106 protein-coding genes (2 of these 106 cut by a window edge) are annotated in these 115,000 nt (G+C 65.8%); 38 read left to right on the forward strand and 68 right to left on the reverse strand.

What is annotated here, in order from left to right:
- Positions 1–647, reverse strand: partial view of a PhoH family protein gene (locus ACSQ1X_RS11270; protein WP_055803185.1) — the 5' portion only. The gene continues 442 nt to the left of window position 1, outside the view; 647 of the gene's 1,089 nt are visible here — the first part of the coding sequence; the start codon lies at positions 645–647; the stop codon falls past the left edge of the window.
- Between the two features lie 375 nt (positions 648–1,022).
- Here ACSQ1X_RS11270 and ACSQ1X_RS11275 point away from each other — a divergent pair, with 375 nt between their 5' ends.
- Positions 1,023–1,985 (forward strand): GerMN domain-containing protein, encoded by a 963-nt coding sequence (locus ACSQ1X_RS11275; RefSeq protein ID WP_436059329.1) that lies wholly within the window; start codon positions 1,023–1,025, stop codon positions 1,983–1,985.
- 5 nt (positions 1,986–1,990) lie between these two features.
- On the opposite strand, the gene ACSQ1X_RS11280 is transcribed toward ACSQ1X_RS11275, so the two are convergent.
- The 3 genes from ACSQ1X_RS11280 to hrcA all read right to left on the reverse strand — a co-directional run bounded on the left by ACSQ1X_RS11280 (position 1,991) and on the right by hrcA (position 5,005).
- Complete coding sequence (locus tag ACSQ1X_RS11280) at positions 1,991–2,767, reverse strand: 16S rRNA (uracil(1498)-N(3))-methyltransferase (protein ID WP_055803188.1); 777 nt, start codon at positions 2,765–2,767, stop codon at positions 1,991–1,993.
- A gap of 2 nt (positions 2,768–2,769) precedes the next feature.
- Positions 2,770–3,897 (reverse strand): molecular chaperone DnaJ, encoded by a 1,128-nt coding sequence (gene dnaJ, locus ACSQ1X_RS11285; RefSeq protein ID WP_028269153.1) that lies wholly within the window; start codon positions 3,895–3,897, stop codon positions 2,770–2,772.
- 94 nt (positions 3,898–3,991) lie between these two features.
- Complete coding sequence (hrcA, locus tag ACSQ1X_RS11290; RefSeq protein WP_055803189.1) at positions 3,992–5,005, reverse strand: heat-inducible transcriptional repressor HrcA; 1,014 nt, start codon at positions 5,003–5,005, stop codon at positions 3,992–3,994.
- Positions 5,006–5,265: 260 nt separating this feature from the next.
- Between hrcA and ACSQ1X_RS11295 the strand changes: the two genes are divergently transcribed.
- Together ACSQ1X_RS11295 and ACSQ1X_RS11300 are read left to right on the forward strand one after the other, a co-directional pair.
- Positions 5,266–6,117, forward strand: a complete 852-nt coding sequence (locus ACSQ1X_RS11295) for a DUF3097 domain-containing protein (protein WP_436057732.1) — start codon at positions 5,266–5,268, stop codon at positions 6,115–6,117.
- A 145-nt stretch (positions 6,118–6,262) separates the two neighbouring features.
- Complete coding sequence (locus tag ACSQ1X_RS11300; RefSeq protein ID WP_028269150.1) at positions 6,263–6,682, forward strand: DUF4870 domain-containing protein; 420 nt, start codon at positions 6,263–6,265, stop codon at positions 6,680–6,682.
- Positions 6,683–6,725: 43 nt separating this feature from the next.
- Here ACSQ1X_RS11300 and hemW read toward each other — a convergent pair whose 3' ends face one another.
- Positions 6,726–7,955, reverse strand: a complete 1,230-nt coding sequence (gene hemW / locus ACSQ1X_RS11305; RefSeq protein WP_436057733.1) for a radical SAM family heme chaperone HemW — start codon at positions 7,953–7,955, stop codon at positions 6,726–6,728.
- 36 nt (positions 7,956–7,991) lie between these two features.
- Positions 7,992–9,845 carry a translation elongation factor 4 gene (gene lepA, locus ACSQ1X_RS11310; RefSeq protein ID WP_200939380.1) on the reverse strand — a complete coding sequence of 618 codons (1,854 nt, stop codon included), beginning with the start codon at positions 9,843–9,845 and terminating at the stop codon, positions 7,992–7,994.
- A gap of 178 nt (positions 9,846–10,023) precedes the next feature.
- Between lepA and ACSQ1X_RS11315 the strand changes: the two genes are divergently transcribed.
- The gene (locus ACSQ1X_RS11315; RefSeq protein WP_436057734.1) at positions 10,024–10,605 is read left to right on the forward strand and encodes a type II toxin-antitoxin system PemK/MazF family toxin; all 582 of its coding nucleotides are present in this window, start codon (positions 10,024–10,026) and stop codon (positions 10,603–10,605) included.
- 208 nt (positions 10,606–10,813) lie between these two features.
- Positions 10,814–11,074 carry a 30S ribosomal protein S20 gene (gene rpsT / locus ACSQ1X_RS11320; protein WP_011692086.1) on the forward strand — a complete coding sequence of 87 codons (261 nt, stop codon included), beginning with the start codon at positions 10,814–10,816 and terminating at the stop codon, positions 11,072–11,074.
- Between the two features lie 139 nt (positions 11,075–11,213).
- On the opposite strand, the gene holA is transcribed toward rpsT, so the two are convergent.
- The 3 genes from holA to ACSQ1X_RS11335 form a co-directional block, all read right to left on the reverse strand.
- Positions 11,214–12,227 carry a DNA polymerase III subunit delta gene (holA, locus tag ACSQ1X_RS11325; protein ID WP_436057735.1) on the reverse strand — a complete coding sequence of 338 codons (1,014 nt, stop codon included), beginning with the start codon at positions 12,225–12,227 and terminating at the stop codon, positions 11,214–11,216.
- The gene (locus ACSQ1X_RS11330; RefSeq protein ID WP_436057736.1) at positions 12,161–13,954 is read right to left on the reverse strand and encodes a ComEC/Rec2 family competence protein; all 1,794 of its coding nucleotides are present in this window, start codon (positions 13,952–13,954) and stop codon (positions 12,161–12,163) included. Before ACSQ1X_RS11330 ends, holA begins: the two co-directional genes overlap by 67 nt.
- 184 nt (positions 13,955–14,138) lie before the next feature.
- Positions 14,139–15,077: a helix-hairpin-helix domain-containing protein gene (locus ACSQ1X_RS11335; protein WP_436057737.1), complete on the reverse strand. Its 939-nt coding sequence runs from the start codon at positions 15,075–15,077 to the stop codon at positions 14,139–14,141.
- A gap of 184 nt (positions 15,078–15,261) precedes the next feature.
- On the opposite strand from ACSQ1X_RS11335, the gene ACSQ1X_RS11340 reads away from it, so the two are divergent.
- On the forward strand, positions 15,262–15,759 hold the full coding sequence (locus ACSQ1X_RS11340) for a hypothetical protein (RefSeq protein WP_436057738.1): 498 nt from the start codon (positions 15,262–15,264) through the stop codon (positions 15,757–15,759).
- A gap of 19 nt (positions 15,760–15,778) precedes the next feature.
- On the opposite strand, the gene ACSQ1X_RS11345 is transcribed toward ACSQ1X_RS11340, so the two are convergent.
- The 6 genes from ACSQ1X_RS11345 to ACSQ1X_RS11370 form a co-directional block, all read right to left on the reverse strand.
- A complete protein-coding gene (locus ACSQ1X_RS11345; protein WP_028269142.1) occupies positions 15,779–15,964 on the reverse strand; it encodes a hypothetical protein in 186 nt (61 codons plus the stop codon).
- A 59-nt stretch (positions 15,965–16,023) separates the two neighbouring features.
- Positions 16,024–17,028 (reverse strand): DegV family protein, encoded by a 1,005-nt coding sequence (locus tag ACSQ1X_RS11350; protein ID WP_436057739.1) that lies wholly within the window; start codon positions 17,026–17,028, stop codon positions 16,024–16,026.
- A 69-nt stretch (positions 17,029–17,097) separates the two neighbouring features.
- Complete coding sequence (gene leuS / locus ACSQ1X_RS11355) at positions 17,098–19,623, reverse strand: leucine--tRNA ligase (RefSeq protein ID WP_436057740.1); 2,526 nt, start codon at positions 19,621–19,623, stop codon at positions 17,098–17,100.
- A gap of 337 nt (positions 19,624–19,960) precedes the next feature.
- The gene (gene glpK / locus ACSQ1X_RS11360) at positions 19,961–21,475 is read right to left on the reverse strand and encodes a glycerol kinase GlpK (protein WP_028269139.1); all 1,515 of its coding nucleotides are present in this window, start codon (positions 21,473–21,475) and stop codon (positions 19,961–19,963) included.
- A gap of 61 nt (positions 21,476–21,536) precedes the next feature.
- Positions 21,537–22,286, reverse strand: a complete 750-nt coding sequence (locus ACSQ1X_RS11365; RefSeq protein WP_436057741.1) for an MIP/aquaporin family protein — start codon at positions 22,284–22,286, stop codon at positions 21,537–21,539.
- A gap of 162 nt (positions 22,287–22,448) precedes the next feature.
- On the reverse strand, positions 22,449–24,260 hold the full coding sequence (locus tag ACSQ1X_RS11370) for a glycerol-3-phosphate dehydrogenase/oxidase (protein ID WP_436057742.1): 1,812 nt from the start codon (positions 24,258–24,260) through the stop codon (positions 22,449–22,451).
- A gap of 122 nt (positions 24,261–24,382) precedes the next feature.
- Between ACSQ1X_RS11370 and ACSQ1X_RS11375 the strand changes: the two genes are divergently transcribed.
- The 4 genes from ACSQ1X_RS11375 (at position 24,383) to ACSQ1X_RS11390 (ending at position 28,304) form a co-directional block, all read left to right on the forward strand.
- Complete coding sequence (locus ACSQ1X_RS11375) at positions 24,383–25,345, forward strand: sugar-binding transcriptional regulator (protein WP_436057743.1); 963 nt, start codon at positions 24,383–24,385, stop codon at positions 25,343–25,345.
- Positions 25,346–25,414: 69 nt separating this feature from the next.
- Positions 25,415–26,290 carry an aldo/keto reductase gene (locus ACSQ1X_RS11380; protein ID WP_436057744.1) on the forward strand — a complete coding sequence of 292 codons (876 nt, stop codon included), beginning with the start codon at positions 25,415–25,417 and terminating at the stop codon, positions 26,288–26,290.
- 11 nt (positions 26,291–26,301) lie between these two features.
- Entirely contained in the window at positions 26,302–27,231 is a 930-nt protein-coding gene (locus tag ACSQ1X_RS11385; RefSeq protein WP_436057745.1) for an alpha/beta fold hydrolase, read from the forward strand.
- Positions 27,228–28,304, forward strand: a complete 1,077-nt coding sequence (locus tag ACSQ1X_RS11390) for a glycosyltransferase family 4 protein (protein WP_436057746.1) — start codon at positions 27,228–27,230, stop codon at positions 28,302–28,304. Before ACSQ1X_RS11385 ends, ACSQ1X_RS11390 begins: the two co-directional genes overlap by 4 nt.
- A gap of 51 nt (positions 28,305–28,355) precedes the next feature.
- Here the strand turns inward: ACSQ1X_RS11390 and ACSQ1X_RS11395 are convergent, their stop codons facing one another.
- From ACSQ1X_RS11395 to pyrR, 13 genes are all read right to left on the reverse strand, one after another.
- Positions 28,356–30,509, reverse strand: coding sequence for a primosomal protein N' (locus ACSQ1X_RS11395; protein WP_436059330.1), 2,154 nt, complete (start codon positions 30,507–30,509; stop codon positions 28,356–28,358).
- Positions 30,510–30,667: 158 nt separating this feature from the next.
- Positions 30,668–31,903 carry a methionine adenosyltransferase gene (metK, locus tag ACSQ1X_RS11400; RefSeq protein WP_436057747.1) on the reverse strand — a complete coding sequence of 412 codons (1,236 nt, stop codon included), beginning with the start codon at positions 31,901–31,903 and terminating at the stop codon, positions 30,668–30,670.
- 80 nt (positions 31,904–31,983) lie between these two features.
- Positions 31,984–33,219: a bifunctional phosphopantothenoylcysteine decarboxylase/phosphopantothenate--cysteine ligase CoaBC gene (coaBC, locus tag ACSQ1X_RS11405; protein ID WP_436057748.1), complete on the reverse strand. Its 1,236-nt coding sequence runs from the start codon at positions 33,217–33,219 to the stop codon at positions 31,984–31,986.
- A gap of 40 nt (positions 33,220–33,259) precedes the next feature.
- Positions 33,260–33,520: a DNA-directed RNA polymerase subunit omega gene (rpoZ, locus tag ACSQ1X_RS11410; protein ID WP_011692102.1), complete on the reverse strand. Its 261-nt coding sequence runs from the start codon at positions 33,518–33,520 to the stop codon at positions 33,260–33,262.
- Positions 33,521–33,559: 39 nt separating this feature from the next.
- Positions 33,560–34,132, reverse strand: coding sequence for a guanylate kinase (gene gmk, locus ACSQ1X_RS11415; RefSeq protein WP_436057749.1), 573 nt, complete (start codon positions 34,130–34,132; stop codon positions 33,560–33,562).
- Positions 34,129–34,479 (reverse strand): integration host factor, actinobacterial type, encoded by a 351-nt coding sequence (gene mihF, locus ACSQ1X_RS11420; protein ID WP_436057750.1) that lies wholly within the window; start codon positions 34,477–34,479, stop codon positions 34,129–34,131. Before mihF ends, gmk begins: the two co-directional genes overlap by 4 nt.
- Before the next feature lie 107 nt (positions 34,480–34,586).
- On the reverse strand, positions 34,587–35,453 hold the full coding sequence (gene pyrF, locus ACSQ1X_RS11425; protein ID WP_436057751.1) for an orotidine-5'-phosphate decarboxylase: 867 nt from the start codon (positions 35,451–35,453) through the stop codon (positions 34,587–34,589).
- Positions 35,446–38,775, reverse strand: coding sequence for a carbamoyl-phosphate synthase large subunit (gene carB / locus ACSQ1X_RS11430; protein ID WP_436057752.1), 3,330 nt, complete (start codon positions 38,773–38,775; stop codon positions 35,446–35,448). The genes pyrF and carB overlap by 8 nt, the downstream gene beginning before the upstream one ends.
- Positions 38,775–40,061, reverse strand: a complete 1,287-nt coding sequence (gene carA, locus ACSQ1X_RS11435) for a glutamine-hydrolyzing carbamoyl-phosphate synthase small subunit (protein WP_436057753.1) — start codon at positions 40,059–40,061, stop codon at positions 38,775–38,777. The genes carB and carA overlap by 1 nt, the downstream gene beginning before the upstream one ends.
- Positions 40,042–40,563, reverse strand: coding sequence for a PH-like domain-containing protein (locus tag ACSQ1X_RS11440; RefSeq protein ID WP_436057754.1), 522 nt, complete (start codon positions 40,561–40,563; stop codon positions 40,042–40,044). The genes carA and ACSQ1X_RS11440 overlap by 20 nt, the downstream gene beginning before the upstream one ends.
- The gene (locus ACSQ1X_RS11445) at positions 40,563–41,945 is read right to left on the reverse strand and encodes a dihydroorotase (RefSeq protein WP_436057755.1); all 1,383 of its coding nucleotides are present in this window, start codon (positions 41,943–41,945) and stop codon (positions 40,563–40,565) included. The genes ACSQ1X_RS11440 and ACSQ1X_RS11445 overlap by 1 nt, the downstream gene beginning before the upstream one ends.
- Positions 41,945–42,958 carry an aspartate carbamoyltransferase catalytic subunit gene (locus ACSQ1X_RS11450; protein ID WP_436057756.1) on the reverse strand — a complete coding sequence of 338 codons (1,014 nt, stop codon included), beginning with the start codon at positions 42,956–42,958 and terminating at the stop codon, positions 41,945–41,947. Before ACSQ1X_RS11450 ends, ACSQ1X_RS11445 begins: the two co-directional genes overlap by 1 nt.
- The gene (gene pyrR / locus ACSQ1X_RS11455; protein ID WP_436057757.1) at positions 42,955–43,539 is read right to left on the reverse strand and encodes a bifunctional pyr operon transcriptional regulator/uracil phosphoribosyltransferase PyrR; all 585 of its coding nucleotides are present in this window, start codon (positions 43,537–43,539) and stop codon (positions 42,955–42,957) included. The genes ACSQ1X_RS11450 and pyrR overlap by 4 nt, the downstream gene beginning before the upstream one ends.
- Positions 43,540–43,869: 330 nt before the next feature.
- Here pyrR and ACSQ1X_RS11460 point away from each other — a divergent pair, with 330 nt between their 5' ends.
- On the forward strand, positions 43,870–45,612 hold the full coding sequence (locus ACSQ1X_RS11460) for a PKD domain-containing protein (RefSeq protein ID WP_436057758.1): 1,743 nt from the start codon (positions 43,870–43,872) through the stop codon (positions 45,610–45,612).
- A gap of 133 nt (positions 45,613–45,745) precedes the next feature.
- A complete protein-coding gene (locus ACSQ1X_RS11465; protein WP_436057759.1) occupies positions 45,746–47,026 on the forward strand; it encodes a PrsW family intramembrane metalloprotease in 1,281 nt (426 codons plus the stop codon).
- 97 nt (positions 47,027–47,123) lie between these two features.
- Here the strand turns inward: ACSQ1X_RS11465 and nusB are convergent, their stop codons facing one another.
- From nusB to ACSQ1X_RS11540, 15 genes are all read right to left on the reverse strand, one after another.
- On the reverse strand, positions 47,124–47,534 hold the full coding sequence (gene nusB / locus ACSQ1X_RS11470) for a transcription antitermination factor NusB (RefSeq protein WP_028269119.1): 411 nt from the start codon (positions 47,532–47,534) through the stop codon (positions 47,124–47,126).
- The gene (efp, locus tag ACSQ1X_RS11475; RefSeq protein ID WP_436057760.1) at positions 47,534–48,097 is read right to left on the reverse strand and encodes an elongation factor P; all 564 of its coding nucleotides are present in this window, start codon (positions 48,095–48,097) and stop codon (positions 47,534–47,536) included. Before efp ends, nusB begins: the two co-directional genes overlap by 1 nt.
- Positions 48,098–48,240: 143 nt before the next feature.
- Positions 48,241–48,759, reverse strand: coding sequence for a tetratricopeptide repeat protein (locus tag ACSQ1X_RS11480; protein WP_436059331.1), 519 nt, complete (start codon positions 48,757–48,759; stop codon positions 48,241–48,243).
- A 14-nt stretch (positions 48,760–48,773) separates the two neighbouring features.
- Positions 48,774–49,865 (reverse strand): 3-dehydroquinate synthase, encoded by a 1,092-nt coding sequence (aroB, locus tag ACSQ1X_RS11485; RefSeq protein WP_436057761.1) that lies wholly within the window; start codon positions 49,863–49,865, stop codon positions 48,774–48,776.
- Positions 49,862–50,401, reverse strand: coding sequence for a shikimate kinase (locus ACSQ1X_RS11490; RefSeq protein ID WP_436057762.1), 540 nt, complete (start codon positions 50,399–50,401; stop codon positions 49,862–49,864). The genes aroB and ACSQ1X_RS11490 overlap by 4 nt, the downstream gene beginning before the upstream one ends.
- Before the next feature lie 59 nt (positions 50,402–50,460).
- A complete protein-coding gene (gene aroC / locus ACSQ1X_RS11495; RefSeq protein ID WP_436057763.1) occupies positions 50,461–51,660 on the reverse strand; it encodes a chorismate synthase in 1,200 nt (399 codons plus the stop codon).
- Between the two features lie 26 nt (positions 51,661–51,686).
- Positions 51,687–52,547, reverse strand: a complete 861-nt coding sequence (locus ACSQ1X_RS11500) for a shikimate dehydrogenase (RefSeq protein ID WP_436057764.1) — start codon at positions 52,545–52,547, stop codon at positions 51,687–51,689.
- Positions 52,544–54,268, reverse strand: coding sequence for an endolytic transglycosylase MltG (gene mltG, locus ACSQ1X_RS11505; protein WP_436057765.1), 1,725 nt, complete (start codon positions 54,266–54,268; stop codon positions 52,544–52,546). The genes ACSQ1X_RS11500 and mltG overlap by 4 nt, the downstream gene beginning before the upstream one ends.
- Positions 54,265–54,864 (reverse strand): Holliday junction resolvase RuvX, encoded by a 600-nt coding sequence (gene ruvX / locus ACSQ1X_RS11510; protein WP_436057766.1) that lies wholly within the window; start codon positions 54,862–54,864, stop codon positions 54,265–54,267. Before ruvX ends, mltG begins: the two co-directional genes overlap by 4 nt.
- 7 nt (positions 54,865–54,871) lie before the next feature.
- The gene (alaS, locus tag ACSQ1X_RS11515; RefSeq protein ID WP_436057767.1) at positions 54,872–57,550 is read right to left on the reverse strand and encodes an alanine--tRNA ligase; all 2,679 of its coding nucleotides are present in this window, start codon (positions 57,548–57,550) and stop codon (positions 54,872–54,874) included.
- 112 nt (positions 57,551–57,662) lie between these two features.
- On the reverse strand, positions 57,663–57,893 hold the full coding sequence (locus tag ACSQ1X_RS11520) for a DUF6167 family protein (RefSeq protein ID WP_436057768.1): 231 nt from the start codon (positions 57,891–57,893) through the stop codon (positions 57,663–57,665).
- Between the two features lie 17 nt (positions 57,894–57,910).
- Entirely contained in the window at positions 57,911–58,285 is a 375-nt protein-coding gene (locus ACSQ1X_RS11525) for a DUF948 domain-containing protein (RefSeq protein ID WP_028269108.1), read from the reverse strand.
- Between the two features lie 145 nt (positions 58,286–58,430).
- Positions 58,431–59,057 carry a 30S ribosomal protein S4 gene (gene rpsD, locus ACSQ1X_RS11530; RefSeq protein ID WP_011692125.1) on the reverse strand — a complete coding sequence of 209 codons (627 nt, stop codon included), beginning with the start codon at positions 59,055–59,057 and terminating at the stop codon, positions 58,431–58,433.
- A gap of 226 nt (positions 59,058–59,283) precedes the next feature.
- Complete coding sequence (locus tag ACSQ1X_RS11535; RefSeq protein WP_436057769.1) at positions 59,284–59,682, reverse strand: cupin domain-containing protein; 399 nt, start codon at positions 59,680–59,682, stop codon at positions 59,284–59,286.
- 248 nt (positions 59,683–59,930) lie between these two features.
- On the reverse strand, positions 59,931–61,355 hold the full coding sequence (locus ACSQ1X_RS11540; protein WP_436057770.1) for a replication-associated recombination protein A: 1,425 nt from the start codon (positions 61,353–61,355) through the stop codon (positions 59,931–59,933).
- 22 nt (positions 61,356–61,377) lie between these two features.
- On the opposite strand from ACSQ1X_RS11540, the gene ACSQ1X_RS11545 reads away from it, so the two are divergent.
- Complete coding sequence (locus tag ACSQ1X_RS11545) at positions 61,378–62,055, forward strand: acVLRF1 family peptidyl-tRNA hydrolase (RefSeq protein WP_436057771.1); 678 nt, start codon at positions 61,378–61,380, stop codon at positions 62,053–62,055.
- Between the two features lie 10 nt (positions 62,056–62,065).
- Here ACSQ1X_RS11545 and ACSQ1X_RS11550 read toward each other — a convergent pair whose 3' ends face one another.
- Together ACSQ1X_RS11550 and ACSQ1X_RS11555 are read right to left on the reverse strand one after the other, a co-directional pair.
- On the reverse strand, positions 62,066–62,326 hold the full coding sequence (locus tag ACSQ1X_RS11550) for a helix-turn-helix domain-containing protein (RefSeq protein ID WP_436057772.1): 261 nt from the start codon (positions 62,324–62,326) through the stop codon (positions 62,066–62,068).
- Between the two features lie 20 nt (positions 62,327–62,346).
- The gene (locus ACSQ1X_RS11555) at positions 62,347–64,089 is read right to left on the reverse strand and encodes an FAD-dependent oxidoreductase (RefSeq protein WP_436057773.1); all 1,743 of its coding nucleotides are present in this window, start codon (positions 64,087–64,089) and stop codon (positions 62,347–62,349) included.
- 151 nt (positions 64,090–64,240) lie between these two features.
- Here ACSQ1X_RS11555 and ACSQ1X_RS11560 point away from each other — a divergent pair, with 151 nt between their 5' ends.
- From ACSQ1X_RS11560 to ACSQ1X_RS11580, 5 genes are all read left to right on the forward strand, one after another.
- Entirely contained in the window at positions 64,241–65,026 is a 786-nt protein-coding gene (locus tag ACSQ1X_RS11560; RefSeq protein ID WP_436057774.1) for an IclR family transcriptional regulator, read from the forward strand.
- A 149-nt stretch (positions 65,027–65,175) separates the two neighbouring features.
- Complete coding sequence (locus ACSQ1X_RS11565) at positions 65,176–65,937, forward strand: SDR family NAD(P)-dependent oxidoreductase (protein WP_055803285.1); 762 nt, start codon at positions 65,176–65,178, stop codon at positions 65,935–65,937.
- Between the two features lie 48 nt (positions 65,938–65,985).
- On the forward strand, positions 65,986–67,662 hold the full coding sequence (locus ACSQ1X_RS11570; RefSeq protein ID WP_055803288.1) for an FAD-dependent oxidoreductase: 1,677 nt from the start codon (positions 65,986–65,988) through the stop codon (positions 67,660–67,662).
- A gap of 1 nt (position 67,663) precedes the next feature.
- Positions 67,664–67,993 carry a Dabb family protein gene (locus tag ACSQ1X_RS11575; protein ID WP_436057775.1) on the forward strand — a complete coding sequence of 110 codons (330 nt, stop codon included), beginning with the start codon at positions 67,664–67,666 and terminating at the stop codon, positions 67,991–67,993.
- A gap of 10 nt (positions 67,994–68,003) precedes the next feature.
- Positions 68,004–69,392 carry an MFS transporter gene (locus tag ACSQ1X_RS11580; protein WP_436057776.1) on the forward strand — a complete coding sequence of 463 codons (1,389 nt, stop codon included), beginning with the start codon at positions 68,004–68,006 and terminating at the stop codon, positions 69,390–69,392.
- On the opposite strand, the gene ACSQ1X_RS11585 is transcribed toward ACSQ1X_RS11580, so the two are convergent.
- Together ACSQ1X_RS11585 and aspS are read right to left on the reverse strand one after the other, a co-directional pair.
- The gene (locus ACSQ1X_RS11585; RefSeq protein WP_436057777.1) at positions 69,389–70,186 is read right to left on the reverse strand and encodes a GNAT family N-acetyltransferase; all 798 of its coding nucleotides are present in this window, start codon (positions 70,184–70,186) and stop codon (positions 69,389–69,391) included. The two genes, ACSQ1X_RS11580 and ACSQ1X_RS11585, sit on opposite strands and share 4 nt — an antisense overlap.
- Positions 70,187–70,266: 80 nt before the next feature.
- Entirely contained in the window at positions 70,267–72,072 is a 1,806-nt protein-coding gene (gene aspS / locus ACSQ1X_RS11590; RefSeq protein ID WP_156372428.1) for an aspartate--tRNA ligase, read from the reverse strand.
- Positions 72,073–72,181: 109 nt separating this feature from the next.
- On the opposite strand from aspS, the gene ACSQ1X_RS11595 reads away from it, so the two are divergent.
- A complete protein-coding gene (locus tag ACSQ1X_RS11595; RefSeq protein ID WP_436057778.1) occupies positions 72,182–73,438 on the forward strand; it encodes an APC family permease in 1,257 nt (418 codons plus the stop codon).
- Between the two features lie 7 nt (positions 73,439–73,445).
- On the opposite strand, the gene hisS is transcribed toward ACSQ1X_RS11595, so the two are convergent.
- Positions 73,446–74,789 (reverse strand): histidine--tRNA ligase, encoded by a 1,344-nt coding sequence (gene hisS, locus ACSQ1X_RS11600; protein ID WP_436057779.1) that lies wholly within the window; start codon positions 74,787–74,789, stop codon positions 73,446–73,448.
- 255 nt (positions 74,790–75,044) lie between these two features.
- Between hisS and ACSQ1X_RS11605 the strand changes: the two genes are divergently transcribed.
- The 3 genes from ACSQ1X_RS11605 to ACSQ1X_RS11615 all read left to right on the forward strand — a co-directional run bounded on the left by ACSQ1X_RS11605 (position 75,045) and on the right by ACSQ1X_RS11615 (position 78,351).
- Positions 75,045–75,845 (forward strand): peptidylprolyl isomerase, encoded by an 801-nt coding sequence (locus ACSQ1X_RS11605; RefSeq protein WP_436057780.1) that lies wholly within the window; start codon positions 75,045–75,047, stop codon positions 75,843–75,845.
- A gap of 61 nt (positions 75,846–75,906) precedes the next feature.
- Positions 75,907–77,613, forward strand: coding sequence for a DUF349 domain-containing protein (locus tag ACSQ1X_RS11610; protein WP_436057781.1), 1,707 nt, complete (start codon positions 75,907–75,909; stop codon positions 77,611–77,613).
- A gap of 93 nt (positions 77,614–77,706) precedes the next feature.
- Complete coding sequence (locus ACSQ1X_RS11615) at positions 77,707–78,351, forward strand: hypothetical protein (RefSeq protein WP_436057782.1); 645 nt, start codon at positions 77,707–77,709, stop codon at positions 78,349–78,351.
- A 26-nt stretch (positions 78,352–78,377) separates the two neighbouring features.
- On the opposite strand, the gene ACSQ1X_RS11620 is transcribed toward ACSQ1X_RS11615, so the two are convergent.
- The 9 genes from ACSQ1X_RS11620 to pdxT form a co-directional block, all read right to left on the reverse strand.
- Positions 78,378–80,771, reverse strand: a complete 2,394-nt coding sequence (locus ACSQ1X_RS11620; protein ID WP_055803313.1) for a RelA/SpoT family protein — start codon at positions 80,769–80,771, stop codon at positions 78,378–78,380.
- A 133-nt stretch (positions 80,772–80,904) separates the two neighbouring features.
- Positions 80,905–81,927, reverse strand: coding sequence for a protein translocase subunit SecF (gene secF / locus ACSQ1X_RS11625; RefSeq protein ID WP_055803316.1), 1,023 nt, complete (start codon positions 81,925–81,927; stop codon positions 80,905–80,907).
- Complete coding sequence (gene secD, locus ACSQ1X_RS11630) at positions 81,928–83,685, reverse strand: protein translocase subunit SecD (protein ID WP_055803318.1); 1,758 nt, start codon at positions 83,683–83,685, stop codon at positions 81,928–81,930. It lies immediately after the preceding gene.
- A gap of 115 nt (positions 83,686–83,800) precedes the next feature.
- Positions 83,801–84,226 carry a preprotein translocase subunit YajC gene (gene yajC / locus ACSQ1X_RS11635; RefSeq protein ID WP_436059332.1) on the reverse strand — a complete coding sequence of 142 codons (426 nt, stop codon included), beginning with the start codon at positions 84,224–84,226 and terminating at the stop codon, positions 83,801–83,803.
- Positions 84,227–84,457: 231 nt separating this feature from the next.
- Positions 84,458–85,546: a Holliday junction branch migration DNA helicase RuvB gene (gene ruvB, locus ACSQ1X_RS11640; RefSeq protein WP_436057783.1), complete on the reverse strand. Its 1,089-nt coding sequence runs from the start codon at positions 85,544–85,546 to the stop codon at positions 84,458–84,460.
- Complete coding sequence (gene ruvA / locus ACSQ1X_RS11645) at positions 85,539–86,183, reverse strand: Holliday junction branch migration protein RuvA (RefSeq protein WP_436057784.1); 645 nt, start codon at positions 86,181–86,183, stop codon at positions 85,539–85,541. The genes ruvB and ruvA overlap by 8 nt, the downstream gene beginning before the upstream one ends.
- A 92-nt stretch (positions 86,184–86,275) precedes the next feature.
- Positions 86,276–86,854: a crossover junction endodeoxyribonuclease RuvC gene (ruvC, locus tag ACSQ1X_RS11650; RefSeq protein WP_055803326.1), complete on the reverse strand. Its 579-nt coding sequence runs from the start codon at positions 86,852–86,854 to the stop codon at positions 86,276–86,278.
- A gap of 34 nt (positions 86,855–86,888) precedes the next feature.
- Entirely contained in the window at positions 86,889–87,644 is a 756-nt protein-coding gene (locus ACSQ1X_RS11655) for a YebC/PmpR family DNA-binding transcriptional regulator (RefSeq protein ID WP_055803328.1), read from the reverse strand.
- Between the two features lie 3 nt (positions 87,645–87,647).
- A complete protein-coding gene (gene pdxT, locus ACSQ1X_RS11660; RefSeq protein ID WP_436057785.1) occupies positions 87,648–88,358 on the reverse strand; it encodes a pyridoxal 5'-phosphate synthase glutaminase subunit PdxT in 711 nt (236 codons plus the stop codon).
- A gap of 90 nt (positions 88,359–88,448) precedes the next feature.
- Here pdxT and ACSQ1X_RS11665 point away from each other — a divergent pair, with 90 nt between their 5' ends.
- The 6 genes from ACSQ1X_RS11665 to ACSQ1X_RS11690 all read left to right on the forward strand — a co-directional run bounded on the left by ACSQ1X_RS11665 (position 88,449) and on the right by ACSQ1X_RS11690 (position 93,700).
- Positions 88,449–89,738 carry a MurT ligase domain-containing protein gene (locus ACSQ1X_RS11665; RefSeq protein WP_436057786.1) on the forward strand — a complete coding sequence of 430 codons (1,290 nt, stop codon included), beginning with the start codon at positions 88,449–88,451 and terminating at the stop codon, positions 89,736–89,738.
- A complete protein-coding gene (locus ACSQ1X_RS11670) occupies positions 89,735–90,475 on the forward strand; it encodes a type 1 glutamine amidotransferase (protein ID WP_436057787.1) in 741 nt (246 codons plus the stop codon). The genes ACSQ1X_RS11665 and ACSQ1X_RS11670 overlap by 4 nt, the downstream gene beginning before the upstream one ends.
- Positions 90,476–90,562: 87 nt before the next feature.
- Positions 90,563–91,072 (forward strand): NUDIX domain-containing protein, encoded by a 510-nt coding sequence (locus ACSQ1X_RS11675; RefSeq protein ID WP_055803340.1) that lies wholly within the window; start codon positions 90,563–90,565, stop codon positions 91,070–91,072.
- A 110-nt stretch (positions 91,073–91,182) separates the two neighbouring features.
- Complete coding sequence (locus ACSQ1X_RS11680) at positions 91,183–92,166, forward strand: S1C family serine protease (RefSeq protein WP_436057788.1); 984 nt, start codon at positions 91,183–91,185, stop codon at positions 92,164–92,166.
- A gap of 611 nt (positions 92,167–92,777) precedes the next feature.
- Positions 92,778–93,107, forward strand: coding sequence for a hypothetical protein (locus ACSQ1X_RS11685; protein WP_436057789.1), 330 nt, complete (start codon positions 92,778–92,780; stop codon positions 93,105–93,107).
- Between the two features lie 158 nt (positions 93,108–93,265).
- Entirely contained in the window at positions 93,266–93,700 is a 435-nt protein-coding gene (locus ACSQ1X_RS11690; protein WP_436057790.1) for a protein-tyrosine phosphatase family protein, read from the forward strand.
- A gap of 171 nt (positions 93,701–93,871) precedes the next feature.
- Here the strand turns inward: ACSQ1X_RS11690 and ACSQ1X_RS11695 are convergent, their stop codons facing one another.
- Positions 93,872–95,167, reverse strand: a complete 1,296-nt coding sequence (locus ACSQ1X_RS11695) for a CapA family protein (protein WP_436057791.1) — start codon at positions 95,165–95,167, stop codon at positions 93,872–93,874.
- Between the two features lie 72 nt (positions 95,168–95,239).
- Here ACSQ1X_RS11695 and ACSQ1X_RS11700 point away from each other — a divergent pair, with 72 nt between their 5' ends.
- Entirely contained in the window at positions 95,240–97,252 is a 2,013-nt protein-coding gene (locus ACSQ1X_RS11700) for a M3 family metallopeptidase (RefSeq protein ID WP_436057792.1), read from the forward strand.
- A 145-nt stretch (positions 97,253–97,397) separates the two neighbouring features.
- On the opposite strand, the gene pdxS is transcribed toward ACSQ1X_RS11700, so the two are convergent.
- The 6 genes from pdxS to ACSQ1X_RS11730 form a co-directional block, all read right to left on the reverse strand.
- Positions 97,398–98,324: a pyridoxal 5'-phosphate synthase lyase subunit PdxS gene (gene pdxS, locus ACSQ1X_RS11705; RefSeq protein WP_011692158.1), complete on the reverse strand. Its 927-nt coding sequence runs from the start codon at positions 98,322–98,324 to the stop codon at positions 97,398–97,400.
- 165 nt (positions 98,325–98,489) lie between these two features.
- Positions 98,490–99,113 carry a phosphatidylinositol phosphate synthase gene (gene pgsA / locus ACSQ1X_RS11710; RefSeq protein ID WP_055803353.1) on the reverse strand — a complete coding sequence of 208 codons (624 nt, stop codon included), beginning with the start codon at positions 99,111–99,113 and terminating at the stop codon, positions 98,490–98,492.
- Positions 99,106–99,696 carry an HIT family protein gene (locus ACSQ1X_RS11715; RefSeq protein ID WP_055803721.1) on the reverse strand — a complete coding sequence of 197 codons (591 nt, stop codon included), beginning with the start codon at positions 99,694–99,696 and terminating at the stop codon, positions 99,106–99,108. Before ACSQ1X_RS11715 ends, pgsA begins: the two co-directional genes overlap by 8 nt.
- Before the next feature lie 22 nt (positions 99,697–99,718).
- A complete protein-coding gene (gene thrS, locus ACSQ1X_RS11720) occupies positions 99,719–101,728 on the reverse strand; it encodes a threonine--tRNA ligase (protein WP_436057793.1) in 2,010 nt (669 codons plus the stop codon).
- Between the two features lie 143 nt (positions 101,729–101,871).
- Complete coding sequence (locus ACSQ1X_RS11725; protein ID WP_436057794.1) at positions 101,872–105,372, reverse strand: DNA polymerase III subunit alpha; 3,501 nt, start codon at positions 105,370–105,372, stop codon at positions 101,872–101,874.
- Positions 105,369–105,695 (reverse strand): DUF6504 family protein, encoded by a 327-nt coding sequence (locus ACSQ1X_RS11730; protein ID WP_436057795.1) that lies wholly within the window; start codon positions 105,693–105,695, stop codon positions 105,369–105,371. The genes ACSQ1X_RS11725 and ACSQ1X_RS11730 overlap by 4 nt, the downstream gene beginning before the upstream one ends.
- Positions 105,696–106,435: 740 nt before the next feature.
- Here ACSQ1X_RS11730 and ACSQ1X_RS11735 point away from each other — a divergent pair.
- Positions 106,436–106,822, forward strand: coding sequence for a hypothetical protein (locus ACSQ1X_RS11735; RefSeq protein ID WP_055803370.1), 387 nt, complete (start codon positions 106,436–106,438; stop codon positions 106,820–106,822).
- Between the two features lie 40 nt (positions 106,823–106,862).
- On the opposite strand, the gene ACSQ1X_RS11740 is transcribed toward ACSQ1X_RS11735, so the two are convergent.
- Complete coding sequence (locus ACSQ1X_RS11740) at positions 106,863–107,189, reverse strand: chorismate mutase (RefSeq protein ID WP_055803374.1); 327 nt, start codon at positions 107,187–107,189, stop codon at positions 106,863–106,865.
- Between the two features lie 14 nt (positions 107,190–107,203).
- On the opposite strand from ACSQ1X_RS11740, the gene ACSQ1X_RS11745 reads away from it, so the two are divergent.
- Positions 107,204–107,626: a VOC family protein gene (locus tag ACSQ1X_RS11745; RefSeq protein WP_436057796.1), complete on the forward strand. Its 423-nt coding sequence runs from the start codon at positions 107,204–107,206 to the stop codon at positions 107,624–107,626.
- Positions 107,627–107,647: 21 nt separating this feature from the next.
- On the opposite strand, the gene ACSQ1X_RS11750 is transcribed toward ACSQ1X_RS11745, so the two are convergent.
- Complete coding sequence (locus tag ACSQ1X_RS11750) at positions 107,648–108,394, reverse strand: SOS response-associated peptidase (protein ID WP_436057797.1); 747 nt, start codon at positions 108,392–108,394, stop codon at positions 107,648–107,650.
- 170 nt (positions 108,395–108,564) lie between these two features.
- On the opposite strand from ACSQ1X_RS11750, the gene ACSQ1X_RS11755 reads away from it, so the two are divergent.
- Positions 108,565–108,822 (forward strand): mycoredoxin, encoded by a 258-nt coding sequence (locus ACSQ1X_RS11755; RefSeq protein WP_011692168.1) that lies wholly within the window; start codon positions 108,565–108,567, stop codon positions 108,820–108,822.
- On the opposite strand, the gene ACSQ1X_RS11760 is transcribed toward ACSQ1X_RS11755, so the two are convergent.
- Positions 108,819–109,571 (reverse strand): lipoate--protein ligase family protein, encoded by a 753-nt coding sequence (locus tag ACSQ1X_RS11760; RefSeq protein ID WP_055803383.1) that lies wholly within the window; start codon positions 109,569–109,571, stop codon positions 108,819–108,821. The two genes, ACSQ1X_RS11755 and ACSQ1X_RS11760, sit on opposite strands and share 4 nt — an antisense overlap.
- A gap of 16 nt (positions 109,572–109,587) precedes the next feature.
- Here ACSQ1X_RS11760 and ACSQ1X_RS11765 point away from each other — a divergent pair, with 16 nt between their 5' ends.
- The gene (locus ACSQ1X_RS11765; RefSeq protein WP_436057798.1) at positions 109,588–109,977 is read left to right on the forward strand and encodes a DUF2177 family protein; all 390 of its coding nucleotides are present in this window, start codon (positions 109,588–109,590) and stop codon (positions 109,975–109,977) included.
- Between the two features lie 29 nt (positions 109,978–110,006).
- Here ACSQ1X_RS11765 and ACSQ1X_RS11770 read toward each other — a convergent pair whose 3' ends face one another.
- Entirely contained in the window at positions 110,007–110,810 is an 804-nt protein-coding gene (locus ACSQ1X_RS11770) for a thioesterase family protein (protein ID WP_436057799.1), read from the reverse strand.
- A 134-nt stretch (positions 110,811–110,944) separates the two neighbouring features.
- On the opposite strand from ACSQ1X_RS11770, the gene ACSQ1X_RS11775 reads away from it, so the two are divergent.
- From ACSQ1X_RS11775 to ACSQ1X_RS11795, 5 genes are all read left to right on the forward strand, one after another.
- Positions 110,945–111,931, forward strand: coding sequence for a phosphodiester glycosidase family protein (locus ACSQ1X_RS11775; RefSeq protein ID WP_436057800.1), 987 nt, complete (start codon positions 110,945–110,947; stop codon positions 111,929–111,931).
- Positions 111,932–111,940: 9 nt separating this feature from the next.
- Positions 111,941–113,035, forward strand: coding sequence for a GtrA family protein (locus ACSQ1X_RS11780; RefSeq protein WP_436057801.1), 1,095 nt, complete (start codon positions 111,941–111,943; stop codon positions 113,033–113,035).
- 75 nt (positions 113,036–113,110) lie between these two features.
- Positions 113,111–113,797, forward strand: a complete 687-nt coding sequence (locus ACSQ1X_RS11785) for a DUF4956 domain-containing protein (protein ID WP_436057802.1) — start codon at positions 113,111–113,113, stop codon at positions 113,795–113,797.
- The gene (locus ACSQ1X_RS11790) at positions 113,794–114,582 is read left to right on the forward strand and encodes a polyphosphate polymerase domain-containing protein (protein WP_436057803.1); all 789 of its coding nucleotides are present in this window, start codon (positions 113,794–113,796) and stop codon (positions 114,580–114,582) included. Before ACSQ1X_RS11785 ends, ACSQ1X_RS11790 begins: the two co-directional genes overlap by 4 nt.
- Before the next feature lie 73 nt (positions 114,583–114,655).
- Positions 114,656–115,000, forward strand: the start of a protein-coding gene (locus ACSQ1X_RS11795) for a carbohydrate-binding domain-containing protein (protein WP_436057804.1). Its footprint extends 1,239 nt past the window's final position; 345 of the gene's 1,584 nt are visible here — the first part of the coding sequence; its start codon is at positions 114,656–114,658; the stop codon falls past the right edge of the window.

Genomic DNA, 115,000 nt, shown 5'->3' on the forward strand with positions numbered 1-115,000 from the left:
GGACGCAGGTACGGATCGATCTTGTCGCTGAGCGTCCCGGGCAGGAAGCCCAGCCGTTCGCCGGCTTCCACCGCCGGCCTGGTGAGGATGATGCGGCTGACTTCCTTCTGCTGCAGGGCCTGGACGGCCTTTGCCATGGCAAGGAAGGTTTTGCCGGTGCCTGCCGGTCCGATTCCAAAGATCACCGTGTTCGCGTCAATGGCGTCCACATAGTTCTTCTGGTTCAGCGTCTTCGGCCGGATTGTCTTGCCACGGCTCGACAGGATGTTGTATGTCAACACCTCAACCGGATTTTGGAGCGACTGGCTCCGGAGCAGGGCCGCGAGCTGCTGGAGCACTGCCGGTGTAATGACCGTGCCCCGGTCAACGAGTCCCCTTACTTCGTGGAGCAGGCGCATGATCCTGGGAACGTCGGCCGCGGGGCCGCTGATGGCCAGTTCATTGCCGCGGACATGGAAATCCACGGCAGGAAACTGTTCTTCGATAAAACGGAGGGCCTCGTCGTGACTGCCGAGGGACTGAACCATCTGTTCGGAGTTGTCGAAGATGACCACCTCCGTCCGGACACCGGGAAGACTGTGGGGAAATTCACCTGTGGTGCGCTCACCGGCGCTGAACCGGGGCCTTCCGTTTGTTGCTTCAGTCATGGTGCCGGCCTGCGGGCCTCTGGTCCCCTCCAGTTAGGAAAATTGTTTCTCTGGCCGATCACTTCGCTCCCGCTGCTTCAGCGTCGGACTCCGTGCGCGGCCGAGTCCTTATATCTTACGCCAGTAAGCCGTCCGGGGGCCGCGGGGCGTGGCTGCCGGGCGTTTGGCCGCGACCGCTTCGTTGCAGATTCCCGTCATTAGGTATCAACTTCGTATCGGCCTCGTATCGTTCCCGTTGCAGTTCGGCAATCCGTCCGCAAACGCCGCAGGGCGCCTGGGACTCTATGTAATGCTGGAATCCATCGCGGGCTTTCGCCCGTCTTGAACCACTTCATCGGCAACGTTTATCAGGACAGGGCAGGTACCGGGATCACCATGGAGACCAGGAAACCACGACGCCGGCAGACAGCAGGAGGCGGGCGGACACGTTCCGCAGTGCTCCTGTTTGTGCTGCCCGCTGCCATGGTGCTGTCCTCCTGCGTCGCCACTCCCCAGCCGTCCTTGAACACCGCTGCCAGCACCCCCCAGACAGTCACCGGATCCGCCACCGCGGGCGTTCCCAGCACGAGTGCCCCACTGGAAACCACGCAGGCTTCCAACAAGGCACCCGTGTACTGGATCGGCCGCAGCAACGAGAACGTCTACCTGTACCGCGAATTCCGGGATGTCCCGGAGCAGGAAAACCCTGTCACCAGGGCCCTGCGCTCCATGATGTCGGACAAGCCGCTGGATCCCGACTTCTTTACCCCGTGGCAAAACCCGAAGAAGCTGGCAACGTCGATCTCCGGCAAGAACGTCATCACGGTGGACGTCTCACCGGATGCCTTCAACAGCAACCTCGACGAGGACATGGCCAAGCGGGCCATCCAGCAGCTGGTCTACACGGCAACGGCCGCGGGAGCGAGCTCAGGGCTGGTGGACTCGGGCCAGCAAATCCAGGTGGTCATCCTGGTTGACGGGCACACCGATTACCTCGCCTTCAACCACGTTCGGCTGGGCAGTCCCACTCCGCGCGGGGCAGGCATGGTGGCCCCGGTCTGGATCATCGATCCCCAGGAAGGTGTGGGCGTCCCCGACGGCAGCGTCAAGATCAGCGGACGGAGCACGCTGCCCGGGGGCAAACTTCGGTGGAAAATCCTGAAAGTCGACGGCAGCAGCGACAAGACCGCCTATTTGGGCGGCGAAGTCACTGCCTCGGCAGACCAGGCACAGTCCGGACTTTTCTCGATGAATGTCAACCTGGCGCCGGGAAATTATGAGATCCGGGTATTCCAGGTCGACCCGGGGAACCCCGACCGGGAACTGAACGTGGACTCCCGCGGTTTCAAGGTTTCCTAGCGGGGCTACCAGCGACCCAGGATGTCGCTGGCGAGCACCGTGGCGGCCGGTCCTGCCGTGGATGACCTCAGTACATGGTGGCCAAGGAGCGCCGTCACGGCACCGGCCCCGCACAGCCTGGTAACCTCCCGCGGACTGATGCCCCCTTCGGGCCCCACAATCAGCAGGATTTCGCGCGGCCCCGGCTCCGGTGCCCCGGCGTTGTTCTCGCACCACGCCTCGAGCACGCTCCGCAGCGGACGCACGGCATCCTCATGGAGGATGATGGCCAGGTCCGCGGCGGAGACTGCGGCCTGAAGTCCGGCACCGTCGACGGCGGCACGGACTTCAGGAATCCAAGCCCGCCGCGCCTGTTTGGCGGCTGCGGTCACCACGGACTGCCATTTGGCGTGGGCCTTCGCGGCCCGTTCGCCTTTCCACCGGACGATGGAGCGTTCGGACTGCCACGGGATGATCGCGTCGATCCCCAGTTCGGTGGCGGTTTCTGCGGCGAGTTCGTCCCGGTCCCCTTTGGCCAGTGCCTGGACCAGGACCAGGCGGAGGTCCGGGCGCTCCTCCGTGTCGAGGACTGAACACTCCACCGTCAGTTCACCTTGGCCAACGGCGGCGACCGTGCCGGTGAGCCTTTTGCCGGCGCCGTCGGCGATGTCAACGGATTCCCCCACGGCAATCCGCTTGACGGTGACCGCGTGCCTCGCCTCTGCGCCCTCGAGGACAAAGTGCGAACCGGGAACCTGGTGGTCCAGGGCTCCCGGGGTTGCGAAAAAGACAGGGTTGCTCACCGCTACAGGTTACCGAGCCGGTCCCGCAGCTTGGCGAAGACACCGCCGCTGGCGGAGAGTTTCCCTTCGGTGTACTGCTCGCCACGGAGTTTCGCGAGCTGCCGCAGCAGGTCTTCCTGCGCGGCATCAAGCTTGGCCGGGGTCTCGACCTGCAGGTGCACTTTCAGATCGCCGCGGCCGTAGCCCCGGAGGTGGGTGACGCCGAGCCCGCGAAGGGTGATGACCTCACCGGACTGGGTGCCCGCCTTGACGTCGATTTCCTGCTGGCCGTCGAAGGTGTCGAGGCTGAGTTCGGTGCCAAGGGCTGCGGCAGTCATCGGGATGTGCAGGGTCGCGTGAAGGTCATCGCCGTCGCGTACGTACGTCGCGTCATTGTTGACCCGGATCTCCACATACAGGTCGCCGGAGGGTCCGCCGGCAGGGCCGGCTTCGCCCTGGCCGCCAAGCTGGATCCGGGTTCCGGTGGCAACGCCGGCAGGGACCTTGACCGTCAGCGAACGCCGGCTGCGGATGCGGCCCTGCCCGTTGCATTCATTGCAGGGATCCTTGATGACGGTTCCGAAGCCTTCGCAGGAGCCGCAGGGCGCCGCCGTCATGACCTGGCCCAGGATGGAACGGACGGCCCGCTGGACCTGGCCGCTGCCCCCGCAGATGTCACAGCGCACGGGGTGGGTCCCGGGCTGGCAGCAGGAACCCTCGCAGGTGGGGCACGTTACGGCAGTGTCCACTTCGAGCTTCTTGTTGACGCCGAAGACGGCGTCGCGGAGGTCGATGCGGACGCTGATGAGGGCATCCTGCCCCCGGCGGACACGCGAGGCAGGTCCGGATGAGCCGCCCGCACCGAAGAAGGTGTCGAAGATGTCCTGGAAGGCGAAGCCCTGTCCCGAGTAGCCGGCGCCGCCAAAACCGTTATCGGTGCCGTTCTCGTTGCCGGTGGTGTCGTAGACGCGGCGCTTCTGCGGATCGGACAGCACTTCATAGGCGTGCGTGACAGCCTTGAAGCGGTCCGAGGCATCCTCACCGGGGTTCACGTCCGGGTGCAAAGTGCGCGCAAGCTTTCGGTAGGCCTTCTTGATCTCTTCGCCCGTCGCTTCGGGTGAGACTCCAAGAACGTCGTAGTGGCTGCTCAAAGTTCGTATCTCTTCCTGGTTGTACTGCCTGTGATGCTGCTGCCGCACCCCGGAAGCCGGGACACGGAGGCCGGGTTGGCTGATGAAGGGCCGGTCACGGCCCGAGGATCCTGGAAAGGTAGCGTGCCACGGCACGGACCGCGGCCATGGTGGTGGGATAGTCCATCCGGGTGGGGCCAAGGACGCCAACCTTGGCACTGGAACCGGGCCCGTAGCCTGTGGCCACCACCGAGGCTTCCGCGAGGCCGTCGTAGGGATTCTCCCGGCCGATGCTGACGGTCACGCCGCGGGGGTCCTGCGCCATTTCGCTGAGCAGGCGGAGCATGACCACCTGTTCCTCAAGCGCCTCGAGGACCGGGCCGATGCTCAGCGGGAAGTCAACGTTGGACCGCGCGAGGTTGGCGGTGCCGGCCATGACCATCCGCTCTTCGCGGGTGCTGCTGGCCAGGGCATCCAGGCCGCGGGCCAGCGCCTGGGCGGCGTGCCGGCGTGCCGGTTCGCAGCTTGCGACGACGGCGGGCAGCGCCTGCGGGAGCAGGCTCAGCGGCGTCCCCGACAGGCTTTTCAGGAACCGTGAGCGAAGGCCGGCAAGGGCCTCGTCGCTGAGTTCCTGGCCGACGTCGATGACCCGCTGCTCGACCTTTCCGGTGTCCGCAATCAGGACGGTGAGGACCTGGCGCGGCGCCAGCAGCACGAACTCGATGTGCCGCACCATGGCACGACTGAGGTGCGGATACTGCACCACGGCCACCTGGTTGGTCAGCTGCGACAGCAGCCGCACCGTGCGTTCCAGGACGTCGTCCAGGTCTTCCGATCCTTCGAGCAGCGTCTGGATGGCCCGGCGTTCCGCCTGCGACAGCGGCTTGACGGCGGAAATCTGGTCGACGAAGAGCCGGTAGCCCTTATCCGTGGGGATGCGCCCGGCGCTGGTGTGCGGCGCCGTGATTAGGCCCTCATCTTCCAGGGCCGCCATGTCATTGCGGATCGTGGCGCTGGAGACCCCCAGATGGTGCCTCTCCACCAGGGCCTTGGAGCCCACAGGTTCGCGGGAATGGACGTAGTCCTCCACGATGGCGCGCAGTACTTCAAGCTTGCGTGGTTCGCTCATTCTCCACCTCCGATCGGCTTCACCCGGGCCGCGGACCGGCTCTGTCGCCTGCCAGATCCCGTCTACCGTTAGCACTCGTCATGTCTAAGTGCTAACCAGTCTAATATGAGTCGCCGCGTTGTTAGCATTGGTACCGCTCCGGGCGAAACTCCGGAGCAGGACAGGACATGCACCTCCGTGACGCCACGGGCGCCGCTGTTCCCCTTCTCCTGTTTCACTTTCTGTGTTCACTTTTTCTAGCGCAAGGTTGTGTCTATCCGATGTCGTACCAGAACTGGGGCCCGCAGGACATCACGGCTCCCCGGAAAACCGAGCTTCCCGAAGTGCCGGTTGAACGCGGCATGGTGCTGGAAGACGTGCAGTCCGGCTGGGTGGGCGCCGTCACCAGGGTGGAGAAGTCCGGCGGGATGCATGTTGTTGCCCTGGAGGACCGGCGCGGGAAGTCCCGCACGTTCCAACTTGGCTACGGGTTCCTCCTGGAGGGCCTGCCGATCCGGCTGATGCCCCCGGCACCGCGCGCCCAGGCAGCCTCCGGCACATCCGGCAGGACGGCCTCCGGATCCGTGCGGGTGGCAGGCCAGCGCGCCCAGGTGGCCAAGGCCAGCCGCATCTGGGTGGAAGGCAAACACGACGCCGAACTTGTGGAAAAGGTCTGGGGTGACGACCTCAGGGTGGAGGGCATCGTCGTCGAGCCCTTGCACGGAATTGACGATCTTACGGCTGCGGTAGCCGCATTCCGGCCGGGTCCGGGCCGGCGGCTGGGAGTGCTGGTGGACCACTTGGTTGCCAATTCCAAGGAATCACGGATCGCCGATGCCGTGATGGCGTCCCCGGGCGCTGCGGGCAACGTCCTCATCGTGGGCCATCCCTATGTGGATGTGTGGCAGGCCATTCGGCCGGCAGTGCTCGGCATCGACGCGTGGCCGGTTATTCCGCGGGGCGTGGACTGGAAGACCGGGATCCTGACAGCCTTCGGCTGGCCGCACGAGACTAAGGAAGACATTGGCCTCGGCTGGCAGAAGCTGCTGGGGGCGGTGCGTAGTTACGCCGACCTGGAACCGTCCCTGCTGGGCCGCGTGGAAGAGGTCATCGACTTCCTCACGGTGCCCTAGGCGGAAGTTACCAGTGCGTTAGGCGGAAGTCGAACTCTCCGAATGCACCCCCGACCCAGTATTCTTGATAAGGCGGTTGTTGCTCCTGTGGCAGCGTCCGCTTATCCGGGAACCACCGCACCACTGCAATCCGAAGGACGACACCTTGGCAGAAGACGCACGTGAACAACGGGACAACCAGGCCGGCCATGGCCAGCCCCAGTATCATGGTGTCCCCGCCAACGCCCTGCCGCTGACGGCCAACGAAGACCGGCAGTGGGCAACCCTCGCGCACTTCGGCGGCATCCTTGGGTGCGTCCCGTCGCTGTTGATCTACCTGATTTTCAAGGACCGCGGACCGTTCACGGCGCAGGAATCCAAGGAAGCGCTGAACTTCACCCTGCCTCCCACGATCGCTGCAGTCATCTGCAACATCCTGGTGCTGCTGCCGGTGGTGGGGAACATCTTCGCGGTGCTGGCCACACTGATTTGGATCGCCGTGACGTGCTTCTCCGTGGCAGCCGGGATCCATGTGAACCGCGGCCAGCCGCACCGCTACGACTTCAACCTGCGCTGGATCAAGTAACCGGCACAATCGAACACCGGCTTCGAGCACCGGCCGGGTGCGCTCAGTCGGGCAGGATCCTTCGCACCACGGCGTCGGCAAGCAGCCGGCCCTTCAAGGTGAGCACCAGCCGTCCGCGGAAGGCCGACACGGGATCCACCAGGCCATCCGCGATCAGCCCGGCGACGGCGTGCTGGCCGGACGTTCCCAGCCCGGACACATCGAGTCCGCTGCTGAGCCTGGCTTCGAGCATGACCCGCTCGACGTTCCGGGTTTCGGCGTCGAGCGTTTCCCGGCCCGCCGCCGGCGACACGCCGCCGGAAAGCCTCCCCGCGTACGCCGTAGGGTGCTTCACGTTCCACCAGCGGACTCCGCCGACATGTGAATGCGCACCGGGGCCGATCCCCCACCAGTCGTCACCACGCCAGTACGCCAGGTTGTGCCGGCAGGCCTGCTCCGGTGTGCGCGCCCAGTTGCTGACCTCGTACCAGCTCAGCCCTGCCTCGCCGATCAGCTGATCGCCGAGTTCGTATTTGTCGGCGTGGTCGTCGTCGTCGATTCCAGGGACTTCACCGCGGCGGATCTGGGCTGCCAGTTTGGTGCCGTCCTCCACGATGAGCGCATAGGCGCTGATATGGTCCGGCTCATAGGACAGCGCGGTCTCCAGCGAGTACCGCCAGTCGGCCAGGGACTCCCCCGGTGTTCCGTAGATCAGGTCCAGGCTCACGGCCAGTCCCGCCTCCCGCGCCCACCGCACCACCTGCGGCACGCGGCTGGGCGTGTGCGTGCGGTCCAGGACTTTGAGCACGTGCGGAACTGCTGATTGCATCCCGAAGGACACGCGGGTGAAGCCGGCATCAGCCAGCAGCTGGAGCGATTCAGGGGTGACGGAATCCGGATTGGCTTCGGTGGTGACTTCAGCCCCGGGCTCCAGCCCCCATACCTCGATGGCGGCGCCCAGGATCCGGGCGAGGTCTTCTGCGGGGAGCAACGTGGGCGTGCCGCCGCCGAAGAAGACAGTGCTCATGCGACGGTCCGGTAGCCCGGAGGTTTTGAGCACCTCCGCGGCCAGCCTCACCTCGGATATGGCGGTGGAGGCATACGCATCCTGGGACGCACCGCCGCCAAGTTCAGTTGCGGTGTAGGTGTTGAAGTCGCAATAACCGCAGCGGACGGCGCAGAACGGGATGTGCACGTAGAGCCCGAAGGCCCGGTCCGCCGCACCGTCTGCTGCTTGGGGAGGCAGCAGACCGTCCGACGGCGCCGGGTCACCCAGGGGAAGAACGCTAGGCATTGCGGCGGCTCCGCAGGGTTGCGGCGACGGTCATCACTACTTCTTGGCCTTGTCCTTGGATTCGTCCGTGGTCAGCGCGGCGATGAAGGCTTCCTGGGGAACCTCGACGCGGCCCACCATCTTCATCCGCTTTTTGCCTTCTTTCTGCTTTTCGAGCAGTTTGCGCTTACGCGATATGTCACCGCCGTAGCACTTGGCAAGGACGTCCTTGCGGATGGCACGGATGCTTTCACGGGCAATGATCCGGGAACCGATGGCAGCCTGGATCGGCACTTCGAACTGCTGGCGGGGAATGAGCTCACGCAGCTTGCCGGTCATCATCACACCGTAGGCGTAGGCCTTCTCCCGGTGGGTGATCGCACTGAAGGCGTCCACCTGTTCGCCCTGGAGCATGATGTCGACCTTCACAAGGTCGGCCACCTGGTCGCCGTCGGCCTTCCAGTCCAGCGAGCCGTAGCCGCGGGTCTTGGACTTCAGGATGTCGAAGAAATCGAAAACGATTTCAGCCAGCGGCAGGCGGTAACGGATTTCCACCCGGTCCTCGGAGAGGTAGTCCATGCCGCCCATCACGCCGCGCCGGCTCTGGCACAGCTCCATGATGGCCCCGACGAACTCGTTCGGCGCCAGGATGGTAGCGGACACCATCGGCTCACGGACCTCCGCGACCTTGCCGGTGGGGTATTCGCTGGGGTTGGTGACGTGGACAACCTTCTTGTCCTCCAGCGTGACCTCGTACTCCACGTTGGGGGCGGTGGAAATCAGGTCCAGCTTGTACTCGCGTTCGAGCCGTTCACGGGTGATTTCCAAGTGCAGGAGGCCCAGGAAACCGACGCGGAACCCAAAGCCCAGCGCAGCCGAGGTTTCCGGCTGGTACACCAGTGCGGCGTCGTTGAGCATGAGCTTCTCCAACGCGTCGCGGAGCACCGGGTAGTCGGTGCCGTCCAGCGGGTACAGGCCGGAGAAAACCATGGGCTTGGCGTCTGCGTAGCCCGGGAGTGACTGGGAAGCAGGCTTGGCCAGGTTGGTGACGGTGTCGCCCACCTTGGACAGGCGGACGTCCTTCACGCCGGTGATGAGGTAGCCCACTTCGCCGACGCCGAGGCCCTTGGACGGGGTGGGCTCCGGAGAGCTGACACCGATCTCAAGGAGTTCGTGCGTGGCGCGGGTGGACATCATCTGGATGCGTTCACGCGGGTGCAGCATTCCGTCGACCACCCGGACGTAGGTGACAACACCGCGGTAGGTGTCATAGACCGAGTCGAAGATCATGGCGCGGGCGGGGGCGTTCGGGTCGCCCACGGGGGCCGGCAGGTCACGGACGATCTTGTCGAGCAGCACTTCCACGCCCATGCCGGTCTTGCCCGAGACACGCAGCACGTCGTCGGGGTCGCCGCCGATCAGGTTGGCGAGTTCCTCCGCGTACTTCTCGGGCTGGGCCGCGGGAAGGTCGATCTTATTGAGGACCGGAATAATCGTGAGGTTGTTCTCCATCGCCAGGTACAGGTTGGCGAGGGTCTGGGCCTCAATGCCCTGGGCCGCGTCCACGAGCAAAACTGCACCTTCACAGGCAGCCAGGGAACGGGATACCTCGTAGGTGAAGTCGACGTGGCCGGGAGTGTCGATCATGTTCAGGGCATAGCTGGTGCCTTCAACTTCCCAAGGCATGCGGACTGCCTGGGACTTGATGGTGATGCCACGCTCACGTTCGATATCCATGCGGTCCAGATACTGGGCCTTCATGTCGCGGGACTGAACGACGCCGGTGTACTGCAACATGCGGTCAGCCAGAGTGGATTTACCGTGGTCAATGTGCGCAATGATGCAGAAGTTCCGGATGATGGCCGGATCTGTTGCGGCGGGCACCGGGGCGGTGCGGGCCATGGGAGACACGCAGGGTCCTTACTGTTGGCATTTCCGCGGCTGTGCTCAGGACGGCCGAAGCCGTCGCAGGACCTGCCGCACGTGAACTTATAGTGTCCCACGTCCTGCCCCCGCTCGGTGCATTGTTTGCGTGATCGGGCTGCGGGACCGCGAACGGCACCGATCCGGGGCACAGTATCGTTGCAGGATGGCATTCAACCTCCGCTCCCTTGGCAACGCCGTCCGTACCGTATTCCGCCTCCTGGAGGGGCGCCCGGCCGAGGATGCCACGGACCGACGGCGCAAGCGCCCTGCCGGACCGGTCCGACCGGCGCCGGGCCGTGCCACGAAGCCGTCAGCACAGCCCGAGACCGGCGCGGGCATCACCGGGACATACCCGGGTGACTTCACGGGCGCCGCTCATGTCCGGTATGCCCCCTCCCCCAACGGCAAGCCGGAACCGGGTGAAGTGGTGTGGACGTGGGTTCCCTACGAAGAGGACCATTCGCAGGGCAAGGACCGGCCGGTGCTCCTGATCGGAAGCCGCGGGCGGTACCTGCTGGGGCTCATGCTCACCAGCAAGGACCACGACCAGGACCGCAGGAATGACGACAGTTACGTGGATATCGGCACCGGCAGCTGGGACCGGCAGCGCCGGCCCAGCGAAGCCAAACTGGACCGCATCATCCAGGTCAGCGCGGCGGACATCCGCAGGGAGGGCGCCGTCCTGGACCGGAAGCGTTTCGACGGCGTCGCGTCTGCACTCCGCGAGTTTCACGGCTGGAGCTGACGAAAGTTCCGAAGGGGCACGGGATCAGCAGGGCAGGCGTCAGCCGAGGCAGCAGCATTGCAGGGCATCTGCTATTATTGACAGCTGTGTGTCCGTGCAGGTCGACGGCCACTGATGGTTGGCCGCCATAGGTATCCCCACGCCGCTCAGTCAATGGCCAATCTGAAAGCCCTCTAGACCATTTCCGCATTAAAAAGAGAGTTCACACGTGGCTAATATCAAGTCCCAGAAGAAGCGCATCCTCACCAACGAGAAGGCTCGCCTGCGCAACAACGCAGTCAAGTCGGAGCTGAAGACGGCCATCCGCGCCGTCAACACCGCCGTTGAGTCCACCGACAAGGATGCCGCTGCTGCTGCGCTGGTTGCTGCAAGCCGAAAGCTGGATAAGGCTGTCAGCAAGGGCGTTCTTCACAAGAACAACGCTGCAAACCGCAAGTCGGCGATCTCCAAGAAGGTCAACGCACTCTAAGGTTTTCCAGTTCAACTGAACTGATGATCGTGGCCGGCACCCCTCGCGGGTGCCGGCCACATCCATTTAACCCTCTTAGCTCGTTGACCCGCTCCAGCTCACAGCCGGCTAGCTCGCAGGCGGGTAGGTCACCGCAGGCCTAGCGGCGCACCGACGTCGCGATGACGGTGACCGCGTGTTCCACTGCGTACACGGGGTCCCGGGAAAGGCCTTTGACCTGCGCATCCGCTTCGGCCGTCACCTGGATGGAGCGGACCAGGCCTTCCGGCGTCCAGCGCCGGACGTCCCGCTGCGCCTGTTCCACCAGCCACGGCTGCATGCCAAGCTGCCGCGCAATCTGGGCCGAGGAACCGTGTGCGCCCGCAACTTTGGCTACCGTGCGGAGTTTGGCGGCCAGCGCGGCCACTAGCGGAACAGGGTCTGCCCCTGTTGCCAGGGCGTGGCGAAGCGTGGAGAGTGCCAGCGGAGCATTGCCGGCCAGGGCGGCGTCGGCAACTTTGAAGGCCGTCGCCTCGATCCGGCCGCCGTAGTAGCGGTCCACCATGTCTGTATCGACAGTCGTGGCTGCATCCGCGATGAGCTGGCTGCAGGCCGCGGCGAGTTCCGACAGGTTGGCTCCCACCGCATTGACCAGGGCATGAACGGCCTCGGGCTCGATGCGGCGCCCTGCCGCCTTGAATTCGGAGAGCACGAACGCCGACTTGTCCGCGTCCTTTTTCAGAGGCTGGCAATCGACCACGGGCCAGCCCGCAGACTTGATGGCGTCCAGCAGCTTCTTGCCCCTGACTCCGCCGCCGTGGCGGACCACCAGCACTGCGTCAGGCTCCGGATCCGCCAGGTATTTGAGGGCGTCCGCGAGGAAGGCGTCATTCATCGCTTCAGCGGACTCCACCTCGATGAGCTTGGATTCCCCGAACAGCGAAGGGCTGACGTTCATGGCGAGGGCGCCGGGTTCGTAACTGCCTGCGTTGAGCCTGGTGACTTCGACATCCGGCTGGGCTGCACGGACCTGCGACCTGATCCGGTCCATGGCGCGGATGCCGAGGTATTCTTCGGGTCCGCCGATCAGCACGACACTGGCCGGCGCTACATCGCGCCAGGTGGCCGTCGCTGACGTTGCCGGTTTGGATCGTGCTTTTTGCGCAGCGGCCACTCTTGGTTCCTCCCGGAATTCCGATTAATACCTCTAAGGCTCCCACGGCGGCGGCGCACATCAAAGCCGGTGAACGGTGGCACCAGCTCCAGCAGGTCGATGGTCCTTCGGTGCGCCGCCAGGACCAGTGTGGCCACGGCGCGCGGGTGCAGAATGAGCCAGAGGAGCAGTACGGAGCAGGCGGAGAATGACACCATGGTGGCCGCGCCGAACGGCCCCTCCGGCCATGGCAGGGCCGCGCCGGGCAAGGCCGCGAAGAACCTGGCGACGGCGGCGACTCCGGCCGAGCAGCCACCCGCAACCGCCATGGGAACATTGGCCGCCCATGGCGCGAGCGGCACCAGCGGCACGGCCGCAGTGCCGAGGATGGTGACCGGTGCCACGAGGGGCGCAGCCACCATGTTTGCCAGGAGGGCGTAGGACGAAAACTGGGGCTGCAGCAGGACGATGACCGGCCCGCAGAAGAGCTGGGCGGAAAGCGGTACCGCCAGGCCGGCGGCAAGCCAGCGCGGGACAACCGGCGGCAGCCATTCCATGATCCGCGGCCCGGCAAGCACGATGCCGAGCGTGGCCAGCACGGACAGCAGGAAGCTGAAGCTGGTACCGAGTGCCGGGTCTGCCATGAGGAGTCCGGTCACCGCGAGGCAAAGGAAGCTCAGCCCGCGACCGGCCCGGCCGCCGGACAGGGATACGAGCCCGATCGCCCCCATCAGCGCTGCCCGGAGGACACTTGCATCCGGACCCACCATCAGGACGAATAGTGCCAGTCCGGTGAGCGCGGCTGCCGCGGCCGGGGCCCGGGGTAGTCGAACACTCCGCGCGGCCAGCAACAGCGCCCCCAGGATGAGGCTGCAGTTGGCCCCGCTGACAGCGGTCAGGTGGGTCATGCCGACAGTCTTCATGGCGCTTTCCAGCTGTTCATCGAGGAAGCCCGTATCACCCGTGACCATTCCTGGCAGGAGGCCGCGGGCATCGCCGCCGATCCATTCCGCGGCAGCGGCAAACCCGCTCCGGAGCGCGACAGGTCCTTCCCGCCATGCCGAGGGGGCAACCGTGGTGGCCGGGCCGGTGGTGGCGGACAAAGTGCCCGCCTGTGCCTGGCCGGCATCGGCCGGCTGCAGTTTTCCTGTGGTCCGGACCCGCTGCCCGGGGACCACGTGCTGCCAGTCGTCACCGCCCACGATCAGCACGCGTGCATCACCCCTGATGAGGCGCCCGTTTGCGATGATCGTGATCGCTGTTGCCTGGACAGCCCACCGGCCGGATCCGGTGCGGCCGGGAACCTTGAGTTCACGCGGCGAGCCTTCTATCTCCGCCTCAACCACAACTGCGGAGCGGGCCGTCACGGCGTCCGCCACGGGTCCGTCATGCTTCTGGGACGCTGCTACCGCCGCGTGGGACGCGACGGCTGCCGATAGCACCAGGGCAACGGCAAGAGTGGTCAGGAAGCTGCGCGGCGCCAGCCCAATCCCGTGAGTCCGCACCCGGCGCCGGCTGATCACCACAAGCAGCACCACGGCCGAGAGGAGGAGTCCCCCGATCAACACGCAGAGCGCGGGCAACGGCAACCAGACACCGCCGACGGCGGCCGTCCAGGTGAGGAGGGCACAAGGTGCCAGGCGAAGGTCAGTCCTGCGCCGTGGTCTCCCGCCGGCTCCGGACGCAGCAGGTTTTCCGATTCCCTGCGCCCTGTCCTCCGGCGGGGGAAGAAGGCGGGCGGCAACCATAGCCCGCAGTCCCGCAGACGTCCGGGGCACAATGCCCTGGATACCGGCGGAGCGTGTTCCCGGTGTACTAGGAAAAATCGACGTCGGGTCACCGGTAGCATGCCGCGGCGGCAGCAAGGCCTCGTCCTGCCCGCCCCGGACGGCTGCGTCGACGAAGCGCTGCCACGGACTGGGGCGGCCCATCTCAGGAGACCCGCACGAGCGGCAACAGCGTTTCCAGCATCTTAGGGCCGACGCCGTCCACGGCGTCGAGTTCCTCTACGGCGCTGAACCGTCCGTGTTCCTTCCGCCAATCAAAGATGCGCTGGGCCAGGACGGGCCCTACCCGGGGCAGTGTCCCCAGTTCCTCCACGGACGCCGTATTCAGGTCGACTTTGGCACTGCCTGTTCCCTGCCCGCCGGAACCTGTTCCGTCGGACCCGGTTTCGTTGCCAGCCGTTCCCTGGGCCTCCGCCGGATCCCCCGCCTGCGGAACGTGGATCTTCTGGCCATCTGCCAGCACGGAGGCCAGGTTCAGCCGTTCCAGGTCAGCCGTGGCCGTACTGCCTCCGACGGCGGCGATTGCCTCGTGGATCCGGCTGCCTTCCGGCAGTTCCACAACACCTGCCCTGTTGACCGCCCCCGTGACATGAACCACGATCTTCCTGCCGGAGGCAGGCCCGGAAGCCTGCCCTCCTTCTGACGTCCCGCCGGACTCCCCCGGGTCTGTCCCGGTGCTTCCATCCGGCTGCCCGCGTGCGTCCGGGGTGCTGACATCGCTCAGCGGCACCACCTGGCCGCGGCTGCTGGCGACGTCCCACCAGAACCAGCCGCCCAGCAGGAGGCTCACTATTCCCAGCAGCACCGCAACGCGGATGCCTGTGCGCCACCTGAACTTCGCGGGTCCGGAGGCCCTGCCACCGGCGGAGGCGTCAGGCGTATCCAGATCCGGCTGCGCACCGCCGTCGTAGGTGAAAGTCCCTTGGCCGGGGGCTCCGTGCTCCAGCAGCCCCTGTCCTGTGGCCCCGGCTGTTCCTGGCCCGCCGCTGTCATCACCGCCGGCCGGCCCAAGGGAAGCCGTCAGCCGCCGCCGTGCACGCGTGGCCGCGGCAGGTGCTCCCGCTTCCGCTTTCCGGGGTGACATACCCACAACGCTAGGAGAACACGGCGGGAACGGACACTGCGGAGGGCCGTATGTGGAAAGCGGCCGCACAACAGGTCACCGGGACGACGGCCGGTATTTTCACCATTGAATTTACATATTGACGGGGAAGCGCCGCCGCCTTAGCATTTTGCCCTGCCCCGAATCCTGGGAAAGAGTCTGAAGAATGGGGACGGTCATGATGGCAAAAAGGTCTGTGCTCTTTTCCGGTTGCGGAGTTGGTCTGGGGCTCCTGCTTGCGACCGGCGCGACGCCAGCCGGCGCGGCAGGCAACGCGGCAGGTAGTGAAGGGACCCAGTTCACCGAATACTCGTCGTGTATCACGGATGAGCTTTCCGGCTGGACGTTTTGCCAGACGGGCACTGATCGGCACATCGAGGTGCATACGCCGAGCGGAGTCGCAGTCTTCCAGGGAAGCGGTGACGTGAGCGCCACCCAGATCTCCCCCGACGGCGAAACCATCACAGTGGACAACACGCACAAGTTCGTCAGCGTGTTTGCCTACTACGAAAGCCCGTGGTCCTTCGACGCTAATGTCATCAAAACCGGCGCGACAAGTGTCTACACGTTTCCCGATGGTGCCTCCTGCACCATCGTGTCGGACAGCATCAGCGTCCTCGAGAAAAGCCGCTACAACCGTGACACGGTGACCTGCAGCCCCTGACCCGGACTGTTCCAACTGGCTACTTCTGGTAAGTGATGTAGGCCTCGTACTGGACCCGCCATGCGTCAGGCGCCTTCGGATCGGGCACCGTCGTGGTGAGGAACTGGACGCTCGTCACCTGGCCCTTGAGATACTTCAGCCAGTTCGTCACTTCTTCGGACACGTCCTTGTCGAACTGCGCCACGTGGTGCACCTGCATTGTCATGGAAGCCTCCTTGCTCGGTAGGGAGCGTGCTTGGTGGGGAGACTGTACTACCGGCGCCGCTATTGGGCCAGAGCGGGCTCCTTTTGCGGTGTGCTGCTCTCCCCCACGATCACGGCGAGGACACCCAGCCCCGCGTGGGCGGCGAGGACGGCCGGCAGCGAACTGATCTGCGCGGGGGGTACGTCCGGGAGCGAGGCTGCCAGCCGTTCCGCAAGCTCAGCGGCTTCCCCGGGATTGCCGAAGTGGTGGACGGCCAGGCGGGCCTGGCCGGGGGGACGCGCGGCGGCGTCCGCCACCACAATTTCCTCGAGGCGCGCCACGGCCCGCGAGGCGGACCTGACCTTTTCCAGCGGAACGATTTTCCCGTCATCCACGGCGAGGATCGGCTTGATGGCAAACATCGTCCCCCACAGGGATGCCGCCGCTCCGATCCGGCCTCCGCGGCGTAGCTGCTCCAGGCTGGGTAAATAGAAATACACCCTGGTACGGGCCAGCCGTTCTTCCGCAAAGGCGCGCACTTCAGGGGCTGCCCGGCCGTCTGCCGCCGCGACCACCGCACTCTGCACACCCATGCCCAGTGCCATGCCCACGGTCTTCGAGTCGACCACTTCCACGGGGATGCCGACGCGCGATGCCGCGAGCCTGGCGGAGTCGGCAGTTCCGGAAAGTGCCCCGGAAATATGCACGGAGACCACCGCTTCGAAGCCGCGGCGCTGCGCCGCAAGATAGGCCTGCTCAAACTGGCCGGGCGACGGCCGCGACGTCTTGACCGGCGTGCCCGTAGCCAGCGCCACCGCAATGGTCTCGGTGATGTCGTCTTCGCCTTCGCCGTAGATCTCGGGCCCCACCATAACGGGCATGGGAACCACGGTCAGCCGGCCGTCGGCGGCAAAGTCCATGACCCAGTCGGCCGGAAGCGCCGCTGCGGAATCGGTCACCACCGCAGTGCGCACGACGGCGGCCGTAACCACTTCCTGTGCCGCGCCCGCCGTTCGGGAAGACTGGCGCAGGCGGGCCAGCCGTTCCTTCAGCCACGGCCATCCGGCCGGCTCCCGGTCGTTCACGGCGTCCCCCTGCTGCTACGGTCAAACATCATGGCCGGCCGCCGGCGATACCGGCGGCCGGTGTCCCGGCTAGGCCGGGACGATGTTGACCAGTTTAGGGGCACGCACGATGACCGTGCGGATACCGCGCCCGTCGAGGGCGCGCTGGACGTTCTCCGACGCCAGGGCCAGTTCACGCAGCTCGTCCTCGCCGATCCCCGGGGAGACCTCGAGCCGGTCGCGGACCTTGCCCTGCACCTGGACCACGGCGGTCACGGTTTCCTGCACGAGGAGTGCTTCGTCATGCGCGGGCCAGCCGGCGTTCGCCACCGAGGCGGGATGCCCCAGCACATTCCACATGTCCTCGGCCGTGTAGGGCGCAAAAAGGCTCAGGATGACCGCAACGGCTTCCGCCGCTTCGCGGACCGCTGGATCCGCCCCGCCTGCACCCGAGTCGATGACCTTGCGGGTCGCGTTGACAAGCTCCATCAGTTTGGCCACCACAACGTTGAACTTGTTGCCGTCCAGCAGTGCGGCGGCGTCGGCGATGGTGCGGTGCGTGACAGAGCGCAGCGCGCGGTCTCCCTGGGCAGCGTCCGTTCCGGGCGCGCTGGTGACATCCTGCGCCAGGCGCCACGCCCGGGCCAGGAACTTGGCGGAGCCCGACGGCGAAACGTCCGCCCAGTCGACGTCGTCCTCCGGCGGGGAGGCGAAAATCATGGTGAGCCGCACGGCGTCAACGCCGTACTTGTCCAGCTGTTCTCCGAGGTCAACACCGTTGCCCAGTGACTTGCTCATGGCCTTGCCCCCGTTGAGGACCTGGCCCTGGTTGAGCAGTGCGCTGAACGGCTCGTCGGCGTCGATCATGCCGAGGTCGTGGATGACCTTGGTGAAGAACCGTGCGTACAGCAGGTGCAGGATGGCGTGCTCCACGCCGCCCACGTACTGCCCCACGGGCATCCAGTCGTTGATCTTCTCCGGGTCGAAGGGACCCTCGGTGTACTGCGGGGAAACGAACCGCAGGAAGTACCAGGACGAGTCAACGAACGTGTCCATGGTGTCGGTGTCGCGCTTGGCGGGGCCGTGGCAGTTGGGGCACTCAACGTTGACCCAGGCTTCGGCGGCGGCGAGCGGGGACGTGCCCTTCGGGGACAGGTCTTCACCGCGCAGGTCGGCCGGCAGGGTGACGGGCAGCTGTTCGTCGGGAACAGGGACCTCGCCGCAGGCGGGGCAGTGGATGATCGGGATGGGCGTGCCCCAGAAGCGCTGGCGGCTGAGCAGCCAGTCACGGAGGCGGAAGTTGACGAATTTTTCGCCGGTTCCCTGTTTCTCCAGCATGTCGATCGCGGCCGGGATGGCCTCAGCCTTGGGCAGGCCGTCGAGCACGCCGGAGTTGATCAGGGTGCCTTCTCCCGCCGTGGCCGTACCGGTGACCGCGGGGTCGTCCTCTCCCGTGTCCAGCACGGCGCGGACGGGCAGGTCGAAGGTTTTGGCGAAGTCCAGGTCGCGCTGGTCATGGGCGGGGACAGCCATGATGGCGCCCGTGCCGTAGTCAGCCAGGACATAGTCCGCTGCCCAGACCGCCAGCTTTTCGCCGTTAAGGGGGTTGACCGCGTAACGGCCGGTGAACACGCCCGTCTTTTCCCGTTCGGTGGACTGCCGTTCGATTTCGGACAGCGCCTTGACCTGTTCGCGGTAGGCGTCCAACGCGGCGGCGTGCTCGTCCGTGACCAGTTCGACTGCCAGCGGCGCGTCTGCGGCGACAACGAAGAACGTGGCACCGTACAGGGTGTCCGGGCGGGTGGTAAAGACAGTGACGTCCTTGGCCGGCTTCTCGCCGTCGGCTTCGATCACGAAGTTGACGTGGGCGCCTTCGGAGCGGCCGATCCAGTTCTTCTGCATGGCCAGGACGCGCTCGGGCCAGTGGCCGCGCAGCTCGTCCATGTCGTCCAGCAGGCGGTCGGCGTAGTCGGTGATCTTGAAGTACCACTGGTTCAGGGACTTCTTGGTCACGGCGGTGCCACAGCGTTCGCAGGCGCCGTTGACCACCTGTTCGTTGGCCAGCACGGTCTGGTCCTTGGGGCACCAGTTGACCGGGGAATCCTTCCGGTACGCCAGGCCGCGCTCGTAGAAGCGCTTGAACAGCCACTGGGTCCAGCGGTAGTACCCCGGGTCGGAGGTGTGCAGGCGCCGCGACCAGTCTGCGGAGATGGCGTAGCGCTTGAAGGACGCCGCCTGGGTGTCGATATTGGCGTAGGTCCACTCGCTGGGATGCGCATTGCGCTTGATGGCGGCGTTCTCTGCGGGCAGGCCGAAGGAGTCCCAGCCGATCGGGTGCAGGACGTCAAAGCCCTTCTGGCGCAGGTACCGCGCGACGACGTCGCCCATGGCAAACGCTTCGGCGTGGCCCATGTGCAGGTCACCTGAGGGGTAAGGGAACATGTCGAGGACGTAACGGCGCTCGCGCGAGCCGTCGTCCAGGGGGGTGAACACCTTGAGGTCTTCCCACACCTGCGGCCATTTGGCCTCCATCGCGGCGAAGCTGTAGGTGCCCTCCTCGGGACCTTCCGTTGCGACTGCTGCTGTTCCGGTCTCTGTCTCCGGCTGAACGCTCACTGCTGCCCTCTTCTGTTCTGTACCGCTTGTCGTAAGGCTCTGGCGTCCTGTCCCGCCCCGGCCTCCTGATCCCCTGCTTGTGGCCGGGGGATAACCCCAGACACACAAAAGCCCCTCGACATGGAGGGGCGGCCGCTCGGCAATCCGTACTTGGTCGGGATACCGCGCGGCTAGCTAAGCAGAAGGATCGCACGCATAGAACTACTTTAGCGCACCTCCACCATCACCTGAACGTAAGTCGCCACGAGCGGCTGAATAGCTGACGGACAAGTTGATGGCAGCCGCACCTCGCCGGGACGGGCGGGGCAGCTGCGGCTGCCATCAACGACAGGTCAGACTACTTCACGTCCTCGTCGACCCAGTCCATGGACTTCGTCACGGCCTTCTTCCAAAGGCGCATCTGGCGGTCCCGTTCCCCTGCGTCCATCTGCGGTTCCCAGCGCTTGTCCTCGGACCAGTTGGCCGAGCACTCCCCCAGGTCCTTCCAGAACCCGACGGCAAGGCCGGCAGCATAGGCAGCACCGAGGGCCGTGGTCTCCACGACCTTCGGCCGGATCACCGGAACGCCCAGGATGTCCGCCTGGAACTGCATCAGGGCGTCATTGGCGACCATGCCGCCGTCGACCTTCAACTCCGTCAGCGGAACACCGGAGTCCGCGTTGACGGCGTCGAGCACCTCACGGGTCTGGAAGGCAGTGGCCTCCAGGGCCGCACGGGCGATGTGGTTCCTGTTGACGAAGCGGGTCAGGCCCACGATGGCGCCGCGGGCGTCGGACCGCCAGTACGGTGCGAACAGTCCCGAGAACGCCGGCACGATGTAAACGCCGCCGTTGTCCTTGACCGAGGCGGCGAGCGTTTCCACTTCCGGGGCACTGCTGATCAACCCGAGGTTGTCCCGCAGCCACTGGATGAGGGATCCGGTGACGGCGATGGAGCCTTCCAGCGCATAGTGCGGAGCAGCGTCCCCCAGCTTGTAGCCCACCGTGGTCAGCAGGCCGTTCTTGGAGTGGACGATTTCCTCGCCGGTGTTGAAGATCAGGAAGCAGCCGGTGCCGTAAGTGTTCTTGGCCTCGCCGGCCTCAAACGCCGCCTGGCCGAACGTTGCCGCCTGCTGGTCGCCAAGAATGCCGGCAACCGGGGTTTCGCGGAGCAGCTGTGAGGTGTGGACCGTGCCATAGACCTCGGAGGAGGACTTGATGGCCGGCATCATGGAGGCTGGAACGCCGAAGGCATCCAGAATCTCCTGGTCCCAGGACAGTGTGTCGAGGTCCATGAACATGGTCCGGGAGGCGTTGGTGACGTCGGTGACGTGCACGCCGCCGTCCACTCCGCCCGTGAGGTTCCACAGGACCCAGCAGTCCGTGTTGCCGAAGACCAGATCGCCGGCTTCGGCCTTGGCACGCGCGCCCTCCACGTTGTCCAGGATCCACTTGATCTTGGTGCCGGAGAAGTACGTTGCCAGCGGCAGGCCCACCTTCTGCTTGAAACGCTCCGGGCCGCCGTCCTTGGCCAGTTCGTCGACGATGTCCTGGGTCCGGGTGTCCTGCCAGACGATGGCGTTGTATACGGCCTCGCCCGTCGTTTTGTCCCAGACAACGGCCGTTTCGCGCTGGTTGGTGATGCCGACGGCGGCGATGTCGTGCCGGGTCAGGTTTGCCTTGGACAGGGCGGACGCGATGACCTCGCGGGTGTTGTTCCAGATTTCTGCGGGGTCGTGTTCCACCCAGCCTGCCTGCGGAAAGATCTGCTCGTGTTCCATCTGGCCCGAGGAGACGATGCTGCCGCTGTGGTCGAAGACGATGGCGCGGGTGCTGGTGGTGCCCTGGTCGATGGCGATTACGTACTGGTTCATGTTGACGTCCTTGTCTGTTGTCTGAAGGGCTTGGAGGGGGTCTTGGAAGGCCGGACGGGGATCAGGAAGCCGCCGCGGCGATGATCGGCACTACTGCTGCGACGGCGCCGGCGAGTCCGCCGCCTACCAGCGGCCCGACAACCGGGATCCAGGAATAGCTCCAGTCGCTGGAGCCCTTGCCCTTGATGGGCAGCAGTGCGTGGGCGATACGGGGACCGAGGTCGCGGGCGGGGTTGATGGCGTAGCCGGTGGGGCCGCCGAGGGACACGCCGATGCCGACAACCAGCAGGGCAACGGCCAGCGGGCCCAGTCCCGAAGGGGTCCCGCCGAGGGTCAGGATGACGAAGACGAGGACAAAGGTGCCGATGATCTCGGTGATCAGGTTCCACGGTGTAGAGCGGATGGCCGGGCCGGTAGAAAACACGGCAAGCTTGCTGGCGGGCTCCGGCTCGGCGTCGAAGTGCTGCTTGTGGGCCAGCCACATGACCACTGCACCCAGGAACGCGCCCAGGAACTCACCGCCGAAGTAGGTCAGCGTAGATGCGAAGTCGACACTCACGCCGGGAGCATACTCCGTCTTACCGTTGAGCAGCAGGCCGAAAGTGACGGCGGGATTCAGGTGTGCGCCGGACTTGGCGGCCACGAAAACACCGCAGAAGACCGCAATGCCCCACCCCCAGGTGACCATCAGGAATCCGCCGTTGTTGCCCTTGGTGCCTTTGAGCGCGACGTTTGCCACAACGCCGCAACCCAGCAGGGTCAGCATCGCGGTTCCGAATACTTCGGAAAGGAAAACAATTCCAAGAGACATCTTTGACTCCTCTATTTTCTGTTGTCAGCCCTTCGCGAGTTTGAAGGGCTGTTGGGCCGGCAACGTGGTTGCGTTGCCGGCCGGCTGCTGCGCCGGCTGTTCCTCCAGCGGAACCGCGCAGCCCCTGCGCCCGGGCACTCCCTCCCCGGGCACGCAAGCTATCTAGGCGACCAGGCTGTGGACCTGGACGCCGTGGAAGCGTTCAAGCACCTCCTGGGCATAGTGGATCTCGGCTGTCCTGGCGGCGGCGTCCCAGCCGAGCGGAGCGGCAAGGACCTCTGCCACCTCGTTGAGGAGTTCGCCCGTAACCAGCCCGCGGAAGGCCAGGGACGTCCGCCGGATCAGCACGTCGATGAGGTGACCTACCTGTTCGTTGCGGGCCATGAACTCCAGTTCGCGGACACTGAGTTCCCGCGTGGAGTGCAGGAGCCTGTCCGGTCCGGCGTCGAGATAGCGCAGGACTTCTTCGGCGCGGGTACCGTAGCGGGTCAGCAATCCGGAGATCCGGTCAGCGTCCCGGCCGGCGGACATGTGTGCCTTGATCCACTGCTGGACTCCGGACGGGGTGTCCGGGAAGCCTGCGCCGCCGCCGATGGCGAGTTTCGCCGTCGAGACCTTCCGTTCCAGGCCCAGTTCCTTGAGCACGTCATTTGTCAGGTGTTCTGCCAGCGCCCGGAACGTGGTCCATTTGCCGCCCACCAGGCTGAGTACGACGGCGCCGCCGACTGACGTTGCCTGTCCGCTGGACACCGCTCCCTGTCCGCCGCGCTCGATCCGGTAGTCCCGGCTGACGAAGCCGGGCTGGGTGGCGTCGTGCCTGGGCAGCGGGCGGACACCGGCGAAGGTGTACACGATCTGGTCCCGGCTCACCGCGACGTCCGGGAAGACATGGCCGATCAGGTCGAAGAAGTAGTCGATCTCGGCGTCGGTGCAGACGGCATCCTCTGCCATGTCCGCATCCACGTCGGTGGTGCCCACCAGCACGCGGTCACCCATCGGGTAGATCAGTACGATCCGGCCGTCGGTGTGTTCAAAGAAGATTTCGCGGCCGTTGCAGGCTTCGAGGAGCCCCGGGTGGTCCAGCACGATATGCGAGCCCTTTGTCCCGCCCATAAAAGCTGATGCGGCGCCCATGGCCTGGTTGGTCAGGTCCACCCAGGCGCCGGTGGTGTTGACGATGACGTCCGCCGTGAAGTCGAAGACTTCGCCGGTGAGCTCGTCGCGAAGCTGGACAGTGCTGCCGCCAGTGGATCCCGCCGAATTTCCGGCTGCCCCGCCCATGGACAGGAGCGAGAGGTAGTTGCTGGCCCGGGCGTCACTCGGACCCGCGGCACCGGCCTTTTCGCCGTCCTGGAGCACGTCGAGCGTGAGCCGCTCGGGGTTGTGGACGGAGGCATCGAAGTAGGTGGCCGCGTACTTGATTCCGGGGTGCAGCCGCGGCAGCTCCGCCAGGGCGCGCTTCCGGCCGCGGAACTGGTGGCGCGGAACTGTGCCGCCGTCGCGTGAGAAGAAGTCGTACATGCTCAGGCCGAGCTTGATCAGGAAGGCGCCGCGTTCTTTCGGCTTGCCCTGCTGCTTGTGGGTCAGGAACCGCAGGGGCGCGGACAGCACGCCGGAGAAGGTGCTGAAGATGGGAATGGTGGTCTGGAGCGGCTTGACGTAGTGGGGAGCGATGCGCAGCAGCCGGTTGCGTTCGACAACGGACTCCTGGACCAGACGGAATTCACCGTTTTCCAGGTACCGGATTCCGCCGTGGATCATGTGCGACGATGCACCGCTGGCCCCCTGGCAGTAGTCCCCGCGTTCCACGAGCGCAACATCGACGCCCTGTAGTGCCAGATCGCGGAACGTGCCTACGCCGTTGATTCCGCCGCCGATGATCAGGACCTGCGCGCGGGGCCGCTTTCGCAGGTTCTGCACTGAGGACCGCTGGCGGCTGGAAGACGGATGGCCGGATGAATCGTTGGTTCCCAAATCTGCTCCTTTGGGTTTGGTTCTGTGCGGCACGCCTCAGCGCGGCGCCGTTCACCACTATTGTTTGGACTAATGGAAAATGGAGTCAAGCACTATGCACAAACGTGCAGAACGGAAGCCGAATGCCGCGTTCACGCCACTCAGAAGCCCTCAGGGCTGCACAACTGTATTACCTCCAGGACCTCACGATGGACGCCATAGCCAGGGAGCTCCGGACCTCAAGATCCACGGTTTCCCGCCTTTTATCGACTGCCCGCGAAACCGGTCTGGTGCAGATCCAGATCCGCAATCCGCTCGACACAGGACCCGAACTGGAGAACATGATCCGCTCCCAATACGGCGTCGATGTGCACGTCGTTCCGGTGGTGGACACCCTGAATGAGGCGGAGACCCTTGACAGGGTGGCCATGCAGGCGGCAAGGACGATCGGTCCGCTGGTCGACTCAAACGCGATCATCGGCGTCGCATGGGGATCCACCCTCAGCGCGGTCAGCCGCCACCTGACCCGCAAGATCACCCATGACAGCGTGATCGTCCAGCTCAACGGTGCCGGGAACATGCAGACCACCGGCATTACCTACGCCAGCGACATCATGCGCAGGTTCGGCAGCGCCTACGGGGCGCGTGTTGAACAGTTTCCCGTTCCGGCGTTCTTTGACCACGCCGCCACGAAAACCGCCATGTGGAATGAACGCAGCGTCCAGCGCATCCTGGAACTGCAGTCACGCATGAGCATTGCCATTTTCGGCGTGGGTTCAGTGGACGCCGACTACCCGAGCCACGTCTATGCCGGCGGCTACCTCGACGAGAGCGACCTGAACATTCTGGCCAGCTCGGACGTGGTGGGTGACGTTGCCACCGTGTTTTTCCGCGGCGACGGGTCCTCCGACGGCATCACGCTCAACGAAAGATCCACCGGCCCGGCGCTGGCACAGCTGCGGCAGGTCCGGCGTCGGATATGCGTTGTATCAGGAGCCTCGAAGATCAACGGGCTGCGCGGCGCGCTCGCAGCCGGGCTCGCCACTGACCTGATCCTCGATGAAGCCATGGCGCGGCGCCTGGTGAGTTTCGACGGGTTATCGTGAAGCCTTCGGCGGAAGGCCGCGCGGCCTGTCCCGGGGAGCCGGCCGCGGGGAGTCGGTAGAGTCAGTGCTATGAAAACCTCGCCCCGGCTAAGCCTCAACAACGGTGTGCTGATCGACCAACTGGGCTTCGGGCTCTACAAGGTTCCCCCGGCAGACGCTGCCGGCCTGGTGACCATGGCACTCGAAGCCGGCTACCGGCACTTCGACACTGCGTCCATGTACGGGAATGAAACCGGGGTGGGCAAGGCCATCGGCGCCCTCTCCGGCTTCGCCGGCAGCGGAGCCGGCGGCGGCTCCGGCGAGGCGGCGCCGTCGCTCTCCCGCGAGGACCTCTTCGTCACCACGAAAGTGTGGAATGACGACCACGGCTACGACGCAACGATGCGGGCCTTCCAGACGTCCATGTCCAACCTCGGCCTGGAATACCTGGACCTCTACCTCATCCACTGGCCCTGCGCCCGCCGCGGACTCTTCACCGAAAGTTACCGGGCCATGGAAACGCTGTACCGCGAGGGCCGGATCCGGGCCATCGGAGTTTCCAACTTCCAGCCGGCCCATCTGGAACGCCTCCTGGAGACGGCCGAAGTGGTCCCCGCCGTGAACCAGGTGGAACTTCATCCCTGGCTGCAGCAGGACGAACTCCGGGCCCTGCACGACCGGCTTGGCATCCGCACCGAGGCCTGGAGTCCGCTGGGCCGGGGCCAGGTGCTCGAGGATCCAGTGGTTGTAGAGCTGGCAGCGGCGCACGGCCGGACCGCGGCCCAGGTCATCCTGAGGTGGCATGTGCAGCTGGGCAACGTGGTCATTCCGAAAGCCAGCTCTTATTCCCGGATCCGGGAAAACCTTGATGTCTTCGGCTTCACGCTGGATGCGTCGGACATGGCCGCCCTTGCAGCCCTGGAACGCAACCACCGCACAGGCTCCCACCCGGACAACGTCAACTAGGATTCGACACCATGGAACAAGTGGACACAGGCCCGGCACAGGCCCTGACCCTCTTCAGCGGCGAACTGGACGACAGGACACGGGCCGCCAGCGTCGACCTGGGTGGCTGCAATGTGGACTACTGGGTGTATGAGCCGGTATCCGTTACGGCCGGGACCAGGACGATCCTGGTAATCCACGGATTCCGTGGAGACCACCACGGCCTGCTCCGGGTTGCGGACCAGCTCCCCGACATGCGGCTGATCATGCCGGACCTGCCCGGTTTCGGCAGCTCTGATGCCTTCACCGACGGTGAGCACAGCGTCGCGCGGTACGGGCAGTTCATCCGCGACTTTATGACAGCCCTGGGCCTCGGACCGGACACAGTGCTGCTGGGACACTCCTTCGGATCCATCATTGCCAGCCACTTCGTGGCGGCCAACCCCGGCGCTGTGTTCCCGCTCATCCTCATCAATCCCATTGCCGCGCCGGCACTGGAGGGGCCCAAGGGCGTCATGACCAAACTGGCCGTCTTCTACTACGAGGCCTCCGCCAGGCTCCCCCGCGCCCTGGGCCTGTACCTGCTCCGGAGCAGGCTCATTGTCAGGGTCATGAGCGTGGCCATGGCAAAGACCAGGGACAAGCAACTCCGTCGCTTCATCCACGGCCAGCACAGCGCTTATTTCTCGGCCTTCGCCAACCGGGACAGCCTGCTTGAATCCTTCAAGGCGTCCGTGGGCAGCAATGTCTCCGAAGTCGCCACGGACCTGGTCCTGCCCGTGCTGCTGGTTGCCGGGGAGAAGGATGAGATTGCGATGCTCCCGGACCAGCACAAGCTGAAGGCCCTCCTGCCGGACGGCACGCTCGAGGTCATTCCCGGCGTGGGGCACCTTATCCACTACGAGACACCCGAACCGGCCGCCGGCTACATCAGACGCTTCCTGAAGGACCATCCCGCGTGAAAATCATTATCGATGCCCGATTCACCCGCCTGGACCACCATGACGGAATCAGCAGGTACGGGGCAAGCCTTATCGCCGCCACGGCCAAAATCGCCGACGTCTCGATGCTCGTCAGCGATCCCCGGCAGCTGGCCCTGCTCCCGGATGTGCCCTACACGATGATCAACAGCCCGCTCTCGCCCGCGGAGCTGTTCGTGGCCTCCAAGGTCAACAAGCTGGGCGCCGACGTCGTCGTGTGCCCGATGCAGACGATGGGGACGTTGGGCCGGAAGTACGGCCTGGTCCTGACACTTCATGACCTCATCTACTACGAGCACCCTGCCCCGCCGGGCTTCCTGCCTGCCCCGGTCCGCGTGCTGTGGCGCCTGTACCACAAGGCGTTCTGGCCGCAGCGGCTGCTCCTGAACCGGGCAGACGTGGTGGCCACCATCAGCCACACCACCGAAGCCCTGATCGCCAAACACCGCCTCACGAAGCGGCCGGTCCGGATTGTGGGCAACGCTCCGCAGCACGGCCATACACCCCGAGACCCCGGTGCCGGCGCGGACCGGACCCTCCTCTATATGGGCTCGTTCATGCCATACAAGAACGTGGACACCATGGTTCGGGGAATGGCCGAACTGCCCGACATGACGCTGCATCTCCTCAGCCGCATCACGCCGCAGCGCCGGGCGGAACTCGAGGCCGTGGTGCCGCCGGGTGCGGATGTCGTCTTCCACAACGGCGTGACGGATGCCGAATACGAGGCGCTGCTGGCCCGGACAACGGCACTGATCAGCCTGTCACGCGCGGAAGGCTACGGCCTGCCGCTCGTCGAGGCAATGTCGCACGGCACGCCCGTCATCGCCAGCGACATCCCGATCTTCCGCGAAGTGGGGCACGACGCCGTGACATACGTCCATCCGGATTCGCCGTCCGAGTTCGCCGAAGCGGTGCGGCGGCTGGAACAGCCGGACGTGTGGAAGGCGCTGTCGCGCCGTTCTGTGGAACGGGCTGCGGAATTCAGCTGGGACCACTCCGCCCGGCAACTCGTCGACCTGGCCGAAGAAGCCGCCCGGATCAACAGCCGCTGAGTCCGGTCGTGCGGGAACGCGTCAGCCGGGGAACACCACCAGGCACGGCAGCTAGAGCACATCCACGCCGTCGAGCCTAAGCTGGACGGGATCGTCGGTGCGCCGTGCCGCCGCCGCGGCTTTGACCGCCCGCATGACGCGCGTTGCCTCCGTTGCCTGCGCGTAGGGAATGAACAGCAACGTCCGGACGTCCTCGCCGGCCTCCTGCCTGGCTGCGCGTGCATTCGACAGCACCACAGGCGCCGGACCAGCCATGCGCAAGGTAATGCCCTGCCGGGCCAGGTTCTGTTCAATGGCCTCGGTGAAGTGCCCGACGGCGGTCCGGCCGCCGGTCACCGAGGCAATCCGTACCGCCGGGGGCAGCTGGAGTTCCTGCCGCAGTGACAGTTCGCGCTGCGCGTACCCCCCTGCGTCCCAGCGAAGCAGTGCGCCCACCCCGGCTGCGTCATCCGCGGTGATCACCACAAGGCCGCCATCCGTGGCAGGCTTGACGAGCGCCGCGGCGTTGAACCAGCGCCGCACGGCGTCCTCCCCGGCGCGGAGGTTTTCCCGGCGCAGCAAGGAGTCCCCATCCAGCAGCAGCGCGGCCGCATAGCCGCCGGCCGCCACAGGTTCCGCTCCCACGGTAGCCACCACGAGGGATTTCGTATCCGGGACAGAGGCTTTGACGTGGTCGCCTGAAGACGTGATGACGGGTTTCCCGGGGAATGCCCGGCCCAGCTCCTCCGCGGTCCGCAGCACACCGGTGGCGGAGCGGCGCAGCCTGGGGCTGGTGCAGTGGCTGCAGCGCCAGGCGGGAGCTGGCGCGGAACACCAGCGGCACTGCGGCACGGCGGATGACCCGGCGGCACCGGCAACGGCCAGGGGCCCGCTGCAGGCCGTGCACCGGGCGGGTTCCCGGCAGGAGTCGCAGACCAGCGACGGCGCATAGCCGGCACGGGCAACCTGCACCAGGACGGGGCCGCGTTCCAGGCCTTCCTTGGCAGCGCGCCATGCCGCACCCGGCAGCCTGGCGATCCGGGCAAGGGGGTCGCGTTCCTGTTCGAAGCTGTCCGCGGTGTTCACAACACGCGGAACCGTCCGCCGGACCTCCGGGCGGGCGGCTTCCACGGTCCGGGCCCAGCCTGCGTCCACCAGGCGCTGCAGTTCAGTGCTGCGTGTGTGCGCCGCCAGCAGGCACGCTGTCCCCTCCTGCTCCGCCCGCAGGAGCAGGACCTCCCTGGTATGGGCGTAGGGCGACCGCTGTTCGATATGGAGGTCGTCGCCGTCGTCCCAGCACACCACCAGGCCAAGGTTGTGCACGGGGGCATAGGCCGCCGAGCGGGTGCCGACGGCAACGCCGGCGCTTCCGGTCAGCACCCGCAGGTAGCTGCGGTAGCGGCGCGTCGGCCCATCGTCGGCGGTGAGCCGGGCGATATCCTCCCGGGGCAGCAGCCGCGCCAGCGCGGCCTCAACGCGGTCCAGGTCGCGGTGGTCCGGAACGACCACCACCGCGCCACGGCCCGCGGCACGGACGGCCGCCACGGCATCAGCGATGAGCTCGGGCCAGCCGGCAGGGCCGAAACCCTGCAGCGCGCTGAGGACCGCCCGCGGCGACTCGCCCGCCCCGAGATGGCGGAGGAAGGCCGTCCCGTTGATGTAGCGGGACCAGTTCCCGGGTGCGTGTGGAATGCGGGGCGCAACCGGCTTTGTGTCCGCCGCGGCGTCGGACGTTTGAGGGCTTGCGGAGAGCTTGCCTTCGGTGGCCAGCTCCTTCTCAAGCTTGGCAACCCGCGGAGGGATGGCTACGCGCAGGACGTCACTGACGGTGCCGGCGTAGCGGGCTGCGACGTTGCCGGCGAGTCCGGCTAATTCCGGCGTGAGGACCTGCACGGGCGACACGACTTTCTGGAGCGGCACGAGGGCGTGCCCGGCGTCGGATTCAGCAACCCGATCCAGGATGTAGCCGCTAAGGTCCTGGCCGTTGAACTTGACCTTGACCCGGACGCCCGGCTGCGCGGCGTCGTCGAAAGAGGCGGGCACGCTGTAGTCGAAGGGCCTGTCCAGATGAGGCAGCGAAGACTCGATGAGCACCCTGGCTACGGGCAACGACGGCGCGAGAGGAGGACCGCCGGAAGACTGCGGCCGGGCGGCCGGGAACCCCTGGAGGAGTGACAGCTGGAGCGGCTCGTCAGTGGCGGCCGCCTCACCGGGAAAGGAAGCGATGGGACCAATCTCCGTTCAGCATCTGCCAGTTGTGGTGCTCATGGGTCCGGTGCGATGGAATAATGCTCCATCAGCCGGAAAGCACTGTAGCAGGGCGCCCGAACGGGGCCCTGCTACAGCCAAACACACGGCACCGACATTTACTCCGGCGGCGGCTCTCAGGCGTTGAAGAAAGCCTTGAGGTCGTCCACCCGGTCAAGCCGTTCCCAGGTGAAGTCGGGATCGTCGCGGCCGAAGTGTCCGTGCGCAGCGGTCTTGGTGTAGATGGGCCGCTTGAGGTCCAGCGCGTCGATGATTGCACGCGGACGGAGGTCGAAGATTTCCGAGATCGCCGCGCTGATGCGCTCGGGATCCACCGTTTCCGTGCCGAAGGTCTCGACGTAGGTGCCCACGGGCCGTGCCTGGCCGATGGCGTAGGCGATCTGGATCTCGGCGCGCTTGGCAAGGCCCGCAGCCACCACGTTCTTGGCCACCCAGCGCATCGCGTAGGCCGCGGAGCGGTCTACCTTGGACGGATCCTTGCCGGAGAAGGCACCGCCGCCGTGGCGCGCCATGCCGCCGTAGGTGTCCACGATGATCTTTCGGCCGGTCAGGCCGGCGTCGCCCACGGGGCCGCCGATCACGAACGCTCCGGCGGGATTGAGGATGTTGTGCGTACGGGAGATGTCCAGGTTGGCTGCCGCCAGCACGGGGTCGATCACGTGCGTGGCAAGGTCGGCGCGCAGCTGCTCGAGGCTGGCGCCCTCCGCGTGCTGGCTGGAGATCACGATGGTTTCGACGGAGACCGGCCGGTCGCGGTCGTAGCCGATCGTGGCCTGGGTCTTGCCGTCCGGGCGGAGGTACGGAAGCTCGCCGTTCTTGCGCACTTCGGTGAGGCGCTCTGAGAGGCGGTGCGCAATCCAGATCGGCACGGGCATGTAGGACGGCGTCTCATCGCTGGCGTAGCCGAACATGAGTCCCTGGTCCCCGGCACCCTGGAGGTCGTAGTCGTCTTCCTGGCGGCCTTCGCGGGCTTCCAGGGAGTTGAACACGCCGCCGGCGATGTCGTTGGACTGCTGGCCGATGGATACGGAGACGCCGCAGCGTGCTCCGTCAAACCCGTTGGCGGAGGAGTCATAGCCGATCCCCAGGATGGTCTCGCGGACGATCTGCGGGATCTCCACGTAGGCGTCAGTGGTGACTTCGCCCGCTACGTGCACCAGTCCGGTGGTGGCCAGCGTCTCGACTGCCACGCGGGACTCGGGGTCCTTCGCCAGCAGGGCATCCAGGATTGCATCGCTGATCTGGTCGCAGATCTTGTCCGGATGGCCTTCAGTCACGGACTCCGACGTGAAGAGACGAAGGGATGGCGGCGTCGCGCCATGGGATGCGGGAATGTGCAGCGGTAAAGTCACTCAACTACCTTACTGGTTGGGAATCGGTCAGGCCTCGGCATATGTCCCCCTGCTAAGGAGGCCTTGCACACGCCGGCCGTTCAAGCTCGTGGGATAACGCGGCTCAACTCGGAGCTGATGCGGTCAATAACAGCCGCCGCAACTTCGTCCTTCGAGCCGGATGCCGCTTGTGGTTCGGAGCCGGTGCGGGAAAGGATGACCACGGAGTTGTTGTCCTGGCCGAATACCAGGCCCTCTCCCACGTGGTTGACCACCAGCAGGTCGCAGCCTTTTTTCCGCAGTTTGGCCTCGGCGTGGTCCAGCACGTCCCCCTCCGCGTCGCCGGTTTCCGCGGCAAACCCCACGATCAGCTGACCGGGCCTGCTCGCCGCGCGGACCTCCACGAGTTCGTGCAGGATGTCCGGGTTGCGGAGCAGGTTGATCACTGGATCGGCGGTGTCATCCCGCTTCTTGATTTTGGTGTCGGACACCTCAGCGGGCCGGAAGTCCGCCACAGCGGCGGCCATAATGACGACGTCGGAATCGGCTGCCGCGCGAAGCGCCGCTTCCCTGAGCTGGAGCGCCGTTTCGACCCGGACCACCTCGACGCCGGCGGGGGCCGGTACGTCCATGTGGGCGGCCAGCAGCCGGACGCTCGCGCCGGCGTCGCGGGCTGCCACGGCAAGTGCGACTCCCTGTTTTCCGGACGAGCGGTTGCCGAGGAACCGTACCGGGTCCAGCGGTTCCCGTGTGCCGCCTGCGCTGATGGTGACCCTGCGCCCGGCCAGCGGCAGCTGCCCGGAAACTGCGCTGCCCTGCATCAGGGCAAGTGCAGCCGCGAAGATGGCTTCGGGCTCCGGCAGCCGGCCGGGGCCTGAGTCGGAACCGGTGAGCCGGCCGCTAGCGGGTTCAAGGACCGTCACGCCCCGGCTGCGCAGCGTTTCCACATTGGCTTGGGTGGCAGCGTGCAGCCACATTTCAGTGTGCATGGCGGGCGCCATCAGCACCGGACCGCTGGCCATCAGGAGGGTGTTGGTGAGGAGGTCGTTGGCGTGGCCGCCGGCGGCACGCGCCAGGAGGTCCGCCGTGGCCGGGGCCACCACGATGAGGTCCGCCTCATGCCCCAGGCGTACGTGGTTGACCGACGGAACGTCGTCGAAGACGCTGTTGCTGACCGGGTTGCCGGACAGGGCTTCCCAGGTGGCCACACCAACAAAGCGGTTGGCCGCCTCCGTGGGGATCACCGTGACGTTGTGTCCGGCTTCAGTAAAAAGCCGGAGGAGCGATGCCACCTTGTAGGCGGCAATCCCTCCCCCGACTCCGAGGACTATGCGCACGTGACCTCCGTCAACAGGCAGTCTTTGTATGTACGGCGATCTACTCTGCGGGTTCGATCGGCGTGGAAACGAGCTTGCCTTCGTTGATTTCGCGCAGGGCGATGGACAGCGACTTCTCGTTCAGCTTGGTGTCGACCAGCGGGCCAACGTATTCGAACAGGCCCTCGTGCAGCTGGGCGTAGTATGCGTTGATCTGACGTGCACGCTTGGCACCGAAGATCACCAGGCCGTACTTGGAATCAGCTGCCTTGAGCAGCTCGTCGATCGGCGGGTTGATGATGCCTTCAAGGTTCGTGGACACGAATTCTCCAAATTCTAACGGGCCGATCCGACCCTGCGGCTAGTGCGGGTGCGGGGTCAGCCCCATGAGTGAAACAAGCTCGTCCGCTGCGCGTCGAACGTCATCATTGATAACGGTGTGATCGAACTCCGGCTCAGCGGCAAGTTCTAGTTTAGCGGTTTCCAGTCTCTGCTGCTGTTCCTCGGCTGTTTCCGTGCCGCGGCCCACCAGGCGGCGGACCATTTCCTCCCAGGTGGGCGGGGCGAGGAACACGAATTGCGCCTCCGGAACGGCCTGCTTGACCTGGCGCGCGCCCTGCAGATCAATCTCCAGCAGTACGGAACGGCCATCGGCGATGGCCGCGTCCACGGTGCTGCGGAGCGTGCCGTACCGGTTGCGGCCGTGGACCACGGCCCACTCCAGAAGCTCGCCGTCGGCCACCAGCGCGTCAAATTCCTCGGCCGACTTGAAGAAGTAGTGAACGCCGTCCTGCTCCCCCGGTCGCGGAGCCCGGGTGGTGGCCGAGACGGAAAGCCAGACTTCAGGATAGTTGTCCCGGATGTAGGTGGACACGGTGCCTTTGCCAACAGCCGTCGGGCCGGCGAGGACTGTCAGTCCCGGTTTCTTGCTCACATATTCCTTTGGGCGTTATTCGGATGGACGTGATTCTCGTTCATAAAATCTACCAGCGCCCGGCGCTGGTGAATGCCGAGCCCCCGCAGCCTGCGGGATACGGCAATACCCAGCTCGTCCATGATGGCGGCCGCCGTGACGCGGCCTACACCGGGGAGCGCCTCCAGCATCTCGGAGACTTTCATCCGCGCGATGGCGGAATCACCGTCCCCGGAGGCGAGGAGGTCAGCCACAGTGAGCGTTCCGAGCTTTAGCTGCTCCTTGGCTTCCGCCCGGGCTGCCCGGGCAGCCGCAGCCTTGCCCAGTGCTTCCGCGCGTTCCTGGTCTGTCAGGGGCCGCAGGCTCACTCAAGTCACCCCGATATCGTCGGTCGGATCCAAGGCAAGGGTCCTAGGAGTCCTCCGAACCTACCCTTTGCCTGGCGCAGAAATCAATGGAGGCGGAAATCGATGGATCAGCTGGTCAGCAGGGGCTGCAGGGTGCGCAGTGCGGCCTCCCGGAGTCCGACAACGGCGGGCCCTGCCGAGAGGATGTCCCGGCTTGAGGTGCCCAGGACCTGCGAATAGGCGGCACCGAAAGTTGCCCGCAGATCCGCGGCCGTGGCGCCCTGAGCGCCGAGCCCCGGTGCGAGGATGATCCCGCGCACCGCTTCCAGGTCCAGCTGCAGGTCCACCAGTGCCTCCCCCACAGTGGCGCCAACCACCAGGCCCACAGAGCCCAGCGCGCCCGGGTACCGACGGTTTTCACCCGCCGCTGCCTCGACAATCCGGCGCGCCACCGAATCCGTGCCTCCCACGTGCTGGACGGAGGCGCCTTCCGGATTGGACGTCAATGCCAGGACGAAGACCCCGCGGCCATATTCCGCCGCAAGGTCAAGGGCAGGGCGCAGTGATTCGAAGCCAAGGTAGGGGCTAAGGGTCACCGAATCCGCGGCCAGCGACGAACCGTCCCTCAGCCACGCGTCCGCGTAGGCCGCCATCGTGGAGCCGATGTCGCCCCGCTTGGCGTCGGCGATGGTCAGCACGCCGGCATCGGCGGCAGCTGCGAGCGTACGTTCGAGCACCGCCATGCCTGCGGAACCGTGGCGTTCGTAGAGGGCCACCTGCGGCTTCACGGCGGCAGCGAGCGAACCCACTGCCTCCACAACGGTGAGCGAGAAGCGCTCCAGGCCGGCGGCGTCGTCGTTCAGTCCCCAGGCCTTCAGCAGCGCCGGGTGCGGATCGATCCCCACGCACAGCGGACCGCGGTCCGCCATGGCCCGGCCGAGCCGGGAGCCGAAAGACTCCCGGCCGGCCATGGTTGTAGCGTCCTGCTCAGGCATGGTGCGCTGCTGCTTCCTGCGCGGCCCTCGTTTGCGAAGCCGCCAGTGCGGCGGCGTGCTCCTGCAGGCTGGTGACGGACCATTCGTAGGTGCGCAGCGCTTCGATGGCCTGGACGGCCGCATTGAACTCGGCCACCGTGGTGATGCACGGAATGCCGATGGACGTTGCCGCCGCGCGCAGTTCGTAGCCGTCGATGCGGGCTTCGCCGCCGGAAGGCGTGTTGAAGACCATGTCGATCTCGCCGGCGATGATGAGGTCGGCGATGGTGCCTTCGCCTTCGGCGCTGCTGCCTTCGGCGACCTTGCGGACCGGGGTGGCCTGGATGCCGTTGCGGCGCAGGACGTCCGCGGTGCCGCCGGTGGAGACGATCTCGAAGCCGAGGTCGGAGAGGCGCTTGACGCCCATGATCACCGAGCGCTTGTCCCGGTTGGCCACGGACACGAAGATCTTCCCTTCGGTGGGCAGCGCGTTGTTCGCGGCCGCCTGGCTCTTGGCGAAGGCCGTGTCGAAGTGCTTGTCGATGCCCATGACCTCGCCGGTGGAGCGCATTTCCGGGCCGAGGAGGGAGTCGACGACCTTGCCCTCCGGCGTACGGAAGCGGCTGAAGGGCAGCACGGCTTCCTTGACGGAGACGGGTGCGTCGAACGGCAGGGTGGAGCCGTCACCGGTTTCCGGCAGCATCTTGTAGGCGCTGCGGAGCTGGTTGATGGTCACACCGGTGCCGATCAGTGCTGCAGCCTTGGCCATCTGCACGCCAGTGGCCTTGGAGACGAAAGGCACCGTGCGGGAGGCACGCGGGTTGGCTTCGAGGACATACAGGACGTCGGAGGCCAGGGCGAACTGGATGTTGATGAGGCCGCGGACACCCACGCCCTCGGCGATGGCCAGCGTGGCGGTGCGTACGCGCTCGATCACGTTGTTGCCGAGCGTGATCGGAGGCAGCACACAGGCGGAGTCGCCGGAGTGGATGCCGGCTTCTTCGATGTGCTCCATGATGCCGCCGAGGTACATTTCGGTGCCGTCGTAGAGCGCGTCGACGTCGATTTCGACGGCGTCTTCCAGGAACCGGTCGATCAGCACGGGGTGTTCGGTGGTGATCTCGGTGGCGTTGGCGATGTAGCGCGAGAGGTTGGGCTCGTCGTAGACGATCTCCATGCCGCGTCCGCCCAGCACGTAGGACGGGCGGACCAGGACCGGGTAGCCGATTTCGTCGGCGATCTTCTTGGCGTCCTCGAAGGACACGGCGGTGCCGTTCTTGGGCGAGATGAGCCCGGCCTCGTCCAGCACGCGGGAGAATGCGCCCCGGTGTTCGGCAAGGTCGATCGCTTCCGGCGATGTGCCGAGGATCGGCACGCCGGCGTCGGCCAGTTGCTGGGCGAGCTTGAGCGGGGTCTGGCCGCCGAGCTGGACGAACACGCCCATGACGCCGCCGGTGCGCTCCTCCGCCGCGATGACTTCAAGGACGTCCTCGAGGGTCAGCGGTTCGAAGTAGAGGCGTGTGGAGACGTCGTAGTCGGTGGAGACGGTTTCCGGGTTGCAGTTGACCATGACGGTCTCATAGCCGGCCTTGCGGAGCGCCATCGAAGCGTGGACGCAGGAGTAGTCGAACTCGATGCCCTGGCCGATGCGGTTGGGGCCGGACCCCAGGATGATGATGGACGGCTTGGAGTGCAGCGCCACCTCGTCCTCCTCGTCGTAGGACGAGTAGTGGTACGGCGTGTAGGCGGCGAATTCCGCGGCGCAGGTGTCCACGGTCTTGTAGACCGGGCGGATGCCCAGCGCCTGGCGGACGCCCCGGACCACGGCTTCCTGGTTGTTGGTGAGGGCGCCGATCTGCTCGTCGGAGAAGCCGTGGCGCTTGGCGCGCTGCAGCATCTCCTGGGTCAGGGCGGTGGACTTGCGGATCTCCTGCGAGATCTCATTGAGCAGCTGGAGCTGGTCCAGGTACCACGGGTCGATCTTGGTGGCCTCAAAGAGCTGCTCCACCGTGGCGCCACCGAGCAGCGCGCGCTGCACCTGGTGCAGGCGTTCGGTGGTGGGCCGCTTGGACTTTTCGATCAGCTCCGGTACTTCCCATTCGGGAACGTGGCTGAAGTCCAGCTGCGAGCCCTTCTGCTCGAGGGAGCGGAGCGCCTTCTGCAGGGCTTCGGTGAAGTTGCGGCCCATGGCCATGGCCTCGCCCACCGATTTCATGGTGGTGGTGAGGGTCGGGTCAGCTGCCGGGAACTTCTCAAAAGCGAACCGCGGAACCTTGACTACGACATAGTCGAGCGTCGGTTCGAACGACGCCGGGGTCTTCTGCGTGATGTCGTTGGGGATCTCGTCCAGGGTGTAGCCCAGGGACAGCTTGGTGGCGATCTTGGCGATGGCGAAGCCGGTGGCCTTGGAAGCCAGCGCCGAGGACCGGGAGACGCGGGGGTTCATTTCGATGACGACGACGCGTCCCGTGTCCGGTTCGACGGCGAACTGGATGTTGCAGCCGCCAGTGTCCACGCCCACTTCGCGGATGACCGCGATGGAAATGTCGCGCAGGCGCTGGTATTCCCGGTCCGTCAGGGTCAGTGCGGGAGCCACCGTGATGGAGTCGCCGGTGTGCACGCCGACGGGGTCGAAGTTCTCGATGGAACAGACAACAACCACGTTGTCGTTCTTGTCCCGCATCATCTCGAGCTCGTATTCCTTCCAGCCGAGGATGCTCTCTTCGAGCAGGACCTCGCTGGTGGGGCTGTACTGCAGGCCCTGGCCGACGATCCGGCGGAGGTCGCCCTCGTCGTAGGCCAGGCCGGAGCCAAGGCCGCCCATGGTGAAGGAGGGCCGGACGACCATCGGGTAGCCGAGGTCTTCGGCCGCCTTCAGGGCCTCGTCAATGGTGTGGATGATGTGGCTGCGGGCCGACTCGGCACCGCAGCGTTCCACGACGCCCTTGAACTTCTCGCGGTCTTCGCCGAGTTCGATCGCCGCGATGTTCGCGCCGATCAGTTCCACGTTGTACTTTTCCAGCACGCCGTTCTTGTCCAGCGCAATAGCGGTGTTCAGGGCCGTCTGGCCGCCCAGGGTGGGCAGGATCGCGTCCGGCCGTTCCTTGGCGATGATCTTTTCCACCACTTCGGGGGTGATGGGCTCCACGTAGGTGGCATCGGCGAACTCGGGGTCCGTCATGATGGTGGCCGGGTTGGAGTTGACCAGGATAACTCGCAGGCCTTCCTCCTTGAGGACGCGGAGAGCCTGTGTGCCGGAGTAGTCGAACTCGGCGGCCTGGCCGATCACGATGGGACCGGAACCGATGACCAGGACGCTCTTAAGGTCAGTTCTCTTGGGCATTACTTCTTGTCCTCAGTCTTGGATTCAGTGGAAGTTTTGGAGTCGGCGCCAGCTGAAGCAGCGGCTGCCTTCTTGGTGTCCGCCATCAGCTCGATGAAGCGGTCGAAAAGGTACGCCGCATCGTGCGGTCCGGAGGCGGCTTCCGGGTGGTACTGCACCGAGAAGGCGGGGATGTCCAGGCAGGAGAGTCCTTCCACGACGTCGTCGTTGAGGCTCACGTGGCTGACCTCGACGCGGCCGAACCGCTCCTCGGGCGCCTGGGTGGCGCCGTCGAGCGGGGCATCCACGGCGAAGCCGTGGTTCTGCGAGGTGATCTCAACCTTGCCGGTGCGGCGGTCCATGACGGGCTGGTTGATGCCGCGGTGCCCGTAGCGGAGCTTGTAGGTGCCGAAGCCGAGGGCCCGGCCCAGGATCTGGTTGCCGAAGCAGATACCGAAGTACGGAAGTTTCTCGTCCAGCACCGAGCGGAGCAGCTTGACCTGGTTGTCCGCCGTGGCGGGGTCGCCCGGGCCGTTGGACATGAAGAATCCGTCCGGGTTGACCGCCTGCACGTCAGCCAGGGTGGCCGTCGCCGGCAGGACGTGGACGCGGACGCCGCGCTCGGCAAAGCGGATGGGGGTCATGCGCTTGATGCCGAGGTCGATTGCGGCGATGTTGAAGCGCGGCTCGCCGTCCCAGCCCCAGTCCTTCGGTTCCACAATGTAGGCCTCGTCAACACTGACTTCCTCCGCGAGGCGGGCGCCTTCCATCGGCGCGCTGGCCAGCACGGCGTCGAGCAGTTCCTTGTCCGTGGCGCGGGCCGCTTCGCCGGAGAAGATCCCGGCACGCATGGTCTTGTGTTCGCGCAGGTGGCGGGTGATGGCCCGGGTGTCGACGCCCTGGATGCCCACAATGCCCTGTTCCACGAGTTCGTCGTCGAGGGACCGCTCGGAGCGCCAGTTGGAGGGCCGGCGCGCAGCGTCGCGGACAATGTAGCCGGCCACCCAGATGCGGCGGGACTCGGCGTCGTCGGCGTTGACGCCGGTGTTGCCGATGTGCGGCGCCGTCTGGACCACGAGCTGGCGCGCGTAGGAGGGATCGGTGATGGTCTCCTGGTAGCCGGTCATGCCGGTGGCGAAGACCGCCTCGCCCAGGGCGGTGCCGGTGGCGCCGTAGCTGGTGCCGCGGAAGATGCGGCCGTCCTCGAGCACCAGCACGGCGGGCGCGGACGTTCCCTGTTCAGGTGCAGTATCTGCGTTTGCTGTTACTTGGGTTTCTGTCACGTTGTTACTTTCCACTATCGGCATCTGCCTGAGGGGCTGCGGAGATCAATTCTTGAAAGGCGTCGAGGATGGCCTGTTTGTCGGCGGCGCGCCGGGTCCGGAACCCGGTGTCCAGTTCACGGCCGCCCAGCGACCAGCTGACCATCAGGAGTCCGTCTTTCTCGACGAACTTCCCGGCCATGCCGCTGTCCTGGCGGACTCCGGTGAGCCTGCCGGCCGGGATGAAGACCGGTCCGGCACCTGCACGCTCGAACAGCACGCCTTCGGGGTGGACGGTGAGTTCGGCGTTGGTCCGGATTCCCAGGCCCTGAACGGCAATGCGGTCCAGCCAGTCGCCCGCCGTGGTGGTGGCGACATACTGTCCGTCGGCCGTGGCAAGCGGCAGGCTCAGTTCCGCAGGCACCGCGGGCAATTGTTCGACGTCGGACTGGCGCCGCAGGCGGCTCCGCCAGCCGGCGCCGATCATGGCCAGCACGAGCGCGATGAGCGGCAGCGTGATGACCAGGGTGAGTGTTTTGTTGTCCATCAGTTGGCGCCCGCCGGACCGGTTTTTTCCGACTGCGATCCGTGGCGGTACGGGGTGTTGAGCTCACCGTTCAGGACGGTGGGATGGCCCTTGAAGAACGTCGCCACGACCTTGCCCGGGAGTTCCCTTCCGGCGAACGGAGAGTTACGGCCCATGGTTGCCATCTTAGAAGGGTCCACGGTCCAGCGCGCAGCCGGGTCCACCAGTATGACGTTGGCGGGTTCGCCCACCTCCAGCGGACGCCCCTGGTCCGCCACCCGTCCGATCATGGCGGGAGCTGTGGAGGTGACCCGGGCGAAGTCCTCCCAGCCCATGAGGCCGGTTTCGATCATGGTCTCCTGCACCACGGACAGTGCGGTTTCCAAGCCGGTCATGCCCATAGCGGCCTGCGCCCATTCGCATTCCTTGTGTTCGCTCGGGTGCGGGGCGTGGTCCGTACCGACGACGTCGATAGTGCCGTCCGCCAGGGCCCCGCGGAGCGCCTGGACATCGGAGTCCGTGCGCAGCGGCGGGTTCACCTTGTAGACGGGATCGTAGCTGCGGACCAGTTCGTCGGTCAGGAGGAGGTGGTGCGGGGTCACTTCGGCGGTGACGTTGATACCGCGGGCCTTGGCCCAGCGGATGATCTCCACCGAGCCTGCCGTGGAAACGTGGCAGACGTGCAGCCTGGACCCGACGTGCTGGGCCAGCAGGACGTCACGGGCGATGATGCTTTCCTCCGCGACGGCGGGCCAGCCCGTCAGTCCGAGGACTGCAGAGACGTCGCCTTCGTTCATCTGGGCACCGGCGGTGAGCCGGGGTTCCTGCGCGTGCTGGGCCACCACGCCGTCGAACGCCTTGACGTATTCGAGGGCGCGGCGCATGAGCACGGGGTCGTGGACGCAGATGCCGTCATCGGAGAACACCCGGACCTTGGCGCGGGAATCGGCCATGGCGCCGAGCTCGGCCAGCTGTTCGCCGGCGAGGCCTACAGTGACCGCGCCCACGGGACGGACGTCCACCCAGCCGGCGGCGCGTCCCAGGGTGTACACCTGTTCCACCACGCCTGCGGTGTCCGCCACGGGGTTGCTGTTGGCCATGGCGTGCACGGCCGTGTAACCGCCGAGGGCGGCCGCGCGGGTCCCGGTCTCCACCGTTTCGGCGTCTTCCCGCCCGGGTTCGCGAAGGTGCGTGTGGATGTCCACCATGCCGGGCAGGGCCACCAGGCCGGCGGCCTCGATGACGGTGGCGCCGTCAGCCGCGTCGGTGCCCGCCAGGTCGGTGCCGCGTTCGGCGATGATGCCGTCGCGGATCAGGAGGTCCTGGGCTGCGCCGCCGAGAATCGCCGCGCCGCGGATGAGGTATGACCCGGTGTGGGTTGCATCCTGTTGATCGTGTGCCATCAGTGGCTCTCCTTGGTGGAATATGCGGGGGTCTGGGTGGCTGCCGGTTCCCGGGTGTCCCCGGAGAGCAGCAGGTACAGGGCGGCCATCCGGACGGACACGCCGTTGCGGACCTGCGCCAGCACGGTGGAACGGGGCGAATCCGCGGCAGCGGAAGATATTTCAAGGCCCCGGTTCATGGGGCCGGGGTGCATGATGATGGTGTCCTTCAGGCCCAGTTTGTCCAGGGCCCGGAGGCGGTTGTCGTCGAAGCCCCAGCGGCGGGAGTATTCGCGCGTTGTCGGGAAGAAGGAGGCGTTCATCCGTTCGCCCTGGACGCGGAGCATCATCACGGCGTCCACGCCCTTCGCCAGGGTTTCGTCCATGTCGTAACTCACGCTGCAGGGCCATTGTCCGACGCCGATGGGCAGGAGGGTGGGCGGCGCCACCAGCGTGACCTCCGCGCCGAGGGTGCGGAGCAGCCAGACGTTCGACCGGGCCACTCGGGAGTGCAGGACGTCGCCGGCGATGGCGACGCGCATGCCCTTCAGATCCGCGCCGGCGGACGGCGTTCCGTGGAGCCGTGCCCAGTGCCGTCGCATGGTGAAGGCATCCAGCAGCGCTTGAGTGGGGTGTTCATGGGTGCCGTCGCCGGCGTTGATGACGGCGGCGTCGATCCAGTCCGTGGCGGCCAGCCGGTGCGGCGCGCCGGACGCCCAGTGGCGGATGACGACGGCGTCCGCCCCCATGGCGGCAAGCGTCTGGGCGGTGTCTTTGAGGGATTCGCCCTTGGAGACGGAGGATCCCTTGGCGGCGAAGTTGATGACGTCCGCCGACAGCCGCTTCGCTGCCGCTTCAAAGGAGATGCGGGTGCGGGTGGAGTCCTCGAAGAACAGGTTCACCACGGTCCGGCCCCGGAGAGCCGGGAGCTTCTTGACCTCGCGGTCGCCCACCGCGGCCATCTCCTCCGCCGTGTCGAGGATGCGGATGGCGTTAGCCAGGCTGAGGCCTTCGGTGGAAAGCAGGTGCTTCATGCGCCTGCCTCGATGACCACTTCGTTGACCGGCATGCCGTCAACGGAATCGGTCTCTTCAAGCCGGACCCGGACTTTTTCGGAGGAGGAGGTGGGGAGGTTCTTTCCGACGTGGTCGGCACGGATCGGCAGTTCACGGTGGCCGCGGTCGATCATGACCGCGAGCCGGACGATGCGTGGGCGGCCCAGGTCAACGATGGCGTCCAGTGCCGCGCGGATGGTCCGGCCGGAGTAGAGGACGTCATCGATCAGCACCACGACCTTGTTGTCGATGCCGGTGCGGGGCAGCTGCGTGGGATAGGGCGGCCGCGTGGGCTGGTGGGACAGATCGTCCCGGAACATGGTGACGTCCAGCTGGCCCACGATGGCGGCAGCATCCACGCTGGGATCGGCGGCGGCGATCTTCTTGGCCAGGCGCACGGCCAGCGGATAGCCGCGGCGCGGAATGCCCAGCAGTACCAGATCCTGGGAACCCTTGTTGGCCTCGAGGATCTCATGGGCGATACGAGTGAGTGCACGGTCAATGTCCGCAGAGTTGAGCACAACCCTGGCCGGAACCGGAGCTTCTGTGACTGATGTCAACGCTCGTCTCCCCTTTCCCCGCCTCACGGGACGGAATTAAAAAAGGAACATTTGCCCTCCAAAATTACCACACGCGCCATCCCGGCCCGGCTGCCCGCCGGGCACGCGGAGAGCGTTTAACATCACATCCGCCGGGCGGTGAGGCTGCCCCGGACTGCGCCCGGTCTTGTCGGCCTCCGAGTGGTCACCGCAGGCGGTGGGGTGTGGTGAGCCGCCCATTCGGGTGGCCGACACTCGGGCTGCCCCCTGATCCCCGACGGTAAGCTCACCGAAGCATCGGCCGGTGTTCCGCACACATCAGCTCATTTAGCTCATTGGGGAGTCCAAATTATGAGTAGGAAAATCCTTGCCGCCGTTGTCGCGGCCTTTTTGGCCATCGCCGGAGTGGTTGCCGCTCCCGCCGCATACTCGGCGCCGAACCCTTCCGTCAAAGTCCTGGACACCGCCAACACCATTACTGACCCGGCCTGGTTTGTCCAGGCCTACAACGCGGGGTTCCGCCTGTACGTGATGCATTCCACCGCATGGGGCACGTGCAATCCCTGGTTCCGGACCCAGACCCAACTAAAGATGGCGCTCGATGCGGGGCTCATGATCGCCGTCTATACCCGTGACCCGCGCTGCTGGCAGGGCGGGATCTCGGCTGCGGGCCCTTACCAGAGCCAGCTTCAATTTTTTGCCCTGGATGTCGAGACCGGCGGTGTGCCGGTTACCCGGGCCATGGTGGACGGCGTCAAGAGCATGGGTGTCCGTCCGGTGATCTACAGCGGGTCAGGCATGTGGCCGCAGATCATGAACAACAGCACAGCCTTTGCGGACGTCCCGCTGTGGGACACCAACGCCGGTTCCCTTGACTACTCGTCGTGGGCGGCTGACTATGCCGTGCCCACGCCCGTTCCCTACGGAGGATGGAATACCTCCACGAACATGCGCATCGGTGTCCAGCAGAAGTTCAACCAGACTTTGAACGGCGTAGTGGTGGACCTGAATTCCTTTGATGCCACGTTCCTGGGCACTCAGTCTCCGGCCAACCACTTGCCCTCAGCTGCCTTCACGTCGTCGGCATCAGGATTGACGGCGTCATTCGACGGCTCCGGATCCGCGGATCCGGACGGCTCCATCGCCTCCTACAGCTGGGACTTCGGCGACGGCTCGCCCGCAGGCACCGGTGTGAGGCCCACACACATCTATTCTTCCGGCGGGACGTACCAGGTGAAACTGACAGTGACGGACAACCTGGGCGCCACCGGATCAGTCACCAACCCTGTCACGGTCACGGGCCCTGCCGCCACTGTCCCGGCTGCCCCTACCGGCGTCACCGCAGTAGCCGGCAACGCCTCGGCCACGGTCACCTGGTCGGCCCCCGGCAATGGAGGCTCGGCCATCACTTCGTACACAGTCACACCCTTCGCGGGCTCAGTGGCCCAGGCTCCGGTGCAGGTGACCGGCAACCCACCGGCCGCCGGCACCACTGTCACCGGGCTGGCGAACGGCACCACGTACACCTTCACAGTCACGGCCACCAACTCCGTCGGAACCTCGGCACAGTCCGCTGCCAGCACCCCGGTGACACCGTCTGCTCCCCAGTCCATGGTGTCCAACGGAGGGTTTGAGTCCGGGCTGGCATCGTGGACGGCGGCCGGCATATCCCTGCCCAGACCTGCGGGCACGGCGCACAGCGGTACCGGCGCTGCGCTGCTTGGCGTCACCGGCGGCAGCGAGCCGCTGGGAGACAGCACACTGTCCCAGTCCATCACCGTTCCGCTCACGGGGACGTCCACCCTGTCGTTTTGGTACCAGCCGCACACTGCTGACGCCACGTGCGGGAACAAGAACAGGAACAACTGTAAATGGGACTGGATGGAAGGCCAGATACGTAGTTCCAACGGCAGCACGCTCAGGACGCTGTTCAAGTTGAACAACAATTCGGGAACCTGGACGCGGGTGACGGCCGACCTTTCCGCCTACAGGGGTCAAACGGTGACGCTCTGGTTCAACGTCCACCTCGACGGCGCTGTACCGGCCGACAACACTTGGATGTTCCTCGACGACGTCACCGTCACCAACAGCTAAAGCGGCCGCTGCGGGCGCCCGACCGGCCTGCCGGCATGGTGTTGCCTCTGGTTGCCTGAGGTTGCCGCCAGACTCGCCGCCGCGCCAAAGCCGGCCTTGGATGCTGCGGTTACGGAGACATAGGCTCAGTCCCATGACATCGAACGCGCCTTGGCCGCAGCACGATCCTCCCGGCGGCCCTGGAAACGGGCAGCAGCCCCCATGGCCCCGGCAGGACCTGCCGCAGCAGACCAACCCCACGTGGATGGGCCAGGTCCGCCCCGGCCTCTACCGGGCGGCCCCCGCCAACAACAACGCGCCCGCGGTGACCACTGTCATGCCGCCGGCCGCTGTACGCAACCGCTCGAGTGCGGGAGTGGTGGGCCTGGTGGGCGGCGGGGGTTTCCTGGCCTTCGCAAGCCTTTTCCTGGTTCTCCCCTACCTCCTGGGCAACACCGGCGTCACCGGGTTCGTGATTGGCTTCATCGCCTCCTTGATTCCCCTGGGCGCCGTGCTTCTGGCCGTCTACCTTATTGACCGCTGGGAGCCCGAACCGAAACGCCTGCTGCTGTTCGCCTTCCTGTGGGGCGCAGTGGTGTCCATCTCCGTCACGCTGCTGATCCAGCCGTTCTTTGCGCTTGCCGCGGCGCCGCCAGCCGGCGTGGACTACAGGACGTTCGCCGTTACGGTCCAGGCCCCGGTGGTGGAGGAATTCGCCAAGTCCCTGGGCCTGCTGCTGATCCTGGTGCTGGCGCGGAAGCACTTCGACGGACCAGTGGACGGCGTTGTGTTCGCCTTCACGATTGCCGGCGGCTTCGCCTTCACGGAAAACATCCTCTATTTCGGCCGGGCCATCGCAGAGTCAAGTACACCGGGCGCCGACCTCGCGGTTGTCTTCTTCCTTCGGGGCGTGATGTCCCCGTTTGCCCACGCCATCTTTACCGGGACCACGGGGCTGATCCTCGGCTTCGCGGCGCGCCGCTGGCACACTGGCATGTCCGTCGTGGCGTTCTTCGTGGGCCTGGTCCCGGCGATGTTGCTGCACAGCATGTGGAACAGCATGGGCCAGGACTTCCTGCTGCAGTACATCGTGGTCCAGGTGCCCATCTTCGTCCTGGCCGTCGTCGTGATAATCCTGCTGCGCGTGGCGGAGAACCGGCTGACGCGCCAGCGGCTCCTGGAATATGCGGCCGCGGGGTGGTTCACGCCGCCGGAAGTGGACATGCTGGCAACGGCCGGCGGCCGCCGTTCAGCGGTCCGCTGGGCGAAGCAGTTCGGCCGGGGCCAGCAGATGAAGGCCTTCCTGCACGCCGCCACGCAGCTTGCCTTCATCCGGCAACGGATCCTCAGTGGCCGGGACGTGCCCGCACACCAGCTCGATGAGCACCGCCAGCTCGCGGAAATCTCGGCACGGCGGGACGCGGTGCTTCGCTAGGCGGAAACGAAAAGGACCGGCCCCCGCCTCAGGCGGGGACCGGTCCATTCAATTGGTGAAAGCGCTGCGGTTGATATCGCAGCCAGGCATCGGGCGGCTATGCCAGCAGCGAAGGCTTCAGCTGCTGCAGGCGGCCCAGAAGGCCATTGATGAACGACGGCGACTCGTCCGTGGACAGCGTCTTGGCCAGGGCCACAGCTTCGCTGACGGCCACGCCGTCGGGAACGTCGTCGTTATAGAGCAGTTCCCACGTGCCGATGCGCAGGATGATGCGGTCTACCGACGGCATCCGTTCCAGCGTCCAGCCCTGGGAGTAGGTCTCCAGGAATTCGTCAATGGCGGTCTGGTGGGAGACCACCCCTTCAACGATTTCAAGGGTGTAGGGATTGACGATCTGGTCGGTTATTTCACGCCGCGACCGCAGCACATCAAAAGCCGAGAGGGAGCGCTGCTCCGCCTCGAAAAGAACATCCAGGGCCCGGTTACGGGCCTTACCGCGGGCGCTCACTAGTCGTTGACCCGGCCGAGGTAGCTGCCGTCGCGGGTGTCGACCTTGACCTTGGTGTTGTTCTCGACGAACAGCGGCACCTGGATCTCGTAGCCGGTTTCGAGCGTTGCCGGCTTGGTGCCGGCGGAGGAGCGGTCGCCCTGCAGGCCCGGCTCGGTGTAAGTGATTTCGAGGACGACGCTCGGCGGCAGCTCGATGTACAGCGGGGTGCCTTCGTGGATGGCGATGTTCACCATCTGGTTCTCGAGCATGAAGTTGGTGGCGTCGCCAACGGTCTCGGCGGACACGGTGAGCTGGTCGAAGTCCGACGTGTCCATGAAGACGTAGTCGGCGCCGTCCTGATACAGGTACTGGTAGTCTCGGCGGTCAACCGTGGCGGTCTCGATCTTGAGGCCGGCGTTGAAGGTCTTGTCGACCACCTTGCCGGACATAACGTTGCGCATCTTGGTGCGGACGAAAGCGCCGCCCTTGCCCGGCTTCACGTGCTGGAACTCGATGATGTTCCAGAGCTGGCCCTCAAGCTTCAGCACGGTTCCGTTCTTGATGTCGTTTGTGGTTGCCACTGGTATCCTCTGGTTTGTATCTGACTGCTTCAAGCCGCCAGCCGGTTATATCGCGCAGGCACGCCAAAAGGCCGCCAGCGAGTTTTTGTCAAAAATCCAAGAACCATTCTACCGGTAATGCCGGCGGGCTGCTGCGAGGGCCCTTAGGACGACATTTCCAGGACGTTCCGCGCCCGTTGCAGTGCGACGGTGGATGAGTAGATCAGCGCGGCATCGGCGGATCCCGCCACGCGCAGGTCAAGGGCCTTGGCGAACTCATCGACGGCGGCTGCGGTATTGCCGCCGGCATAGTAGGCCCGCCCCAGGTGCTGGTGCGCCAGGGCCTCCAGCTCGGTTCCCTGGACTTCGCCCAGGAGCTGGCGGAACAGGTCCACGGCCCTGTCAAAGCGCTTGGACACCCGCAGTACCTCGGCTTCAAAAGTGCGGAGCCTGAAGGATTCGGGGTCGTTGTAGCGTGCTTCGGCGAGGAGTTCCGCGGCGTCTGCGGCATGGCCTTCCGCCAGCAGGACCATGATGCGGTCCGCGGGGTCGGTCGATGCCTGCAGCGCTAAGCTGCACACTTCTTCGTTGACAATTCCCGGCATCAGCGTGTCCGGGTTGATCTTGATACCCGGGAACCCCGCATCCGGCCACTCGCTCGTGCCGCCCATGGAATCAATCATGACGTCGGTCATCATCAAGAGGCAATCTCCTGGTAAGCGGCGAACAGCAGGGAGGTGTCCGGAACGTCGAGAATTCCGGGGCGGGCCACGCCGTCGAGGACAACGAACCGCAGCAGGTCGCCACGGGACTTCTTGTCCCGCCGCATGCCGTCCAGCAGCCCCTGCCACCGGTCACGGCGGTAGGTGATCGGCAGTCCGAGCGATTCCAGGATGGTGCGGTGCCGGTCGGCGTCGGCGTCGCTGAGGCGCCCCACACTGCGGGCGAGTTCAGCGGCGAACATCATCCCCACGGACACGGCAGCACCGTGCCGCCACGAGTACCGTTCCACGAGCTCGATCGCGTGGCCCAGCGTGTGCCCGTAGTTGAGGTACTCCCGCCGGCCGGTCTCCTTGAGGTCCTCCGAGACCACTTCGGCCTTGACTGCGATGGCCCGTTCGATCAGCTCGCGGAGGATCGCCGACTCCGGAACGGTGACGGCGGACGGATCCTTTTCCACAAGGTCCAGGATGGCGGGGTCTGCGATAAAGCCGCACTTGATGACCTCGGCCATCCCGGAAATCAGCTCGTTCCTGGGAAGGGTGCTGAGGGTGTCAAGGTCCGCGAGGACGGCCGCGGGCGGGTGGAAGGCGCCCACCAGGTTCTTGCCTTCGGCCGTGTTGATGCCGGTCTTGCCGCCGACGGCTGCATCCACCATGCCGAGCAGGCTGGTGGGCATGTGGATGACCTTGACGCCGCGGAGCCAGGTCGCGGCCACGAACCCGGCAAGGTCCGTGACGGCGCCGCCGCCGACCGCCACCACTGCGTCCGAGCGGGTGAAGTCGTTCTGTCCGAGGACCTGCCAGCAGAAAGCAGCCACCTGAATGTGTTTGCCCTCTTCGGCGTCCGGGATTTCGGCGGTCAGCGCAGTGAAACCGGCCGAGGCCAGTTCGTCGCGGACGGTATCTCCGGTAAGCCGCAGGGCCCGCGGGTGGATGACCAGGACACGTTTGACGCGCTCCCCCAGCAGTTCCGGAAGGCGTTCGAGCAGGCCGCGGCCCACAACGACGTCGTAGTTGTCAGCGGCAGACTTGCCGGTGACCTTGATGACGGTTGATTCGCTACTCACTTTTCAACTTCCTTTGTTGCGGCCACTGGCTCCGCCGCCGCGGTCTGTGCCGCCGCGTACTCACGCAGCGCCTCTTCCAGCCGATGCCCGAGATCCGCAACGGTTCCGTGGCGGACATCGAAAACGAGATCGGCAAGCCGTTCGTACACGGGCTGCCGGGTGGCAAACAGTGCGCGCCAGCGGCCCATGGCGTCACCTGCCAGGAGCGGACGGCCTGAGTTCCGGGCAATCCGCTCGGAAACCGTGTCGGCGTCGCACTCGAGGTACACAACGGTGCAGCGGCGGAGCAGCTGCTGGGTGCCGGAGTCAAGCACGGCTCCCCCGCCGAGGGAAATGACGGTGCTGGCGTTCCCTGCCTCTTCGATGACCCGCGCTACCGTCCGGGCTTCGATCTCCCGGAACGCGCTCTCGCCGCGGGCGGCGAAGATGTCCGCGATGGTGCCATGGTTTTCCACAATAACGACGTCGGTGTCGACGAACGCCGCACCTAGCTGCTGCGCCAGCTGGTGGCCGATCGCCGACTTTCCAACCGCCATGGGTCCGATGAGGGCGATGGGCCGTCGTGGCACAGCGCCGTGCCTGATGCTGCCCGGCACTACTGGCCGATCGAGTCCAGGGACGCCGGAATGTTGTCCAGGTAACCCTTGATGTTGCGGGCGGTCTCCGCGACCGAATCTCCGCCGAACTTTTCTGCCACTGCCTCGGCGAGCACCAGGGCCACCATGGCCTCGGCCACAACGCCCGCGGCCGGGACCGCACAGACGTCAGAGCGCTGGTGGTGGGCCTTGGCGGCCTCGCCGGTGCTCACGTCGATGGTCTTCAGGGCGCGCGGAACGGTGGCAATCGGCTTCATCGCGGCACGGACGCGCAGGACGTCGCCGATGCTCATGCCGCCCTCGATACCGCCTGCCCGGTTGCTGGTGCGGATGATCCGGCCGTCGGAGTCCTTGACGATTTCGTCGTGCGCGGCGGAGCCCCGGCGCGACGCGGTAAGGAACCCGTCGCCCACCTCAACACCCTTAATGGCCTGGATGCCCATCAGGGCAGCGGCAAGGCGGGAGTCCAGGCGGCGGTCCCAGTGGACGTAGCTGCCGAGTCCGGGCGGTAGGCCGTAGGCCAGCACCTCTACCACGCCGCCGAGGGTTTCGCCTTCCTTGTGCGCCGCGTCAACCTCGGCCACCATGGCGTCCGAGGTTTCCCGGTCGAAGCAACGGAGGGGATCAGCGTCAAGCGCGATGACGTTGTCCGGAACGGGCAACGGCCGTCCTTCGGGCACGGTCACGCTGGCGATCGAAACTGTGTGGCTGACAAGCTCAATGCCCAGTTGCTTGAGGAACTGCGAGGCCACGGTCCCGAGCGCAACGCGGGTGGCGGTTTCGCGGGCACTGGCCCGTTCCAGTACGGGGCGGGCCTCGTCGAAGCCGTACTTCTGCATTCCCGTGAAGTCCGCGTGTCCGGGGCGGGGCCTGGTCAGCGGTGCGTTGCGCGCCTGGTCGGCGAGGATCTCGGGTGCCACCGGGTCCGCAGCCATGATCTGCTCCCATTTGGGCCATTCGGTGTTGCCCACCTGGATGGCCACGGGTCCGCCCTGCGTGATGCCGTGGCGGACGCCGCCAAGCACGGTCACGACGTCCTGCTCGAACTTCATCCGGGCACCGCGGCCGTAGCCGAGGCGCCGACGGGCCAGGGCATCGGCGATCTGGCTGCTGGTGAGTTCAACACCGGCAGGCACGCCTTCAATTATTCCGACCAGGGCCGGGCCATGGGATTCACCGGCAGTCAACCAACGCAACATAAAATCCATCCTGCCACGTAGGGCGGTTAGAACACTCGTCGGGGTGCCCCGACTGCGTCACACATCACATCTATGACATCGGCCGTGACGTCGTCGCCGAGGCCGCTGAAAAACCGCACCTGCTCCACTGCCTGGTACAGCAGCATCTCCAGGCCGGGAACCACGGTTCCTCCCCCGTGCTGCCAGACCGCGGCAATCCGGCTGGGCCAGGGATCATAGGCGACATCGAGCAGGACCCCGGGAGTCGTGGTCCGGAGGCCGGCAAGCTCCTCCGCCAAGGCGTCTGCCCCGTGGGGAGGGAGAGTGGAAATTACGACGTCGGCGGCCGCCATTGCGGTTGCCGCACCGCTCAGCGGAACGATGCGGACCGGGAGGCCCACGCCCTGGGCAGCGGCCCGCGCCTCGGCGGCCCGTCCGGTATCGCGGACATAGATGTCCGCCGACGGCGCGCCCAGCTCGCTCAGGGCCGCGATCGCAGCCGCAGCGGTGCCTCCGCCGCCCAGCACCACCGCGGACGGTGCGGCAGACACGCCGGCATGCCGCACGGCGTTGACGATGCCCGCGACGTCGGTGTTGTAGCCGATCCGGCGCACGGACGGGCCGTCGGCTTCAAACACCACTGTGTTCACTACGCCCAGGATGCCTGCCACTCCGCGGACCTCGTCAACCTCGGAAACCATGGCGGTCTTGAGCGGCATCGTGACGGACAGTCCGCGCCAGCCGGGCTCGTTGCGGACGGCCGCCATGAATGCCGGAAGCTCCGGAACGGTCACGTCAATGGCGGAGTACGCCACGTCAACGCCCAGGCGGGCGTAGGCGGCCCGATGGAGTGCCGGGGACTTCGAGTGGCCGATCGGATGCCCAAGGACGGCAGCCTTCAGGGTCACGTGCAGCGTCCCGCGTTGGCGGCGCACCAGGCGTTGTACTGCTCCACATACACGTTGTGCTCAGCCAATGTCTTGGAGAACTTCGTCTCCTTGGTGTCCAGGTTGATGGTCACCCAGTACATGTACTCGTTGGTCTTTGGCTTCGCTGCCGCGTCGATGGCGTTCTTGCCCGGCGACCCGATGGGTCCCACCGGAAGCCCCTGGTTGGCGTAGGTGTTGTAGGGGTTCGACTTGTCGGACTTCTGGTCCTCGTCGATGTGGAAGCTCTTGATTCCCAGCCCGTAGGTCACCGTGGCGTCGGACTGGATCAGGCCGGCAGTCTCGGTGTTGTTCGGCTTGAGCCGGTTGTAGATGGCACCGGCAACATCGCCGTACTCGGCCTGGCCGCCTTCGGCCTGGACGATGCTGGCGACCGTGACCACGTCGTACTGCTTCGCGGGATCGGTGACTCCCTGCGCCTTCAGCTCGTCAGTCGTGACGGTGACGAGGTTCTTGAGGATGTCCTTCGCCGGCGTCCCCAGCGGGAAGCGGTGCTCGCCGGGCGCCAGGTAGCCTTCCAGGTTCTTGGCCTTGGCCGGCAGCCCGAACTGCGCCGGGGAATCGCTCAGGGCCTTGAGTTCGGCGACGGGTATCCCGGATCCCTGGGAGATCGCCTGCAGCGACTCGCCAATCCGGAGCCCCGCGCTCAGGGCGAAGTACATGACTTTGCCTTCACCCTTGCCCAGCAGGACGGCGACCGCGTCGGAGTTCTTCATCTCCTGGCGGAACTGGAATTCCCCGGGGGCAATGGTTCCGCCGGACGCGGTGAGCTCCCGCAGGAACGTGTCCGCATTGGCCACGACCTTCTGGTCCTGGAGCTTGGTGGCAACTGACCTGGTGCCTTCGCCGGGCTCCACGGATACGTTCACTGCTCCTGCGCCGGGTCCGGGGTAATCGGCGATGGTGTCCGCGCCGAGCAGTGGTTTCAGGAACTGGGCGCCCACCACAAGGGCCGTGACGAAGACCGCAAGCGTCAGCAGGAGCGCCAGCCACCGGCGGCGGCGGCGAACCTTCTTGGATTTGGTCGGGGCGACGCCAACGGAGGACGCGCCGGCCATCAGCGGGTGCCCGGGTTCGTCAGCGTGATGCTCGTGGTGCTCCGCTGCCGGATAGACGTCGGCGTCATCGTAGACATGGTGTGCCTCGTCCTCGTGGTGCCCTGCGTAAGCGGCGTTGTCAGCGTAGCCGTGCTCTGCGTAACCCTGCTCCGCGTACTCGTGGTGCCCGACTTCGTGGTGCCCGGCCTCCGGGTGCAGCTCTGTGTGCGGGTCGTAAGCGTGCGCATCGAGCTCCGCGGAGCCTTCCGGGTGCACAGCCTCTTCGTGGTGGAGCGGCGCAGCGGGCGCAGCTTCCTCGGGGTGCACAGCTTCCTCGTGGTGAGGCGGCGCGGGGTGCACAGCCTCGTCGGGGTGGAGCGGCGCAGCGGGCGCAGCTTCCTCGGAGTGCACAGGACGTTCGTGGTGGAGCGGGACCGCCTGCTGCTGCACAGTGGGCGGCTCCGCCGGCATGGCGGGTGGCACCTGCGGTTCGTCACCGGGCGTCTCAAACGCCTGTGGTGGGACGACGTCATTGCCTTCGGTTGTCAGGAATTTCTCCCTGGCCCGAATTTCCTTGCGCGTCAGCTGACGTCCGGAGTCACTGAATTCCTCACCTGAGGACTCGCCGCTGTTGACCGGGCTCACTGTAGCCTTCCATTTTCTGAAGATTGCACATTGTTTCCGGAGACTGCCTGCTCAGCGTTTCCCGCTGCGGCGTCCCCCGAAAGCCCCGTCTGGGAAACCGCAAACACGCGGCTTCCAACATCCGTTCCCCTGGCTTTTTGCATGTCGATCGCGTGCTGCAGAATTCCTGCGGCGGCAACCTGATCCACCACCTTACGGTGATTCCGGCTGCTCATGCCAGCTTCGTGCAGGTTGCGGTGGGCCGTCACCGTGCTCAAACGCTCATCAATAAGCTGCACCGGAATGTCCGAGCCAAGCCCTGCAAGGGCTCCGGCCAGAAGTTCCGCATAGTCCGTGGCCATCCTTGCCGAAGCGTGCTCTTCACCCTTGAGCGTGCGTGGCAGGCCAACGAAGATCTGGACGGCGTCCAGCTCGGAAGCAAGGGCAGCCAGCACCCGGACATCCGTATTCTTCTTGGCGTTCCGCTCGAGTGTCTTCAAGGGTGTGGCAAGGATTCCGTCGCGGTCGCAGACGGCAACGCCCACACGGACGGTGCCCACGTCCACCCCCAGTTTGATGCCCCGGGGGTAGGCGTCGGGTGCAGCAGATTCGTTCACGGTTCGGTTATCGCCTCGTGATGGCGTCCACGACGGCGGCAAGCGCAGCCGGCACCTTCGCGGCGTCGGTGCCGCCGCCCTGGGCGACGTCGTCCTTGCCGCCACCGCCGCCGCCGAGGATCCCGGCCGCGAGCCGGACAAGGGCCCCTGCCTTGACACCCGCTGCGCGGGCTTCCTCATTGGTGGCGACAAGGATGACGGGACGGTCGTTGCTTACGCCGGCCACTGCAACGGCGGCCGCCTCGGAACCAAGCCGGCTGCGCAGGTCAAGGGCCAGTCCGCGGAGGTCGTCAGCGCCGCTGACCTGTCCGGCGTCGTGCGCAATGACCTTTACTCCGGAAGCGTCCCTGGCCGTACCGACCAGCTGCGCCGCGGCGGCGGTCAGCTGCTCCTTGCGCAGGCGTTCCAGTTCCTTCTCAACCGTCTTGAGCTTGGTCAGCGTGGTGGCGATGCGGTCTGCCAGCAGGCCCGAGGGCACCTTCAGCATTTCGGTGAGCTCCGTGACGAGGGCGCGCTCGGCAGCAAGGTGGCGGAACGCCTCCATGCCCACGAAAGCCTCCACGCGGCGGTTTCCGGACCCTACCGACTGATCGCCCAGCAGGGACAGGCTGCCGATGAGCGAGGTGTTGGCCACATGGGTGCCGCCACAAAGCTCACGGGACCAGGCGCCGTCGATCTCCACGACGCGGACCTCGTTGCCGTAGTTCTCGCCGAAGAGCGCCATGGCGCCGAGGGCCTTGGCCTCGGCCAGTGCCATGACCTTGGTCTCCACCCTGAAGTTGTTACGGATGGCGAGGTTGGAGACTTCCTCGATTTCGGAGCGCGTGGCAGCGCTGAGCCCCTCGCCCCAGGAGAAGTCGAAGCGGAGGTAGCCTGCCTTGTTGTACGAACCGCGCTGCAGGGCCTCCGGGCCGAGGATCTGGTGCAGGGCGGCGTGGACGATGTGCGTTCCGGTGTGGGCCTGCTCTGCGGAGTGGCGCCGCTCCCGGTCCACTGCGGCCTGCACGAGCGAGTCCGCGCCGATTTCGCCCTCGCGGACGATCGCCTTGTGCACGCTCAATCCCTTGACGGGACGCTGGACGTCCAGGACCTCGACGACGAATCCGTCGCCGGTGATCAGTCCGGTGTCGGCGGCCTGGCCGCCGGCCTCGGCGTAGAACGGGGTCTCTGCGAGCACGAGCTCGATCTCGTCGCCCGTGGAGGCCTGGGAAACCTTGCGGCCGCCGGACAGAATGCCGCGGACCTTCGATTCGCCGGCCAGCTCCGTGTAGCCGGTGAAGACCGTTTCACCCTGGGCCAGCAGCTCCTGGAAGGCGCTAAGGTCGGCGTGCGACCCCTTCTTGCCCTTGGCATCGGCCTGGGCGCGCTGGCGCTGCTCGAGCATCAGCTTGCGGAACTCGGGCTCGTCGACCTTGAGGCCGGCTTCTTCGGCCATTTCCAGGGTCAGGTCGATCGGGAAGCCGTAGGTGTCGTGCAGGGCAAAGGCATCGGCACCGGACAGCGGCCGGCCGGCTTCCTTGGAATCCTTCACGGCGTCCTCTAGGCGCGCGGTGCCGGACGCGATGGTGCGCAGGAACGCCTTCTCTTCGGCGTAGGCGATGCGGCTGATGCGTTCGAAGTCGGTCTCCACTACGGGGTAGACGCCCTTCATGGCGTCCCGCGAGGCCGGCAACAGCTCGGGCAGGCAGGCCTTTTCGACGCCGAGGAGGCGCATGGAGCGCACGGCACGGCGGATGAGACGGCGCAGCACGTAGCCACGGCCCTCGTTGGAGGGCGTCACGCCGTCGGCGATCAGCATGAGCGAGGAGCGGATGTGGTCGGCAACAACACGCATCCGGACGTCGTCGGTGTGGTGGGGGTCCTCGGCGGATTCCGCCGAGGTGTACTCCCGGCCGGAGAGTGCCGCGGCCCGGTCGATCACGGGACGGACCTGATCGGTCTCGTACATGTTCTCGACGTCCTGCAGGATCATCGCGAGGCGCTCCATGCCGAGGCCGGTGTCGATGTTTTTCTTAGGCAGTTCGCCGGTGATGTCGAAGTCCACCTTCGAGCGGACGTTATCGATCTGGTACTGCATGAACACCAGGTTCCAGATTTCCACGTAACGGTTCTCGTCGGCGATGGGGCCGCCCTCGACACCATAGGACGGGCCGCGGTCGTAGTAGATCTCGGAGCAGGGACCGGCCGGGCCGGGCTGGCCGGTGGACCAGTAGTTGTCCGCCTTGCCCATCCGCTGGATCCGTTCCGCGGGCATGCCGGTGTTCTTGAGCCACAGCTGCTCGGCTTCGTCGTCCTCTTCGTAGACGGTAACCCACAGCTTCTCGGGCGGCAGGCCGTAGCCGCCATCGGCAACACTCGTGGTGAGCAGTTCCCAGGCGAACTTGATGGCGTCTTCCTTGAAGTAGTCGCCGAAGGAGAAGTTGCCGCACATCTGGAAGAAGGTGCCGTGCCGTGCCGTCTTGCCGACTTCCTCGATGTCACCGGTGCGGATGCACTTCTGCACGCTGGTGGCCCGGTTGTAGGGCGCCTCTTCGCGTGCCGTCAGGTACGGAATGAACGGGACCATGCCGGCCACCGTGAACAGCAGGGAGGGGTCGCTGGAAACCAGGGACGCCGAAGGCACCGCCGTGTGGCCTTTGCTGACAAAAAAGTCGATCCAGCGCTTGGTGATCTCCTGCGACTTCATAACCTGGTTACTTACCCTTCTTGGTTCACGCGTTCTGCCGCGCGACAGTTTGATTCTTATGGCCAGTACCGGAACAACGGCTACTGCCCGTTTAATTCTCCCGCAGCGGCGGCTAGCGCCGCACCACGTCCTGGGATTCAATGCCCAGTGCTGCCCTCAGGTCGGTTTCCCGTTCCTGCATGCCTTCGCGGACGGCGTCGGCGAAATCGTAGATGCCGTCGGCGAGCCGGCCCACCGCCCGGTTGAGGCCTTCGGGCCCCAGGGTGGTCTGTGCCTCGGTGATCTTGCGGAAGGCGATCACGCCAATGGCGACACCGATTCCCATCCAGAGGATTCTTTTCATTGAGTGCTCCGTCGGGATTAGCGGCTGCGGCGGCCGGTGGCGGGTTTCTTGCGGGCGGAGAGGGCGGAGCGGACTCCGTAGCTGAATGCTGCCACCTTGATCAGCGGTGATCCGACAGTGGCCGCCACAAGGGACGACAACGCGGAAATATTGGCGGAGGCGTCCGAGACGTTGGACGAGATGCCGTCAACCTTCTTGAGCTGCTGGTTGGTGGTGGAAACCGTGGCGGTGACTTCGTCCATGAGCGGCGTGGCGCCGTCGCTGATCGCACGGATGGACGTCCGGACTTCGTCAAAAACCCGTCCGAGCTTCAGGATGGGTACGGCGAGGATCAGCACGAGGAGCGCAAACACCCCTGCCGCGATCAGGCCGGCAATATCGCCACCAGACATAGACGTTCATCTCCTTGTGTTTCCGTGGACTGCGGCGGGTCCCGCAGCGGCCTGATGGCCGCCCTTGCGGAAGTCCCCCCAGTACCTTACATACAAAGAAGCCCGCGGCGCTTGCCACGGGCTTCTTTGTATACGCTGCTGGTATTTAGCGTGCGTAGAATTCGACGACGAGCTGCTCTTCGCAGGTTACGGGAACCTCGGAGCGCTTCGGGCGACGAACCAGGCGAGCCTGCAGGGCGTCGAGCTTGACGTCCAGGTAGGCCGGAACCTGGGGCAGGACGTCGCGGTGCGCGCCGGCCGCTGCAACCTGGAACGGAGGCATGGTTTCGCTGCGGCTGTGGACGTGGACCAGCTGGCCCTCGCCGACGCGGAAGGACGGGCGGTCAACGCGGATTCCGTCAACCAGGATGTGGCGGTGCACAACCAGCTGGCGGGCCTGGGCGATGGTGCGGGCGAAGCCGGCACGCAGCACGAGGGCGTCGAGACGCATTTCGAGCAGTTCGATCAGGTTTTCACCGGTCAGGCCCTTGGTGCGGCGTGCTTCTTCGAAGGCACGGGTCATCTGGGCTTCGCGGATGCCGTACTGGGCGCGCAGACGCTGCTTTTCGCGCAGACGTACGGCGTAGTCGGAGTCCTGCTTCTTGCGGGCACGGCCATGCTCACCGGGGCCGTAAGGGCGGCGCTCCATGTACTTGGCGGCCTTGGGGGTCAGAGCAATGCCGAGTGCACGCGAGAGGCGTGCGGTACGGCGAGCACGAGTGTTGTTAGCCACTTGTGTCCTTCCAATATCTGCGGTGTGTCAGTGTTACTGGCCTCCACGATGGAGAGCATCGGCCAACCGCTGCCTTTTGCTACTGGGCACAGGGCATAACCTCAACAAAGTTAATTTGGTGGATTGCGCGTCCGTGCCTTGCCAGACAACGAACTATCCTACCATGATGCTGCTTGCCGTCCCGGCCAGCGGCAGCCGGCCGGCGCCAGCCTGCCGGCGCCTGCTGTCAGATCCGCGCGTGGACTCCGCGGCTGGCCGGACGGCCGAACGACGCGGCGCCCAGGAACTCGACGGCGATGAACGGCTCGGTTCCCACCACCCATTCATCGTGGCCGGGAGGCAGCGTGTAAGTGTCGTTGGCATGGATCGTCGAACGGACGCCGTCGGACGTTTCCACCTCCAACACGCCGGAGACGCAGAATCCGAGGTGGTTGTGCTGGCAGAAGTCGGTTTTCTCGAAGGGTTTGATGCTCTCGGACCAGCGCCAGCCGGGGTTGAGGATCAGCCGGGCCACTGAGTAGTCGTTGACGGTGACAAGGTCGAATTCCGCCTTGTCGGGGCACCGTTTCTTGTCCGGGAGATCGAAGGACTTCACGGATACTGCTGTGACGAAATTTACGGACATGGGACACTACCTGGGAACTGGGACGGAGACGGAGACGCATAAGGTTGTGCCAAGCAAATTCTGTGCCGGCCGCCGACCTGGGGCCTGAGGATGCGAGTAACCGGCATTTGTGCGATGTCCCCCTCAAGGCACGCACGTCCAACAGATCTGTGCTGGCGTAATTCAACGTTAGCCCTCCCCCGTCGGAAGTCAACGGGGCGGAAGCCGGCGTCTGTTCGCCGCGGCAGTCGGGGTCCCGGCGGCATGCCTCAGCCGCCGCGGATGATCTTCCGGAGCCGCTCCAGCCGGGTGGAAATATCACGTTCGGCGCCGTTGGCGGTGGGCTGGTAGTAGTCCCGGCCCACGAGGTCGTCCGGCGGATATTGCTGTGTGGCCACGCCGTGCGGGGCGTCGTGCGCGTATTTGTAGCCCTGACCGTGCCCAAGCTGCTTGGATCCCGGATAGTGCGCGTCCCGCAGGTGGGCCGGGATGCCGTTGCCCAGGCCGGCCCGGACGTCGGCAGTGGCTTTGTTGATGCCCATATACGCGGCGTTGGACTTCGGGGCCGTTGCCAGGTGGACCACGGCCTCGGCAAGCACGATCCGCCCCTCGGGCATGCCGATCAGCTGCACTGCCTGCGCTGCGGCGACGGCGGTCTGCAGCGCGGTGGGATCCGCCATGCCGACATCCTCCGCGGCTGAGATCACGATGCGCCGGGCGATGAACCTGGCGTCCTCCCCCGCTTCCAGCATGCGTGCCAGGTAGTGCAATGCGGCATCCACGTCGGAGCCGCGAATGGATTTGATGAAGGCGCTGGCGACGTCATAGTGCTGGTCGCCCGCGCGGTCGTACCTGACGGCGGCAACATCAAGGGCACGTTCGGTGTGCCGCAGTTCCACGGTCACCGGGCCGTCGTCGGCGTCGTCGGCGTCACCAAAAGCCACTCCGGCGGCCGCCTCCAGCGCCGTCAGCGCGCGGCGCGCGTCACCACCGGACAGCCTCACCAGGTGGGCCAGTGCCTCCTCGCTGAGCTTGACCTTGCTGTTCAGCCCGCGGGGGTCAGCCACGGCCCGCTGGACCAGCCCCTCGATGTCGGCATCCGTCAGGGGGCGGAGCGTGAGCAGCAGCGAACGGGAAAGCAACGGGGAGACGACCGAGAAGGACGGGTTCTCGGTGGTTGCGGCCACGAGCACCACCCAGCGGTTTTCGACGCCGGGCAGCAGCGCGTCCTGCTGGGCTTTGTTGAAGCGGTGGATCTCGTCCAGGAAAAGCACGGTGGTGGTCTTGTAGAGGTCCCGGGCCGTGAGCGCCTCGTCCATCACGCGCCGTACGTCCTTCACGCCCGCCGTGATGGCGGAGAGTTCGACGAACTTCCGGCCCGGACCCTTGGCAATCACATGCGCGAGCGTGGTCTTGCCGGTTCCCGGCGGTCCCCACAGGATGAGTGAGGTCGGTCCCGCGGGTCCGGCGGAGTCGGCGCCGGCACCGGCGGCCAGCTGGCGCAGCGGTGATCCCTGCCCCAGCAGGTGCTGCTGGCCCACGACGTCGTCAAGGGTCCGCGGCCGCATCCGCACCGCCAGCGGGCTCCGGGGCTGCGTCCGCCCGGCGGCCAGCCCGGAAACTGCCGACCCGGACGGCGTCACCGTTCCGTCGTCGTCGTCGTTGTCCGGCCCTTGGCCAAAGAGATCATCCACATAGATAGGCTACTTCTAGTTCATGACGCCACTAACAACGGAGACCCGCGCAATGCCCACCCCGGATTCCCGTGCAGCGTTCGTCTCCGGTGAGCGGCTGCCCGGCTGGGTGGATCGCTTCGCCGCCAGCCACGGCAGCGTCGCCGCGGAAGAGGTCGACGGCGGCCTCCAACTGTCCGCGGCGGACGGTGCCGTGGCGCTGCTGCAGCCGCCGTGGCCCGCGGACGGCCGGCCTGGCCGCGGCGGCGATGCTGTGGCCCGCCTGGCTTCGCTGGCGGCCCAGTCCCGGACACTCGGGCTGGTCCTGGTCCGTCGCGGCGGATACTCCGTGGCCGTGGTCCGTGACGGTGCCGCCTTGGCCTCGAAAACCGGCACGCGCCACATCCAGTCCAGGACCGCTGCCGGCGGCTGGTCCCAGCAGCGCTTCGCCCGGCGTCGCGCCAACCAGGCGGATGAACTGGTGGAGGCAGTCGCAGAGCACGCCGGCCGGATCTTCGCCGGGCACCGGATCGAATATCTGGTGCCCGGCGGCGACCGTGCCCTGTCGGAACAGGTACTGAGTGAACCGGCGTTGAAACGCTACGCGGCGCTGACCCGGCTGCCGTTCCTGGACGTGCCGGATCCGCGCGCCCCGGTGTTGAAGCGGGCCGCGGCCGGCGCCTGTTCGGTCCGGATTGTGGTGACCGACCCGCCTGCCTAGCTGTAATGACCTAGCCCCCACTGCCCCGCGCTCGCGAGCCCCGCGCTGCCAGCTCCCACATCCGCATGCCGGAGCGCAGGTTCCCGTCCGGCAATCGCTCAATCAGGCCGTGCAGGACCAGATCGTCCACGAGCCGGTGGGCTGTGGTCAGGGGAAGGCCCGCGCGGCGGGCGAGGCCGGAGAGCGTCTTGGTGGGCAGGTCACGGTCGAACGCACTCATGAGCCGCACGACGCGGCTGATCACCGATTCACCCGATGGTGAGTTTGCCATGGACGCCCCCGGCCGCGGCCCTAGCCTGCCACGACGCTTGCGGCGCGGTCCGCATCCCGGCCGGCCGCGAGCCTGGCGATGTCGCGGCCCGCCCGGTAGCCGAACACCAGCGCCGGACCGATGTGCGAGCCGTAGCCCGGGTAGCCGCCGCCGAAGACGCTCACGGCAGCCGCACCGACGGCAAGGAGACCGGGGACTGCCGTTCCCTCCGTGGTGACAACTTCCGAGCGCTCGTTGACTCCGATGCCGGCGAAGGTACCGAGGTCGCCCATCTGGATCCTCGCGGCGTAATACGGGCCCCTGCCAACCGGTGCCAGGTTCGGATTCGGTTTGTGTTCAAGGTCGCCGCGGAAGTGGTTGTACAGGGTGGAGCCGCGACCGAACGCCGGATCCTCACCGCGCACAGCTGCCGGGTTGAATTCAGCCACTGTGGCCGCAAGGCCCCGGGCATCGATGCCGAGCTTCCCGGCCAGTTCCGCCAGCGTGTTCCCCTTGACCAGGTATCCGGTCCGGTAGAAATAGCCGCGGGGCATCGGCCAGGGCTTGGCGTAGCCGATGCCGTACTTGTGCATCGTCTTCGCGTCGCCGATCACATAGCCGAACGTCTTGTCCTCGTCCTTGTTGTGCCGGATCATCGCGCCGCCGAAGTCGTGGTAGCTCAGCGCCTCGTTGCCGAAGCGCTTGCCGTGACGGTCGACGGCGATGAGGCCGGGCAGGCCGATGGCCCGCAGGTGCGGGAAGAGCCGCTCCTTGCCGCTCAGGTACTTGAACACTGTTACCGGTGCCCAGGAGCCCACGCTGAACACGGAGTCATCGATATGTCCGCCGGCACTCATCGCCAGGGTGGCGGCGTCCCCGCCGTGGCCCACTGTCGGCGTGAAGTGGTCGTCGCCGTCGGCGTCGTGCGGGAAGTACTGCTGCCGCAGTTCCCTGTTGCCCGAGAAGCCGCCGGCGGCGAGGATCACGCCCAGACGTGCTGCCACGGTGCCGGCATGCTCTCCCCCGAGGACAGCCCCTGTGACGGTTCCGGCGTCGTCACGGGTCAAGGCAAGGGCCGGGGAAGACTTCCACAACCGCACACCCAGGTCGTCGGCGCTCTTGACCATGCGGGTCATCAGGGCGTTGCCGTTGGAACGCAGGACCGGACGCTTGTAGCGGGCGGCGTCGGCCCACGTGCGCAGCAGCTTCTTCGCCACATAGACGAAGGATTTGACCGACTGGTTCACGTGGAAGAACTCGTTGATGTCCGGGCCCACCTGCGGCATGTAGCCGAACACGGTGTAGGAGCTCATGTACGGCTGCATCAGGAGCCGTTTGTCCCCCAGGACGCGTGCGTCGATGTCCTGCGGCAGGATGGCACGGCCGGACAGCTTCGCCCCGGGCAGGTCCATCTGGTAGTCCGGGGACTTTTCCGGGTAGGTGAACTTCACCTCGGTTTCGTTCTCGAAAAAGGAGATGGCCTCGGGGACGGTATCCAGGAAGTCCCTGACGCCCGCTTCGTTGAACGTCTCCGGGGCCAGGCTCTTCAGGTACGTCTCGGCGTCCTCGCGCGTATCGCCCTGAGCCACGCCCTGCTTGTTGCCGGGGACCCACGCCCAGCCCGCGGAAATGGCTGTGGTCCCGCCAAAGTACTGTTCCTTTTCCGCAACAATCACAGTCAATCCCTGTGAAGCGGCCTTCAATGCTGCGGCCATCCCGGCGACGCCGGAGCCGATGACGAGGACGTCACAGACAGTAGTGCTCGTGGTCGGTTTCTTGCTCATGGTTGTTGCCTTGCTCATTAATCCTGGCTCCATTCAGTCGGCTGCACGCATCCCCGCGGCGGCCGGTTGGAAGGCTAAACCCCCAGTAGACCCGGCGGCACCAGCACGCGGGAGGAGGATTACCATTGAGCGGGAATCCTGAGGAGGAACTGTGGCCAATTCCGCGTCGGGCGAGTCGATTATCGGCCGCTTCGTAAAAATAGTGAGCGCGTTCGACGACCGGCACACCTCCATGAGCGTCGCCGAACTCGGGCGCAGGACCGGGCTCCCGGTCACCACCACTTACCGGCTGGTGAATGACCTGTTGCGGGAACGCCTCCTCGAACGCGAACCCGGCGGCGACATCCACATCGGAACCAGGATGTGGGAGCTCGTTTCCCGAGGGTCCAAGATGCTCGGTTTGAGGGAGGCGGCGCTGCCGTTCATGGAAGACGTCCAGGCGGTGGTGCAGCACTCCACCACCCTCGGCATCCTGGATTCGGACGAGGTGCTGTACATCGAGCGGCTTGGCTCCGACAAGACCATCGTGGATATCACCAAAATCGCCGGCAGGCTGCCGCTGCACGCAACGTCGTCGGGCCTGGTCCTGCTGGCACACGCCCCGGCCGCCTACCAGGACAGCTTCCTTGCCCGGCCGCTGACGAAGTTCACCGAAACCACCCTCACCGAACCATCCCTGCTGCGGCGCCACCTGGCCGAGATCAGGCAGCGCGGCTTTGCGGCCATGCCGGGCGTGATCGTGCCCGAATCCAGCGGCATCGCCGTCCCCGTCTTCGGACCGGACAACACTGTTCGCGCCGCGCTCAGCGTGGTGGTGCCGCGCAACGAGGAGAACGCGGCCGCCCGGGTCCCCGTCCTGATGGCTGCGGCCCGGGGCATCTCACGGGCCCTGGGCTGGCGGGGCGAGCTGAAGGGGACACTTCGCCAAAGCCACTGAGCAGAGGCACTGAGCAGAGGCACTGAGCAGATCCAGCCAGTGCCGTCTTTTCCGTTCATCGGCAATCATGTGGTTCCAGTCACACCTCCCCTGCAACTCTGGCTAGGACGCAGCAATGAGGCTGCAGGAGTTACGGAGGAGCACACCACATGAACACCACAGCGAACCGCGTGGCCGGCAAGACTGCCATCGTCACCGGCGGCCGCGGCGACCTGGGCAGCGCCACCGCCGCCCTGCTGGCGCAGCACGGCGCAAAGGTAGCCAGCCTGGACGTTGCCGGCATCCCGGCCGGGGCGGCCCATGCAAATATCAGCGAGTACGACGTCGATGTCACCAGCGAGGACAGCGTCGCGGACGCTATCCGCCGGGTCCGTGACGACCTGGGCACGCCGGACATCCTGGTCAACGCCGCCGGAATCATCGGCCCCGCCGGAGCCTCCCACACCGCATCGGTGACGGACTTCGACACGATCTTCAACGTCAACGTCAAGGGTGTCTGGCTGATGACCAAGCATGTGGTCCCCGGCATGATCGAAAAAGGCGCCGGCAGCATCGTCAACTTCTCCTCCATCCACGGCATCACGGGCGGACGGAACGTGCCCCTGTACCACGCGACCAAGGGCGCCGTCCGGCTCCTGAGCAAGTCCGATGCCGCGGCGTACGGAGCCCACGGCATCCGGGTGAACTCCATCCACCCCGGATCCATGGACACCCGGATGAGCCGCCGCTCCGCCGAGCAGTCGGAGATCGGCGCCGAGGCCTACTACAAGCAGCTGGTGGGCTCCAACCCCCTTCCCCGGCAGGGCAAGCCGGACGAAATCGCCTACGGCGTGCTGTACCTGGCCTCCGACGAATCACGGTTCACCACAGGTTCCGAGCTCGTCATCGACGGCGGCTACACCGCCGTCTGACCCGGCCCCTCATCTTTCGCACTTTTTCTTTTTTGAAAGGCAACACCCATGAAATTCGTTAATGGAACCGCAGCCGAAAAGTACGACGTCGTCATCGTCGGTTCCGGTGCCGGCGCCCTCACCGCGGCGGCCACCGCTGCCCGCGCCGGCAAGTCCGTCGTCGTCCTGGAAAAGAGCGCCCTGCTGGGCGGGACGTCGGCCGTCTCCGGCGGCATGCTGTGGGTGGCGGACAACCACCACGCCCGCGAGGCCGGTATTTGGGATTCCAAGGAAGCGGCCGCAGAGTACGTGCGGGCCGTGGCCCGGGGACGCGGCCGCGACGAGCTGCTGGATGCGGCACTCAATTACGGCGACCGGATGCTCCGTTTCGTCGAAGAGGAGTGCGGGCTCCGCTTCATCTTCCTCAACAACTTCCCCGACTACCGCCAGGACCTCCCCGGCGCCGTGGAAGGCGGCCGCACAGTGGAACCGGAACTGTTCAACAGCCGGGAAGCCCTGGGCGGCCTCAAGGAACACGTCCGCAGCGACGGCCGTGCCCCGTTCACGATGCAGGAATACGAAAACTGGGGCGCCTTCACCAAGTTCCCTTGGGACGACCTCAACCAGCGCCAGGAAGAGGGGCTGGTGGCCAAAGGGCAGGCCCTCGTGTCCATGCTGCTCGCCAGCCTGGTCCGCGACGGCGCAGCGCTCGTCACCGGAGCACGGGGGCACCGCCTGCTCACCGGCGGCGGCCGGGTGACCGGCGTCGAGCTTGAATCCGGTGAGGTGTTCCACGCAAACGACGGCGTGGTCCTGGCCACCGGGGGCTTCGAATGGGACAAGGCACTGGCCGACTCGATGCTCGCCTCGCGGCTCTACACGATGTGCTCGCCGCCATCGAACACCGGCGACGGGCTGCGGATGGCCCAGCGGATCGGCGGCCAGACCCGGGGCACCAGGGAGGCCTGGTGGGCCCCGATGTCCGTCACCGGCGACACCCGCGACGGCCAGCCGATCGGCACGTTGCTGCGCTTCGAGCGCCAGGGCCCGGGATCGATCATGGTGAACCGCCACGGCCGCCGCTTCGCCAACGAGTCGCAAAACTACAACGACCTCGCCCGGAGCCTGCAGTCCTGGGATTCCGCCGCAAACCGGACCCTCAACACGCCCGCGCATGTGATCGTGGACCACGCCTACATGGAGCGTTACGGCATCCTGGCCCACCGCGCCGGCCAGCCCACCCCCGGGTACCTGACCGAAGGGGCAACCCTGGAAGAACTGGCGGAAAAGATCAACGTACCGGCAGAGAACCTCACCGCAACCGTGGCCCGGTTCAACGAATACGCCGTCAGGGGCGAAGACCCCGATTTCGGCCGCGGCGAAAGCGCGTACGACAAATACTGGGGCGACGAGGAGTACCTGTACCCGAACCCGTCCCTGGGACCGCTACAGACCGGGCCCTACTACGCCATGGAAGTGGTCAACGGCGCCTTCGGCACCAACGGCGGCGTGGCCACCGACGGGCTGGCCCGCGTGCTCGACGTCGACAACCAGCCCATAGCCGGCCTGTTCGCCGCAGGCAACACCACCGAAAACGCCTACGCCGCGGGCTACCCGGGCGCCGGCGCCACCCTTGGACCGATCATGACCATGGGCTACCTAGCCGGGCGCACCATCACCGGCCAGTCACCGGACTACCGTCCGGCTGAACAGAACGAAGCGACCGTGGAACTGGTGGGAGCCTGAGATGATCCGCCACACCGTGCTCTTCAAGTTCAAACCGGACTTCCCGCCCGCCGACAAGCATGCCTGGATCGCCGGACTCAACAGGATGACCGGGAACATCCCCGGCATGCTCAGCCTGACCCACGGCCCGGACGTGCTCAACACCGAGCGCTCCTTCGACTACGCCATCGTGGCCGATTTCGAAACGGTCGAGGACATTGCGGTGTACATCACCCATCCGCTGCACGAGCCGCTCAAGGCCTACTCATTCCCCAACAGCCAGCAAATCCTGTCGGTGGACTTCCGCCTCGGGGATTCCCGGCCGGCTTCCACTAAGACACAGACGTCTTAAGGAGATCCCCATGAACACAGCACCCGCAACTCACGGCGCACCGCCCGAGACCCGGCGCGAGACCGAAAGCACCACCCCGCGCAAGACGCCCGGCAAGGCAGCCCTGGCATCATTCCTCGGCAGCACCCTGGAGTACTACGACTTCTTCATCTACGGGACCGCCGCCGCGCTCGTCTTCCCGCACTTGTTCTTCCCTTCCGCGGACCCCGCCATCGGCCTGATCGGCGCCTTTGCCACCTTCGGCGTGGCCTACGTGGCACGGCCGGTGGGCGGCCTGGTCATGGGACACTTCGGAGACAAGCTGGGCCGGAAGAAGATCCTGCTGCTCACTCTTGGCATCATGGGCCTGGCCTCGCTCGGCATCGGGTTCCTGCCCACCTACGAACAGGTCGGCGTCTGGGCCCCGATCCTGCTGGTGGCGGGACGGCTGGCACAAGGCTTCTCCGCGGGCGCGGAGTCGGCCGGCGCTTCCACCCTCACGCTGGAGCACTCACCCGAGGGCAGGCGCGGCTTCTTCACCAGCTTCGTGATGACCGGCTACGCCTCCGGCATGGTGCTGGCCACCCTGGTCTTCATTCCGGTCACCGCACTCCCCCAGGAAGCGATGCTGAGCTGGGGCTGGCGCATCCCGTTCTGGCTCTCCATCGTGGTGCTGGCGATCGCCTACTGGGTGCGGACGCACCTGGACGAAACACCGGTTTTCGAGGAAGCCCAGGAGAGCCGCCAGGTCGCCCCGATGCCGCTCAAGGAAGTGCTCAAATTCCAAGGCCCGGACGTGCTGCGTGTTGTGGGCATGTCGATCATGTCGGTCATGCAGACCATCTTCACGGTCTTCGGACTGGCATACGCCACCTCCACGGCAGGTTTCGACCGCGCCTCCATCCTGACCGTCAACGCCGTCGCCATTGGTCTGTCGATGTTCGCCATGCCGCTGGCGGCAAGGCTTTCGGACCGGATCGGCCGCCGGCCGCTGCTGCTGACCGCCGCCTTCGGGTGCTCAGCCACGATCTTCCTGTATTTCCTCGCGCTGTCCTCCGGGAACATCGTCCTGGTGTTCCTGGCGGCCTTCCTGAACATGACCGTGCTGTACTCGGGGTTCAACGGCATCTGGCCCTCGTTCTTCGCCGAACAGTTTGCCGCACCCGTGCGCTACACCGGCATGGCGATGGGAAACCAGCTGGGACTCGTCCTGGCCGGCTTCGCCCCGATGATCGCCGGCATGCTCCTGACCCCGGGTGTCACCGGCTGGGTTCCCGTGGCTGTCTTCGGCACAGCCTGCATGCTGGTCGCGGCAGCCTCGGTGTACTACTCCCGCGAGACATTCAGGACGCCGATCGAGGAACTGGGCGCTCCCCTCCTGGCCGGTACCGCCCGCCGCACGGCAGCCGAGGGTTCCTAGCAGCCGGTCAGGTGCCGCTTGGGCCGCTCCTGCCGGTAGTAGTAGCGGCCCGCTTCCGTGAATCCCGAACGGGCATACAGCTCCCGGGCGCCGGCGTTGGCCGCCGTCACCAGGAGCCAGTAGCTGCGGATGCCCAGGGCGTCACCTTCACGCAGCAGGGACCCGAGGACCCGCGAGGCGAAGCCCCGCCGTCGGGCATCCGGACGCGTGGCCATGCAGTACAGGCCACCCACCTCTCCGACGGGAGGAACGGCAAGGCGTCCGACGGCGGCCGGCAACCCGTCGTCGTCCCTCACCAGGGCGTAAACCGACCGGCAGCCTTCCAGGATGGTGCGGGCGGTGGCGAGGGGTTCCTCGCCACCGCGGCCGTCCACGCTCCACCAGAGCCGAAGCCATTCGTCCGACGGCTCTGCTGAAAGCGTGACGCCGGCGTCAGGTGCCGCCACCGGAACTGCGGTCTCCGCGCCGGCGTCGCGCACCAGGATCACGGTCTCGGACTGCCGGGTGAAGCCTTCCTCGTCGAGAGCAGCGTTCAGGGCCGCACTGCGGAAATCGTCGAAGACCTGGAAGATAACGGGAAGACGGCGGCTGCGGTACCAGGCCCGGGCATCCCGGAGCATGGCCATCCGCTGGTGCAGGGTTCCGTCCGGCTCGGACCGCGGCCAGACCGAGTTGGCCCGCTGGGTCACGCCGCCCGCAGCGCGAAACACCCAGCCGCCGGAGTCCTCCCGATCGGGAGCGGGCCAGGCGGCATCCATCAATGCCTCCAGGGCAGGCATCGTCTGCCGTTCCATCGGACTCCTCATTTTGCTTTGGGGGGACAGCAAAGGCTCCCCGGTTTTCCCGGAGAGCCTTTGCTGGCAGTCAGTTGCCGCTACTTTGCTGCGTCCTCAGGGTCCTGCGGGACGGGCGCGGCTTTCTTGGCCTCGGGCTTGAAGTCGACGCCGGCTTCCTTGCGCTGCTGCGCGGTGATCGGCGCGGGAGCCTGGGTCAGCGGGTCGTAGCCACCGCCGGACTTCGGGAAGGCGATGACGTCGCGGATCGACTCCACTCCGGCCAGCAGTGCGACCACGCGGTCCCAGCCGAAGGCGATGCCGCCATGCGGCGGAGCGCCGAACTTGAAGCCCTCCAGGAGGAATCCGAACTTGGTCTCGGCATCCGCCTTGTCCAGGCCCATGAGCTCGAACACGCGTTCCTGCACGTCACGCTCGTGGATACGGATGGAGCCGCCGCCGATTTCGTTGCCGTTGCAGACAATGTCGTAGGCGTAGGACAGGGCAGACTCGGGATCCTGGTCGAATGAATCCATGAATTCGGGCTTGGGCGAGGTGAAGGCGTGGTGGACGGCGGTCCACTGGCCGGCACCGACTGCTACGTCGCCCGAGGCCACTGCGGCTGCGGCGGGCTCGAACATCGGGGCATCCACAACCCAGCAGAACGCCCAGTCCGCGGGGTTGATCAGTCCGGTGCGGTGCCCGATTTCAACGCGTGCGGCGCCGAGGAGTGCGCGGGATGGCGTCTTCTCGCCGGCAGCGAAGAAGATGCAGTCCCCCGGCTTGGCACCGACGGCGTCGGCCAGGCCGGCCCGCTCAGTGTCCGTCAGGTTCTTGGCCACCGGACCGGTCAGCTCGCCGTCTTCCTTGAAGAGGACGTAGGCAAGGCCCTTGGCTCCGCGCTGCTTAGCCCATTCCTGCCAGGCATCCAGGGCACGGCGTGCCTGCGAGGCGCCGCCCGGCATGACCACGGCGCCGACGTAGGGCGCCTTGAACACGCCGAAGTTGGTGTCCTTGAAAAATTCCGTGAGTTCGGTCAGTTCCTGGCCGAAGCGGAGGTCCGGCTTGTCCGAGCCGTAGCGCGCCATGGCGTCGGCGTAGGTGATGCGCTGGATGGGCGTCGGGATTTCGACGTCGATCAGCTGCCACAGGGCTTTGACGATGTTTTCGCCGAGCGAAATGATGTCGTCCTGCTCCACGAAGCTCGCTTCGATGTCCAGCTGGGTGAATTCCGGCTGGCGGTCCGCGCGGAAGTCCTCATCGCGGTAGCAGCGCGCGATCTGGTAGTACTTCTCGAAGCCGCCCACCTGCAGGAGCTGCTTGAAAAGCTGCGGTGACTGCGGCAGGGCGTACCAGGAACCCGGCGCGAGGCGTGCGGGGACCACGAAGTCGCGGGCGCCTTCCGGCGTCGAGCGCGTCAGCGTGGGGGTTTCAATCTCCACGAAACCGTCCCGGTGGAGCAGCTCGCGCGCCACGCGGTTGGCCTCTGAACGCAAGCGCATGTTGCGGGCGGGGCCAGGGCGGCGCAGGTCGAGGTAACGGTGCTTGAGCCGGGCTTCCTCGCCCACCTCGACGTGCTCGTCGATCTGGAAGGGCAGCGGATCCGAGGTGTTGAGGATGGTCACCTTCTCTGCGATGACCTCGATCTGGCCGGTAGCCAGGGCCGGGTTCTCGTTGCCCTCCGGACGCTGCGAAACCGTGCCGATGACCTGGAGCACGTACTCATTGCGGAGTCCGTGAAAAACCTCTTCTTCCCGGACTACCACCTGGGCGACGCCGGAGGCATCGCGAAGGTCAACGAATGCCACACCACCGTGATCACGACGCCGGCCCACCCAGCCGGCCAGGGTTACGGTTTGTCCAATGTGCTCGGAACGAAGGGATCCGAGGTCATGTGTGCGCAGCACAGCACGCCTTTCTGAAGGAGACAGCAGGAATACAGAGATGATGTTGAATAGGAACGTTACGGGAACAGCCCCGTTCGAGTTTACCCGTTGGAGAGGCTTTCCTTCCGCCATGCAGACCCATCACCGGCTTCAGCGCCGGCTCGGAGTGCTTGACGCCACCGCAATCGGGCTTGGCTCCATGCTCGGCGCCGGCGTGTTCGTCGTCTTCTCCCCGGCCACCGCCCTGGCCGGCCCGCTCATGATTGTCTCTGTGCTGGTCGCCGGCGCGATTGCCTACTGCAATGCCGTTGCGTCCGCCCAGCTGGCTGCCAAATACCCGGACAGCGGAGGAACCTATGTTTACGGCCGCAAACAGCTGGGCGAATGGCCGGGCTTCATCGCCGGCTGGGGTTTTGTCACCGGAAAGACGGCATCCTGCGCGGCCATGGCCCTGACCTTCGGCCATTACGTGGCACCGGACTATGCCACGCCGGTAGCCATCGCCGCCGTCGCAGTGCTCACGGTGGTCAACCTCATGGGCATCACCCGCACCGCGCTGCTGACCAGGATCCTGCTCGGCATTGTCCTTGCCACCCTCGTGTTCGTGGCAGTGGCGGGCCTCGCGGGGCCCCATCCTGAACCCGGCGGTCCCGGGGCGGGCGTTGGCAGCGTCTGGGGAATCCTGCCGGCCGCCGGCCTGATGTTCTTCGCTTTTGCCGGCTACGCGCGGATCGCCACGCTGGGCGAGGAGGTCAAGGATCCCGCCCGCACCATACCTCGGGCAATACTGGCGGCTCTGGCCGGTGCGTTCGTGATTTACCTGGGCCTTGCCGTGCTGCTGCTCTGGCACCTGTCGCCGGCCCGCCTGGCGGAATCCGTGTCGCCATTGCTGGACGCTGTGGTCCTCTCCGGCTTCAGCGCGGGGGGACCATTCGTCCAGGCCGGAGCAGCAGCCGCCTGCCTGGGAGCCCTGCTGGCCCTCATTACGGGAGTGGGCCGCACAGCCTTGGCCATGGCCCGGGAACGCGACCTGCCGGGTCCCCTGGCCCGGGTGGGCGGACGCCACACCGTGCCTGTCGTCGCCGAATTGTCAGTTGCCGCAGCGGTGGTGGCGCTGCTCGTCTCCACCGATGTCCTCACCGTGGTGGGCTTCTCGAGTTTCGGCGTGCTGATCTACTACTCGGTGACGAATGCTGCCGCCTTCACCATGACCGAGCGGCCGGGAAGCGCCCCCCGCTGGCTGAATGCCGCGGGTTTTGGCGGGTGCCTGGTCCTGGCCTTCACGTTGCCGCCGGCCTCGGTGGCCGGCATGGCGGCAGTACTGGCCGCCGGAGTTGCCGGCCGCTTCCTGGTGCTGCGCTTCCGGAAGCGGCCGCTGCGTCGTTGAAGGCCGCTTAGGCGTTAAGGACCCGGACGTGCAGGTCCTCGTCCGACGGAGTCCACGTGGCGGGGTCGGCGTCCGTCTGCTCACCCGAGCGGATGTCCTTCACCTGGTGCTTGCCGTCGTCGTCCGTGAACCAGACGAACGGGATGCCGCGGCGGTCGGCGAACTTGATCTGCTTCCCGAATTTTTCGGCCTTGGCGGCCACCTCGGTGGAAATACCGCGGGAACGAAGCTGTGCGGCGACATCCTGGGCCGCGCCCCAGCTGTCGTCGTTGTTCAGGGCGACGAGCACTGCCGTGGGTACCTTGCGTGTGGCCTGGGCCAGTTCCTGGCTCAGGATCCTGGAGACGAGGCGGGTGACGCCGATGGACAGGCCCACGCCCGGGAACTTCCGGTTTCCCTTGCTGGCCAGCGCGTCGTAGCGCCCGCCGGAACAGATGGAGCCGAGCTGTTCATGGCCCACCAGGACGGTTTCCACCACGGTTCCGGTGTAGTAGTCGAGGCCGCGGGCGATGCTGAGATCCGCCACCACCTTGCCGGGTGCACGGTGCACCGCAGCTGCGATGACCTGCTCCAGCTCGTTCAGGCCCTCCTCCAGCAGTTCGTCCTTCACGCCCAGGGCACGGACCTTTTCAACGAAGGAGGTGTCTTCGGTGCGGATGCCGGCCAAGCTCAGGGCGGCCTGCGCCTGTTCCTCGGAGGCTCCCAGCTCGGTCTTCAGCAGCTCGGCCACCTTGGCAGGGCCGATCTTCTCGAGCTTGTCGATGCTCCGCAGGACTCCGGCCGTGTCCGTCAGGCCGATGCCGCGGTAGAAGCCTTCGGCCAGCTTGCGGTTATTGATGCGCAGGCGGAAGTCGGGAATCGGGAGGGCGCCCAGGGCCTCGGCGATGACCAGCGCGATTTCGACGTCGTAGCGGAACGGCAGCTCTCCGTCGCCGACAATGTCGATATCCGCCTGGGTGAATTCGCGGGCACGCCCCTCCTGCGGACGCTCGCCGCGCCACACCTTCTGGATCTGGTAGCGGCGGAACGGAAACGCAAGGTAGCCGGCGTTCTCCACGACGTAACGGGCGAACGGCACGGTCAGGTCGAAGTGCAGGGCGAGGGCGTGGTGGTCGCCCTTGGCGGCCCTGGATTCCTCTTCATCATCCTGCAGGCGGCTGAGACCATACACTTCTTTGTCGATCTCGCCCTTGCGGAGCAGCTGGCCCACGGTTTCCACTGCGCGGGTTTCGATCGAGGAGAAGCCGTGCAGTTCGAAGACGCGCCGCAGGGTGTCCAGCACATGCAGCTCCACCAGCCGCTCCTCGGGAAGCCACTCGGGGAATCCGGACAGGGAGGCGGTGCGTGCCATGGTGGATTTTCTCCTCAGGTAACAGAAGGCCGGAGTACCCTGCCCGGTGATCCGATTCCGCCATGTGATCAAAAAGCGGCGGTAAGGGCAGGAGTCCAGCCAGTCATGCATAAACTATGTGCGGCAGTCAGTTTATGCTTTCGGCACCTGCAACTTCTAATGGAGGGGCCCGGAGCACCGCCTGCCGCTTGCTGCCGGACACCGGACGTCGCCCTTGGCCCGTCCGGCGGGCCGGCCCGACACCCAGGAGGACTTTTGGCGGCCAGTTCACGGAGCGCCCGCGAGGCAAAGCGGCGCATCCTGCAGATGGAAGCGAAGCGCGAGCTGCGGCGGCAGCAGGAAAACCGCCGTAAGCGCGACAACCTCCTTGCTGTCGGGGCGGGCGCCGGGGCGCTGGTCCTCGCCGTCGTCCTCCAACTCACCGTCTTCGCCAGCAACCCCTCGGAGGACGAGTACGCGGCAGCGCAGGCCGGGCTGACCAGCCCTTCCGCGTCACCGACGCCAGCGGCCACAAACGGCGCCAACATCCCCAAGGCGGAGACCGCGGCGGGCAAGGTGTTTACCGGCGAGCTCAAGCTGAACAGCGGGGCTTTGGGCGTTGAACTGGACGGAACCAAGGCACCGCAGGCGGCCGCGGTCTTCAAATCCCTTGCCGACGAGAACTACTACAGCGGCATCAGCTGCCACCGGCTGACCACGGGCGAGACGTTCGGCGTCCTGCAGTGCGGGTCGAAAACCGGTGACGGACAGGGCGACCCCGCGTACACCTGGGGTCCATTGGAAAACACGCCGGCGGACAACAACTATCCGGCCGGCACCATTGCCGTGGCGCGGACCGGAGGCAACGCCTATGGAAACGGCACCCAGTTCTTCATCGTCTATAAGGACACGGTCATTCCGTCCGATGCGGCCGGCGGGTACACAGTAGTGGGCAAGGTGACATCCGGCCTTGACGTGGTGACAAAGATCGCCGCCGGCGGTATTAAGACAGGCGGAAGCGCAACAGACGGCGCTCCTGCGGAACCAGTCACGATAGACTCGTTCTCTCTGAAGTAACCAGCCCCGGCCTCCACGCTGCGGGTGCAGGTATTTCCCTCCAAGCGAAAGACTTTTAGCGGTGACAGACAGTCAGAAATCCGACGAAACAGTAACAGCAGTCTCCGACGAAGCCGAGACCGGCGCTCAGGTGGTTGACGACGCACAGGCGGCTGGCAACGACGCAGCTCCCGAAGCTACGGCAGATGCGCAGTCAGCGGACCAGGAAACCTCCGCACCGGAGGCCCAGGCTGAGGCCCTTGCCGCTGAGGCTGAGGTACCTGCTGAAGCGCCGGCTGCAGAGGCTGAGGTGCCCGCCGCAGAGGCTGAGGTGCCCGTCGAGGCGCCCGCCGCTCCGGCCGAGGCCGAGGCTGAGGCTCCCGCCGCCGAGGCTGAGGTGCCCGCCGAAGCGCCCGCCGCTCCGGCTCCGCGTCCGGCAGCCCGCCCGGCGCCTTCACCGGCTGCCTTCGCGGCGCGGCCGAAGGCTGCGTCGTCCCCTGCCGTTCCTGTGCCCGCACCGGTTTCCTCAGCTGCGTCCTTGGCCGAAGCCGCACGCTGGGGCCGGGTTGAAGGCGACGGCCACGTCTTCCTGACCATCGACGGCGAGGAACACCCCGTCGGCCAGTACCCGGATGTAAGCGACGAGGAAGCCCTCGGCTACTTCGCCCGGAAGTACGACGACGTCGTGGCCCAGATTGTGCTGCTCGAACAGCGGGTAAGCTCCAAGGCCCCGACCACCGACATGCAGAAGACCGTGACGCACCTGCGCGAGCAGCTTGCCGAACGGAACATGGTAGGCGATCTCCGTTCGGCCGAGGCCCGTCTCGACACGCTGTCCACCCAGATCGCGGAACTCGAGAAGGCCGAAAAGGCTGAACACGACGCCGTGCGCGCTGCCGAACTGGCCGCCCGCGAAGCGATCGTTGCGGAAGCGGAAGAAATTTCCGGCCACGATCCTGCGCAGATCCAGTGGAAGACCTCCAGCGCGCGGATGAACGAGCTCTTCGAAAGCTGGAAGACAGCACAGAAGAACGGCGTCCGGCTGGGCCGCAGCAACGAGGACGCTCTCTGGAAGCGGTTCCGGGCAGCGCGGACGGTCTTCGACCGCCACCGCCGGGCGTACTTCTCCCAGCTGGACAGTAACAACTCCGCAGCCAAGGCCGCGAAGGAAAAGCTGATCGCTGAAGCCGAAGCACTGTCCTCCTCCACGGACTGGGGGTTCGCCGCCGGTGAATACCGCCGCCTGATGGACGAATGGAAAGCCTCACCCCGGGCAAGCCGCAAGGACGACGACGCACTGTGGGCGCGTTTCCGCGCCGCGCAGGACGTCTTCTTCACCTCGCGGCAGGCAGCCAACGACGAGATCGACCAGGAGTACGGCGCGAACCTGACCGTGAAGGAAGCCCTTCTGGTCGAGGCGAACGCCCTGCTGCCCATCAAGGACCTTGCCGCAGCCAAGAAGGCGCTCCAGTCCATCCGTGACCGCTGGGAGGAAGCCGGCAAGGTTCCCCGCGCGGACATGGGCCGGATCGAAGCCGGTCTCCGGAAGGTGGAGGACGCTGTCCGCCACGCCGAGGACGAAAACTGGAAGCGGTCCAACCCGGAGACCAAGGCGAGGACCAACAGCGCCCTGTCGCAGCTGGAGGCCGCGATCGCCGGGCTCAAGGAAGACCTCGCGAAGGCGGAGAAGGCCGGCGACCAGCGTAAGATCAAGGCCGCCCAGGAAGCCCTGGAGGCACGCGAGGCGTGGCTGGACCAGATCTCCCGCTCGGCCAGCGAACTGTCGTAAGCACGCAGGCTCCAAGTACAGGTCCCGTTCCGGTTATCCACATATCCGGAACGGGGCCTGTACCCGTTTAAGGCGGCAGGAAAAGATAGCTGAATGGCTACCTCGTCTCCGCTCACCCCACGCACCGCGCCAGCACACAACGGGCTCGCAGTCCCCGGGCCCACCGTTTCCGGACACACAGAGCTCTATTCGCCCGGCCGTGTATTCTCGTGGCCGGAATTGCAGGCAATGGCCGCGGACGGTCTGCTCAGCCAGTTGTACCAGCGGGGGTACATGCTGCCTGGAACTGCGGCGACTCCGCAGCTGCGGGCCCGCGCGGCCTCCTTTGCCGTCCCGCCGGGTATCAGGCAGCGGGTCGTTGCGGGCAGGATGACGGCGGCATGGATTTACGGCTGCGCCGGGGAACCAGACCGGCTTGCGCTCCTCGTGGATGCCACCCGCCGGGTGTCCAGCTTGAGGTCCACCCGCGGTTGCACCCTGCACGAAGTCAGGCTCGGCCCGTTCGACGTCGTCAGCATGGGCGGGCTGATGGTTTCCAGCCCGTTGCGGACAGCCCTGGACATCGCGCTGCACGTGGACGCAGAGCGGGCATTGCCGGCCTTGCGGAAGATGCTGGCGCGCCCCGAGCTGGATGTCAGGCTGCGGCTGCTTACCCTGGCCGTCGAAGCCACTCCCCGGGTTCCGCATAAGAAAGCGGCCCTGGAAATACTTTCGGCCCTGAAGCCCGAGCCCGGATAGCCGCGGCCAGTTACCCCGACGTGTTGTTAGCTGCGTCGCCTGTTTCCAGTGGTCCGGTAGACGTCAAACACGCCGTCGATCCGCCGCACCGCACTGAGCACGTGGCTGAGGTACTTGGGGTCCCCCATCTCGAATGCGAATTTCGAGATGGCCACCCGGTCCGTTGAAGTATGGACGCTGGCGGCAAGAATGTTGACATGATTTTCGGAGAGGATCCTGGTGACGTCCGACAGCAGCGACTTCCGGTCCAGGGCCTCCACCTGAATCTCCACGAGGAACACGCTGGACTGGGTGGGAGCCCAGTCCACCTCCACGATGCGGTCCGGCTGGTCCTTCAGATCGGAGACATTGGTGCAGTCCGTGCGGTGCACCGACACTCCTGATCCCCTGGTCACGAACCCCAGGATGGGATCGGGGGGTACCGGCGTGCAGCAGCGGGCCAGCTTGACCCAGACGTCCCCCACGCCGCGGACGATCACGCCGGAATCGGAGTACTTCGTCTTGCTGACTTGAGTGGGGATGCTGACCTCTGTCAGGTCATCCTCCGGGCCCTCGTTGCCGCCGAGGGTTTCTACAAGCCGCTCCATGACGGACTGGGCCGACGTGTGCCCGTCGCCAACCCCGGCGTAGAGGCCGGAGATGTCCACATACTTGAAGTGCTCGGCGACTTCGGCCAGGGCGTCATGGGTCATCAGGCGCTGCAGGGGAAGGTTCTGCTTCCGCATCGCCTTTGTCAGGAGTTCCTTGCCGCGGTCAATTGCCTCTTCGCGGCGTTCCTTGCTGAACCACTGCCGGATCTTGTTGCGGGCACGGGCGCTCTTGACGAAGTGCTGCCAGTCCTGGCTGGGGCCGGCACCCTCCGCCTTGGAGGTGAAGATTTCCACCCAGTCGCCGTGGTTGAGTTCGCTGTTAAGGGGAACCAGCTTGCCGTTGACCCTTGCTCCGATGGTCCGGTGGCCCACTTCGGTATGGACGGCATAGGCGAAGTCCACGGGCGTCGATCCGGCCGGCAGGGCCATGACTTCGCCCTTGGGCGTGAACACGAACACTTCGCGGGCATTGATTTCGAACCGCAGGGAGTCCAGGAACTCGCCGGGGTCGGACGTTTCCTGCTGCCAGTCAACGAGGGACCGCAGCCACCCCATGTCGCCGTCACGGGGGCTTCCGGGGCCGGCGGCCGTCCTGTTCGGCTGGTCCTTGTACTTCCAGTGCGCTGCCACACCGTACTCGGCGCGGCGGTGCATCTCGTGGGTGCGGATCTGGATCTCCACCGGTTTGCCGCCCGGCCCGATGACTGTGGTGTGCAGGGACTGGTACATGTTGAACTTCGGCATCGCGATGTAGTCCTTGAACCGGCCCGGAAGCGGGTTCCAGCGCGAATGCAGCGTGCCCAGGGCGGCGTAACAGTCCCGAACGGAGTCCACCAGGACCCGGACACCCATGAGGTCGTTGATGTCGTCGAAGTCCTTGTCGCGGACAATCATCTTCTGGTAGATCGAGTAGTAATGCTTAGGCCGGCCTGTGATGGTGGCCTTGATCTTGGCCGTCCGAAGATCGTCGGTGATCTGGTTCCGGATGACACTCAGGCTCTTTTCGCGCTCCGGGGTCCGGTCCCCCACCATGCGCACGATTTCTTCGTACACCTTCGGGTACAGCGCCGCGAAGGACAGGTCTTCAAGTTCCCACTTGATGGTGTTCATTCCGAGCCGGTGTGCCAGCGGTGCGAAGATTTCCAGTGTTTCGCGTGCTTTGCGGGCCGAGGACTCCGCCGACACGAACCGCCAGGTGCGCGCGTTGTGCAGCCGGTCCGCGAGCTTGATCATCAGCACGCGGATGTCCTTGGCCATCGCGACGACCATCTTGCGGACGGTTTCAGACTGTGCGGCTTCGCCGAAGCTCACCTTGTCCAGCTTGGTCACGCCGTCAACCAGCATGGCAACCTCGGGGCCGAAGTCCCTCTTAAGGTCCGCAAGCGTGTAGGGCGTGTCTTCAACCGTGTCATGCAGTAGGGCGGCCGCCAATGTGGTGCCGCTCAGTCCAAGTTCAGCCAGGATGGTGGCCACCGCGACGGGGTGGGTGATGTACGGATCGCCGCTCTTGCGTTTCTGTCCCCGGTGGCTCTGTTCGGCCACCACGAAGGCCCGCTGGATGAGGTCGAAATCCTCTTTGGGATTGTTGGCCCGAACGGTGCGGAGCAACGGTTCCAGGATGGGTGAGTACGTAGCCGTTCCGCGACCGGTCAGCCGGGCGAGTCTGGACCTGGTGCGTTCACGGCGTCCGGGGAAGGTGGGACGGAACCCTGAACTGTCAACCGGCACGCCGGCATCCGGGTGCCCGGACGCGACCAAACCGGTCTGCGGACCCTGGCCCGGACCTTCACCACCGTCGGCCGTTGGCGCCGACGTCGAACGTTCTTCCAATGAAGCACCCCTCACGACCCGTTAATTATCCCAGTCTATTCCCGCGGCAGGACACTTCCGTAACCGGGACGCAGATGCGAAGGGCCGGACCCCGTCATGAATGACGGAGCCCGGCCCTTCGCAGCCAAACAGTTTAGGCTGTTGCAGTCTCGGCCGCAGCGGCTGCTTTCGCGGCCGACTCGCTGCGGCGGCGTTCAACTCGCTCCGCCTGCTTGACCAGCGCGGGTTCGCCCTGCCGCAGCCAGGCATACAGCGGGGCCGCGATGAAGATGGTCGCCGCCGTGCCGATCAGGATGCCAACGAACAGGGCAAGCGACAGATCGCGAAGGGTGCCCGCGCCCAGGAGGCCCGCGCCGATGAACAAGATGGCCCCAACGGGAAGAATGGCAACCATCATCGTGTTGATGGACCGGACCAGCGTCTGGTTGACGGCAAGGTTGACCTCTTCCGCAAACGTGCGGCGGGTGGAGGCATCAAGGTCTGCAGTGTTCTCGCGGATCTTGTCGAAGACCACCACGGTGTCATACAGCGAGTAGCTGAGGACCGTGAGGAAACCGATAATGGCGGACGGCGTGACCTCGAAGTCACTGAGGGCATAGACGCCCGCAGTGACAAACATGGTCACGAGCATGCCCACCAGCGCCGAAAGCGACATCTTCCAGGTTCGGAAGTAGAGCGCCATCAGGACGGCCGCAATGACAACAAAAATCACCAGGCCCAGGAGAGCCTGCTTGGTGACGTCAGCACCCCAGGTGGGACCCACGAACGTGGAGGTCACCTCGTTGTCCGTGACACCGTAGGCGGTGGTCAGACCTTCCTTGATGCGGAGGGTTTCGTCATCGGTGAGCTTGTCCGTCTGGATCCGCATGGTGCTGCCGGCCACGTTGGCCACGCGTGGAATGCTGCCCTCCACGACGTCCTGGACGGCTTTCTCGCCGAGGGACGCTTCCGTGGTCTTCACGTTGGACACGGTGAATTCGGACCCGCCCCGGAATTCGATGCCGAGGTTGAATCCGCCCTTGGCCACCGGGAGGAGGATGGACAGCGCCACGGCGACGGCCGCGATGATGAACCAGATCTTCTTGGAGCCGACAAAGTTGTACGAGCGCTTGCCTGTGTAGAGCTCATTGCCGAACGTGGCAAAATTCGTGGTCATTTACTTGCCCTCCTTGGACGTGCTCTTGGAGGAACCGGCAAGCTGCTCCTGCTTTTCCGCCAGGCGGCGTTCTGCAATGGTCATCCGGCGCTCGGCTTCAGCTGCGGCGCCGGTGTTCTTGGCACGCACCACACCCGGCTTCTCTTCCGGCGTGCGGAGCCTGCCAGCACCGCGGTAAAGCGGCACGGCACCGAGGCGCTTGGGGTCAAGGCCGGAGAACCGGTGGCCCTCGCCGAAGAACTTAGTGCGGGCAAGGAGCTGCAGCGTCGGGTGGGTGAACATGAACACGACGATGAGGTCGGCGATGGCTGTCAGGCCAAGGGTGAACGCAAAGCCGCGCACGTTGCCCACGGCGACGAAGTAGAGGACCAATGCCGCCAGCAGGTTCACCGCCTTGGAGGCCAGGACGGTGCGCTTGGCACGCTTCCAGCCGTTCTCCACTGCGGAGACGAGCCCGCGGCCTTCACGCAGTTCATCACGGATTCGTTCGAAGTAGACGATGAACGAGTCAGCCGTCTGGCCGATGGCCACGATGAGGCCAGCGACGCCGGCGAGTGACAGGCGGTAGTTCTCGGTCCAGCCCAGGATGGCAATCGCCAGATAGGTCAGTGCTCCGGCCACCACGAGGGAGAAAATGGTGACGAATCCGAGCGCACGGTACTGGAAGAGGGAGTAGACCACCACGAGGAGCAGGCCGATCACGCCTGCGAGCAGGCCCATCTTAAGCTGCTCACCGCCCAGGGTTGCGGAAATCTGCTGCTCGCTCTGGATCTCGAAGCTGATGGGGAGTGCACCGAAGCGCAGCTGGTCCGACAATGCCTTTGCGGACTGCTCGGTGAATCCGCCGGTGATCTGGGGACGGCCGTCGGTGATCACCGCAAGGGAACGCGGCGCGGAGATGACCTGGTCATCGAGGACAATCGCGAACTGGGCCTTGGGATCGTTGCCTGATTCGCCGCCGGCGGCCACGAAGAACTGGTACAGCCGTTCAGTGACTTCCTTGAACTTGGCGGTTCCCTGCTCGTCGAACTGGATGTTCACGGCCCACTCGTTGGTGACAGCGCCCTGCGCACCCTGCTGCAGCTGGAAGGACGAGGACTTGATGTTCGAGCCCTTCACTTCCACCGGACCCAGGATGTACTTGATGGCCGGGGACGTGGCAGTCGCAGGCTCACAGGTCACCAGCGGCTTGGCGGGGTCCGAGCGCTCCTGCTTGTCCTGCGAAGGGTTGTCGCAGTCCAGGGTCTCGAACTTCTTGTACACCTCGGGCGTGACCCAGTTGACGTCGCTGCTGTTGGTCGGCTCGGCTGTCGGCTTGGGCAACTTGTCGTCCGGAGTCAGTGATTCCGTCGGCACGGCGGCGCCCGCTCCGGCCTGGAGCACCGGCCGGAAGTTCATGTCGGCCGAAGCCTGGATGAGGGCGCGGGTCTCCTTGGAAGGGGTACCCGGAAGGCTTACCACCACGTTGCGGCCGGACTGCGTGCTGATTTCCGCTTCCGCGACGCCCGAGCCGTCCACGCGCTGGCGAATGATCGCAACGGCCTGGTTGAGCTGATCCTCGTTGATGTCCGATCCGCCCTCGACCTTGGGCGCCAGGATCATCTGGGTTCCGCCCTCAAGGTCAAGTGCAAGCTTTGGTGCCCAGCTGGCCTGGCCGGAAATGGAGCCGCCGGCGAGCACGGCAGTCATGACGGCGAGGATAACGCCGAGCCAGACCAGCACCCTGAGTGCTGAGTTTTTGGGGCCAGTACGTGCCATTGTCGATCTTTCTATTGTTTACGGAGGAGCCGCCGGGGTGAGCTCGGCCCACACACCGGCGGCAGCCCGCTGCCGTCGTTAATTCTACTTAGCGGGACTTGGCGGAAACGCCAGACTAGCTGTCCTTTTTGCCTTCGTCGTTGAGACGCTTCAGCGATTCTTCCGGCGTCTCGTTAACAGCATCGGTGCGAACGGCCTCGGGAGGGTTGACGGCGTCGGCGCGGTCGGCGTCGTGCCCGGTCAGGGAGGAGGGGTCGTCCGGAACCACGGTGGGCTCCTCGGCAGCAACAACCGGCTCGACGATCTTGGTGACGGCCTGGCGGTGCACGGTGGCCAGGTTGCCCGAGGACAGTTCGATGACGACCTTGTTTTCGTCATCATTGATGGAGACGATGCGTCCGAAGAGACCGAAGCTCGTCATGACCTCCACGCCCGGAGCGAACTGCGACTGAAGCGTTGCCTGCTGCTGCTGGGTCTTCTTGTTGCGGCGGAACATCATGAAGATGAAGACTCCGAGCATCACGAAGAGCAGGATGGTCATGATGTCGATGCCGCCGCCGGCCTGCGGCTGGGCCTGGGCAGTAATATGTCCGAACACAGGAAGTTTCCGTTCTGTACTTGCGTAGCTGATTTACAGCAACGTCGGCTTCGTTTCGGCCCACCCGGCAGAATAACCATGCCCAGCCAACGGCGGCCGGAGCCGCCCACAGAAACAAAGACCCGAACGTGCCGAGCGTCATACCAGTCTAAAGGGAAAGTCAGCCGGACGCTGCTATTGGCCGTTCGGCAGCCACCCTGCCACCGGCTCGACGCTGAGGTCGTCCGTTTCGAACAGTGCCAGCGCTTCCTGGCCGAACACCCCGTCCGGAACCGCGTAGCCCAGATGGGTCCAGGCTGGTGCCATCGCGATCCTGCCCCGCGGCGTCCGCCCCAGGAGCCCCTCGCGGACAAGGTAGGGCTCGGCGACGGTCTCCACCGTTTCCGGCTCCTCGCCCACGGCGATGGCCAGTGTGGAAAGTCCCACCGGCCCGCCGCCGAACTTGGTGATCAGGGCTTCCAGGACGGAGCGGTCCAGCCGGTCAAGGCCCCTCTTGTCCACTTCGTACATGTCCAGCGCAGCCGAGGCCGTCCGCGCATCGATTTGTTCAATGCCGTGGACGAGTGCCCAGTCGCGGACGCGGCGGAGCAGTCGGTTCGCAATTCGCGGTGTGCCCCGGGACCTGCCCGCGATTTCGCTGAAGCCCGCCGAGTTGACCTTGAGGTCCAGCAGGCCGGCCGAACGCCTCAGGACGAGCTCCAGTTCCTCAACGGAATAGAACTCCAAGTGGCCGGTGAAGCCGAACCTGTCCCGCAACGGTCCTGGCAGGAGGCCGGCACGGGTGGTGGCGCCTACGAGCGTAAACGGAGGCAGCTCGAGGGGAATTGCCGTCGCGCCCGCACCCTTTCCCACCACAATGTCCACGCGGAAGTCCTCCATGGCCATGTACAGCATTTCTTCTGCGGGCCGGGACATGCGGTGGATCTCATCCAGGAAAAGGACCTCCCCTTCGGACAGCGAGGAAAGGATGGCGGCAAGATCGCCGGCGTGCTGGATGGCCGGACCACTGCTGATCCGCAGCGGAGCGTTCATTTCGGCGGCGATGATCATGGACAACGTGGTCTTGCCGAGGCCGGGCGGGCCGGACAGCAGGACGTGGTCGGCGCTGCGCCCGCGCATTCGCGATGCTTCCAGCACCAGGGACAGTTGCTTGCGGACACGGTGCTGGCCCACGAAGTCGTGCAGGTTCTTGGGCCGGAGGGCCGCCTCTATGACCCGCTCCTCCGGTTCCTCTCCCCCGCCAACCAGTGTGGGCTCAGCCACGGCTGCCTACCCGGTTGCCTGCGCGCGCGCCGTCCTGGCCAAGCCAGCGCAGCGTGGCCCGCAGGATTTCGGCCACCTGGCCGCCGGCTTCGAGTTCCGGAGAATCCGACAGTGCCTTGTCGATGCTGGCAGTGGCATCCTTTTCGGACCAGCCGAGGCTCGTCATTGCTGCCACCACCTGAGGCTTCCATGGCGCGGACGCGGCTGCTGCGGGCGCTGCCGTTGAACCGGTACCGTGCGGCACGAGTTTTCCAGCGAGTTCCAGGACTATCCTGCCGGCGACCTTGGGTCCGATGCCGGGGACCTTGGTGAAGGCCTTGCCGTCGCCGGTGTGCGCCGCGACGCGGATTGCCTCGGGGTCGTGAACAGCCAGTACGGCCAGTGCAAGGCGCGGTCCGACGCCGCTCACGCTGAGCAAAACATCGAACACCTCGCGTTCGTCGTCGCTGGAAAAGCCGAACAGCGTCAGTGAATCCTCACGGACGATAAGCGAGGTGTACAGCTTGCCCTCTTCACCGATGCGCAGCCCGCTGAGGGTCTGGGGTGTGGCATTTACGCTCATGCCGGCGCCGTTGAGGTCGATCACGGCGGAGGACAACCCGACGTGCGCTACGGTTCCGCGGAGAAAACTGATCAAGGCCGGGCTCCTGGGTCTACAGCAAAATGCAGCCGGCTTGAAACCGACTATCCGAACATATCTACGAATACCCTAGCAAGGAGCCCGGACTTTCACCGTGCACGGCGCGCCTTGGCCTCCGCCTCTGCCCAGGCCCGCTGGGCAGGGGTCAGCGACTGGCTGCCGGGGCCGGTCGTTGCGATGGCAGCCCCGCTGCCGGCCCGCCATGCATGCGTGATGGCCAGCGCCAGTGCGTCGGCGGCGTCGGCCGGACGGGGCGGTGCGTCCAGGCGCAGGATTTTCGTGACCAGTTTGGTGACGGCGTCCTTGTTGGATGTTCCGCTCCCCGTCACTGCGGCTTTGACTTCCGACGGCGTGTGCAGGGCCACCGGGATACCGCGGCGTGCGGCGGCGGCAATCACCACGCCGGATGCCTGGGCGACGCCCATGACGGTGCTGACGTTCAGCTGGGAGAACACCCGTTCCACCGCGAGGACGTGCGGTTCATAGCGGTCCAGCCAATCGTCGATGGACGTGGCGATAAGGAGCAGCCGCTGGTCCAGGCTCTCCTCCGGCGAGGTTCCCACGACGCCGAACGCCACCAAGGTGGCGCGACGGTTCTTCTCCACGTCCACGACACCGATGCCGCAACGGGTGAGGCCCGGGTCGACTCCCAAAACGCGGAGGGTCAAGGCCGGGCCTCAGTTTTAGAGCAGGGCTGCCGGATCACTCGGCTTCCAGAGCGGCCTGCACTTCGTCGCTCAGGTCTGCGTTGCTGTAGACGTTCTGGACGTCGTCGAGCTCCTCCAGCGCGTCCACGAGCTTCATGAACTTCTTGGCGGCGTCGAGGTCCAGCGGCACCTCCATGGAGGGAACGAACTCTGCCTCATCGGTGTCGTAGTCGATCCCGGCGTCCTTGAGCGCGTCGCGGACTGCCTGGAGGTCCTTCGGGTCCGAGTGGATTTCGAAGGTGTCGCCGTTGTCCTTGACTTCTTCTGCACCGGCGTCGAGAACGGCCATCAGGACGTCGTCTTCGCTGAGCCCGTTCTTGGGCAGCGTAACGACGCCCTTGCGGGAGAAGAGGTAGCTGACGGAGCCAGGATCGGCGATGGTGCCGCCGTTGCGCGAAATGGCCAGCCGGACCTCGGAGGCAGCACGGTTCTTGTTGTCCGTGAGGCATTCGATCAGCAGCGCCGAACCCTGCGGGCCGCGGCATTCGTACATGATCTCCGTGTAGTCCACGACCTCGCCCGTGAGGCCGGCGCCGCGCTTGATGGCGCGGTCAATATTGTCGGCGGGGACCGAGGTCTTCTTGGCCTTCGTGACCGCGAGCTCCAGCCCGGGGTTGCCGGACAGGTCCGGGCCGCCCATCCGCGCCGCTACTTCGATATTCTTGATCAGCTTGGCGAACGACTTTGCCCGGCGGCTATCAAGGATGGCCTTCTTGTGCTTGGTCGTCGCCCATTTGGAGTGGCCTGACATGCTTTACGCTTCTCCTCTGATCATTCGAATAAACAGTTCGTGCACGCGCTTCTCCCCCGTCACTTCCGGGTGGAAGGAGGTGGCCAGCAGGTGGCCGGAACGCACTGCAACAATTCTAGCCGTCCCCTGCAGGGCAGCCGCATGCGAAGCATGCGCCGGATCCGCGGGTTCCACCTGTGCCAGGACCTCCACGCCGGGGCCCACCCGCTCCACCCACGGACCGCGGATGAACACCGCGTGCACCGGAGCCACACCGGCGCCCGTGTCACTGAACTCAAGCCCCTTGAATTCGAGGTCGGTCTCAAACGATTCCCGCTGGCGGCCGAACGCGTTGCGGCGGACCGTGATGTCCAGGCCGCCGAACGTCTGCTGCGGATTGCCCGCCAGGTCGGTGGCGGGGTCCGCGATTTCGTCGGCGAGCAGGATCATGCCGGCGCAGGAGCCGTAGACGGGCAGGCCGTCGGCGATGAGCTTGCGCAAGGGGTCGGCGAGTTCAAAGGCCCGGGCGAGCTTGTCGATCGTGGTGGATTCGCCGCCGGGAATGATCAGGCCGTCGATGCCGTCAAGTTCGGACGGGCGCCGGATTCCGACGCCCGTGGCGCCGGTTGCTTCTGCCGCACGCAGGTGCTCCCGGAAGTCGCCCTGGAGCGCCAGGACACCGATTCGCAGGCCTGCGCCCGCGCGGGAATAGTCCGTGGAAGGGGGGTTGGTCATCCAATCAGCATAGTGCTCCCCATGGCCGGAGGCGTGCCGAACCCGGCCGGCTGGCCGGGTTCCATGCCGTGACTGGGATATATTCAGAGCATGCTTTACTTCAGCGTTCCGCTCGGCAAGCTCGTCCGCCGGGTTTCCCGGCTCAGGGGCGGAGGCTCTGCCCTCCCCGGCCTCGTAGTGGAGAAAATCGACCCCGGTTTCATGCAGCGGACGCTGTCCACGCTGCCCCTGGGTGTAGCCGTGGTCAGCGGGACGAACGGCAAGACCACCACCACCAAAATGGTGGTCGAGCTGCTGGAGAGCCAGGGGCTGAAGGTCTTCACGAACCGCACCGGAAGCAACTTCACGCGCGGAGTCGCCGCAGCCCTGCTGGGCGACGTGGACTGGCGGGGCCGGCTCGACGCGGACATCGCGGTGCTGGAACTGGATGAGGCGCACGCAGTGCACTTCGTCAACAGGGTTCCGCCGCGCTACAGCCTGTTGCTCAACGTGCTCCGTGACCAGCTGGACCGCTTCGGCGAGATCGACAAAACCGCCCAGCTCCTGCAGCACATCGCCTCCAAAACCACGGGAACGGTCGTCCTGAACCGGGAGGATCCGCGCGTCGCCCGCATTGCGGACACCCTGGACGGACCCGAGGTCCGCTATTTCGGCCTCGACGATTCCCTGCTCAGCACGTTCCCGAACGACGACGACCTCCGCGCCGGGCCCGGCAGCCCGGTGCCGGCGCTCCCCGCAAAGCCGCACGCCGACGTCGTGCTGCGCCGGGTGGGCACCGATGACGCCGATTTTGAGTACGACGGCGCCACGGTCACCACCGGGATGAAGCTGCGCGGCGTCTACAACATCTTCAACGCTGCAGCCGCGCTTGTCCTGGCACGCTGCATCGCCGGGAACGGCGCCGCGCCGACGGATCATGACGGCTTACTCAAGGCCCTGTCCGAGGTTGCGCCCGCCTTCGGCCGCGGCGAGAGCCTGGTGGTTGACGGGCTGCCGCTGGACCTGGTGCTGGTCAAGAACCCCAGCGGCTTCCGGCTGGGCCTGAAGTCCTTCCCGGCCGGCGGCTACGCCACGATGGTGGCCATCAATGACAACTACGCCGACGGCCGCGACATGTCCTGGCTTTGGGACGTGGAGTTTGATTCCCTGCGTGAAGGCGGCGTGGACCAGTTGTCCGGTTCCCGGGCCTACGACATGGCCCTCCGGCTGCAGTACGACGAGGTGGCAATCGGCGCGGTAAACCCGGAGATCGCGCCGGCACTTGCCGCATTCATCCACGGCGCCAAAGACAAGCCCAAGCGTATCTTCTGCACCTACACGGCAATGCTGGCCATCCGCCGCGAGCTGTCCAAAATCACCACAGTGGAGGTGGTCTCGTGAGCCCGGCGTCCGAAGAAAGCAAGGGAACCATCCGGGTCCTGCAGCTCTATCCCCGCGACATGAACATCTACGGTGACTGGGGCAACGCCCTGGTGCTCCAACAGCGCCTCCGCTGGCACGGCTACACCCCGGAACTCCTCGAATACAACGTCGGCGACGACTTTCCATCCGACGTGGACCTGATCGTGGGCGGCGGCGGGCAGGACAGCGGACAGCTGGTGATCCAGGACGACCTGCTCTCCCGTGAATCGACGCTCAAGGAGCTGGCCGAAGGCGGAACGCCCATGCTGCTGATCTGCGGGCTCTACCAGCTTTTCGGACGGTTCTTCAAGACCCGCACGGGATCGGTCATTCCGGGCATCGGCGTGCTGGACGTCGAGACGCACGGCACCGACGAACGCCTGATCGGCAATGTCACGGTGTCCTCTCCCGAGTTCGGGGACATCCTGGGCTACGAAAACCACAGCGGCCAGACAACGCTGGGCCCGGGTGTCCAGCCACTGGGCACCACCCCCAAGGGCACCGGCAACAACAGCAGCGACGGGAAGGAAGGGGCGCGCTACCGGAATATCGTGGCGAGCTACCTGCACGGATCACTCCTGCCGAAGAACCCGGCCATTGCCGACTTCCTGATCCGCACCGCCGTCGAGCGCAAGTACGGAAGCTTCACCGCCGGCGCGCCGGACGACCGTTACGCCGTGCTGGCGCGGGAACACGCCGCCCGGCGCCCCCGCTAGAACCCTACGGTTCTTCCACTCACCTGCAACGACTTACCGGTGACGCTTTGTGACCGGCCGGACAACGGACCGTGGGAAACTGGTCCCATGGACACTGCAGCCGCCAGCCTCCCGGAACACCTCCGCCACCCGTCCGGCCCGCGCGATCCTGGCGATGCCTGGGTCGAAGGCGCAGTGGGCAAATTCTGGGGCCGCTTCGGATCAGCCGGCCTACTGGTCCAGGATCCTGCCAAAGGCATCCTGTTGCAGCACCGGGCCGCGTGGAGTCATCATGGCGGAACCTGGGGCCTGCCCGGCGGTGCCCTCCACCACGGCGAAGACGCCATCACGGGCGCCCTGCGCGAAGCCCACGAAGAAGCCGCCGTGCCCCCGGAGAACGTCCGCGTGCTGTTCACGTCTGTGTTCGACGTCGGGTACTGGTCCTACACCACGGTGGCCGTCCGCGTCGTTGAATCCTTCGACCCGGCCATCAACGATGCAGAGAGCATCGAGCTGAAGTGGGTTCCGGCAGGTTCCGTTCAAGACAGGGACCTGCACCCGGCGTTCGCAACGGCCTGGCCGGACCTCTGGCGGCGGCTGCAGCGGGACCACCGCTGATTCCTCAGGCGGATTCCCCTGACGGATTTCTCTGAAGGCGTAGCAGCAGCCGGAGTACCGCCGGGTGCCGAACCGTTGACATAGGTAAGCATCTTCTCAGGAGGCGCACCATGGAGGCAGTCAGCAGCGGATTCAACGGAGCGAACGCTACCGAAGACCCCCTGGATTCCTATTCCGCCACGGTTATCCGCGTGGCCGAAACCGTCACCCCGCACGTGGCCGCCGTCGAAATGACCGGCAATGGGCGCAACGGCCGGTACCGCGCGGGCGCAGGCTCGGCAGTCCTGTTCACGTCCGACGGCTACCTGGTGACCAACGCCCACGTGGTGGGCTCGGCGGGAAAGGGCCACGCGGTCTTTGCCGACGGCACCCGAACGGCCGTGGAAGTGGTGGGCGCCGATCCCCTGTCCGACCTCGCTATCGTCCACGGCAAGGCACCGATTGCCCAGCCGGCCGAATTCGGCGACGCCGAACTCCTGAAGGTCGGTCAACTGGTGATCGCTGTGGGCAACCCGCTCGGGCTTTCGGGCTCCGTGACGGCGGGAGTCGTCAGCGGCCTGGGACGTTCCATACCGGTGTGGTCCGGACGCAACCGCCGCGTGATCGAGGACGTCATCCAGACCGATGCCGCGCTAAATCCCGGCAGCTCCGGAGGGGCCCTGGCAGACGCCCGCGGCCGGATCGTGGGCATCAACACGGCCGTCGCCGGTGCCGGACTGGGGCTTGCGGTACCGATCAATGCCACCTCGCGCCGAATCATCGCCTCGCTCCTCTCGGACGGACGGGTCCGGCGCGCCTACCTCGGACTGGTGAACACCCCGGTGCAACTTCCGGTGAGCTCGGTGGTCCGGACCGGTCACCGTGATGGACTCCTGGTGGTGGAAGTCCTTCCGGGATCGCCTGCCGACCGTGCAGGCCTCCGCGCCGGGGACGTGCTGCTAAGTGTCGGCCGGAAGTCAGTTTCGAACGCGGAGAGCCTCCAGAAGTTGCTCTTCTCGGAAGCCATCGGGGCGCCGTTGGACATTTCGGCACTCCGGGACGGAACGGAACTGCACGTAGTGGCCGTCCCGGAAGAAATGACCGACAAGGGCTAGGCCGAAACAATGGTGGCGGCGACGGTCAAATTCCCGTCCCGCTGGGTGCAGTGTCGCATCGCGCGAAACACGGATGCCGCAGGGGGCGTTAGAGGCGCGTCCCAGCAAGGAGGCAGTGCTATTTGCGCAAAAAATAACCCATTGCGCCTATTCTGATTTCGGCCATCGCGCTATCGTTGTTGGTGAACAAGCCCTCCAATCACACAGACGTGGCAGACGGGTTTTGTTCAAGAACTACAGACCGGCCGCCGGACTAGAGTTGCCGGAGCCGGGATTGTGGATATTGGGGTAGGCACGGGGGGTGCCCTCATATCGTTCTCCGTGCGCTTATCACACGCACCGTGGGGCACGGAGGTTCCCAAATGCGGCTGGGGCTCTGCGCCGCCGCTTGAATCAGTCACTGCAAAAATGGGGCAATGCGCCGATTCACGGAACGTATCGCCGCTTAAATTTGGGGCCATCAACCGCAGACAACGTTCGACTGGAATCCTATCCGTCGCCGCCATCAGCGTGGCGCGCTGGAGCCCACACACTGATCGACTATGGGCGATTCCGCATGCCCGCCATCTGCGGCCTACACCTGGGAATGAACCACAAGATAGGAAGATCTCATGAAGAGGTCAATGGGATTGCTCGCATCCACCCTGCTGGCCGCAGGACTCGGTGTTGGGGGTACGGCAATGGCTGCCGGACCTGCCGCAGCGGATACGGGACTGAAGTCCGTCACGATTTCGGCTGAGAACTACCAGGGTTACACGGACCACTACAACAGGGACTATGACCACAAGTACAAGGACAATGATTTCAAGAAGAAGTGGCGCGAGAATTGTGAGAAGCGCGACCACGACAACTATCGTGGCCACAACCGCCACGCTGGCTTCTGGTTCCACGGAAAGTGGATACGGTGTGACAGCGACAATGGGCGACGCGGCTGGCACTAAGCCATCAGCCGCCGCCTGACCAACCGGTCCGCAAGAACCGGTGCGAGGCGGCAGGGAGGGGCATCGCTCGCCGCGATGTCCCTCCCTTTATGCCCCTTTTCGCCCGCCTCGGGCAGTACGCCCTTCCCGTGCCGGCAATCCGATGCCAGAGTCAATCCATGAGCACATGGGATCCAGGTGAGGACGGCGTCGTCAGTTTTCCCTCTGGCCGGCGAATCCGAGGCCGGCCACTTCGCCGGCCAGTTCCACCGGGTCCCGACCCCGACTTCGCGGTCTACCTCCTTGGCAGGCGCCCGGCCCCGACCCCGTGGGAACAACGGTGGGTGCGCTGGCCGGACTTCTGGTTACCCCTCAACGAAGACGACGCCATGGATGCCCTGGGGGAAGCATGGGTGCGGGCAGAATCGGAGCGCGTCGAAATTGCCTGCCAGGGCGGCCACGGCAGGACCGGCACGGCCCTTGCCTGCATCGCCATCATCGACGGCGTCGCACCGGGACAGGCTGTGTCCTACGTCCGGCAGCACTACGGGCCGGCGGTGGAGACCCCCTGGCAGCACTGGTACGTCAGGCATGCTGCCCGCCGGATCACGTGAGACGGATCACGTGAGACGCTGCCCGCCTTCGGACAGCCGCTTGAGGTTGGCGGACTGCCGGGCCTGCAGCCCGCAACGGTTTTGACAGCCATAGGGGCTACTATCGTCCCGGCCGGTGGGCGGCACAATGTTGGCCCGTGCCACGGCTAACCAATCCTGCTGCGGCTGCCTTCACGGTTTGTTGGAAAGGATCAGTTCCCGGGCACCCGCAGCGGCTGCGCCCATGGATTCCACGACGGTCCTCGTGCGCAGGCGCGTCGCTGCATCGGCCTCCGCCCCTGCACACGGCCCCTGCGGCGCGTCGGCCGCCACGGAACACCACCGATACGGATCGCGGACTATGACAGATGGCACCCAGGCAAGATCCGAGGCCGACCATTTCCCGGCCGGGTCCTGGCTGAACTGGGCCCGTACCAGCAGGCCCTCATTGTTTACCTGGTACCACGGGGACAGTTCCGTGACGCCATTGCCCAGCCCGTAAACAATCCACGTCCCTTTGTAGTTCTCAACGGGCAAGACCGAGTGCGTGTGGTGGCCGTAAATCATGCTGAACTCGCCGCTGTCCACCAGGGCATGGGCCGTGTCCTGCTGCTGGGCATTGGGGACGCCGGCATACTCGTCACCGGCGTGCATGGCTCCGAGCACGATGTCCGCACCCAGCGCCCTCGCCTTCTTTGCCTTGGCGACCATGTCCCCGACGTCCAGCATGTCCACCTGCCAGGCGTACTCGGGATATTGCCCGTTTAGGCCATACGTGGCTTCGATCACCGCAATATTGGCAGCTTCCGTCTGCAGGAGCAGGATCCCCTGCGATTCCGCCTCGGTCCGGTAGGACCCGGTGTGCTTCAGACCCGCTGCGTCCAGGGCGTCCAGTGTACGAACGAGGCCGCCGGTTCCCTGGTCGATGGTGTGGTTACTGGCGGTGGTGCAGGCCTCGTAGCCAACGTCCTTGGCTGCCGCCGCGATCTGCGGCGGCACGTTGAAGGACGGATAGGCCGAGAAGGGACCGTCTGGGTCCGCGACCGGAGTTTCTTGATGGCAGATGGCGAGGTCGCTTTCCCCGATGTACGCCCGCTGGCCCTCGAGCAGCGGGCTGAAGTCCAGGCCCGGCTTTCCGAGGGCAGCGGCGTCGGCGCGTGCCTGGTCCCACAGCTGGGCGTGCACCAGCATGTCCCCGGTCACCAGGACCGACGTGCACCGGACCGCAGCGCAGGCCGGGCCTTTGCCCGGCGTGGGTTCCGGTGTGGGTTCCGCAGAGGGGGCCGGCACCTCCGGGACAGTTAACGACGGCGGTGCCACGGCCGTCGTCGTGCGTGCTGCGCCGGCTGGGCGCTGGCCGGTGCCCTGTTCGGCGATGACGCCGCACGACGTAAGGCTGAACAGCAGGACGGCCGCGGCGAACGCCGTGGCTCCCCGTCCCCGGTGGATTTTCGGTACCATCCTCGCGAGTTCCCCCATAGGCGCCATCCTACGGCGGCCAGCCCGGCAACCCGTCAAATCACCATTGAGAACCGTCCGGTTACATGAAAGTGTTGCTTCATGACCAACCCCCTCCTGACTCCCAGTCCTTTGCCGTTCGGGCTCCCCCCGTTTGCCGAGATCGACGAGGCCGACTATTCCGAAGCGGTCCGGTCCGGCCTGGCGGAACACCTGGCTGAAATTCAGGCCATTGTGGACAACACCGAACCTGCCGCCTTCGAAAACACTGTCCTGGCGATGGAACGCTCCGGGCAGCTCCTCCAGCGCGCCGCCGCTTCGTTTTTCACCCTGGTCTCGGCGGATGCCTCGGACGGCATCCGCGCCCTTGAGACCGAGCTGTCCCCGGAGTTTTCCGCCCATCAGGATGCCGTTTACATGAACCGGCGGCTCTTCGACCGGTTCGCCGCCGTGGACACTGCCGGGCTCGATGACGAGTCAGCCAGGCTCGTGCAGGAGTACCTCAAGGAGTTCCGCCAGTCCGGCATCCAGCTCGATGATTCCGGCCAGGACCGGCTCAGGGCGGTGAACGCGGAGCTGTCCCGGCTGGGCACCGAATTCGGGCAGCGCGTCAAGGAAGCCATGAAGACTTCGGCCCTGCTGCTCGACGATGCCGCAGAGCTGGCCGGGCTGCCGGCCGACGACGTCGCCAGCGCCGCCGAGGCAGCACGCGAGGCCGGGCACGACGGGAAATACCTGCTCACGCTCATCCAGCCAAGCAATCAGCCGGCCATGGCATCCCTGGAAAACCGCGACGTCCGGCGCCGCCTCTACCAGGCGTCGATCAGCCGCGGAAGCAGCGGCGGCAGCCTCGACGTCCTGGATCTGGTGAAGGCCATGGTTGCCCTCCGCGCCGAGAAGGCGCGGCTACTGGGGTTCACCAACTATGCCGAGCTCACCGTGGACCGGCAGACGGCCCCCGATTTCGCAGCTGTACAGCACATGATGAACCGTCTGGCGCCCGCCGCGGTACGGAATGCCGACGCCGAGGCGGCCGCCCTTGCAGAGGTTGCAGGCCATCCTCTCGAGGCCTGGGACTGGGCATACTATTCCGCGAAAGTGCGGCGGGAACGTTACAGCGTGGACGAGCAGGCCCTACGTCCGTACTTCGAACTGGACCGGGTCCTTCGCGACGGTGTCTTCTTCGCCGCGACGTCCCTCTACGGTGTCACCTTCCACGAACTGCCCGACCTCAAGGGCTACCACCCCGACGTCCGGGTCTGGGAGGTCCGCAACGAGGACGGCTCCGAACTGGGCCTGTTCCTGGGCGACTACTATGCACGCGAGTCCAAACGCGGCGGTGCCTGGATGAACTCGCTGGTGGATCAGTCCGCACTGCTGGGTACGAAGCCGGTGGTGATCAACAACCTGAACATTTCCAAGCCTCCGGCGGGCGAGCCCACGCTCCTGACCCTGGACGAACTCCGGACCGCGTTCCACGAATTCGGCCATGCCCTGCATGGACTGTTTTCCAACGTGACCTTCCCCCGGTTCTCCGGTACCGCCGTTCCACGCGATTTTGTGGAATACCCCTCGCAGGTCAACGAAATGTGGATCATGTGGCCTGAGGTGCTGGCCAATTATGCCCGCCATCACGTGACCGGCGAGCCCCTTGCCCAGGACATCGTGGACAAGCTCAACGAATCACAGCTATGGGGCGAAGGGTTCGGCACCACGGAGTACCTGGGCGCGGCGCTCCTGGACCTCGCCTGGCATGTGCTGGACGACTCCGGGGTCCCGGCGGATGTCCTGGCGTTCGAAGCCAAGGCTCTCGCGGCGGCGGGGGTGGCCCACAACCTGATTCCGCCGCGGTACCGGACCGGCTATTTCCAACACATCTTCGCCGGCGACGGCTACGCCGCAGGCTATTACTCCTACATCTGGAGCGAAGTCCTGGATGCGGACACTGTGGAGTGGTTCAAGGAAAACGGCGGACTCAGCCGGACCAACGGCGACTTCTTCCGCAACGAACTCCTCTCCCGCGGCAACAGCCGCGAACCGCTGGACTCGTTCCGCTCCTTCCGCGGCCGCGACGCGAGGCTGGAGCCGCTGCTGAAGCGTCGCGGGCTTGAGTAATTCCCCTCCCCTCCCCAACTGACTCGCACTTAACGTCGTGAAAAGCGCGTTTCGGGACGTTAAGTGCGAGTCAGTTGGGTTAACAAACGACGCCGGGCGGTCACCAACAAGGTGACCGCCCGGCGTCGTACTGCTTGTGAAGCTGTTACCAGCCGCGCTCGGCGAGGCGGTGCGGCTGCGGGATCTCGTCCACGTTGATGCCCACCATGGCTTCGCCCAGGCCGCGGGAGGCCTTGGCGATGACGTCGGGGTCATCGAAGAAGGTGGTGGCCTTCACGACGGCGGCGGCACGCTGGGCCGGGTTGCCGGACTTGAAGATGCCGGAGCCGACGAACACGCCGTCAGCGCCGAGCTGCATCATCATCGCGGCGTCGGCCGGGGTGGCGATGCCGCCCGCGGTGAAGAGCACAACGGGGAGCTTGCCGGCGGCGGCGACTTCCTTGACCAGTTCGTACGGGGCCTGCAGTTCCTTGGCCGCGACGTAAAGCTCGTCCTCGGGCAGGGCCGCGAGCTTGGCGATTTCGGAACGGATCTGGCGCATGTGGCCGGTGGCGTTGGAGACGTCGCCGGTGCCGGCCTCGCCCTTGGACCGGATCATGGCCGCGCCCTCGTTGATGCGGCGCAGGGCCTCACCGAGGTTGGTGGCGCCACAGACGAAGGGAACCTTGAAGTTCCACTTGTCGATGTGGTTGACGTAGTCGGCCGGGGTCAGGACCTCGGACTCGTCGATGTAGTCCACGCCGAGGGACTGCAGGACCTGGGCTTCGACGAAGTGGCCGATCCGGGCCTTGGCCATGACCGGCACGGACACGGCTTCGATGATCTTGTCGATCATGTCCGGATCGGACATGCGGGACACGCCGCCTTGGGCGCGGATATCTGCCGGAACGCGTTCCAGCGCCATCACGGCCACGGCACCGGCGTCTTCGGCGATGCGGGCCTGTTCGACGTTGACGACGTCCATGATGACGCCGCCCTTGAGCATCTCGGCCATGCCGCGCTTGACGCGGTTGCTGCCCGTGACGCTGTTGGCGGACGAGCCGGCTTCGCTGCTTACATCAGGTGTAGACACAAAAACCCCTATGGGTAGCTAGATGTTACGTAGATCCGGTCTCTCGGTCCCGGCGCAGGCGGCAGCACGGACGGGAAGCCCACGCCGCGCGCACACCGGATTACCGGATCCAATGACCAGGTACAGCTAATACTAGTCCCACGCTGCGACGCTGCTGAATTCGGGTTACCCCGGCAGTCCCGTCTCTTCCAGCGACTGCCGGTGCACGGTGGCGATCCGCTGGACGACGGTCACCAGGCTGGCGGCAGCCAGGAGGGTCAGCGTCACCAGCAGGACCACACTGGGGAGCCCGAGCCCGGTGAATCCGGTGACCACCAGAACAGAAACCAGCCGCTCTGCGCGCTCGGCAATGCCCACGTTTGCGTGGAAGCCGAGAGCCTCGGCCTTGGCCCGCGCATAGGAGACCACCATGCCAAGCACCAGGCACACGACGGCGGCGATGGCGATCGCGCGGTCCGCGCCTCCCGTGAAGTACCAGATGGCAAGTCCGGCAAACAGGGCGCCGTCAGCTACCCGGTCCAGGGTGGAATCCAGGAAGTTGCCCCAGCGCCCGCCCCGCTCCTGCATGCGTGCCATGATGCCGTCAAGGACGTCGGAGAAAATGAAGGCCGTAATGAAGAGCGTCCCCCACCACAGCTGACCCAGCGGGTAGAACACCAGTGCGCCCACCACCACGCCTGCCGTTCCCACGATGGTGATGGCATCCGGCGAAACACCGATCTTCAGGAGCCAGCGGGCCAGCGGGGAGAACAGTGCGGTGAAAAACCCGCGGGCATGCCGGTTAAGCATGCTCGTCCTCCGGCCAGGCCTCGGCGACCTGCTGGCGGACTTCGCCGAGCGTCTGCGTGATTGCTTTTGTCTGGGCGATGATGGGGAAAAAGTTGCCGTCCCCGCCCCAGCGCGGAACGACGTGCTGGTGCAGGTGGCCGGCGATCCCGGCCCCGCCCACCACGCCCTGGTTCATCCCGAGGTTGAAGCCCCCGGGGTTGGACACCTTGCGCAGGACCCGCATGGAGGTCTGGGTCAGCGCTGCGAATTCCGCGGTTTCCTCCACGGTCAGGTCCGTGTAATCGGGAACGTGCCGGTAAGGGCAGATCAGCAGGTGGCCCGGGTTGTAGGGAAAAAGGTTCAGGACCACGTATGCGGTGCGCCCGCGGTAGACAATCAGGGAGTCTTCGTCGCTGCGGGCAGGGGCCACGCAGAACGGGCAGTCATCCTCGTTCTTGAACTGGTGCTGCCCGCCCTTGATGTAGGCCATGCGGTGCGGGGTCCACAGGCGCTGGAAAGCGTCCGGAACTCCGGCCAGACCGAATTCATCGGTCACGTCGCCGTCGCCCGGATGTCCTCCGCCAGCGCCTGTGTTCTCCTGCACGTCGCCTGCCATTCCGCTTCCGCTAGCTGGTCCGGTTGCGGACGGCGTCGACAATCCTCTGGACGGCTTCGGCCACCGGCACGCCGTTGTCCTGGCTGCCGTCGCGGAACCGGAAGGAGACTGCCCCGGCCTCGGCGTCCTCGCCGCCGGCAATCAGGACGAACGGAATCTTGTCCTTGCTGGCGGTGCGGATCTTCTTCGGGAACCGGTCGGAGGAGATGTCCACCTCCGCACGGATACCGGCGGCCTTGAGCTGGCCCACGACGTCGAACATGTAGTCGTTGAAGGCCTCTGCCACGGGGACGCCCACCACCTGCACGGGCGCCAGCCATGCCGGGAAGGCGCCGGCATAGTGCTCAGTCAGCACACCCATGAACCGTTCCACGGAGCCGAACAGGGCACGGTGGATCATCACCGGGCGCTGGCGGGTGCCGTCGGCGGCCTGGAATTCGAGTTCGAAGCGCTCGGGCAGGTTGAAGTCCAGCTGGATGGTGGACATTTGCCAGGTGCGGCCGAGGGCGTCCTTCGCCTGGACGGAGATCTTCGGGCCGTAGAACGCGGCTCCGCCCGGATCCGGAATGAGCTCAAGACCCGAGGCTTCAGCAACTTCGGCGAGGGTGCGGGTGGCTTCCTCCCAGGTGACGTCGTCGCCCACGAACTTGTCTTCGTTCTTGGTGGAGAGCTCCAGGTAGAAGTCGTCCAGGCCGTAGTCCTTGAGCAGGCCCAGTACGAAGTTCAGCGTGGTGGTGAGCTCATCCTTCATCTGCTCGCGTGTGCAGTAGATGTGGGCGTCGTCCTGAGTCATGCCGCGCACACGGGTCAGGCCGTGCACCACGCCCGACTTTTCGTAGCGGTACACCGAACCGAATTCGAACAGCCGCAGGGGAAGTTCGCGGTAGGAACGTCCGCGGGAGCGGAAGATCAGGTTGTGCATCGGGCAGTTCATCGGCTTCAGGTAGTAGTCCTGGCCGGGCTTGCGCACGGTGCCGTCCTCATTCAGTTCCGCGTCGATGTGCATCGCCGGGAACATGCCCTCCTTGTACCAGTCCAGGTGGCCCGAGACTTCGTATAGGTGCCCCTTGGTGATGTGCGGGGTGTAGACGAACTCGTACCCTGCATCAACGTGCCGCTGGCGGGAGTAGTCCTCCATGGCCTTGCGGATGATGCCACCCTTGGGGTGGAACACCGGCAGGCCGGAGCCCAGCTCGTCCGGGAAGGAGAACAGGTCCAGCTCGGCACCGAGCTTGCGGTGGTCGCGGCGTTCGGCCTCGGCGATGCGCTCCTGGTAGGCCTTGAGTGCGTCCTTGGTGGGCCAGGCGGTGCCGTAGATGCGCTGCAGCTGCTGGTTGTTCTGGTTGCCCAGCCAGTAGGCGGCCGAGGACCGGGTCAGGGCGAAGGCGTTGGAGATGAGCTTGGTGTTGGGCAGGTGGGGCCCGCGGCACAGGTCGCACCAGACGCTGTCCCCGCTCTTGCGGTCCACGTTGTCGTAGATGGTGATATCGCCGGCGCCGACCTCAACATTCACGCCTTCGCCGGCGTCTGCGGCGTTGTTTTTCTTGCCCAGCAGTTCCAGCTTGTAGGGCTCGTCCTTCATGGCCTCGCGGGCTTCGTCCTCGGAGACGACGCGGCGGACGAACTTCTGGTTCTGGTTGATGATCTTGAGCATCATCTTTTCCAGGGTCTTCAGGTCTTCCGGGGTGAACGGCTCGGCGACGTCGAAGTCGAAGTAGAAGCCGTCAGTGATGTAGGGACCGATACCGAGCTTGGCGTCGGGGCGAAGCTGCTGCACGGCCTGGGCCATCACGTGGGCAGTCGAGTGCCGGAGGACGTTAAGGCCGTCCGGGGAATCGATGGTGACCCCTTCGATGTCCGCGCCCTCGGGGAGCGGCTGGTCGAGGTCCTTCAGTTCGCCGTTTACTCGGGCAACAACGACGTCGCGGCGCTCAAAAAAGAGTTCCGCGCCGGTGGTCCCGGTAGTCACCTTGGTCTCTTCGCCGTCGACGATGAGGGTGATCTGCTGGGCATCTGACACGGGTGTCTCCTATTCAAAGTTAAGGCTTCGTAGCTTGTGGCGTACGGGGACCACAGCCAGCCTCGTCCATGCTATCGGTTGGGAGAGAGGCCGACCAAAGCGGCGCGGCCGGCCAGCGCACCTGACCCATCCGGAGTTGAGGTTCAGCTGCCAAGGCCCGTGATGGCCAGGCTGCGGCTGATTCCGTCCAACGGCCCCCGTAGTTGGAGGTCAGGTTCCCAGGTGTCGGTGGATTGCTTTTCCGGGTACGGCAGGGTCTCGGTGCGGCTGAGGTCCCAGGCCATGGTGGCGCTGATGCTGATCCCGCGGGGGCCGGTCCTGCGGGTGTTGCCACGGATCAGGAGCAGGCGGGTGCCGAACAGCAACGGTCCTGCCAGTTCCTGGGCCTCATGGAAGAATACGGAGTCCACACAGCCGGTTCCGTCGTCGATGCTGATGAACACCACCCGCCGCCCGCCGCGCATCGGCGGTGTCTGCGTGGCAATCCGGACCCCGGCCACCAGCACTTCGGTGCCGTTCCGGAGCCCCAGGAGCTTGTCCGCGGTGGTGACGCCCAGCCGGTCGAGCAGGGGCCGGTGGCTGGCCATCAGGTGTTCGCTGACATCCACCGCCATCAGGTCAAGTTCTGCCCGCACGTTTTCGATCATGCTCGGAGCTGGAAGTTCGGCCTTCAGGTTCTTGAGTTCAACATCACCCAGGGGCAGGGACAGCTGGCCCTCGATCACCTCAATGCCTTTCTTACCGGGGCGGTTCTGGAGGGTCTGGAGGTGCTGGACGAGGTCTGCCCGGTTGGCGGCTCCGCCGGATTCCCGGTGCAGCGCGTCGAATGCTCCGAGCTGGGCAAGCCGCTTGATGCTGGGCTTGCTCAGCCTGGAGCGGGCCCTCAGGTCTGCCAGCGAGTCGTAGGGCTGGCCGGCAACGATCCTTTTGAGTTCGGCCCCGGAAAGCCCGTAGATGCCGTTCAGGCTGAGCCGGATGCCCAGCTTCCCGCGGTCGGGCCCGGATCCGACCCGCTCCACCCGGTACTCTGCCTGGCTCCTGTTGATGTCCAGGGGCAGGATGGGGATCCCCAGCCGCCGAGCTTCGGCCACCAGGAGCCTCTTGGGATACATGCCGGGATCGTGTTCCCATAGCCCGGCGAGGAAAGCTTCCGGGTGGTGGGCCTTCAGCCAGGCCGACTGATAGGTGGGCACGGCGAAGGCTGCTCCGTGTGCCTTGCAGAATCCAAAGCTGCCAAAGGCCTTGAGTGTTCCCCAGACCTTGTCCACGACCTCCGGGGTGTAACCCCGTGCCCGGGCTTCCTTGCGGAAAAATTCCTCCACTTTGGGTTCAAGGAGTTCATTCCCCAGGGCACGCCGGAATTCATCCGCCCGGGCCAGGCCGCACGTGGTCATGACGTCGAACGTCTTCAGGATCTGTTCGTGGAAGACCGTCACGCCGTGGGTTTCCTGGAGCACAGGTTCGAGGTCCGGATGCGGATAGACTTCCGGCGCGAATCCGTGCCGGTGTTCGAGGAAGGGCCGGACCATGTCCGATTTCATGGGCCCCGGGCGGAACAGCGATATGTCGATAATGAGGTCGTTGAATTCCCGCGGTGCCATTTTGCCGATGAGTTCCCGCTGGCCGGGAGATTCGATCTGGAAACAGCCAAGGGTATGCGTGCTCCGGATCAGCTCGTAGGTTGGTTCGTCATCGAGCGGTACGGCGTTGAGGTCGATGTGCCCGTCTGCCGAGATGAAGTCCGGCCCCGTGCCGTCCGGTCCGGGAGGATGTGCACCGGCAGCCACCACCTCTGCCTTTGAGGGGTGCAGCCGGATGACCTCACGGACGGCAAAGGCCATGGCGCTCTGCATTCGGACGCCGAGGACATCCAGTTTGAGCATCCCCATCGGATCCATGTCGTGTTTATCGAACTGGCTCATGGGCAGGCCAAGGCCGCTGGGCTGGACGGGGGTCCGGTCCAGCAGCGTGGCGTCGCCAAGGATTACGCCGCAGGGGTGCATGGAGATGTGCCGTGGCAGGCGGTCGAGCCTCTCTGTCAGGTCAACGAGCAGGTCGAGTTGCTGGTTTTCCGCGAATTCGCGTTGCTCCACCCTTCCTGCGAATTCCTTCAGTTCGGGTTTTTCCACCAGGGCCTCACGGAAGTTCCTTGCCGAGAACCGCCACAGCTGCTTGGCGATCTCGCCGATGTCGCCGTCGTCCATGCCCAGTGCGTGGCCGGCGTCCCGGACGGCACCGCGAGCGCGGTAGCCGTTCTGCATGCTCATGAGCGTGACGCGTTCCGCCCCGAAGCGGTCAAAGATCCGGCGGTACACGTTGTGCCGCTCGGCACTTTCGACGTCGATGTCGATGTCCGGAAGCGTTGCCCTGTCGCGGGAAAGGAACCGCTCGAAAATGAGGTCGTGCTGCAGCGGGTTCACCTGGCTGACATCGATCAGGTAGTTCACCAGGCTGGAGGCCCCGGAGCCCCTCGCCGCGGCCCTGACCCCCATGTCCAGGATCATCCGGGACACCTCGGCCACTGTGAGGAAGTAGGAAGCGAAGCCAAGGTTGGCGATGATCCTCAGTTCGTGCTCCAGCCGTGCCCGCATTTCCGCTTCGGCCCGCCCTGATATCCCCGGGAACCGCCGGCTGATGCCGGCCTCGCAGCGCCTGGTCAGCTCAACCAGCGGATCGCCATCAATGCCGATGACCGAAGCTTCGGGAACCACCGGCTGCTTCCACCCCATGTCCGCGACCGGGTCCATCCGGCAGCGGTCCGCGAGCGCCTCGGTTTGGCCGAGCAATCTGGTGAGGTCGGTGGCGCCGTAGCCCGCGGCATGGATGACCTCCTTGCCGAGTTCGAGCATTTGGGCGGAGGTCTTCAGCCACCCCCGGCCGTTGGGCTGAAGCAACGGCTCCTCAGTCAGTTCGGTCAGGGATTTCAAGGTGCGGGCAGAATCCAGCACATCCGCCGTTGCAGCCCCGTCTTCCGCGCAATACCGCACGGCGTTGGTCAGGACGGCCGGAACCCCGTGCTCGGCAGCAAGCTTGAGCATGCGCACGGCATGGGCAGTGCTCAGCGGCTCCCCGGGAGCGCTGAGGTGGGACACCACTTCTGCTGCCACGGTTCCCTTCGGCATGCTGTCCAGCCATTGTTTGAACAACGTGCGGGGGCGAAGGTACCGGCGGCCGCTCATTGCCCTGCCAACGTCTGAATCCGGCCCCACCAGCACAGTCAGCACCGGTTCCAGTGTTTCCGGGTGCAGCGCCCGGGAAGCGATTTCGGCGCGGGTCACCGCAACGGGCACCACTCCCCCGGCCTTGCCTGACGTACGGGCATGGGCATCTGAAATCAGGCGGCAGAGGGCCCGGTAGCCGGCACCTTTGTTGTGTCCGTGGGCAAGTACAACGACGCGGCCCGCGAGCTGGGTGCGGAGGTCGCCGTCGTCGTCATAGACCGCAAGGTCAACCCCGACGACGGGATCCAGTCCCGCCGCCATGCAGGCTTTGAGGTGTTTGACAGTGCCGTACAGGCCGTTCCTGTCAGTGCAGGCAAGCGCGGTGGCGCCGTCCGCGGCGGCCGCCTGGGCAAGCTCATCCGGCCAGGACACCCCATAGTGGGCGCTGAAGGCGGTGGAAACGTGAAGATGGGTGAAGCTCATGCTGATCGCGGCCTCAGGGCATCGTGGATCTTCAGCAGCCGCCACCGGCCGCTGCCGATGTTCCTGGTCAGGTCGAGGGTGAGGGCTTCATCCGGCGCCGCCTCCTCATCAGCGGGACGGACCTGGACGCGCCAGATCTCGTGGTCCACCAGTCCCGGGCCGGTTCCCAGTGGTGCGCGGGTTTCTTCGGCCCACCACTGCCTGCGCTCAAACCAGCGCACGGGCTCTGCGCAAACCGTGTATTGACGACCGGCCCAGGTGAGCGCCGAGGGCTGGCCGGCGGGCGTGCAGACGACGTCGACACCCTCGCTGAACAAGCCCATCGGCGCCTCCCGGAAGTGCACTCCCCCTGACCGCCACGCGTGGGCGCAACGGCGCAGGGGAAATCTGAAATGATTCGTTCGAAACAATTCTTTCGAATATATCTTCGAATAATCAAGTCTACGCCGGAGCCGGGACAAAACCTATACAGCCCTTCCCGGAGACGGAGCCAGGAGCTGTGCGGGACAGCCGGGCTTCAGCGCCGCCAGCAGTACGGGGTGGTTGTTGACACCCGGAGAAACCCGTAGCGCTCCAGGATCGGCCGCGAGTATCCGGTCGAATCACTGTGGATGAGTTTCTTGCCCAGCTTCACTGCGGACTGAGCGCGGGCCGCGGTGACTGCACGGTATATCCCTTGGCCGCGCCACTCTTACCGCGTTGCCCGCCCCAGATTCCCGCAAAGTCGGCACCCGGCGCCGACTCCAGGCGGCCCGCGCTCACGATCGACCCCTGGTGTTCGGCAACCCTAAGCTCCATCCCGTCGCCGTGCGCCATGCGACGCAGGAGCGCTTCGGCGTTCTCGTCCGAACCCTTGCCATGGAGCCCGGGTGCATAGTCATCACCACGGGTTTTCCACTCCACCCGCACAACTGCCGGATCCCCGCGGAAGTACGGTGATCCGAGCGCCCCGATGCCGCAAACATTCGAATGTATCTTCTAATGATTCACGTCTGCGCCGGAGCCCTGACAAAACCTGAATCAGGGGTGGACGGACGCGGGCGAGGGGGGGCAGGATTGAGCCATGAGCTCCCATGACGCACTCCTGAAGCACGTAGCCATCGCCGCCAAGGATTCCACCTTGGTGGCGACTTTTGATATAGACGGCAATATCCCCGGGGCGGGCGCCTATGTCGTTGGCCTCGTCGCAGCCACACCGGATCATTCCCATCAACGAAGAATGGGGATCGAGTTCATGAACGGCGAAGCTGTGTCCTTCTACTGCTTCAGCCACGACGGCACCGAGGAGAATTTCGACCTCAGCGGCGTTTCGCATTCCGGCAGCACCATTACCGGCAACTTTCCCATGAGCACGGTCCTGGGGCTGGAGAAGGGTCACCTGATGACAGCCTTCAGCGACGCCGACGGCCGGGAATACCAGGCGAACGTTCCCGTGGAGGAATCGCTCTGACGGAGGAATCGCTCTGAGCCGCTAGCTGCGCTTTGAACCGCTAGCTGCTGGCGTTGTGCACTTTCATCTCAAGCTCGGTGAAAGCCGTGATCATCGCACGGTACGTCTTCTCCACAATGTCCGGATCGATGTCTTTTTTCTCGGCGGCGGCACGGACATGTTCGATGACTTTCTCCACGCGGCCCGGAGCCCTGACCTCGGCGTCATCACCCTTCAACGTTCCGGAAATCCGGATCAGACGTTCACGGCGGGCAATCAGGGTGACAATCTGCTCATCAACTTCATCGACGGCCACGCGGACAGCTGCGAGCTGCTCCCTGTCGGCCTGGGCGTCTTTGTCGTGTCCGTGATTTGTGGGCATGTGCATGACAGTATCTAAGAATGCAGCCTCGAGTCGACTTCATTTCATTAGGCGTCCGCAGTGTCGAGGCCTCCCGCGCCTTCTACGTGGACGGCCTGGGCTGGCCGGTCCACCGGGAAGTCCCCGGCGAGGTGGTCTTCATCCAGGCCAACCACGGCCTCATTCTTTCCCTCTGGGACGCAGGCCAGATGCAGGCCGAGGCGTCAGTGGGCAGCCCCGCCGGGGTCCCCTGCGTCACGCTGAGCCACAACGTGGGGAGCGCGGCGGACGTTGACCTGGTCGTGGCGGAAGCAGAGGGGGCCGGCGCCACCGTGGTGGCGCCGCCGAAAACCCAGCCATGGGGCGGCTACACGGGGTACTTCGCCGATCCCGACGGCTTCCGCTGGGAAATCGCCTTCAATCCCACGTGGGCCGTCGACGCCGGCGGCAACGTCACAGTCTAGAGTCACCGGTCCGGAGGCCGGCTAGAACAGGCTGCCCACCGGCTGGATGAGCTCGGGCGAGTCATTTTTTACATTCCCGACGGCGGTGCCCACGGCATCAATGGTCCAGCCTTCGGCGACGTCGTGCGCACCCGCACGAACCAGATCCACCAGGCCGGCAGCGTCATCCGCCTGCGGATCCAGCCACGCCTGCATGGTCTCGCGGTTCATGGGCAGCGGCACCCTGTCGTGCAGTGCGGTGAGTTCGGCGAGCATTCCGCCGCCATAGCCCTCGGGCGGCGAGTCCGTAGTCATGATTGAGGTGGACAGCATCCACCGGTGCGGGTCGCCCTCGGGCTTGGACGGGTCCTTCCACCATTCGTAGAGTCCTGCGAACACCAGGGGCCGGCCGTCCTTCGGGTGCACATAGTAGGGCTGCTTGCCGCGCCCTTCACCCTTCCATTCGTAATAGCCGTCGGCCGGCACCGCGCAGCGCCGGGACCGGGTCGCTTTGCGGAAGGCCGGCTTCTCGAGGACGCTTTCGCTTCGCGCATTGATCATCTTCGAGCCGATGGAAGGGTCCTTGGCCCAGGACGGCACGAGCCCCCACCGGGCCACATGGAGCTGCCGGACCGGACTGCCGTCCACCAGCCGTGCCAGCACGATGGGCACATCGGCGGTCGGAGCAACATTCCACGACGGCGGAACCACCAGTTCCTCTTCCAGTTCGGCGTCAAACTCTGCCAGCAGGTCCCCGACAGCCCTGGCCATCACATAGCGTCCACACATGGCACCAGCATGCCACCGCCCCGATGCAGTGTCACCCGGCGTAACCCGAGGGGGCAGGGACAGGGGTGCGGTGCCCCGGCGCCCGGGGAATACCGGCCGACGGGTTACCGTTGAGTGGAAAGACAGCTGCTTTGATAACGACGAGCACTAACGATACTGAGGAGAACTCTGTGGATTTCACTCCCGAATCCGGCACCATCACCATGTTTTCGACTACCTGGTGCGGTTACTGCAACCGTCTGAAGAAGCAGCTGGACGCCCAGGGCATCGGCTACACCGAGATCAACATCGAAGAAGTCGAAGGGACAGCCGACCTCGTGGAGCAGCTCAACGGAGGCAACCGCACGGTACCCACCGTCCTCTTCCCGGACGGTACCGCTGCCACCAACCCGTCGGCAGCCGAAGTGAAGAGCCGGCTCGCCGCCTAGCCCGCTCGCAGGCTGGCGAAATCCGCGTAGTCCAGCTGCGCATACCCGGCATAGGTGTTGATGACCGCAGTTTCGATGGCGGCCACGTCCAGCCCGGGGACGAGGTCGTCAACGGCACCGGCAGTGGCCGGGTCCCAGTCAAGCCCGAGGGCCGCGTAGCTGGCTTCGAGGACCTTGCGGATCGGCGCGGAATTCTCCACCACGATCACCGAGCTGAACAGCCAGCCACCCGACACCACCCGCTGGGCGGTGCCGATCAGTTTGACCCGGTGCAGAGGATCTGCCGGGTCCAGGCCGTGGACGCTGAACTCCCCGGGGCAGTACTCCCCCGGGATTTCGCCGACGGCGGCCTGGACTCCGGCGTTCCGCAGCGCGTCGGCCAGCATCCCGCCGAAAAAGGCAAAGCGCCCCTTGGCGCCGGCGATGGCATCGGCATGGGGCTCCACATGGTCCACGATCAGCGTTCCCTCGTGATACGCCGCAGCCCGGCCGCCGGCCTTCCGGACCAGCGGCTCAAATCCGAGCTCCCGGCACGCCTGCGCTGCCGCCTCAAAGCCGGGAAGGTGCGCGTCGCGCTGGCCAAAGGCGACCGTCGGAGCCGGGCGGTACAGCCTGAGCGTCGGGCCGATCCGCCCGGTCTTGGCCATGCCCAGCAGCTCAATGCCGAATTCCAGGTCACGGGCCGCGCCCAGCGACTGCTCCTGCCGGACAATGGTCAGCGTGGCGGGTGCGCCGGCCGTATGCTGCATCTTGCTAAGCTCCCTTATGGTCATTCTGCAATTCCTGGTCGTCGCCGCCGCCTTCGCCGTCATTGACGCCATCTGGCTCAAGACGATGAACCCCTTTTACCGCGGACAGATTGGTGAACTGCTGGCCGACCGGCCCAATCTAGGGTACGCGGTGGTCTTCTACGTGATCTACATTGCCGGCATTGTGTTCTTCGCCCTGCGACCCGCGCTCGACGGCGGCAGCTGGCTTAGCGCGGTGGGCTACGGTGCCGCCCTGGGCGCCTTCGCCTACGCCACTTACGACCTCACCAATGCCGCGACGCTGAAGACCTGGCCGCTGCAGCTGATCATCGTGGACATCCTCTGGGGCGCAGCGCTGACTGCCCTTGCCACCCTGGCCGGCTGGCTGGTGTTCCACAGGAACTAGCGGCCGCAGGAGCCAGGTTCCGCGGAAGACTACGTCTTGCGGAGCGTCAGGATCTGCTCTGCCCGGCCGAAGGGCCCGTCCAGGTCGTGGAGCACCGTGGACGTCAGTCCGATGCCGTCGGCTCCGAAGGAGACGGCGTTGTCGAGGCCCAGCCAGTCGCCGGCGGGTTTCCGGTACATGTGGATCTGCAAGTCCAGGTTGGGGAAGGCGTAGCTGTCCTTCCCCGGAGGTACCCGCGCCGCTATTCCGTTGGCGGTGTCCACCAGGCCCATGAGCCGCGCCAGGTCGCCACTGTCGGCCTTGTCCGTCAGCGGGTGCGCGGTTCGGATCCAGACTGTCCCGGAGCCCGGGCGGTGTCCGTCGGCAACACGCATTTCCAGGGACCGGATGTAGCCTCCCGGCCAGACGCTCGCGGCGTCGTACGGAGAGCACTTTTCCGGTCCGGGAATGCAGGCATCTTCGACGGCGGCGACCGCCGAAGTGTCGGACGTGATCATCCGCCACGCGGTGAGACGGATGGCCACGCGCCCCCCAGCCACGAGTTCGGCCTGCAGCAGTTCGATGGTGCGGCCCGGGCGGAGGGTGGTGGTGACGACCTCAAACTCGCCGCCGGGGATCAGTCCCAGGATCTCGTAGCTCAGGCGCGCCATCCTGACGTCGTCCCGCGGGGCATGCCGCTCCAGGCAGTCCGCCATGATCCCGGATGCGGGCGCCATGTGCTGCTCATGCTCGTTCCAGGCACCCTGGGCGTGGATCGTGGAACGGAACTGTCCGCCGCCCAATGACTCGTAGTAGAACTCCCCCTCGGCGAGTTCCGGAAGTGCTGCAGTCAACGTCGACCCTTTCGCATGGCTGGTGATGATCCCAGAACACACTATCGCTAGACGGCTCACAGCTTGCCTTTGTCACAGCTTCCTCATAACAAGGCCTCATGGCCGGCATAAGTCCGGAGCCTAGAAATAAAGGCATGACTCCTCTCACGAACGAAAAACGCAAAGGCGGCCGCATCCGGCGCGCCGTCGTCGCCGGGGCCGTCGCCCTCACCCTTTCCGCCGGCGGAGCCACCGCCTGGGCGCTGGACCGCTTTGTAGTCCAGCACGTGGAAATCTCGGACGTCTCCGCCTACCAGGCAAGCCAGAGCAGTACCGCGGCCGACACCACGACCGAATCCACCGCCGAATCCAGCGGCACCACCGCCGCGGTCACCACCGACACGTCCTATGTTTCCGGCAGATCCAACATCAACATCTCCACGGTGACCACCGGCAGCGGCGACAGCACCGTCACGTACTACGTTGCCGACGTCGTACTGGACGACGCCACCACCCTCCAGTCGGCGTTCGCCAACGACAGCTTCGGCGAAAACATCACCGACACCACGTCCGCCATCGCCGAGGCCAACAACGCCGTGTTTGCCATCAACGGCGACTACTACGGCTTCCGCGACACCGGCATCGTGATCCGCAACGGCGTGGTGTTCCGCGACGAGGGCGCCCGGCAGGGCCTGGCCTTCTACCGGGACGGCACCGTCAAGGTCTACGACGAGACCGCCACCACCGCTGAGCAACTGCTGGCCGACGGGGTCTGGAACACCCTCTCCTTCGGCCCGTCCCTGTTGAACGACGGCGAGGTCGCCACGGGCATCGAGGACATGGAAGTGGACACCAACTTCGGCAACCACTCCATCCAGGGCGAACAGCCCCGCACCGCCGTCGGCATCATCGACGAAAACCACCTCGTCTTCGTCGTGGTGGACGGCCGGAGCCCCGGCTACAGCGCCGGCGTGACCATGACCGGGCTGGCGGAAATCATGCAGGGCCTCGGCGCCACCACCGCGTACAACATCGACGGCGGCGGGTCCTCCACCATGTACTTCAACGGGGAACTGGTCAACAACCCCCTGGGCGAGAACAAAGAACGCGGCACCTCCGACATCCTCTACATCGCGCAGTAGGAGGCCGACGTGATCATCCTGATCCCGGCTTACGAGCCTGACCGGCAGCTGCCCGACCTGATCCGCTCCATCCGAGACGCGGAACCATGGGCCACGGTGGTGGTGGTTGATGACGGCAGCGGTCCCGCTTACCGGGACGTGTTCGACGGCGTCAAGGCACTCGGGTGCCACGTCGTCGGCTACGCCACCAACCGGGGAAAGGGCTTCGCGCTTAAGACCGGCTTCGGTTTCATCGCCGACCACCTCCCGGGCCGCAACGTGGTCTGCGCCGACAGCGACGGCCAGCACACCATCGTGGACATCCTCAAGGTGGCTGCCGCGGTGAAACCCGGCTCACCGGCCATGGTCCTGGGCACTCGAAGCTTCACAGGCAACGTCCCGGCCCGCAGCAGGTTCGGCAACAACGCCACCCGGCTGCTGTTCACCCTCGCCACCGGCCAAAGGATTTCCGACACCCAGACGGGCCTCCGCGGCTACCCCGCCTCCATGCTCCCCTGGCTCCGGTCCGTCCACGGCGAGCGCTACGAGTACGAGCTGAACCTGCTGCTGGAAGCCAAACAGGCCGGGTACGCGATCAACAGCGTCGACATCGCGACCGTGTACCTGGACCACAACGCGGGTTCGCACTTCAGGCCGGTGGCGGACTCCGCCCGGATCTATGCCCCGCTGCTGAAGTTCCTGGCGTCCTCCTTCACTGCGTTCCTGGTGGACACCCTGATGTTCCTCCTCCTCACCGCGGCCACCGACTCCCTGCTCCTTGCGGTGGTTGGCGCCCGGGCCGTAAGTTCGGCCGTCAACTTCGCCGTCAACCGGCGGTTGGTGTTCCGGCGCGGCCGCGAGAAGCCCGCCGCCCGGACCGGCGTCCGCTACTTCGCCCTGGTCGCGGTGCTGCTGGCCGCCAACTTCGGGTTGATCGCCGCCTTTGAAGCGCTGTCCCTGGCCATGCTTCCCGCCAAAATCCTTGCCGAAATCGCCCTGCTGGCCACCAGCTACGCGGTGCAGCAGCGGTTCCTCTTTGCCGGGAAGAATGCCGGGAAGGTCAACGGCAAAGCCGCGGCGGAAACAGCAGATGAACTCCCGGCAAACACTCATATTCCGGCCTAGGTTCCGTCACAGCACCTGCACAGTTTGGCCGTGGATCGTGAAAACCAGTCCACCAATCAGATTCCGGAGAATCCCATGACACCCCTCGTCCTCATCGCCGCCGACCTGGCCGCCATCAGCATCCTGACCTTCGCCCTGTATCTCCGCCGGCACCGGCGCCGCGACCTGGTGGTGTCCTACCTCGGCATGAACGTCGGCGTCATGGCAGTTGCGGCCGCACTCTCCGGCTCGGCCGCCGGCGTGGGCCTGGGCCTCGGCCTCTTCGGTGTCCTGTCCATCATCCGGCTTCGCTCCACCGAACTGGCGCAGCACGAGGTGGCCTACTATTTCTCAGCACTGGCCCTGGGCCTGATCGCCGGCCTCGGCATCGACCCCGTGTGGCTGCCACTGGCGCTGATGGCCATGATCCTGCTGGTGATGTTCGTGGGAGACCATTCCCGCGTCCTGCCCGCGTACCGCCACCAGACAGTGATCCTGGACCGCGCCATCGCCGTTGACGAGGAACTCTACGCCCGGCTCGAAGAAGTGGTCCACGGCAAGGTCCACTCGGCCACCGTGCAGGAGCTGGACCTCGTCAACGACAAGACGGTTGTTGATGTTCGCTACGCCTACGTCCCTGCAACCATTCCGGCTGCAACCTTCCCGGCCGCAACCTTCACCGCAGCGTACCCGGAGGCCATTCCCGGAACTGTCCCGCCGCTGTCCGACCCCGTCTCCGCTCCGGCTTCCGCTCCCGTCCATGCCTCGGCCGGTGCGGCATGACCGCCCCGGCGCAGGCCGGCGTCCTGGACTCCCTCCGCCTGCTCCCGTCTATCGGGCTGGACCAGCTGAACGCGGAGGCCGCACTGCAGACCCGCGTGGACCGGAAGTACGTGGTCCCCGAGGCACAGGCACAGGAGCTGCTGACCGCATTCGACGCCGATGTCCGGGTCCTTGAGATGGACGGCTGCCGCTGCTTCGCGTACGACTCCGTCTATTTCGACTCGGCCGGGCTGGACAGTTACCTCCTGGCCGCCTACGGCCGCCGACGCCGCTACAAGGTCCGCACCAGGACCTATGTGGACAGCGCCACCAGCTTCCTGGAAGTCAAGACGGAAGGCGCCCGCGAGGCCACCGTCAAGGAACGTATCCCCTACGAACTCACCGACCGCGCCCGGCTGACGGCAGAGGGCCTGGACTACGTCCGCGAGACCCTCACCGCCGCGGTGGGCTACGTTCCGGACAGCCCCCTGGGCCCGGTGCTGGAAACGCGCTACCACCGCACCACCCTGTACCTGCCGGACTCCGGCAGCCGGGCAACCATCGACACGGACGTCACCTGGCAGCGGCCCGGGGAACAGGCCTGGGTCCTGGATGGCGTCGTGATTTTGGAGACCAAGTCCGGGTCGACGGCGGGTCCGCTGGACCGGCACCTCTGGGCCCACGGCGTCCGGCCCTCCAGGATCTCCAAATTCGCCACAGGAATGGCGGCCCTCTGCCCCGAGCTGCCGGCCAACCGCTGGAACCGCACGCTACGCCGGACTCTGGCCCTCCGCCCCGCCGCCTGAACCCTTCCCGGGCAGGCTTCCCCCGCCGACCTCCCCCGCTTCACGCACATACTTCACCGAAGGAACACACACCATGAAAAGCTTCCGCACTTACCTCTCCGTCACCGCACTGGCCCTTGCCGTGGGCTTGGCTGGCTGCTCCGCGGCCGGCACCACCTCCACCGGAACCTCGATCACCGGCGCCACTTCCAACTCAACAACGTCAGGGTCGTCCGGAACGGCCGAGGCCGTCTCCCTGGATACCCTCTCGGCGGACACCCACTACGACGCCGACGACCTCACTTGGGACGCCGCGTCCGAAGTCGCCGTGACCCTGGCGGACGGCGCCAGCGCTGTTACATCAGATTCGTCCTCCGCGGTAAAGGTCGACGGCGATACTGTCACCATCAGCGCTGCCGGAACCTACCGCCTGAGCGGT

The sequence above is a fragment of the Arthrobacter sp. LjRoot78 genome, from assembly GCF_964254335.1.
Lineage (GTDB): Bacteria > Actinomycetota > Actinomycetes > Actinomycetales > Micrococcaceae > Arthrobacter.

Bases quoted from the DNA above. Each gene is read 5' to 3' on its own strand.
- ACSQ1X_RS11275 (WP_436059329.1), top strand. From the start codon at position 1,023: ATGGAGACCAGGAAACCACGACGCCGGCAGACAGCAGGAGGCGGGCGG.
- hrcA (WP_055803189.1), bottom strand. From the start codon at position 5,005: ATGAGCGAACCACGCAAGCTTGAAGTACTGCGCGCCATCGTGGAGGAC.
- ACSQ1X_RS11295 (WP_436057732.1), top strand. From the start codon at position 5,266: ATGTCGTACCAGAACTGGGGCCCGCAGGACATCACGGCTCCCCGGAAA.
- hemW (WP_436057733.1), bottom strand. From the start codon at position 7,955: ATGCCTAGCGTTCTTCCCCTGGGTGACCCGGCGCCGTCGGACGGTCTG.
- ACSQ1X_RS11315 (WP_436057734.1), top strand. From the start codon at position 10,024: ATGGCATTCAACCTCCGCTCCCTTGGCAACGCCGTCCGTACCGTATTC.
- ACSQ1X_RS11330 (WP_436057736.1), bottom strand. From the start codon at position 13,954: ATGGTTGCCGCCCGCCTTCTTCCCCCGCCGGAGGACAGGGCGCAGGGA.
- ACSQ1X_RS11335 (WP_436057737.1), bottom strand. From the start codon at position 15,077: ATGTCACCCCGGAAAGCGGAAGCGGGAGCACCTGCCGCGGCCACGCGT.
- ACSQ1X_RS11340 (WP_436057738.1), top strand. From the start codon at position 15,262: ATGGGGACGGTCATGATGGCAAAAAGGTCTGTGCTCTTTTCCGGTTGC.
- ACSQ1X_RS11345 (WP_028269142.1), bottom strand. From the start codon at position 15,964: ATGACAATGCAGGTGCACCACGTGGCGCAGTTCGACAAGGACGTGTCC.
- glpK (WP_028269139.1), bottom strand. From the start codon at position 21,475: ATGAACCAGTACGTAATCGCCATCGACCAGGGCACCACCAGCACCCGC.
- ACSQ1X_RS11365 (WP_436057741.1), bottom strand. From the start codon at position 22,286: ATGTCTCTTGGAATTGTTTTCCTTTCCGAAGTATTCGGAACCGCGATG.
- ACSQ1X_RS11375 (WP_436057743.1), top strand. From the start codon at position 24,383: ATGCCGCGTTCACGCCACTCAGAAGCCCTCAGGGCTGCACAACTGTAT.
- ACSQ1X_RS11380 (WP_436057744.1), top strand. From the start codon at position 25,415: ATGAAAACCTCGCCCCGGCTAAGCCTCAACAACGGTGTGCTGATCGAC.
- ACSQ1X_RS11385 (WP_436057745.1), top strand. From the start codon at position 26,302: ATGGAACAAGTGGACACAGGCCCGGCACAGGCCCTGACCCTCTTCAGC.
- pyrF (WP_436057751.1), bottom strand. From the start codon at position 35,453: ATGCCTGAGCAGGACGCTACAACCATGGCCGGCCGGGAGTCTTTCGGC.
- carB (WP_436057752.1), bottom strand. From the start codon at position 38,775: ATGCCCAAGAGAACTGACCTTAAGAGCGTCCTGGTCATCGGTTCCGGT.
- carA (WP_436057753.1), bottom strand. From the start codon at position 40,061: ATGCCGATAGTGGAAAGTAACAACGTGACAGAAACCCAAGTAACAGCA.
- ACSQ1X_RS11440 (WP_436057754.1), bottom strand. From the start codon at position 40,563: ATGGACAACAAAACACTCACCCTGGTCATCACGCTGCCGCTCATCGCG.
- ACSQ1X_RS11445 (WP_436057755.1), bottom strand. From the start codon at position 41,945: ATGGCACACGATCAACAGGATGCAACCCACACCGGGTCATACCTCATC.
- ACSQ1X_RS11450 (WP_436057756.1), bottom strand. From the start codon at position 42,958: ATGAAGCACCTGCTTTCCACCGAAGGCCTCAGCCTGGCTAACGCCATC.
- ACSQ1X_RS11460 (WP_436057758.1), top strand. From the start codon at position 43,870: ATGAGTAGGAAAATCCTTGCCGCCGTTGTCGCGGCCTTTTTGGCCATC.
- ACSQ1X_RS11465 (WP_436057759.1), top strand. From the start codon at position 45,746: ATGACATCGAACGCGCCTTGGCCGCAGCACGATCCTCCCGGCGGCCCT.
- ACSQ1X_RS11480 (WP_436059331.1), bottom strand. From the start codon at position 48,759: ATGATTGATTCCATGGGCGGCACGAGCGAGTGGCCGGATGCGGGGTTC.
- ACSQ1X_RS11490 (WP_436057762.1), bottom strand. From the start codon at position 50,401: ATGGCGGTTGGAAAGTCGGCGATCGGCCACCAGCTGGCGCAGCAGCTA.
- aroC (WP_436057763.1), bottom strand. From the start codon at position 51,660: ATGTTGCGTTGGTTGACTGCCGGTGAATCCCATGGCCCGGCCCTGGTC.
- alaS (WP_436057767.1), bottom strand. From the start codon at position 57,550: ATGAAGTCGCAGGAGATCACCAAGCGCTGGATCGACTTTTTTGTCAGC.
- ACSQ1X_RS11520 (WP_436057768.1), bottom strand. From the start codon at position 57,893: ATGAAAAGAATCCTCTGGATGGGAATCGGTGTCGCCATTGGCGTGATC.
- ACSQ1X_RS11525 (WP_028269108.1), bottom strand. From the start codon at position 58,285: ATGTCTGGTGGCGATATTGCCGGCCTGATCGCGGCAGGGGTGTTTGCG.
- ACSQ1X_RS11535 (WP_436057769.1), bottom strand. From the start codon at position 59,682: ATGTCCGTAAATTTCGTCACAGCAGTATCCGTGAAGTCCTTCGATCTC.
- ACSQ1X_RS11545 (WP_436057771.1), top strand. From the start codon at position 61,378: ATGACGCCACTAACAACGGAGACCCGCGCAATGCCCACCCCGGATTCC.
- ACSQ1X_RS11550 (WP_436057772.1), bottom strand. From the start codon at position 62,326: ATGGCAAACTCACCATCGGGTGAATCGGTGATCAGCCGCGTCGTGCGG.
- ACSQ1X_RS11555 (WP_436057773.1), bottom strand. From the start codon at position 64,089: ATGAGCAAGAAACCGACCACGAGCACTACTGTCTGTGACGTCCTCGTC.
- ACSQ1X_RS11565 (WP_055803285.1), top strand. From the start codon at position 65,176: ATGAACACCACAGCGAACCGCGTGGCCGGCAAGACTGCCATCGTCACC.
- ACSQ1X_RS11570 (WP_055803288.1), top strand. From the start codon at position 65,986: ATGAAATTCGTTAATGGAACCGCAGCCGAAAAGTACGACGTCGTCATC.
- ACSQ1X_RS11575 (WP_436057775.1), top strand. From the start codon at position 67,664: ATGATCCGCCACACCGTGCTCTTCAAGTTCAAACCGGACTTCCCGCCC.
- ACSQ1X_RS11580 (WP_436057776.1), top strand. From the start codon at position 68,004: ATGAACACAGCACCCGCAACTCACGGCGCACCGCCCGAGACCCGGCGC.
- ACSQ1X_RS11585 (WP_436057777.1), bottom strand. From the start codon at position 70,186: ATGGAACGGCAGACGATGCCTGCCCTGGAGGCATTGATGGATGCCGCC.
- ACSQ1X_RS11595 (WP_436057778.1), top strand. From the start codon at position 72,182: ATGCAGACCCATCACCGGCTTCAGCGCCGGCTCGGAGTGCTTGACGCC.
- hisS (WP_436057779.1), bottom strand. From the start codon at position 74,789: ATGGCACGCACCGCCTCCCTGTCCGGATTCCCCGAGTGGCTTCCCGAG.
- ACSQ1X_RS11615 (WP_436057782.1), top strand. From the start codon at position 77,707: ATGGCTACCTCGTCTCCGCTCACCCCACGCACCGCGCCAGCACACAAC.
- secF (WP_055803316.1), bottom strand. From the start codon at position 81,927: ATGACCACGAATTTTGCCACGTTCGGCAATGAGCTCTACACAGGCAAG.
- secD (WP_055803318.1), bottom strand. From the start codon at position 83,685: ATGGCACGTACTGGCCCCAAAAACTCAGCACTCAGGGTGCTGGTCTGG.
- yajC (WP_436059332.1), bottom strand. From the start codon at position 84,226: ATGACCATCCTGCTCTTCGTGATGCTCGGAGTCTTCATCTTCATGATG.
- ACSQ1X_RS11655 (WP_055803328.1), bottom strand. From the start codon at position 87,644: ATGTCAGGCCACTCCAAATGGGCGACGACCAAGCACAAGAAGGCCATC.
- pdxT (WP_436057785.1), bottom strand. From the start codon at position 88,358: ATGACCAACCCCCCTTCCACGGACTATTCCCGCGCGGGCGCAGGCCTG.
- ACSQ1X_RS11665 (WP_436057786.1), top strand. From the start codon at position 88,449: ATGCTTTACTTCAGCGTTCCGCTCGGCAAGCTCGTCCGCCGGGTTTCC.
- ACSQ1X_RS11675 (WP_055803340.1), top strand. From the start codon at position 90,563: ATGGACACTGCAGCCGCCAGCCTCCCGGAACACCTCCGCCACCCGTCC.
- ACSQ1X_RS11680 (WP_436057788.1), top strand. From the start codon at position 91,183: ATGGAGGCAGTCAGCAGCGGATTCAACGGAGCGAACGCTACCGAAGAC.
- ACSQ1X_RS11685 (WP_436057789.1), top strand. From the start codon at position 92,778: ATGAAGAGGTCAATGGGATTGCTCGCATCCACCCTGCTGGCCGCAGGA.
- ACSQ1X_RS11690 (WP_436057790.1), top strand. From the start codon at position 93,266: ATGAGCACATGGGATCCAGGTGAGGACGGCGTCGTCAGTTTTCCCTCT.
- ACSQ1X_RS11695 (WP_436057791.1), bottom strand. From the start codon at position 95,167: ATGGCGCCTATGGGGGAACTCGCGAGGATGGTACCGAAAATCCACCGG.
- ACSQ1X_RS11700 (WP_436057792.1), top strand. From the start codon at position 95,240: ATGACCAACCCCCTCCTGACTCCCAGTCCTTTGCCGTTCGGGCTCCCC.
- pgsA (WP_055803353.1), bottom strand. From the start codon at position 99,113: ATGCTTAACCGGCATGCCCGCGGGTTTTTCACCGCACTGTTCTCCCCG.
- ACSQ1X_RS11725 (WP_436057794.1), bottom strand. From the start codon at position 105,372: ATGAGCTTCACCCATCTTCACGTTTCCACCGCCTTCAGCGCCCACTAT.
- ACSQ1X_RS11730 (WP_436057795.1), bottom strand. From the start codon at position 105,695: ATGGGCTTGTTCAGCGAGGGTGTCGACGTCGTCTGCACGCCCGCCGGC.
- ACSQ1X_RS11735 (WP_055803370.1), top strand. From the start codon at position 106,436: ATGAGCTCCCATGACGCACTCCTGAAGCACGTAGCCATCGCCGCCAAG.
- ACSQ1X_RS11740 (WP_055803374.1), bottom strand. From the start codon at position 107,189: ATGCACATGCCCACAAATCACGGACACGACAAAGACGCCCAGGCCGAC.
- ACSQ1X_RS11745 (WP_436057796.1), top strand. From the start codon at position 107,204: ATGCAGCCTCGAGTCGACTTCATTTCATTAGGCGTCCGCAGTGTCGAG.
- ACSQ1X_RS11750 (WP_436057797.1), bottom strand. From the start codon at position 108,394: ATGTGTGGACGCTATGTGATGGCCAGGGCTGTCGGGGACCTGCTGGCA.
- ACSQ1X_RS11760 (WP_055803383.1), bottom strand. From the start codon at position 109,571: ATGCAGCATACGGCCGGCGCACCCGCCACGCTGACCATTGTCCGGCAG.
- ACSQ1X_RS11765 (WP_436057798.1), top strand. From the start codon at position 109,588: ATGGTCATTCTGCAATTCCTGGTCGTCGCCGCCGCCTTCGCCGTCATT.
- ACSQ1X_RS11775 (WP_436057800.1), top strand. From the start codon at position 110,945: ATGACTCCTCTCACGAACGAAAAACGCAAAGGCGGCCGCATCCGGCGC.
- ACSQ1X_RS11785 (WP_436057802.1), top strand. From the start codon at position 113,111: ATGACACCCCTCGTCCTCATCGCCGCCGACCTGGCCGCCATCAGCATC.
- ACSQ1X_RS11790 (WP_436057803.1), top strand. From the start codon at position 113,794: ATGACCGCCCCGGCGCAGGCCGGCGTCCTGGACTCCCTCCGCCTGCTC.